Below are 113,530 nucleotides of genomic sequence, written 5' to 3'. Positions count from 1 at the left end.
ACGACGGCGAGCGAGTCGACCCGCAATTGGCGGACGCCGTCTCCGATCTGGCGCACCTCGCCGACCGGATGCGGCTGATGATTCTCGCGACTCCCGCGAAGAAACCCAACGAAATCCAGATCAGCGACGAACTCGAACGATTCGCCCGCTCACTGCCGCAGCAGGAGGTCTCGGCGGGGTTCTCCGCAGCGGTCGTCTCCGCGCAGGTCCGATCCATCGTCATCGACTTCTTCGAAGTGTGCGGCATCCCGCGCGCCGTCTGCCGGCCGATGCTGCCCCGCCCCGCCCACTACGCGGGTGCCGCGTAGCGCAAGACTCAGGACATCTCGAGCCGGCACTGTTCGGGTGCGCGAGAGTTGTCGATGACGCAGAACCGATTGCCCTCGGTGTCCTCCAGCACCACGAAGTCCGAGTCCTCGGGGTACCGGTCCCCGGCACCCGCTGCGCGCCGAGACCGACGAGTCGTTCGATTTCCGCGGCCTGGTCCTCGCTGTCGCGGACGTGCAGGTCGAGGTGCAGCCGAGGCTCGGGCTCCGCGTCGTGTTCGCTCTGCTGGATCGCCAGCAGTGGCCGGCCGTCGGGCAGCGTCAGGTTGGTGAAGTCGTTGTCGCCGACGGGCGGGAGCGCCGTCAATCCGAGTGCCTCGGTCCAGAACCTGGTTGCACGCCCGATGTCGCGTGCTCCGATCACGGTCGTTCCCAAGATGAGCATGAACCGAATTTATCCGCTGCGCCGGGCCGGGGTGGACGATGTGGGGTGTGGATTTCGAGGACCTGGTGTTGCGACCCCTCGCCGAGCGGTTGTGCCGCGTCGATGGCGTCGTCGGCGTCACCCTCGGCGGCAGCCGCGCCCGAGGGACACACACGGCGGAATCCGACTACGACCTGGGTGTCTACTACGGCGGGGCGCTCGACGCCGACGGGCTGAACGATCTCGCGCGGGAGTGGGCGGGCGCCTCGGCATCGGCGACCCGGACGGGTGAGTGGGGACCGTGGGTCGACGGCGGTGCGTGGCTGTCGTTCGACGGCCGGGCGGTCGACTGGCTGTATCGCGACCTCGACCGGGTGACCGCGGTGTGGCAGGACACGCAGCAGGGTGTGTACGGGTTTCACGCCCAGACCGGTCACCCGTTCGGGTTCGCGGACTTCGCGTACGCGGGCGAACTCGCGTCGGCGGTGATCCTCGCCGATCCGTCCGGACGCATCGCTGCTCTTCACGCCGACATGCAGCACTACCCGGACCCGCTGCGCGAAGCCCTGGTGCGGCGACTGTGGGAGGCGGACTTCGTCACCGTGCTGGCCCGCAAGGCGATCCCGCGTGCCGATGCGACGTATGTGGCGGGATGCCTGTTCCGTGCGGTGTGCCTGTGCGCCCACGCCCTACACGCGCACGCCCGGCGCTGGGTGATCAACGAGAAGGGCGCCGTGGCTGCCGCCGGTGCCCTGCCGAACGCACCCACCGACTTCACCGCTCGCGCTCACGCCGTCCTCGGCCGACTCGGAACGACGCCCGACGAACTGACCGCCGCCCTCACCCTGGCCGAACAACTCGTCGACGACACCCGCAACGCCTGTCCCCTGACGTGAGCGTGCGAACCCTCAGCCGTTCTCCCCGAACCGGCCGCGGGCCTCGACCGGAATCAGGGGCTTCTCCGCCCGCGCCTTGATCTGCTGGACCGCCCACGTATTGCCGTCGGGATCGGCGAATCCGAAGAAAGTTCCCCCGTCACGCTCGTCGAACACGGTGATCTCGCTGACCTCGACACCCCGATCGAGCAACTCCTGGCGGGCCGCGGCGGCGTCGGCGACCACCAACTGCAGTCCCCTCATCGACCCGGGTGCCATCTCCGTCTGCGACGGGAGGTCGCCGATCACGATCGAGCAGCCCGAACCGGTGGGGGTCAGCTGAACGACGTGCATGTGCTCGTTGGTGGTGTCGTGGTCGAGATGGAAGCCGAGCTTGTCGCGGTAGAACGCGACGGAACGATCGATGTCACTGACGGGCAGAACGACCACTTCGAGTGTCCAGTCCATGATGCGAGTTCCTCCGTATCGGTGGGGAGCGAATTGCTCCGCATCAGATGGTGGCGCATCGGGGACGTCGTTGCCGTCGTTCTGCCCAGAACTCTGGGTTACCAGCCGCGCAACCGGTCCGGGGTGACGCGGACGAGCGTCGAGTAGTCCTGCCGGAACTTCTCGGGCGTGTAGTCCAGACCGGCCATGTCCTCGCGGTACTTCTCGACGTAGGTTTCCCACTCCTCCGGCGAGGGACCGTCCGCGTCGACGCGGGCCTTCCCGGTGAACACCGACACGTCACCACCCGTGGGGCTGCTGTTGAAGTTCAGCGCGACCTGCGGATTCCTGCCGATGTTCGCGAGCTTGGCGGTGCCCGGTTGACTGAAGATCAGGAATTCGGTGCCCGACCAGCTGAACCACACCGGGGTGGGAACCGGCGTGTCGTTGCGACCGACGGTCGTCAACCACACGATGGCTTCGTGGGCCAACCGGTCGGCGACGGGTTCGGTGATCGCGGACGCTGAAAGAGTCATGGCGTTCTCCTGTGTCGTTTCCGATATCAACCGCGGACCGGTGCGCGATCTTCCCCAACGCGGATCGAATGCGTTCAGCCGTGCGCGTGCAGCGGCTTTCCCGACAACGCCAGCATCGCTTCGCCCAGTGCTTCGTTCTGGGTGGGGTGCGCGTGGACGAACGGTGCGACGTCGGTGGGCAGGGCCTCCCAGGCGACGGTCAGCTGGGCCTCGCCGATCAGCTCGCCGACGCGGTCGCCGACCATGTGCACACCCACCACCGGGCCGGTGTGCCCGGCTCGGACGACCTTGATTCCGCCCGACGTCTTCAGGATCTGGCTCTTGCCGTTGCCCGCAAGGTCGTACACGACGGCCGTGACGTCGCCGTACCGTTCGCGGGCGGCATCCTCGGTGAGTCCGACGGACGCGACCTCGGGGTGCGAGTACGTCACCCGCGGAACGAGATGCTCGGCCACGGGAACGGGATCGAGGCCGGCGATCTCTTCGGCAACGAACACACCCTGCTGAAAGCCGCGGTGCGCCAGTTGAAGTCCGGCCACGATGTCGCCGACGGCGTACACACCGTCGACGGGGGTGCGCAGCCGCTCGTCGGTGACGACGAACCCACGGTCCAGGGTGATGCCGTGTTCCGCGAACCCGCTGTCACCGGTGCACGGTCCGCGCCCCACCGCCACCAGCAGGATCTCCGCCTCGAGGGTGTCGCCGCCGTCGAGTTCCACGAGAACGCCGTCCGCGGTTTCCTTCGCCGCCGCGACCGTCACCCCAGTGCGGGCGGCGATACCGCGCTTGCGGAACGCGCGTTCGAGTTGCTTCGAGCACCACGGATCCTCCGCCGCGACCAGGCGGGGGAGCGCCTCGACGACAGTCACTTCCGCACCGAACGAGGCCCAGACGCTGGCGAACTCGACGCCGATCACGCCACCGCCGAGAACGATGGCCTTCTTCGGGACGAACCCGAGATTCAATGCGTCGTCGCTGGTGACGATGCGCTCACCGAGTTCGATGGACGGCACCGTCCGGGCGTAGGAGCCGGTCGCGAGAACCATGGACGTCCCGGTGTAGCGGGTGCCGTCCACCTCGATCGTCCTGTCTCCGAGATACTTTCCGTGCCCACTCACGACGCTGATCTCGAGCTGGGCGACCAGGCCCTGCAGTCCCCTGTGCAACCGGTCGATCGTGTCGTTCTTGTACTGGTGCACCGCCTCGATGTCGATGCCGTCGAACGTCGTTCGCACGCCGAACGCGGCACCGGTCCGCGCGGTGTCGGCGACCTCGGCGGAATGGAGGAGCGCTTTGGTCGGGATACAGCCCCGGTGCAGGCAGGTTCCGCCGATCTTGTCGGCTTCGATCAGTGTGACGGACAGGCCGAGCTGCGCGGCTCGGAAGGCGCAGGCGTAACCGCCGGAACCGCCACCGAGGATCAGGACGTCACTGTGGGTGGTGGTCATCAGAGCCTTCCCAGCACGGTGATCGGGTTCTCGATGTAGTCGGCGAACAGTCTGAGGAACCCGCCCGCGACACCGCCGTCGCATACGCGGTGATCGAAGCTCAGCGACACCTGGGTGACCTTCCGAACGGCCAACTGCCCGTTCACCACCCACGGTTTTTCGATGATGCGGCCGACGCCGAGGATCGCGGCCTCGGGATGGTTGATGATCGGGGTCGAGCCGTCCACACCGAAGACGCCGTAGTTGTTGAGGGTGAACGTGCCACCGGTCAGTCGTGCCGGCGGGAGCGTCCCCTCACGGGCCAGCGCCGTCGTGTCCCGCAGTTGCCGGGCGAGTTCGACGGTGGTGAGCGAGTCGGCCTTTTCGATCACCGGGACGACCAGGCCTCGCGGTGTCTGCGCCGCGATGCCGAGGTGGACGTGTCCGTATCGGACGATCTCGTTGCGTTCGGTGTCGACGGTCGAGTTCAGTTCCGGGTACTGCTTCAGCGCCGCGAGGGCCAGACGCGCGAGCAGGGCCATCAGACTCACGCCGGCGTCGGCGTCGAGAGTGGCGTTGATTGCCCGGCGGGCGGCGAGGAGGTCGGTGGCATCCACGTCGACCCAGGTTGTCGCGTCCGGGATTTCGCGTCGGCTCGTCGAGAGCTTGTCGGCGACCGCTTTCCGCAGGCCCTTGATCGGAATCCGCTGCGCGTCGGCTGTCTCGGGTGTGGCGGCGAGTGCCTTCTCGACGTCGGCGCGGTTGATCACACCGCCGGGACCGCTCCCGGGCAGCCGCGACAGGTCGAGATCGTTCTGCCGCGCGAGGTTGCGGACGACCGGCGAGATGACCCGTGGCGCAACACCGGCGCGGTTCGGTTCCGGTCGTGTGACCTCGCGTGTCACGCCGACCCGTCGGCGACGCCGGCGCGTGTCCTCGCTGGTGCCGTACCCGATCAGGACGTTGCCCGAGCCGGCTTTTTCTTCTTCGCGGTACTGCTCGTGTGCGGCGGGGGTTCCGCTGACGGTGATGAGCGGGGTGCCCACCTTCAGCGTCGAGCCTTCGTCGCCGTGCAGGGAGATCACCGTGCCCTCGAAGGGAATCGGCACCTCGACCGCGGCTTTCGCGGTTTCGACCTCGACGACCACCTGGTCGATGGTGACGGTGTCGCCGACCCGGACTTTCCATTCGGCGATGTCGGCCTCGGTGAGTCCCTCGCCGAGGTCGGGGAGCAGGAAGACCTGGTTGTTCATGCGGTCACCGCCCAGCGGGTGTCGACGGAGTCGTTCCACTGCAACCGGTCGACGCTGTCGAGGACACGGTCTACGCTCGGCAGGTGGAGGCGTTCGAGTTTCGGTGCCGGGTAGGGGATGTCGAATCCGCTGACCCGCAGCACCGGCGCGTGCAGGTGGTGGAAGCAGCGTTCCTGGACGCGGGCGGCGATCTCGGCGCCGACACCGGCGAACCCCTGCGCCTCCTGAATGACGATGCAGCGGCCGGTCTTCCGGACCGACGCCATGACGGTCTCGTCGTCGAACGGCACGATCGACCGCAGGTCGATCACCTCGATGTCGTGCCCCTCCGCCGCGGCCGCTTCGGCAGACTCGAGCGCGACGGTCACCGACGGCCCGTACGCGACGATGGTCGCGTCCCGGCCGGGACGCCGGACGGCGGCCTGTCCGATCGGTGCGCCGACCGCGAGGTCGACGTCGGCGCGGGAGAAGTACAGACGTTTCGGTTCGAGGAAGATCACCGGGTCCGGGTCGTCGATCGCCTCGCGCAGCAGGGTGTAGGCGTCCTCGACGGTGGACGGGGCCACGACCTTCAGCCCGGGGGTGTGGGCGTAGTAGCCCTCGCTGGAGTCGCAGTGGTGCTCGACCCCGCCGATGCCGCCCGCGAACGGGATCCGGATGACGATCGGCACGGACAGCGCACCCTTGGTGCGGTTCCGGATCTTCGCGACGTGGGAGACGATCTGCTCGAACGCCGGGTAGGCGAACGCGTCGAACTGCATTTCGACGACCGGCTTGAACCCGGACATCGCCATGCCGATCGCGAAGCCGATGATGCCGGATTCAGCGAGCGGGGTGTCGAAGCACCGGTCGGCACCGAAGTCTCGGGTCAGGCCGTCGGTGACGCGGAAGACGCCGCCGAGGGCGCCGACGTCCTCGCCGAAGACGACGACGTTCTCGTCGGCGGTGAGGGCGTCGCGCAGTGCGGTGTTCAGGGCCTGGGCCATGGTGAGCACGGGCATGGTGTCAGTTCTCCTCGGACTCGGCGGCCAGTTCGGCTTCCGCCTGCGCTTGCTGCTCTCGAAGTTGCGGGGTCTGTTCGGCGAAGACGTACCGGAACAGGTCCATCGGGTCGGTGGGCCGGTCGACGTTCATGCCGGCACGCAGCGCGGATGCGGCGGCCTCGGCGTCCGCGGTGAGGGCCTCAGACGATGCGTTGTCGAGCAGGCCCTTCCCGCGCAGGTATTTCTCCAGCCGGGCCAGCGGGTCGCGGCCGAGCCACTGTTCCACCTCGGCCGAGTCGCGGTAGCGGGTGGCGTCGTCGGCGTTGGTGTGCGCATCGATCCGGTAGGTGTGGGCTTCGACGATGACGGGACCGTTGCCGGCGCGGACGAAGTTCGCGGCCTCGTCCATCACGGCGAGCATGGCGACCGGGTCGTTGCCGTCCACCTGCTCGGAGCCGATTCCATAGCCGACCCCCTTGTGCGCCAACGTGGGCGCCGCGCTCTGCCGGGCGAGCGGCACACTGATCGCGAATCCGTTGTTCTGCACCAGAAACACGACCGGCGCCTTGAACACGGCGGCGAAGTTGAGGGCCTCGTGGAAGTCGCCCTCACTGGTCGCGCCGTCGCCGCAGAACGCCAGGGCGATCGTGTCGTTTCCCTTGCGGTGTTCGCCGTAGGCCACACCCGTCGCGTGCAAGAGCTGGGTGGCCAGCGGGGTGCACTGCGGGGCGCTGCGGTGGGCGGCGGGGTCGTAGCCGCAGTGCCAGTTGCCGGCGAGCATGCTGAGGATCTCGACCGGATCGATGCCGCGGGCGGCGAGCGCCACCGAGTCGCGGTACGTGGGGAACATCCAGTCGCCGGGTTGCAGGCTCATCGCCGCCGCGATCTGGCAGGCCTCCTGACCACGCGACGACGGGTACACGGCCAGCCGGCCCTGCTTGGTCAGAGCCGTCGCCTGCTGATCGAAGCGTCTGCCCAGCAACATGTTCCGGTACATCTCGACCAGACGGTCGTCGCTCGGCCTCGGATACCGGGCCTCGCTCTCGGTCAGCTCGCCGGCCGCGTCCAGATACTGCACCGCGCACTCGGCGGGAAGGAACTTCCGATACGGCGTCGCCAGGGGCGGCTCTACGAGCGTCACGTCTACCTCCAGATGCATTGTGTTCGTCAATGCTCGCAACTGAACGACCTATCGACAACGACAAGGCGGAATCAGAGACAAACGGTCTAGAATCGGCTCATTGAGGGCAGAATGTCTCACCGGAGTGTGAGCGACCACAGTAGGGATGGACAGATGGCCGGCGGCACAGCGGACACGTATGAACTCGACGCCATCGACCGGCGCATCATCAAGGAACTGGTCGCCGACAGCCGCATCTCGATGCGGGCGCTGGCGGAGAAGGCGCACATCTCCCGCGCGCACGCCTACGTCCGAATCGAGCGGTTGCAGGAGGCGGGGATCATCGAAGGCTTCACCACCCGGATCTCGCACTCCAAGGCGGGACTCGGCTCGTCCGCGTTCATCGCCCTCTCCATTCGGCAGGACTCGTGGCGGGGGATCTCCACCCAGCTCCGGACACTGCCCTTCGTCGAGCACTTCTCGCTGTTGGGCGGCGATTTCGACGTTCTCGTCCTGGTGCGCGCACCGGACAACAGCGCACTGCGTCATGTCGTCCTCGAACGGTTGCAGAGCCTCGAGGGTGTGCAGTCGACCAAGACGTGGCTGATCTTCGAAGAAGACAACGGGCCCGGACCGGAATGGGTTCGTTGACGGGACGGATAGGATTCCGTCATGCGCAGCGACCTGATGAAGAACGCGGAACGCAGTGGTGACCCGGGCACCTTCGTGCTACAGAATCCCCGAATGCTCAAGGTGGACTTGGCCGGAACCAGCGGTCACTTCTTTGCCCGGCAGGGATCGATGGTCGCCTACCAGGGCGACGTCGACTTCGCCTACCAGGGCAGCGGCGGTGTCGGGAAGTTCTTCAAAAAGGCATTCACCGGTGAGGGCATGTCGCTGATGAAGGTCTCCGGCAGCGGCGACGTGTTCCTCGCCCGCGACGCCGACGAGATCTTCCTGCTCGAACTCGAGGACGAGTCGGTGACCGTCAGCGGTTCCAACGTCCTCGCGTTCGACAGCTCCCTCAGCTGGGACATCAACCGCGTCGAGGGGGCGTCGATGCTCAGCGGCGGACTGTTCAACACCACGTTCACCGGCCGCGGTGTCCTCGCCGTCACCATCTACGGCACTCCCGTCGTCCTGAACGTGGACACCCCCACGTACGTCGACATGCAGAGTGCGGTGCTGTGGTCGACCGGCCTGCACTCGACGATCCGCAAGACCGCGAAGATGGGCGCCGCGATCGGCCGCGGTTCCGGTGAGGCATATCAGCTGTGCCTCACCGGAAGCGGCATCGTCGTCGTCCAGGCCTCGGAGGGGCACCCGGTTCCCAAGCCGTAACCGCCGCGGCTGCACGGGTGCCCCGGTCACTCACCCTGCCCGGGTGCGGGCGAGGGCGCCGACCGCGACGTCGACGAGCAGGAACGCGAGGAGGCTGACGCCGAGCAGCGGAACGAACCAGCCGACGAGGACGACGCAGGCGGCCCCGGCCACCGCCGCGGCCGGGTGGATTCGCCGCCAGGTGCCCCGCACCGGCGGCCTGCCCACCGCCCGGGTGGTGCCGCGGGTGGGCCTGCGGCGCCACCACAGGAGGTAGCCGCGGACGATCACGGCGAGCAACGCCACCGCGAGGACGGCCAGGACCAGCTGGTTGAGCAGGCCGAACAGCAACCCCATGTGCAGGGCGATCCCCCAGGACGTCAGCTTCGCCGCGAGCGGCCAGTCACCGAATCGCGACACGTCCGTCACCGCGCCCGTCGCCCCGTCGACCGCGATCGCGTCGGTCGAGAACTGCCACGATTCGCGGGTCTGGGTGACGGTGAACGCGGTGCCCGCGTCGGCGGGAACGGTCGCCTCGACGGCACCGGTGACACCGCCCCGCCGCGCCACCTCGAGGACGGTGTCGAGTTCGCCCACGTTGCGGTCGAGGGTTCCCGGATCCGACGCGGGGGTGTGCCCGGCGCCGTGCCCGTCGTGACCGCCCGATGCGGCAGCGCCGGCAGCGGGCGCCGAGTCCAGCTTCTTGTCGATCTTGGGGGTGGTCCAGCTCAGTGCGGAGCGGAGTTCGCCGACGTTCTCGCCCGCGTACCGCGACCAGGTCAGGCCCGTGACCGAGAGGAACACCAGGCCGACTGCGATCCAGATGCCGACCACCCCGTGCCAGCTGAGGGTGCGGTTGCGTCCGCGGCTCGACCGGTCGAGCGTCCACAGCCTGGCGGCGTCCGCGTTGCGGGCGCGGGTGGTGCGGTAGCGCTGCACCCACAGGTACACGCCACCGAGCGCGATGACCCACAGCCACGACGCGGCGAGCTCGCTGTAGAGGCGGCCGGGCTCGCCCAGGTGCAGGTGCCGGTGCAACTGCGAGATCCAGGTGCGCATCGGCAGCGCCCCGCTGCTGCCGTAGACGACGAGCTCGCCCACCGACTCCGCGGTGACGGGATCGACGAAGACCGCGCGGCGCTCGGACTCGCCCAGGGTGGGATCGGTGAACATCACCTGCGTCGTGTCACCCGCTTCGGTCGCCGGGCGCACGGCGGCGACAGTGAGGTCCGGGCGAACCTGCTGCGCGGCCCGCACCTGTTCGGACATCGGCAGGTCCGGGCCGGTCGAATCGACGTGCAGGTAGTCGCGGTAGACCAGCTGCTCGACCGACGGCGCGAGAGCGTAGAGGCCGCCGCTGACGGCGGCGATCACCAGGAACGGGGCTACCAGGATCCCCGCATAGAAGTGCAGGCGCAGGATCAGTGGCCGGAAACTGCGTGGCGGCGGGGAGACCTTCGACGCCGGGGAGGACGCGACCGGTGTGTCGCGTTCGAGGTCAGGGATGGACATGACGATCTCGCTTCGAATCGGGTGAGACGAGCACCCAGCGCCGTCGAGGCCGCGCACGTCCGGGGTGCGCTGGGCAACTCGAGGTCAGGGATGCGCCGACTCAGGAAGGGACCGGCACCGGGACCCGCCGGGAGTCTGCTGGTGCCGTGTGAGAACACGCCGGACCGGCGACCACACGTCTGGTGTGCACCGGGAGGCGGTGAGAAAGGATTCGACTAGACGAGAGCGGGTGGTCCGCGGGTGCCGGCGCCCGCGGCGACCAGCAGCCACAACGACAGCTTCGCGCGGTAGACCGGGGTCGCGGTCCAGGTGCCGGTATCGACCTGCAGCGGGGCCAGGACGGCGAGAACGATCCGTGACAACGCCGCCAATGCCCTGAGGCAGGCGCGTTCGGCGGACCGGACCAGTACAGCGGCCACCGCGATCGCGGCGAGGTGCGCGGCGATCATCGGGGTGGAAAGCCCCAGCCCATGGGAATGATCGGCGGCCAAGGCCAGCGTGGTGTGGCCGATCAGCTGGCCCGCAGCGAGCACCGACAGCACGAACAGCCATTCCCGGGTGGTCACCCGGACAGCGGCGACCGACGCCCCGACCGCGGCGCACGCCGCGAGGAGCAGCACCACCGAGCCATCGCTCGGGGGCATTCCGCCTCCACCGATGCCGTGCGCGGCGATGCTGACCGCGCCGGACAGTGAACCCACGACGGAGCCGCGCACCCGCGCGACCACATCCAACCGTGAATTCACCCCGCGAGGGTACCGCTTCCGTGGCCCACCCCGGCCGCGGGGCGCAGACGCGCGAGGACGTCGGTCAGGGTGACGACACCGATCAGTTGCTCGCTGTGGGTGACGATCGCAAGGTGGCTGCGAGTCTCGCGCATGGTGCGCAATGCGTCGTACACGGCGGCGTCCGCATCGAGGGTCAGCACCGGGCGCATGAGGTCGGCGGCCGTGGCTGCGTCGCCGGTCCGCAGGCTGTCACGAACGTGCACCACCCCCTTGATCCCGTCCTCATCGCGCACGAGCAGTCGGAGGTGGCCGCTTCGATCCGCGACCGCCCTGATCGCAGCCGCAGACGCGTCCGGGGCGACGCTGCTGGGGGCGGTGTTCGGCCGCACCATGTCTCGCACGGCGAGCGATTGGAGTTCCAGGGCGCTGGTCAGTTGACCGTGGTACCGCTCGTCGAGCGTGCCGACGGTCGCCGAGTGCTCGACGAGGTGCCGCAGCGCGTCGGGATCCTGCCCGGCCCCCACCTGGTCGACCGGTTCCACGCCGAACTTCCGCAGACACCGGTTGGCCATCCGGTTCAGCACCAGCAACAGCGGGCGGGTGGCCCACATGAACCCGCGCATCGGGATCGCCAGCAGGGTCGCCGATTTCTCCGGGTGCGCGATCGCCCACGACTTCGGTGCCATCTCACCGACGACGAGATGCAGGAACGTGACGATGATCAGAGCGAGGATGAATCCGAGCACGTCCGCCAGCCACAGCGGGGCACCCCAACCTGCGAAGGCCGGGGTGAGCCAGTGATGCACGGCCGGCTTCGTGACGGCGCCGAGCGCGAGGGTGCAGACGGTGATGCCCAGCTGGGATCCGGCCAGCAGCACGGACAACTCGGAGGCGCTGCGCAGAGCCGCGCGGGCGGCCCTGCTGGTGGGGGCGGCGTCCTCGAGCCGGTGGCGGCGGGCGGCGATCAACGCGAATTCGATCGCCACGAAGAACGCGCTGGCCGCGATCAACCCGACGGTGACGAGCGCGATGACCCATGGATTACTCATCGGTCGAGTCACTCTCCAGGACGCGGAGCCTCACGAACAGCGAGGACGGGACGTGCTTGTCGACTGCCCGCACCTCGGCGTCGAGGCTGCGGACGGGCGGGTCGGCGTCATTGATCAGGTCGGCCGGATCCGGATTCAATCGGATCGCGACGACGTCACCGACGACGGGGAGACCGCCGAACTCGGTGATGACGGCACCCGCGAGCGTCTCGAAGTCACCGGGCGGCAGGTCGTGTCCGAGGATGCGCTCCACCTCGTCGATGTGCAGATCGCCGGGCATCGTCCAGCCTTCGGACTCCGAGCCCGTCACGGACGCGTCACCGTCGGGATCGTGCTCGTCGGCGATCTCACCGACGAGTTCCTCCGCGAGGTCCTCGATCGTGATGACGCCGGCGAATCCGCCGTACTCGTCGACGACGAGGGCCATTTCGTCCCGGGCCGCCGTCAGCTGTTCCAGCACGTCTGGCAGAGGCAGCGACGACGGCACGACGACGGCCGGACGGGCCCGGGACGCGGCCGGACCGTCGGCCTGCTCGCCGAGCAGGTCGTGGAGGTGGATGACGCCGCGCAGATCGTCGGACGAACTCCCGACCACGGGGTATCGGGTGTGGCCCGCGCCCATCTTCTCGCGAACACTGCTCAGGGAATCGTGGGCCCGGACGGTGTCGACGTGGGCGCGGGGAATCATCGCGTGCCCGGCGGTGCGGGTGGGAAAGTCGAGGATCCGGTCGAGCAGGGTCGAGAGTTCCCGCGGCAGCTCACCGGCGTCGCGGGATTCGGCGACGATGTGTTCGAGGTCCCGCACCGTGGCCGAGTGTTCGACGTCGTGGACCGGCTCGATCCGCAGCGCGCGCAGCAGCAGGTTCGACGACTGGTCGAACAGCCAGATCAACCAGCCGAACAGTTTCAGGTAGATCGTCGTCGACAGCGCGAGCCAACGCGCCACCGGTTCCGGCCGGGCGATCGCCAGGTTCTTCGGGAAGAGCTCCCCGAAGAGCATCTGGACGAAGGTGGAGAACAGGACGGCGAGGACGGCGCCGACACCGATCCCGACCGCGGTCGGGATGCCGACGCCGCCGAGGAGCTCACCGAGGCCGCGTCCGATCAGGGGTTCGGCGACGTAACCGACGAGCAGGCCGGTGACGGTGATGCCCAGCTGGGCGCCGGAGAGCATGAACGAGGTGCGGCGAGTGACGCCGAGGGCGCGGGCGGCGCCCGAGTCTCCCGCCTCGGCCCGGGCTTTGAGCCGCGAGCGGTCGACCGACATGTACGCGAATTCCTGGGCGACGAAGTAGCCGGTCAGGGCGGTGATCAGTAATACGACGACGACGCCGAAGCCGATGCTCAGGACGGTCACCATGCGTTCACCCGCGCCCTGCATCCGGGACTGCGGTGATCACTCTGGGGCGGGCTGGGTCTTCGGGGGCGCGAAGCGCTGGTCATGGCTCTCTCTGTATTCGGGGGATGAACCACCCATAGTAAAGGACTCTTTACTCTTGCGGGTGGCGCGTGCGCGGAGTCACTCTGCGTGAGCCGCCGAGAACGCTCGCATCACCGCGGCCGGGATTCGTCCCTTGTCCGACACCGCGATCCCCTGAGCCCGAGCCCACGCGCGGACGACCCCGGGGCTCTGCAGGTCCGCTTCCCGCTGCGCCACGGGAGGAGCCGTCGCGAACGTCGTTTCGAGATCGCTGGTCGCCCGAGCTGATTCCCACTCGTGCAGGCAGGCGCCCAGCCAGCGATAGGTCCACTCCTGTCCCAGTTGCCGCGTCTCGCAAAAGGTCACCGGCAGCGCCGGAAACCGAGCCTGCAATTCGGCCAGCGCCTCCGCGACCTTGGCACCACTGACGTGTTCGAGCTTGAACAGCCGGCTGTACCGGTCCTCGACTACCACGGCGGCCCGAGGCAGCGCGGCCAACTCCGCAGCCGCGTACGTCATCCGCCCGGACAGCAGGCTCGCCGCGAGATCCTCGAGCGTTTTGCGTTCCACCACCGCCACGATCTCGTCGCCGACCTCGACCGCGTAGTCTCCCGCGGACAGCCGTCGGCGAACCGTGGTCGCCTGCTGCTTCCCGAACGTGTACGGATACTTTTCGGCGGTGTCGACGACAATGTCGAGCACGCGGCCGTGGGCCCGCGCCGTCGGCACCGTGACCGCGGGCCTCGCCTGCTTCGCGGTGCGCGGCGACTGCCAGAAGATCATCTCCCGGCCCCGCGCTCGGGTCATCACCAGCTGGGAGCGGTTCTCCCGGGCACGGGTGAGCACCAGGTCGATCGCGGGGCCTCGCCGGGTGCACGAACGAACCTCGAGCCGCTCCAGGATCTCGGCGTCGGCGGGCCACTCGTCGGCCCGGTGGCAGTAGACCTTGGATTCGCGAGGCCAGGGCTGCTTCGCCTTGACGACGATGCCGCCCGGTCCCAGCGGAACCCGCACCAGATAGGGAAGCGTCGAGCCGGCTTCCGGATTCCGCGCGATCAGCAGGTCGTCGGGCATGTCGCCAGAATAGGGGATCAAACGCGGGGCAAACCCGATTCGCGGCCGGTCAGTCGGCACTCTTGATGGTCTTCATCGTGATCAACGAGGTGACCCGCGATACCGCGGGGAGTCCGCTGAGTTTGGTGGCCATGAAGTTCTCGTACGTCGCGAGGTCGCGGACCGCCACCCGGATGAAGTAGTCGGGGATCCCGAACAGCCTCCGGCATTCGATCACTTCGTCGAAGGCGGCGACCCGGGACTCGAACTGTTCGATGGTCGCCTGGTCGTTCACACCGATCTCGGCGGTGACGATCACCTGGAAACCCCGATCGAGCGCTTCCTGGCTGACGATGGCGCGGTAGCCGGTGATGACGCCGTCCGCCTCGAGCTTCTTGACCCGGCGCAGGCACGGGGAGGGAGTGAGACCCACGAGATCCGCCAATTCCGTGTTGGTCAGACTGGAGTCGTTCCGCAGGTGGTCGAGAATTGCGTGATCGATGTCGTCCATTGAACTATTATTGCGCAGAGTATGCCGAATGGGCATTCTCTCGCAATCGCGCACCTGGATGGTTGCTATAGATTTGCGTGGTGATCGATCCAGCTACCCTCGCGGCGACCGCAGTCGTCGACTCCGACCCCCGGCAGGCGCCGGAGTGGCGTCGCGCCCTGCAGGCGTCCCTCCCCGTCGGAATCGGGCTGGTCCCGCTGGGGATCGCCCTCGGGGTGCTCGTCGTCCAGCAGGGGCTCAACCCGTGGTGGGCGATGGTCTTCACGTCGCTGATCTACGCCGGTTCCCTCGAATTCATCGCGGTCGGCATGGTGGCCGCGATGACGCCTCTCCCGTACATCGCGCTGACCGCGTTGCTGGTGAACTTCCGGCACGTGTTCTACGCCTTGAGCTTTCCCCTCGACAGGGTGAGGGGCCGGCTCGCCCGCTTCTACAGCATGTTCGCGCTGACCGACGAGGCGTACGCCATGGCGGTCACCGGCGACCGGCAGTCGATGTCCGGCCGGGTGATCGTGTACTCGCAGGTGTATCTCCACGCGTACTGGATCGGTGGAGCGATGCTCGGAGCGACCGCGGCGCAATGGATCCCGGAGAACATCGTCGGCCTCGACTTCGCGCTGACCGCTCTGTTCGTCGTGCTGTCCATCGAGGCCATCCGGTCCCAGAGCGGTTTCGCGGTGCCCTCGATGGCCGTGATGTGCGCGCTGATCGCGCGACTCGTCGACCCCGGACACATGCTGCCGATAGCGATGGGCGTCTTCGTGAGCCTGCTCGTCATCCGCTACCTCGTCACCCGGCGAAAGGTGCGCACCGATGCCTGACGCCGGTTACATCCTCGCGGCCATCGCGATCATGGCGATCGTCACGTTCGCCCTGCGCGCCGTTCCCTTCGCGATCGTCATGCCGTTGCGCTCGTCCGCACTCGTCGGCTACCTCGGTGTCTACCTGCCCGCCGGGATCATGCTGATCCTGGTGGCGTACTCCCTGAAGAACGTGTCCGTCACCGCCCCGTCGCACGGGATCCCCGAACTGATCGCGGTGGCGGCGACGGCCGCGGTGCACCTGTTGCGCAAGAATGCGGTGCTCTCGATCGTCCTCGGGACCGGGCTGTACGTCGTCTTGATGAACTGGGTATTCGCCTGAGCCCGGCGCGCCTCACGTTTACGACGCAACCACACGGGTAGGCAGGAACCACAAGACAGTCGGCCGTTTCTCGGGAAGGACGCACTGATGAGTGAACAAGATGCACGCTCGGTGACCGGTGTTCGGGACAAGGACTACAACCTGATTTGGTTCGTCGAAGCGTCACTGAGCAACGCTCTGCGTCTGGAGGGCTACATCTCGGATGCCGACATGGACGGCGACGCCGAGTTGGCCGACTTCTTCCGCCGCGCCCAAGCCGTGAGCCGGAAGGGTGGCGATCTGGGCAAGGCCATGCTGGCCGCCCGCCTGAAGAAGGAACAGTAGGCCCCCGGACTACGGCCCGGATCGGAACCCATCCGCCGGTGTAACCGGATTCCCGGGCTCAGCTGCTCTGTGTATGCCAGGGATCGCCGCGGACAGGCCTGCCCGCGGCGGTCCGCTTTTCGTTGTCGCGAAACCGCGGCTCGTAGTGATGGAAGAAGACCTTGCCGACCAGGTCGCGTCGGCTGTGCACGCCGGTCTTGTCGAAGATGCTCTTCAGATGTTGCTGCACGGTCTGTGCCGACACGTGTAGTTCGACGGAGATCTGCGAAGTCGACGCCCCCTGCAACACCATCGACGTGACCTCCTTCTCGCGCTCGGTCAGCCCGTACGCCGACATCAGCAGCGGATACAGGCGGCTCGGATGCGCCGGCTCCACGATCACCGCGATCCGCCGCCTGCCCGTCGACGTCAGGCATGCCCCATGCAGCACCAACCACGCCCCCGACCTCGACAGCACCCGCGAGATGGCCACGTCGCCCAGCCGGTCGCGGTCTTCCACACACCGCAACACACGACCGGCGAGAGTGATCACCGCGGCCGGCAACTCCCCCCGATCCCAGTCCCCGCCCGGCAGATCCACCATCCACCGGTCGACCCCGGGCGTCGCGGATTCGATGTTCCAGTTCTCGTCGAGGACGAGCAAACCCGGCGAATCGGCATACTCCGGTTCCTCGGCCTGCCCGTACAGCAGTGCGCGGCGGGCACCGCCCGCGAGGACCGGCGCTATCTCCTGCACGAACGACTTCTCGGTTTCCGAGAACATCGGCATCCCCTCGTCGCGATAGAGGCTCAGCGCTCCCCACGTTTCTCCCGAGCGCGTGCGTAACCGCGCAATCAGCTCCTGGTCGCCGCCGAGTGTCCGGTTCCGGCGCCAGCGCGGACTTCCCGACGGATCACCGTGCGCGGCTTCGTGCAACGTGGAAATCCCTTCGGCCGAACGCATTACGTCGGGGACGGACTGAACGTCGTCCTCGTAATACTCGGCGGCCAGCCATTCCCCGGGAAATTCGTCCATGCCGAAGTGATAGTGACTGGTCATCAGCATGGACACGGGGTCGAGAGTGAACCAGCACGGCGTCCAGTAATACGGGACGACACCGGCGACGACGTCCGACGCGTCCCGCCATAGCGACACCAGGCCGCGTGGTGCGGCGCACAATCGTGCGACCTTGTCTGCCGCGCACTGCACGGAATCCACGCTCACGAGTCAATCGTACGAGCGCGGATCGGCGCCGGAAATACCAGAATTGTGGAATGGTGCGCCCGCTCCATCGCTCCTAGCGTCGGTGACATGTCCAAAATCGATACCACGAATGTGCGGCTGAGCCCGCCGCCACCCCAATTGATGCGGCTGGTCAACCCGTTGGTCCGGCGGGTCCTCACGACCCGGTCACTGGGGCGGCGCATCCGGCGCCAAGGGCTGATCGAGTTCACCGGCCGTCGTACCGGGCGCACCCTGCGGGTGCCGGTGTGCCTGCACGACGTCGACGGTCAGACGCTCGTGTTCACCGAGCGTCCGTGGCGGCGCAACTTCGCCGGCGGCGCACCCGTGACGGTCACCCACCGGGGCCGTGTCCGCCGGGGCCGGGCCCTGCTACTGGAGGCCACCCCCGCCGAGGCAGGCGCCGCATTCCGTGCCGCGCTCGACGACGGGGCCACCCCATTCGAACTGGGCCTGAAGGTCCCGCGGGGATACGAGCCGACCGAAGCCGACCTGGCCACGATCGCCCGGTCACTGATCCGCGTCGACTACGACGACTGAGGAGAGTTCCCATGCGTATCAACAATATCCGACGTGATATCACCGCTCTCAGTGACGAACTGGAAGTACCGGGGATCGGACACCTACCGGTGAACGCGTACGTTCTCCACGCCGCCGAACCCGTCGTCGTCGACACCGGACTCAGCCTGCCCGGATGCGGCTTCATGGAAGCCCTGGGCTCGGTGCTCGATCCCGCGGACGTCGAGTGGATCTGGCTGACGCATCCGGACCGCGATCACACCGGCGCGTTGTTCGACTTGCTCGACGCGGCGCCGCGCGCCCGCCTGATCACGACCTTCGCGGGCGTAGGCATCATGTCCTGCGCACGGCCCGTCCCGATGGACCGGGTCTACCTGCTCAATCCGGGTCAATCCCTCGACGTCGGCGATCGGACACTGACGGCGCTACGGCCCCCGCTGTTCGACAATCCCAGCACCGTCGGCTTCTACGACGACCGCAGCGAGGCCTACTTCTCGTCGGATTGCTTCGGGGCGCCGATGGAGACCGCCGAACTCGCCACCGCCAACGACGTCGGGTACTCCACACCCAACGCCGTCCGTTCCGCGCAGCACCTGTGGGCCACCGTCGACAGTCCCTGGGTGCATCTGGTGGACGAGACGAAGTTCCTGCGCACCGTCGCCGCGCTCCGAGCGCTCGACCCGCGATGGATCCTCGGCACCCACCTCCCCCCGGCGGACGGACGCACCGCCGAGTTTCTGGACATGCTCGCCGAGGCACCGAAGTCAGACCCCTTCATCGGGCCCGACCAGGCCGCACTCGAGCAGATGCTGGCCGGATTCGAGCCTGTCGGGTGAGGTCCACCGCAGAACGAAAACCGCCGGCACCACATGGTGCCGGCGGCTTCTGCGACGGTGCCGTCATATCGCCTCTCGGCAAGTGGTCGCTCTCGGCGACAATTTTAATGTGGTACCCGGGGTATGTCCGACACCGTCGACGGGTTCAACTGTACCGTCCTCGGAGATATTCCGCCCCTCCCGCGTCACACGTCGTGGTTCGCCGTCGGATGCGCGATCGCGAGCAGCGCCGGCGCACCTCGGCCCGGCCAGGTGCCCTCCAGAGTGTGCGAGCCGACAGGCGCGACCCGATCCGGATCGATCACCCGGAACACCCGCACGCCGATCCGGTCCGTCGTGATGACGGTGGTCGTTCCCTCATTCGCACAGTTCACGGCATCGACGACCGGCACGGTCGAGACCGGTGAGCCGCTACCCGACACCTTGGTCGTCACCTTTCGGCGCTCGCCGGGTATGTCGAACTGGAGTTCCGCCTCGGTCCCTCCCGTCAGGATCGCCGTCACGAGCGCATTCGCGTACACCGGGTCGGCGCACGCGTCGTAGACCCAGCGCTCACCCAGCACGGAATGCTGCATCGTGGTGATCAGCGACGCCTCCGCACCGGCCATCGGGGCACCGCGATAGGTCACCGGCACCTGCACGACCTGCCCGTCCGCCGTCCGGACCAGGTGGGTTTCGATGCCGACATCCCCGGCCGGATCATCGAACCGGTACGCACCGACGACCTCGACGGACGACGCGTCGGCGGACCCGATCCAGGGCTGGCGCGGAACCCAGTCACCGAGCATCTCGGCCTTGGACGGGGACAGCTGAGCGTGATGGATGAGAGCCACGCGGCCGACGGTACCGCGTCACCCGGCAATCGGTGCTGGGTCGACAGTGCCGATCAGGACCGCGGCGCCGCGGTGAGCTTGGCGATGTCAGCGGCGTAGACGGTCATCCAGTGCGGATGCAGCCGGTAGTAGACCACGTCGTTGTCCCAGTCGAAGAAGTCTTCGCCGTAGAAGTCTGTGAAGTAGGCGAGCAGGTCCGGCCAGTCCGCGGCCGGCTCGCCGTCCTGGGGGTTGAGGATCTCCACCGTCCCGTGCGTGAACACACCCAGGTCCTCACCGCGCAGGTGCGCAGCACTGACGGCGGGACGGGCGGCGAGGTGGCGGGCCTTGGCGGCGCCGCGCGCCGTGCCGAAGTGCCACTTCCCGTGGAGGAAGTGCCCGTCGACACCGCTGATCCGCGGTTCGCCCTTCGTCGTGACGGTGGACAGGGCGAGGGTGCACATGCCGGTGACGATCTGGGTGAGCTGTTCTGCGGTCAGGGTGCTCTCGGTGTTGATGATGGAACGCAGGTGTGCGGTGGAGCGGGACAGGGAGGCGTCGAGGAGGGTTTGGAGCTCGTCGAGCTCTTCTCGTGTTTCGCGCATGGAGGTCCTTATCTGTGTCGATGTCGATCCGGGGCCCGGCGCCGAACGGTGAAACCATGCTCGCACCGAGACCCTGACATCCTGTGTCAGGTTTTTCCGTCGATCTGCTCGGTTCAGCTCGTGGACGTGTGTCCCAGTGCGGACATTCCGGCATCGAAACTCTCCAGGGCCGCGCCGACCGCCGCGGCGACGGTGACCTCGAAGACCTGATCCTCGTTTGGTCCGGCGGCGAGAAGTTTGTCGATGTCGCTGTCGGTGATCGTGTAGGAGGCGTCGCGGACCGCCGCCGCGTAAGCCTGCCACGGTTCGGGAAGCGGGTCGCCGGACGCGGCGGCGAGACGCAGGGCGGGGGCGGTGGTGGCAGGCCGATGCAACACCGAGTGGCGGAGGTCGGCCACGGCATCGTCACTGCCGTCGGGTCTCGCGCCGTCGGCGAGCAGGAATCCGGGGAAGCGATAGCCGAATCGGTGCAGGGCGCGGGTACCGCTGTGCAACTGGCCTTCTCGGAGGGTGAAGCCGAACGCGTTGGCCAGGCGGTTGACGATGTTCCACACCAGGTTGACACGCAATGCCTCCACCAGCGCCTGTTCGGGCAGGTCGGCGACTCCGGCGGGGTCGGCACGGTCCGGCGTGCGGCTGATCGTGTCGAGGAACTCGCGGACGGCGCTCAGTGGGGGCCGTGCCGACGCGGGACGATCCGGGTCGATCTCACCGTGGCCGGCGATGCGGGTGAGTTCGGCGTGCGTGTCGATGCAGAACGGACAGCGGTGCAACTGCGCGGTGCACATCGCGAGGTACTCCCGTTCCGCGGCGGTCCAGTACGACGGCCCGCGCATCGCGTCGGCGGTGAGCTCCAACAGCGGACGGGTGAGGAAGCCCGGCCGGTACAGCAGGAGCTTCACGATGTCGGGGCTGTCCACGCGCGACATGGTGGACGTGAGCGTGAGGAACAGTTTGGTGCGTCGGCTGTGGCCGTGGTCGAGAATGGACAGTCTCATGGGGACTCCGTGAGGTCGAGTTCGAGCAGACGTCGGGCGAGGAATCGCCGGTCTGCGGGATTGCCGGCGAGTTCGTGTGCTCGCCGGTAGGCGATTGCCGCCTCCGTGGTGCGGCCGAGACGGCGCAAGAGATCGGCTCGTGCCGCATGAAGCAGGTGGTAGCGGTCGATTCCGTTGATTTCGTCGATCAGCGCGAGCCCCTCCTCCGGGCCGGTCGCCATTGCCGTGGCCACGGCGTGGTTCAACGCCACCACCGGTGACGGATCGACCGCGAGCAATTGGGTGTACAGGGCGGCGATGCCTGGCCAGTCCGTGTGATCGGTCGAAGCAGCCTGGGCGTGCAACGCGGCGATCGCGGCCTGCAATTGGTACGGACCCGGTCTGCCGAGGCGTAGCGCCCGGTCCAGTACGCCGATCGCTTCGGTGATCTCGGCGCGATCCCATCGTGAGCGGTCCTGATCCGACAGCAGCACCACGTCGCCGGCGGGATCGTAGCGGGCGGCGCGGTGCGAGTGTTGCAGCAGCAGCAACGCGACCAGTCCGAGCGCTTCGGGTTCGTCGGGCATGAGGGTGGCGACGAGCTCGGCGAGCCTGATCGCCTCCTCGCACAGCGTGCTCTGCTCGAGCCGACCGGGGGCGTAGCCCTGGGTGAAAATCAGGTACACCACCGCGAGAACGCCGGAAACCCGCTCGGGCAGTTGGTGATCGGCGGGCACATCCAGACTGATGCCGGCGTCGCGAATCTTGCGTTTCGCCCGCACCAAGCGCTGCGCCAGCGTCGACTCGCCGATCAGAAACATGCGGGCGATCTGCCCGGCGGTCAGCCCGGCCACGGCCTGCAGGGTCAGGGCGACCCGCGCGTCCTCGGCCAGGGCGGGATGACAGCACGCAAAGATCAGGCTCAACCGCTCATCACCCATGCGCAGCAGGCTGTCCTCACCGACGTCCGTCATCACCGTCACCACCCGGGACTGTTCACCCACCTGGGCGAGCTTCTCCCGGCCGAGCCGCGCCCGCCGCAGCCGGTCGACCGCGCTGTTGCGGGCCGCCGTGAGCAGCCAGGCCACTGGGTCGTTCGGTACGGTGTCGCCCCACTTGCGCAACGCGAGTGCACAAGCATCCTGCAGCGCATCCTCGGCGAGTTCGAAGTCGCCGAGCACGTGGATCAGAGCTGCGAGCATCCGGGCCCTGTGTTCCAGGTAGACCTGCTGCAGCCCCGGTTCGGCGTTCATTCGCCGACGACCGTCACATTCGCCGGACGGTGATCCAGGCCCGGCACATCGACGATGGGCCGCACCTCGATCGACCCCTGCTCGGCCAACGGGCACAAGGCGGCCAGCTCCAGGGCTTCGTCCAGATTGCGACAGTCGAGGACATAGGCGCCGCCGAGGTGTTCGTGGGTCTCGGCGAACGGGCCGTCGGTGATCAGCGTCCGACCGTCCCGAACGCTGACCGTGGTGGCGGTGTGTTCCGGCTGCAGGGGGTGCCCGGAGACGAAGACTCCGCGGCGGCGGCACTCGTCGGCGAATGCGTTCACCCGGGCAAGCGCATCGGCGAAACCCGGATCGCCCGGTTCGGGCCGCTCACAGTTGTAGATCAACAGCATGTACTGCACAGGTCCTCCTCTCACCCGTGAAAACTCGGCTGTAGAGAATGACGAACGAGCCAACCCTATCTCGACTTTTCGGCCCACTCGGTTTCGATGTCGATGCCCTCGACCGAACCGGCTCGACGTCCGGGCGCGTTCATATCACCGGTCCGGAGGAGAGTCGGGCTGCGTCGACGTCGCGGTCAGGCCCGCGAGGAGGATGTCGACGCCACGTTCGAGTTCGGCGGCGCCGTCGTAGGACGCCAGCACCGGCGCCAGGCCCCGGATCAGAGGGAACTCGGCGATCGGCAGGCGGTGAAGGCCGAGGCGCAGAAGGTCGTCGGACTCGTCGGGACGCTCGACGAGTTCCTGCAGTTCGTTGAGGACGTGGCCGTAGAGGAAGCCGAACAATGCCCGATAGACGTGCAAGGCATCGGCGTCGGTGAAGCCCGCTTTGGTGAGCAGGGTCAGGATGTCCTCGAGTGGACGCAGGGTGCCGAGCGGCCTGAGCCCGAGCGGCGTCGACAGCGGCCTGGTGACCAATAGCGGGACCACCTGAGGATGAGCGAGGGCCAACCGGCGAAAGCCCCGCGCGACCTCCCGCAGCTGCGTCGCCCAGTCGCCGTCGTCGGTGTCGACCTCGAGTTCTTCGAGGACACGCTCGGCAACCCCGTCGAGCAGCGCGGCCTTGTTCGGGGCGTGGCGGTACAGGGTCATCGGGTCGCGGCCGAGTGCTTTGCCGAGGCGGCGCATGGACAGGCCGTCGATGCCGTCACCGTCGATGATCCCGAGCGCGCACTCGAGTATCCGCTCACGGGTGATCGGGCCATCGTCGGAGTGGATCGAACGACGCTCGGGCATCTTCGCCACCTTCCCTCGCGTTCAACTGTAGGCCTAAACCGTAGATCTACAGTGTTGACTTGCGACGGAATCCGGCGTTGACTTGATTATGCACCGCGGGCCACAGGAGGCCGTCATGATCGTCCGAGATCGTCGGAGGCGCAAGCGTGTTGAACTCCAGCGGCGACGCATTCCCGCTCACGTACGACGCCTGATCCGCACCCGCCGCGTAACCGAGAAACGAGAAGCATCGCCATGAGTATCGGGAAAAAGCTTCGGCACAAAGCTGAAACCGCTGAAGGCGCCGCCAAGAAGACCGTCGGGAAGGCGCTCGGAAACGAGCGCATGGAGGCAGAGGGACGTGCGCAGGAAGCCAAGGGCAAAGCCAAGCAAGCCGGCGACCAGATCAAGCAGGCAGGCCGGAAGATCAAAAGAATCTTCACACGCTGACCCTCCACACCAGTCCGAATCTCGACCCCCGTCCCGAAATCAGGCCTCATCATGATCATTCTCGGCATCATCCTCGCCATAGTCGGCTTGGTCCTCAGCGTCCCAGCGCTCCTGTACATCGGGATAGCGCTCATCATCATCGGAGTGGTGCTCGAGGTCATGGGGATGGCCGGGCACGCGGTCGCGGGCCGACGCCACTACTACTGACGCACAGCCGGTCCAGGGTGGGTCCGGAATCTGGAGTAGACCATGGCGATATCCGACATCAAGGAATACGCGCACCTCACAGCGGAGGACGTCGAGGCGCTCAGCACCGAACTCGACGCGATCAGGCGGGACATCACCGATTCACTCGGTGAGCGCGATGCCACCTACATCCACCGCACGATCGCCTTCCAGCGCGGGTTGGACGCCGCTGCGCGGCTGGTGATCCACGCAAGCCGGACGCGCGTCGGATGGGCACTCGGGACCACGGCTCTCGCCGTGGCCAAGAGTGTGGAGAACATGGAGATCGGGCACAACGTGTCCCACGGCCAGTGGGACTGGATGAACGACCCGGAAATCCACTCCAGCACCTGGGAGTGGGACATGGCGGGTCTGTCGTCCCAGTGGCAGTACTCCCACAACTATCGCCACCATGTGTTCAGCAACGTGATCGGGATGGACGACGACCTCGGGTTCGGCGTCATCCGCATCACCCGCGACCAGCCGTGGAAACCGGACAACCTGCTGCAACCGCTGCGGAACCTGTTGCTGGCGACCACGTTCGAATGGGGCATCGCCCTGCACGGGTTGTATTCCGAACAGGAGCGCGCCGGCACCGCCGCCGAGAAGTCCGGCCACACCCGAGCGCTGATCGGCAAGATCGTCCGGCAGACCGGCAAGGATTACGTCCTCTTTCCCGCCTTCAGCGGGCGGCGGTGGCGCCGGACGCTGAAGGCGAACCTCACCGCCAACCTACTGCGGAACCTGTGGGCCTACGTCGTGATCTTCTGCGGACATTTCCCGGACGGCGCAGAGAAGTTCACCCCCGCCGAACTGGAAAACGAGATCCGGGCGGAATGGTATCTACGCCAGATGCTCGGCACCGCCAACTTCCGAGCCGGCCCGGTGCTCGCATTCCTCAGCGGCAACCTCTGCTACCAGATCGAGCACCACCTGTTCCCGGACCTCCCCAGCAACCGCTACCCGGAAATCGCGACGCGGGTCCGCGTACTGTGCGAGAAGTACGATCTGCCCTACACCACCGGTTCGCTTGCCAGGCAATACCTTTTGACCCTGCGCACCATCCACAAGTTGGCACTCCCGGACCGGTTTCTGTCCGCGACCGCCGACGATGCTCCCGAGACCGCGTCCGAACTGAAATTCCGCACCGCATCCATCACGCCCGCCGACGGAGCCACCGGGCGCCGCACAGGACTCCGCACCGCGCTGCGCGCGCACCGCCGATGAGCCGATACGGACGAGCGGTGACGCCGCGGGCATTTCGCCGTCATGAACGGTATCGACCGAGTCGGGGTGGTCGAAGATACCGGCGGTCCTTCTCCGTCGTGCCACCCCAGACGCCGAACTGCTCACCGGTGATCAATGCGTGATTTCGGCACTCGGTCAGCACCGGGCAGGGCTCGCAGACATGCTTTGCGGCTCGTTCTCGCCGAATGCGTGCGCCCTGCCCTTCCCCCTCACACGGAAAGAAGAGCTCTGTGTCCGTGGACCGGCAACGCCCGTGCATCCGCCAGTCCCAGTTCGACGTGGAGGGCGCGACCGGCCGGAGTTCGAACCTGTGCTGAGACATCCTGGTCGCCTCTTTCGTGAGAAACGGTGTTCGCTCGACGCGAGGTGTTGGCGACCGCTGGGGTACTTGCATCCCTTCGGTATGTGAAGGGACGGTAAATACGGCCATTAGGTCGGTCGACGCCTGCAGTCGTGTTTCTAGCCCCTGAACAGCGGAGATGGTGCCGATCCGGACTAGATGGTGGCACCGATCGCGGGTGGATGTCAATGCAGGTCTTGACGGGAGCATACATATCCGAGAATATGGCCGTACAAATGTTGTGCGAGTGCGAGGTGGAGTGATGGGCAAGCTGAACGAGGAAGAGGCGTACCTGGTCGAGACGGTGCGCGCCTTCATCGACCGCGACGTGAAGCCGACGGTGCAGGCGGTGGAGCACGCCAACGAGTACCCCGAGAAGTGGATCGAGCAGATGAAGCAGATCGGGATCTACGGTCTGGCGGTTCCGGAGGAGTACGGCGGATCGCCGGTGTCGATGCCCTGTTACGCGCAGGTGACCCAGGAACTGGCCCGCGGGTGGATGAGTCTGGCCGGGGCGATGGGCGGGCACACCGTCGTGGCGAAGCTGCTGTCGCTGTACGGCACCGAGGAGCAGAAGCGGCAGTACCTGCCGAAGATGGCGACCGGTGAGATCCGGGCCACGATGGCGCTGACCGAGCCCGGCGGCGGGTCGGATCTGCAGGCGATGTCCACCAACGCCAAGTCCGACGGCGACGATCTGGTGATCACCGGGTCGAAGATGTGGATCTCCAACGCCCGCCGGTCCGGGCTGATCGCGCTGCTGTGCAAGACCGACCCGAAGGCGTCCCCCAAGCACAAGGGGATCTCGATCGTCCTGGTCGAGCACGGTCCCGGTCTGACGGTGTCGCGGGATCTGCCCAAGCTCGGCTACAAGGGTGTCGAGACCTGTGAGCTGTCGTTCGACAACTACCGGATCTCGTCGGACGCGATCCTCGGCGGGACCCCGGGCAAGGGGTTCGCGCAGATGATGAAGGGCCTCGAGACCGGCCGCATCCAGGTGGCCTGCCGGGCCCTGGGTGTGGCCACGGCGGCACTCGAGGACTCCCTCGCCTACGCACAGCAGCGGGAGAGCTTCGGCAAGCCGATCTGGAAGCACCAGTCGATCGGCAACTACCTCGCCGACATGGCGACCAAGCTGACCGCGGCCCGGCAGCTGACCTGGCATGCGGCCGAGCAGTACGACAGCGGTGATCGGTGCGACATGGAGGCCGGGATGGCGAAGCTGTATGCGTCGGAGGTGGCGATGGACATCGCCCTCAACGCGGTGCGCATCCACGGCGGTTACGGCTATTCCACCGAGTACGACGTCGAGCGGTACTTCCGGGACGCCCCGCTGATGATCGTCGGTGAGGGCACCAACGAGATCCAGCGCAACGTCATCGTCTCGCAACTCGTGTCGCGCGGAGGGCTCTGATTCGCGTGCGACTAGCTGTCCGGCTTCCAGTGAGCGGACGGCCACTCACCGCGCTCGACGGCGTCGCGCATCTGGCGGACGAGCAGATCGGCCACCGCGTGGACGGCAGGCGGGATCCGGGGGGCGCTCGGTAACGCGAGCACGACGGTGCGCTCGACCGCCGGGGAATGGAGCGGCGCCGCACTGAGCAGACCGCCGGCGACATCACCGGCAACGGCGATGCCCGGCAGGATCGTCCAGCCGTGACCGGCTCGCACGAGCCTCTTCTGGATGCTCACCTCGTTGGTCTCGACGACGATGTTCAGACCGATGTCGAGTCTCGCGCACGCCTCCGCAACCAATGTGCGAATTCCGTGGGGCGCGCTGGGCATCACGACCGGGTGGGTCGCGACTTCCTCGAGGGTGACCGGTCGTCCGGTGTCGAGCCCGCCGTCGGGCGGGGCAACCGCCCACAGGTTTTCGGCGAGCAATGCGCGCACGTTGAGCGACGACGTGGATTTCAGGTTGTAGAGCAGGCCGAGGTCGATGTCACCGGCATCGAGCCACTGCCGCACGTGTCCGGCGTACCCGGACACTATTCGCAACCGGACGGCCGGATGCTCCTGAAACACGGCCGCGACGAGTCGTTCGGCGAGCAGTTCGGAGGTCGAGGAAAGAAGTCCGACCGTCACGATCCCTTGCAGCACCCCCGGATTCGGGCGGATCTCGGCCCGCGCCCGCTCGAGTTCGGACAGCACCCGCCGGGCGCGCTCGAGCATGAGCCGGCCGGAGTCCGTCAATTCCATTCCCGCACGGCTGCGTTCGAACAGGGGAACACCCAGTTCCTGTTCGAGCGTGTGAATTTGACGTGTCACCGCCGGCTGAACCAAGTGGAGTAGTTCGGCTGCGCGGGTCACGCTCCCGGCGTCCGCCACCGCAACGAGTGCGGTCAACTGCTTGACGTCCACCGGACGACCACCTTCCCGAGCTACCCGCCGTCCCGCACCATCCGCAGGCGATATGCAAGAGCGACATCGATCACAACGAAGAATAGCGATGGTCAAGCAGACGAGGAAGCCGGCTGCGATGAACCAGGAGGACATGTCAGCGGCGAAGGTTGGCGTCATGCCCGGATCCGGCAACTAGCGCGCCTCGACCCCACTCGCGAACGCGCTCTTACTGTTCGACGAGGAAGCCGATCGCCGCGGCGCCCGCGACAGCGCCTTCCTCCTCGAAGTACGCGTGCCGTGCGCCCGGGAGCAAGTGCACGCGGGAGTTCGGGATCCGTTCGGCGAGCAGTGGTGCGTTGTCGGCCGGGGACAGAAGGTCGTCGCTCCCGTGCAGGACGAGGGTCGGCGCACTGATCGACGGCAGCGCATCCCACGCGTCATGACCGTTGCTTGCCCGCAGGTGGGCGAGCCTGGCGTGCGCGGGCATGTCCGGGTCCCCGAGAGTGTTGTAGGGACCGGGATTTCGACCGAGCCACTCCGGCGTGTACATCAACTCCAGCAGGGCGCGGCGCGACCGGTCGGGATCGGATTGCGCCAGGCTCGCTCGGACTTCCCTGCTGCGCTCCACCGCGTGCGTTCCACCGGGCGAGGTGCAACCGAGGATCAGGGCGTCGACACGCTCCGGGTGACGCGCGGCGACCCACTGCGCCACCCGGCCTCCCATCGACGTGCCGTAGACGTGCGCCCTCCCGATTCCGAGGGAGTCCAGCACGCAGATCACGTCGTCGGCGAACAGTATTGTGCTGTAGTCGGTCTCGGGCTTGCCGCTTGCTCCGGTGCCGCGGTAGTCCACCGTGATGGTGCGGAAGTGCGTGTCGAAGTCCGCGCGAACACGATCCCACCAATGGTGATTGTTGGCCTGACCCGCGAGCAGCAGCAGCGGCGGTCCTTCGCCGCTGACCTGGTACGCGATTCGAGTTCCATCGGACGCCACTGCGTGGGGCACTGCCCAGCCTCAGATCGAGTCGGCAGTACGCAGTTCGGAGATCGCCGCGCCGCTGTAACCGAGTTCCCCCAGAATGGCATCGGTGTGCGCACCCAGAGCCGGAACCGGATCGAATCGAGGTTCCACACCACTGAGGTTCGCCGGCGGCAGCAGCGCTCGCACCGGGCCGCCCGGGGTCTCCACCTCACGCCAGCGGTCACGGCCGGCCAGGGATGGGTGGGACAAAAAATCCGATACGGAGCCCAGCCTGCCGTTGGCGATCGACACCTTGTCGAGCAGGGCGAGGGCGTCGTCGGTGTTGAGCAGACGCGTCCGCGCGGAGATCCGAGCGTTGCATTCCTCACGGTGCGCCACCCGCGCGGAGTTGCGGCAGAAACGTGGGTCGGTGGCGATCGACTCGTCGCCGAGCACCTCCGAACAGAAGGCGGACCATTCGCGGTCGTTCTGGATCGACAGCAGGACCGTGCCGTCGGCGGTGGGAAACGGGCCGTACGGGGCGATCGTCGCGTGTTCGGCCCCGACCCGGCTGGGCTGCGTGCCACCGTATTCGGTGTAGTAGGCGGGCGATCCCATCCATTCACCGAGCGCCTCGAACAGAGCGACCTCCACCGCGCGGGCGGTGCCGGTGGTTGCACGCGTGTACAGCGCGGACAGGATCCCGCTGTAGGCGTACATGCCGGCCGCTATGTCGGCGATCGACACACCGACCTTGGACGGGCACTCGTCGGGGCCGGTCAGCGACATCAGACCGGATTCGCCCTGGACGAGCATGTCGTAGGCCTTGCGATCGGACCAGGGACCGGTGTTGCCGTAGCCGGACACGTCGCACGGAATCAGCGCGGGATACCGCTGCTGGAGCGACTGGGCGTCGAGGTTCATTCGGGCTGCGGCGCCGGGCGCAAGGTTCTGCACGAAGACATCCGCTGTGGACAAAAGCTTTTCGAGGATGTCGCGGCCCTCGTCGGACTTCAGGTCCAGCGTCAGCGACTCCTTGGAGCGGTTGAGCCAGACGAAGTAGCTCGATTCGCCGTGCACGGTCTCGTCGTAACGCCGCGCGAAGTCGCCGGCGTCGGGACGTTCCAGTTTGATGACGCGGGCACCGAGGTCGGCCAGTTGCCGGGTCGCGAAGGGTGCAGCAACTGCTTGTTCGATGCTTACGACGGTGATCCCCGCGAGCGGTAGGGCGGTCTGCGATGCCATGGAGCCAGCCTTCCTCGAAATGTACGGCCATTTTGCCTCTATGTACGCGCCATAGTCAATCGGGTGGGGGCCAGGTTTTACACGTACTTGAGGTTGCCGGCGGTACCCGTCCGCCTTCTAACCGTGGTGACGGCGGTACGCCTCGACAGCCCCCGGATGGCGAGGGACGCCAGCTGTCTGGATCAGTGATCGGGCGTCGAGGAACTGCGCGCCGACGGTGTCGGCGGGAATCAGGTCCTGGGCTCGATCGATGAGAAGGTCGACGAGGGCACCGGCCACGGCGTCGGGCAGCTGCGGCGAGGCGACGAGCAGGCTGGGAACCCCCACCGTCGCGGTCTCGGCAGTGTCACCGTATGTCCGGGCAGGGACCGAAACCGGTTCGTACATGGGCCCGTAGATCCTGCGCATCTCGACGTACTCGGCGGACAGGTCGAGTAGCCGGATTCCGCCGTCCGGACCGTGCCCGGGCCGCGGCATCGCCGCCGGGGTGGGCACGCCACCGGCCCACAGTGCGGCGGCGACCGTACCGTCGCGCAGGGAGTCGAGGACGGTGGTGAGTGAGACCGGGCGCACCGTCACGTCGTCGAGGGTCAGACCGCTCGCCTCGAGGACCCGCCTTCCGGTCTGCGCGGTGCCGGAACCCGGGGCGCCGAGGCTGATCGTCTGGCCCCGAAGATCTTTCATCGTGTGAAAGGGTGAGCGCGCCGGCACCGCGCACTGGAGATAGTTCTCGTACACCCGGCCGATGGCCACGATCGGGGTGGCCGACTCGACAGCGGAGTCGGCCAGGGTCAGCCCGAGGAGTACCTCACCCGACGCCAGCAGCGACAGGTTCTCCAGGGAACCGGTGGTGTAGCGCACCGTCAACCGGAGATCCCCACCCGAGGGGAGCGGGACGTCCGCAAGCAACTCGGCGAACTCGGACTGGAATCCGTCGCGCTCACCCGACGCGATGTCGTACGTCCCCGTGGGCTGGGCACGAGCGCATCCCGACAGTGCGACCGCTGCGGCCACACCACCGATGAACTGTCGCCGGCTAATCATCGTCCAGCTTCTCCACGTGCGGTTCGAGCCACAAGCGTACGCGCAGTCCGCCGGCGGGGGCCTCGTCGATGACGAGACGGCCGCCGTAGGCTGCGGCGACCACCTCGACAATGGAGAGGCCGAGACCCGTTCCGACCTGGTTGTTGGCCCGGAAGAAGCGCTCGGTGAGCTTGCCGCGCAACTCTTCCGGGACACCTGGACCGTCGTCGGCCACCCACACGCACACCCGGGAGCGGTCCGGTGACGGCTCCACGACGACGCCGATTTCGATGGTGGGGTGCGGGCCTGCGTATCGGGAGGCGTTGTCGATCAGTACATCGAGCACCTGGGACAGATCGTTCTCGGCGATCGCGACCGGAACATGGTCGACGTCGGGGTCGGCGATGGTGGCCAGGCGCGCACCACGTTCGCGGGCCGTCACCGACCAGAAGTCGACCCGGTCGGCCACCACCGACAGTGCGTCGCAGACCGCCTCGGACCGATCGGCCCCGAAGCGCGGCGTCTCGGCCGAGGCGAGCGAGAGAAGACTGTCGAGAATGGTCTGCAAGCGTTTGGCCTCCTCGGTCACGCTGTGATAGTCCTCGCGCGCGCTGTCCGGTATCCCGTCGTCGAGGAGGTCGAGGCGGAACTGCAACGCCGCGAGCGGGTTCCGCAGTTGATGGGCGGTATCGGCGATCAGGCGCTGTTGCGCGTCCGCTGCCCGCAGCACCGCCGAAGACATCACGTCGAACGAATGCGCGAGCCGGCGCACCTCGGGCGGCCCGCCTGCGGCCGTGGCCGGCAGCACGGATCGCGGTGGCACGGAACTCGGCGGTGTCCTCGCGTCGGGCATCCGGCGGATGAGTTGCACGATTCCCTTGGACAAGTTCGCGAGCGGTCCGAGCACCCACCGGCTCAAGGCGATCGCGAGGACACCGAAAGCGACCAGTGCCAGCACGGCACCGGCCGCGATCACGGCCCATTGCCGGAGGATGTCGGAGCGGGCCTCGGCGGTCGAGGCACGCAGCACGATGGTGCCGTTCACCTGAGCGCCCGACCCGACCGGCTTGACGAACAGGGCCTCGTCGTCGCTCCACGGGAACAGCCGGTCGACGGTGGACACGCGCTCGTTGCGCAGTCCGCTGCGGATCGCGGCGTCGATTCCGGGTTCGTTGCCGTCGATGCCCACGTCGAGGGTCGGGACACCACGCGTGGAGACCACCAGAACGCCCTCCCCGTACACGTCGTCGTACGCCTCGACCTCGCCGGCGATCCTGGCCGGGTCGCCGGTCCTGACGTACTCCTCGGCGAGGACGGCGAACCGTTGGATGTCTCCCTCGCGGCCGAGTGTGAACTCCTGCGTCCGCGAGTCCGCGGTCGCGAGCGCGAGGGGAATCGCGAAACTCGCGACCGCGCAGGATCCGAGTATCGCGAGAATCAGCAGTAACCGTCGGCGCATGTCGTTTCGACCCCGAGGTCAGCACACCCACCGGTAGCCGAAACCACGGATGGTACTGATCAGCCCGGGCCGGTCCAGCTTGGCGCGCAGAGTGCCGATGTGGACGTCGAGAGAACGCGAGACCGCCACGAACGCATCACCCCACACCCGGTCCATCAGTTGCTGACGGCTGACCGCAGCCCCCGGGTTCTCGAGCAAGATCTCGAGGAGGGCGAATTCCTTCGACGTCAGGTCGACCTCTGTTCCCGCCACGGTGACGGTGCGGGAATCGAGGTCGACGCGGACGTCGCCGGTGACCACTTCACGGGGTGCGCCGCCTTCGACGGCCATGCTTCGCCGGCGCACCACTTCGATGCGAGCGAACAGCTCGGACATGCGCGCCGGCTTGACCAGGTAGTCGTCGGCGCCGCCGCGCAGGCCGCGCACCACCGAACGTTCGTCGTCGCGGGCGGTCAGGATGATGACGGGGACGGCGCTGACCTGGCGGAGCTGACGCAACACCTCGAGCCCGTCGCGGTCCGGCAACCCGAGATCGAGCAGGACGAAGTCCACCTCGCCGTGGTGCAGCAGCAGTTCGGACCCGAACTTCATCCGCACGGGCTGGTGCGCCTGCCGGGTCAGACCCGCAACGAGTGCGTTGCCGACGCCGTCGTCGTCCTCGACCACCGCGATGCGCATAACCGGCATTGTCCCCCGGCCGCGGTGCGCCCGGGGAACAATGCCGGAGGACGAGGGATCAGACACGCTCGAGTCGGCGGTCGTCGCGGTCTTCCTCACGTCCGTCGCGGGCGGGATTCTCCGTCTCCGGATCGAGGGTGGTGCCGCCCTTGCCCTTGGCCATGAACAGCGCGGCGACCAGGGTCAGTGCCGAGCAGCCGACGACGTAGTAGAAGAAGGCCGATTCATGTCCGGCCTGCTTGAGCGCGAGCGCGAGAGGCTCGGCCGTGCCGCTGAACAGGGCGGCGGTGATCGCGTGCGGCAACCCGACGCCGAGCGCGCGGACCTTCGTCGGGAACAGCTCCGCCTTGACGATCGCGCTCAGCGCGCTGTAGGCGGTCACGATGACCAGTCCGGTCATCATCAGGCCGAACGCCACGAACGCGTTGGTGGTGTTGCCGAGAACGGTCAGAATCGGGACGGTCAGCACGGTCGAGCCGACACCGAAGAACAGCATGACCTTGCGGCGACCGATGCGGTCGGAGATCAGTCCGGCCACGGGCTGCAGCAGCATGTAGATGAACAGTGCGGCGAAGTTGATCCACGCCACCGTTTCCGGGGCGATCCCCGAGGTGTTGATCATGTACTTCTGCAGGTACGTGGTGTACGTGTAGAACGCGACGGTGCCGCCGATCGCGAGGCCGAAGACCATCGCGAGCTGCTTCGGGTACTGCAGCAGCAGTCGGAGGGTGCCGCGCTTGGCCGACGGCTGCGTGCCGGACGCCTTCTCGGCAGCGATCTGGGCCGCCTCCTCCTTGTACTGGTCCGACTCGTCCATCCCGCGACGGAAGAGCATCACGGTCACGGCGGCGATCGCACCGATCACGAACGGAATACGCCAACCCCAGGCCTGCATCTGGTCGATGGTCAGCAGCTGCAGCAGAATGATCTGGACACCGAGCGCAGCGAGCTGACCCAAAATGATCGACACGTACTGGAAGCTCGAGTAGAAGCCGCGGCGGCCGGGCGTCGCGACCTCGGACAGATACGTGGCGCTGGAGGCGAATTCGCCTCCGACGGAGAGCCCCTGGATCAGTCGCGCCATCACCAGCAGCGCCGGGGCGAGCATGCCGATCGCCTCGAAACTCGGTGTCGCAGCGATGATCAGCGATCCTGCGGCCATCATCAGCACCGACAACGTCAGCGCGTTCTTGCGCCCGTACCGGTCCGCGTATCGGCCCAGGATGTACCCACCGATCGGGCGCATCAGGAATCCGACGGCGAAAACCAGTGCGGTGGAGAGAAGCTGGGCAGTCGTGCTGCTCTGCGGGAAGAAGGACGCCGCGAAGAACACACTGAACGCTGCATAGACGAACCAGTCGTACCACTCCACGAGGTTGCCGATGCAGCCGCGAACCACGTTCGCAACAACCCGCCTCTCGCCGGTCGACGACGCGGGGTTCGAAGTCGTGTGTCGCATGATGTTCCTTCCTCGACTGCTGTGATGGTGCATAGCCACTGACACCAATGTGGTCGCCGCCACAGCGAGAGGGAAGGGATGGTCCGCTTTCCTTACATTCGCTTTAGACGGCACTGCCGCAGGTAGCTCGGAGCGCGGGCGGCACAAAATCCGGATTTCGGCGGCCTCCACACCATGGGCAGACAGGTGTTCCAAATACGACAACGATGCGTTCTGCCGTCCATACATGAACATCTTGGGCGCGGGTATCGCCAGGAAGCGGTTCATCAGATCGCCCTGGTCGGAGAGTTCCACCATCGACTCGAAGATTCCACGCACGGCACCGGCCCGGACCTTGTGCCGCAGACTGGCGGAATACAGAGCGCTCGAGAAGTACCGCGAATTCCAGGCTCGGTCGATGAATTCGGCGAAGAAACCTTCTGGGTCATCGTTGGGGTGGTTGATGATCTGCCGAGACCGGCCAGTCGCGGGGCATGGCAGAACAGCCACAAACGTCCACAAGGCTCGGTATTCGACGCCCAGGGTGTTGCCGCGCCGGCCCTGCCTGCCCGGCAACTCGATCAACTACTCGATGCCGGCTGCGCGCCGTGACCGGTCGTCCCACTTGGGGTCGACGCCTGCCGTGTGCGGTCCGTGTCCCTTGCGATACACCATGAGGGTCCGTTCGAAGGTGATGACGATGGTGCCGTCCTGGTTGTACCCGATGGTGCGCACGGTGACGATGCCGATGTCCCTGTGGGACGAGGACTCTCGTTTGGTGAGGACCTCCGATTGGGAGTAGATGGTGTCGCCCTCGAATACCGGGTTCGGCAGGCGCACCCGGTCCCAGCCGAGGTTGGCGTGCACGTGCTGGGAGATGTCGGTGACGCTCTGCCCGGTGACGAGGGCAAGGGTGAAGGTGGAGTCGACGAGCGGCTTACCCCACGTCGTCTGACTCGAGTAGTGCGCGTCGAAGTGGATCGGCGCCGTGTTCTGGGTGAGGAGCGTCATCCACGAGTTGTCGACCGGCAGCACCGTGCGGCCGAGTGGGTGCCGGTACACGTCTCCGATCTCGAAGTCTTCGAAGTAGCGGCCGGGCCAGCCGGTGACCGGTGGCGCCGACTGCTCGACCTGGTTTTCGCTGCTGCTCAAGGTAGTTCTCCTTCGGTAGTTCGTCGCCGACGGCGCGACTCGGCCGACGGCGGAGGGAAGAGTGTGTGTCAGGACCCGACCGCTGCGTACTCGTCGAGCCACGTCAGGATGCTGTCGGTGTGTTCCCCCAGACCTGGTACGGGGCGCATCTCGTGTTCGGCGCCCATCACCGTCACCGGGGGAAGTAGTCCTTCGAGCCGTCCGACGGGGGAATCGAATTGCGCCCACCGGGAGCGTGCCGCGAGCTGCGGGTGCTCGGCGAACTCGTCCATGGTGCGCTGCCGGGCATACGCGATCTTCGCCGCTTCCAACCTGTCGACGAGGTCCGCGCCGGTGAGGCCTGCGGCGACGTCGTCGATGACGCCATCGAGCTCGGCGCGGTGTGCGACCCGGTCGGCGTTGGTGACGAACCGCGGATCGTCGATCAGCTCCGGCGCCTGCAGCACGACACGACAGAACACGTCCCATTCGCGTTCGTTCTGCAGACCCAGGTTGACGACCTCCCCGTCGGCCGCAGTGAACGGTCCGTACGGCGCGATGGTCGCGTGGCTCGCTCCCGTCCGCTTCGGCGCCGACCCGCCGTATCGGGCGTAGTAGTCGGCGTACCCCATCCACTCGCCGAGCGCCTCGAGCATCGAGATCTCGAGGTTGGCGCCTCGGCCGGTCCGCCCACGATCGAGCAAGGCGGTGAGGATCCCCGAGTAGGCATACGTGCCGGCGCAGATGTCCGCGATGGACAGTCCGACCTTCGAGGGCTCGTCCTCGGTTCCGGTGATCGACACCAGTCCGGCCTCGCATTGGATCAGCAGGTCGTAGGCCTTTCGTGCCTCATAGGGGCCGCCGCGGCCATATCCGGAGATATCGCACGTGATCAGGTGTGGGTGGGTTTCCCGCAAGCGGTCGGCCCCGATGCCGAGGCGCCCTGCCGCGCCGGGTGCCAGGTTCTGGACGAGGACGTCGGCGCGGTCGACGAGTTGGTGCAGGATCCGGTTGCCCTCCTCGGAGCGAACGTCGAGCTCGATGCTCTCCTTCCCTCGGTTAGTCCACACGAAATGACTCGCCATCCCCTGGACCGTTCGGTCGTATCCGCGTGCGAGATCTCCGACGCCGGGACGTTCGATCTTGATCACCCGCGCACCGAGGTCGGCGAGTTGCCGGGTCGCGAACGGTGCCGCGATCGCCTGTTCGAGCGAGACCACCACGACACCCTCCAAGGGCCGATGCACAGGGTGGGAAACAAAATCCGAACGCTCGGTACTCACGTCATTCTCCTTGCCGGGGCAGTCGTGTCAGTGCCCTTTCACTGTCGCGCTCCCGCGGGTGTTTGTGAAATGCCGATATCCGCCGACTCTCATACGCTTCACGTATAAGCTCAGGCAGTGAACTTGCAGGAGTTGCGGTGGTTCGTCGCCCTCACCGAATCGGAGAACATCACCGCTGTCGCCGCGGAGATGCACGTCACGCAACCGACGTTGTCGCGGGCCATAGCCCGGCTGGAGACGGGGTTCGGGGTGCGCTTGTTCGACCGGCGGCACAATCGGCTCCATCTCAACCGGTACGGCGAGATTCTCCGCGCACATGCGTTGCGCGCATTGAGCGAGGTGGATTCCGCACACAACCGGATCAGCACCCTTGCGGATCCGAACGAGGGCACCGTCTCCCTCTGCTTCCTGCACAGTCTCGGCGAGTGGCTCGTGCCGGAACTGATCAGCAGGTATCGCGCCGAACATCCCAAAGTGAGATTCGAACTACGCGGCGCCGCAGCCGATTCGGTTGTCGACGACATCCGGCTCGGGCGGTCCGATCTCGGCTTCGTAGCCCCCGAGCCCTCCGTCGACGACCTCGTGTGGACACCAGTGGCCACCGAACCGGTTCGCTTGCTCGTCCCGGTCCGTCACCGGTTGGCCCGCCGCAAGACGGTGAGTTTCGCCGAAGTCGCCGAAGACGATTTCGTGGCGCTCACGCCGGAGTACGGGCTGCGCCAGCTCACCGACCGTCTCGCCCGAGCTGCCGGCTTCGCCCCACGAATCACGTTCTCGGTCACCGAGGTCGGCACGATGCGCGCCATGATCGCGGCCGGTGTGGGCGTGGGAGTTGTGCCTGCTCCATCTGCGGCCGCCGACCCTCCCGACGGAACTGCACTGGTCGAACTCCGCGATCGCGATGCCTGGCGAACGATCGGCATGATCCAGGCCGATCGGCCCCTCACCTCCTCGGTCGCCGCAGGATTTCACAGGTTCGTCCTCGAGACGCTCGTCGAGAACACCACCGAACCCGCCGGGCCTCCTCGACGAGCGTGACGGTGCCAGCCATCCGGCTCTCAATCGACAGACGACCGCCCCGGCGCGGGGGTCAGCGCAGGACGAACGGGTTTCCGGTCGGTGCCCCGGTATTGATCCACACGCTCTTGGTTTCGAGGTACTCGTCGATTGCCTCGGCACCGTTTTCCCGGCCGATACCGGAGTTCTTCACCCCGCCGAACGGCAGCATGAAGCTGACCGCACGGTAGGTGTTGACCCAGACCGTCCCGGACTCGATCGCCTCCGCCATGCGGAACGCGCGAGGAAGATCGGTGGTCCAGACCCCGGCACCGAGACCGTACTTCGAGTCGTTGGCGATGGTGATCGCCTCGTCTTCGGTGTCGAACGGGATCACCGCCAGCACCGGGCCGAAGACTTCCTCCTGCGCCAACCGGGATTGATTGCTCACCCCGGTGAACACTGTCGGCTGTACGAACCACCCATCGGTTCCGGTGCCGGTGGCCACGCCGCCACCGAGCGCGAGTTGTGCGCCCTCGGCGGTGGCGATGTCGATGTACTCGAGGACCTTCTTGTGCTGGTCCCGAGTCGTGATCGGCCCCACCTGGGTGTCGGGGGACATCGGGTCACCGATCCGCGCGGTCGAGGCCAGCGCGACCAGCTTGGCGACGACCTCGTCGTGCACGGAACGCTGCACCAGAAGCCGGCTTCCGGCGATGCAGGTCTGACCGGTCGCGGCGAAAATTCCGGACACCGCGCCGTTGACCGCGGCGTCGAGATCGGCGTCGGCGAAGACGATGTTCGGTGATTTGCCGCCGAGTTCGAGCGAAACCCGTTTGAGGCCGCGCGCCGCCGCGGCGCCGATGTGCCGCCCGGTCGCGTCGGAGCCGGTGAATCCCACCTTGCGCACCAGGGGGTGCTCGACCAGCGGCCCGCCCACGTCCGGCCCGAATCCGCTGACCACGTTGACCACTCCCGCAGGCAGGCCCGCCTGCTCGAGGATACGAACGAATTCGAGTGTCGAGGCGGAGGTGTATTCGGAGGGCTTGACGACGACCGAGCAACCAGCGGCCAACGCGGGTGCCAGCTTCCAGGTGAGCAGCAGCAGCGGTGAGTTCCATGGGGTGATGATTCCGACGACCCCGATGGGCTCGCGCCGGGTGTAGGTGAAGTATCCCGGTTTGTCGACGGGAACGACGCGGCCTTCGGTCTTGTCGGCGAGACCGCCGTAGTACCGGTACCACTGCGCGAGATACCGGCACTGGCCCAACATTTCGTTGTAGAGCTTGCCGTTGTCGCGGACCTCGATGCGGGCGAGGAATTCGGCGTTCTCCTCGAGCGCGTCGGCGACGCGCTGGAGGACGAGACCGCGGGCGCTGGGACTCATGCTCGCCCACGGCCCCGTGGTCATGGCACGGTGCGCGGCCTGGGCGGCGTCCTCGACATCCGATGCTTGTCCGCGCGCGATCTGCGCCCACAGCCGGCCGGTGAAGGGATTGTCGGTCTCGAAGTAGGAATCGTCAGCGGACGGGCGCTGCTGGCCGTCGATATGGAGCAGGTATTTCTGCATGACAGTGTTCTCTTTCGCTTCGGTGTCGGCCATCAGAACGTGTCGAGGCCGAGTGCGGCACGGAACTTGTTCTTCACCGCCGTGCCGTCCCGGGGCGGAAGGGCGCGCGGCGGCTCGGTCTGCTCGATGAACACCTGAACGAAGGTCGTACCTTCCCGTGCGGTGACGATCCGTGCGACACGCTCGGCGTCGGCGATGTCGCGGACCCGTTCGGTGCGGGCAATGCCGAACGACGACGCGATGCCGGCCAAATCGGCGCCGAGGCTCGAGTGGCTGCGCTGCATGCCGGTTTCGCCGAAGTGCCCGTTGTCGACGACGACGATGGTGAGGTTCTTCGGGGCCTTGACCGCGACCGATCCGAGCGCGCCGATGCCCATGAGCTGCTCCCCGTCACCGGTGATGACGACCACGGACTCGTCCGGGCGAGCGAGCGCGAGGCCCAGGCCGGTGGGTACGGCGGCGCCCATGGCGCCCCACAGATAGAAGTTGCGGTCACGCTCCCCGGCGGCGAACACGTCATAGGAGGGGGAGCCGAGACCGGTGACGACCAGTGCCTCCGGCGCCCGGTCGAGCAGTGTCGCGACGAACTCGCGTCGGTCGAGGCGTTCGCCGGCGAGGGTTCCGATGGTCGAGTTCTGTGCGTTCACTTGCGCTCCCATTTCTTGCGTCCGATGAGCCGCTGGCCCAGGAGCACGGCGACGCGCTCACCAGCGAGGAAAGCCTGATCGAAGGCGGCGGAGACGACCTCGCCGACCTGATCGGGGTCGTCGACCCGGAAAACTGTGATGCCCATGAGTTCGAGGGCCTGCTGCGTGGTCGAACCCATGGGGATCTGCCACGGGTTGAACTCGGCGTACTCACCACGCATCGTCACCAGCGTCAGGAACGGGAACTTGCACATCTCCAGCAGGGAGAACATGTTGACACAGTTACCGACTCCGCTGCTCTGCATGAGCAGGACCGCGCGCTGCCCGCCGAGCCACGCGCCGCTGACAAGTCCGACGCCCTCTTCCTCGGTGGTCAGGACGACGTCTTCGATGCCGGGGTCGGCGATCGCTGCTTGGATTGCGTACGAGTGGCCGGCGTCCGGTACGTAGGCGATCTGCTTGACATCTCCTTCGCGCAGAACGTCGAAGACGGACTTCTGCCAGCCAGGTGCGCTGACGGTGGAATTCATGGGTGCTCCGATTCATGACGATGGACGCTCCCAAAGATCATGAAACAACATGATGGCGGGGTGGTAATAGAATTTCGTGATACTGCTATCAAAGGTTTTGTTTGCGGCGGGTAGAACCCGAACAGCCCTTGGTCATCTACGTTCACGACGGCACCGCTCAGCCCGGACGCGTTCCCGGCGTTCACACAGGGGTGGGCAACGCGCACCCTAGGGTGTCTGTCGAACCGCATGTCCGGACGGCAGTGTTGTTGTGGACAAGGAATACTCGACCACACACCACCAAGGACACCGCATGTTTCGCCACACTGCCATTCGCGCCGGCCTGATGTTCGCCGCGGTCGCGTTCTCTCTCACCGGCGCAGCCGGAATCGCGCACGCCATGCCCGCCTCGTCGGGGACTGATGTCGCGGTGGCCGCACAGTCGGACCGCGATGCCCGCGACCGGGATCGGCGCGACCGTTTCGACGACGACGAGCAGGCCATGCTCTGCGAGGGCCAGGCCATCGTCGACCGCCCCAGCTGCTCGTCTCTGCCGTACTGATTCGCATCGATCGAGCTGCCCTCCGCCGGCGCCGCTGCCGCGTTCAGTGCGGCAGCGGCGGTCGAACCGATGCGGCGGGCGCGTATCGTGTGCGGCACGGTAACCCCGCACCCGATGGCTTCGCCCATCGGTCCGCCTACTGCGCGGGGTCTGACGATGCTCGACGAACGACCACGGCGCACGCCTGACCATGCCTCACCCCAGACGTTCACGGTCTTCGTCGACGACGAGCCTGTCTCCGCAGACTCCGTCTGGCACCCGGGTGACACCGTGACCACTGCCCTCTCGTGGCTCGACGAGCAGCAGCTTCCCGCCGAGCTCCGATCACTGGCCGAGGAGGTCGAGAGTCGGCCGAACGGTGTCGGCCGAGGAGTCTTCTACGTCGACAGGTACCCGGGGTTTCTCCCCTCAGCCAGTACTGTCCGTCAGCGGAGTGGTCGCGACCATCGAGGTCGTCGCGAACCTCGAACTGCACACCGACCAGGGCTGGAAACTGTTGCCCGCCAACGTGCAGATGTGGGACGTACCCGACACGGGCACGTGGCGCATGCCGAATCGCCAGTACTCGGTGCCCGGCACGTCCGGTGACCTTCGGTTCGTCGAACAGCACGAGTTCATCGAGCGGTACGGCGTCACCACACCGACCTTCCGTCGCGATTCCCGATACTTCCGTGTGACTCTGTACCTGGTCGAGTGAGCGCTACGCCTACCGGAGGTCGAGCCGCACATCCCGGAACTCGAAGGTGCCGACAACCCAGTCGAACGCCGTGGGCCCGTCCTCCCTCAGCGCGCGCTCGAGATCGGCGCGCACCTTCTCCCGATTCGTCGGGTGGCACTGCGCGAGACGCTGCTCGAGCTGACGCGCAGTCTCTGCATACCCGAGGGTCTCGCGGGATCTGTCGCTGTTCTCCCATACGAAGAGGAAACGACCGTCATCAGGCGTGCCGTATCCGCCGGTGAGGCAGTCGGCGAACGCATCCAGGTTGCGGCCGAAGTACCCGCCTTCACCGTACCGCTTCTCCGACCACCGTGAAGACGTCGTCGAGCGTGTGGATGCGCGCGCCGTCGATCACGTACGTCACGGGTTGTCCGGTCATGGTTCGATCATTCCCCACCCGGCGGTCGATTTTGATATCTATTGGGCATGACAACGCCGATTCCTCCTGGCTGGCACCCCGATCCTCAGGGACAGCCCCACCTCCGCTGGTGGGACGGCAATCGGTGGACTTCCGCGACACAACCCTTCGCAAGCGCGGAGAATCCGGTACCCCGCGCACCGGCTTCCGGCACCGCAGACATTGTGCAGGCGCAGCGGCCACTGTCCGTATTCAACGCCAAGAAGCGCGCACAGGAGCTTCAGTCCGAAGTCGACAGATTGCAGCATCTCGTCGACCGTATGGGCCTTGCCGGGGTTGCCGCGCTCGACGCCGAAACCATGCGCCTGACGGCGGACGTCGCGCGACTTCGACAGGAGAAGGTCGAGGTGGATCAGCAGATCGCTACGGCGCGGGGCGCGCTCGTCGACGCACAAGTACAACAAGAGTTGCAATCGGTGGGGCTCTATCGCTATCACCACCCCGCTGAAACCTCTGTGCAGCTCAAGGACGAGCTTCTCCGCGTACAGTCTGCGATCAAACAGTCCGTCAAGGACAAGACGGCGATCACCGCGACCACAAACTTTACGTTCAATAACTCCGCAGCTCAGGGCCGCAAGTTTGTCTCCGACATGTCGCGAATCATGCTCCGCGCCTACAACGCCGAGGCTGAGAACTGCGTCAAGACGGTGAAGGCCGGCAACCTGCCCGTCGCCAGCCAGAGACTATTCAAAGCTGCTGATCAGATTTCGAAGCAGGGCCAGATGATCAGCTTGCGAGTCACCGATCACTACCATCGACTGCGGCTCACAGAACTCGAGCTGGCTGCCGACTTCCACATGAAAGTTCAGGAAGAGAAGGAAGCCGAGCGCGAACGCCGGGAGGAGTTGCGCGAGCAACGTAAAGCTGAGCAAGAGCTTCAGGCGGAACGCGCCAAGTTGGAGAAGGAGCTCGCGCATTACCGCAACGCCCTCACCGCACTCGAAGCGAGTGGTGACACCGCGGGAGCGCAACGTCTACGCGACAAGCTCGGTGACGTGCAGCATGCTCTCGATAACGTCGACTACCGAGCCGCCAACATCCGTGCAGGATTCGTCTATGTGATCTCCAATATGGGGGCATTCGGAATCAACACGGTCAAGATCGGCATGACACGCCGACTCGAACCAATGGACCGCGTCCGCGAACTCGGTGACGCATCCGTGCCGTTCCGCTTCGACGTACATGCGCTGTTCTTCGCCGACGACGCCGTGACCGTCGAGGCCAAGCTTCACCAGGCCTTCGCCGACCGCCGCGTGAACAAGGTCAATCCACGGCGCGAGTTCTTCTACGCGACCCCTGCAGAAGTACTCACAGTCCTGCAACGCGAGATCGGCGAAGTCATCTCCTTCACCGAAGAACCCGAAGCTGACGAATACCTCATCAGTATCGGAAAGAAAGACGTCCTGTTGTAGCGACAGCAGACGAGTCGAGTGCGTCGCACGAGTTCGTCCACGGGCATCGAGTGAACCGAGTCAGCCCCGGTGTTTCGCCGACAGGAAGTCGGACCAGCGGACCTCGGGATGCGTCGCGAGCAGTGCCCGGCGCTGCCGTTCCGTCATCCCACCCCAGATGCCGAATTCGACTCGATTGTCGAGTGCGTACGCACCGCATTCCATCAGCACCGGACAGTGCCTGCAGAGGGCGGCGGCTTTGCGTTGCGCGGCGCCTGTGACGAAGAGCTGATCTGGGTCTCCTTCTCGACACTGAGCCCACGTTATCCAGCCGAGGTCCTCTGCGGGGTGTGCGAGGTCGTGGCGCCTGTTCGGTTTGCTCATGTGGAGCCATCCCATCTCGAAGACCGAGCACAGTCAGGGCACTGGGAATGCGGGCACGGCCCGATGGATCGTGTGAAAGATTCGGTTGCGGACAGATTTTCGCAACGCCTCGGCTCCGGCGACGAGGTGCGATCGACAATTGCACCGCTGACAGATTAACTGCACTCCGTGCCGATCGCGCGTCGGAGATCGGCCCTGCCGTCGTGGGTGCAGACTGGATCCATGGTGTCGATGCAGCGCGAGCGGGAAGACAAGTACGAGGTGGGGCTCGAGTTCGTCCTGCCGGATCTCGAGGACGTGTTGCCTGCCGGTGGACGGATCGAGCAGGGCACGGTGAATCTGAACAGCGTCTACTACGACACGGATGACCGCGATCTGCTCCGTCAGAAGATCACGTTCCGCCGCCGGACCGGGGACGCCGATGTGGGATGGCAGTTGAAGGTCCCCGCAGACAAAGCCCGCACCGAGATTCGGATGCCTCCGGGTGAGAGTGACGCGGTTCCCGACGAGTTGGCGGCCATGATTGCGGGTGTCGCGCTGGGTAAACCTGTGCATCCGGTGGCGACGCTGAAAACCGTGCGACGCACGCAGCGACTCCTCGACCGGGACGACCGTCTGCTGGCGGAAGTGGCCGACGACAGCGTGCGCGGTGCCGTCGCCGGCGATCGCGCAGTCCTGAGCGAGTGGCGGGAGGTGGAGGTCGAACTCGGTGATGCCGGGGACGAGAAACTGCTCGGGAAGATCGGTAAACGCCTCACCCGCCGGGGAGCGCAGCCGTCGCGGTATCCGTCGAAGCTCAGCCGGGTGCTCAGCGCCGCGCACCTCGCGGGCGGCGACACGACCCGGACGACAGTGGAAGCGGTGCTCGTCGACTACCTGGATGCCCAGGTCCAGGCGATCGTGGCCGGCGACGTGTGGTTGCGTCGTGGACTGGACCCGGTCCATCCCACCCGCGTGGGAATCCGACGTTTCCGCAGCACGCTACGGGTATTCGGGCGCCTGTTCGATAAGACCGCGCGGGCAGAACTCGACGCGGAACTGTCGTGGTACGCCGGACTGCTGGGGGAAGTGCGGGATCGGCAGGTGCAACGCGCACGCTTCGCGGACGCCCTCGTGGCCCTGCCTTCCGAACTGGTGATGGGCCCGGTCGCCGCGCGCATCGAGAACGATCTGCTCGCCGAGCAACTCCGTCGTACGAAGGAAGTAATGGAAGCCCTCGACGGTGACCGCTACCGTGCGCTGTTGGCCACGCTGGCGCGGTGGCGCACCACGCCACCGCTGACCGCCGAGGCCGGCGACGATCCCCGCGTGATCGACAAGTGCGTGCGGAAGGCCGAACGCAAGGCGCTCACACGCGTCACCACCGCGACTGCCGGCGACGACGATGCGGCCCTGCACCGCGCGCGGAAGGCCGCCAAACGAGCCCGGTACGCCGCCGAACTCGCCGCACCGATTCTGGGAAAGAAGACGGCGAAGAAGAAAGCGGCACGGTTCAAGAAGATGCAGAAGATTCTCGGCGAGCACCAGGACAGCGTCGTCGCCGCGGAGACGCTCCGGAGTCTCGGTGCCCGCGCCGGCACGACACCGGGCGAGAACGGTTTCACGTTCGGCCTGTTGTACGGTTTGGAACTGCAGAAGGCGCGGCAGGCCCGGGAGGACGCCGCCCGGCTCGCGTCGACCTAGAAGTCGAGGTCAGCCGGTCGGAATCGGCGCGAGGTACCGCAGCGCCGGAGGCGGACCTGCACCGCAGTCGACGAACCACACGCCCCCTTTCGCGGTCGCGCCCGAGGGAGGGAGGCCCGGTATTCCGCGCGACTGCGCGAACTCGGCCAGCGCGTTGAGGATCTCCCCGTGGGTGCAGAAAACCGCCCGGTCGGCGTCGGGTCTGTGTAGCGCGGCGAACAGTTCGTCGGGGGGTGCGTCCGGTGCCAGCAGTGGTTCGTCGTGAATTGGCAGACCGCGCGCCTGCGCGAGCGGCAGCAGGGTCTGGCGACAACGGGTGGTGGGACTGGAGAGCAGTGTCTCGATCTCGATGCCGCTCAGCGCCGCGACGAGACCGTGGGCCTGCTCGTGCCCGAGCGGGCTCAGCGGACGCTCGACGTCGGGGCCGTGCCACTGTTTCTTCTCGCCCGCATGGGAATGCCGGACCAGGACGAACATTCTCACCTTCTCCCGGCGCAGGGATGGTCGTTGAAGACTCCCACGCGAGACGACAATTGGCCACCGCGACCTGAGAATCGAAATGCTCTGCGGGGTAGCGCACACACCCCGACCGTCAGGTACGGAGGGAAGTGCGGATCCCGTAGATCGCGGCCCCGACTCCGAGGACGATCACGCCCGAGATCACCGAGGCCAGGGGGAGGAACGCGGCGAGAACGACACATCCGACGGCGCCGACGACGGCCACCAGCCGCGACCACGGTTTCGCAGACAGGGTCCAGGCCGATGCGTTGGCGATCAGGTAGTAGACCAGGACCGCGAACGAGGAGAACCCGATGACGCCGCGCAGATCCGCTGTCGCGGCGAGGAGGGCCACCACCACACCGACGGCCAACTCGGCCCGATAGGGCACCGCGAACCGGGGGTGGACGGCGTCGAGCAGACGTGGCAGATGGCCGTCCCGTGCCATCGCGAACGTGGTCCGTGACACCCCGAGGATCAGGGCGAGCAGTGAGCCGAGCGCCGCGACCACCGCAGCCACCCGGACCACCGGCTCCAGGCCGCCGAACCCCACAGCGGCAACGGCCTGCGCGAGTGGATCCGTCGCGGCAGCGAGTGCGTCGGCGCCGAGAGCCTGCAGGACGGCGACCGCGACGCACAGGTACACGACGAGTGTGATCGCCAGAGCGATGGGGATCGCCCGGGAGATGGTCCGGGCCGGGTCCTTCACCTCCTCGCCGAGCGTGGCGATCCGGGCGTACCCGGCGAACGCGAAGAACAGCAGGCCGGCGGCCTGCAGGACTCCGGCCACGCCGTGACCCGAGGTGATCGCGAGGCCGTCGAAGCCGGTGTCGGAACCGGTCAGGCACACGACGACGACCACGGCGAGGACGGCGAGCACCACGAACACGATGACCCGGGTGACCAGCGCGGACTTCTGCACACCCAGGTAGTTCACCGCCGTGATAGCGACGACGGCGATCACCGCGACGAGATGCTCGCGGCCGGGCCAGGCGTAGGCGCCGACGGTCAGGGCCATCGCGGCACACGAGGCTGTCTTGCCGACCACGAATCCCCAGCCCGCCAGATACCCGAAGAACGGTCCCAGACGTTCACGGCCGTAGACATAGGTGCCACCGGATTGCGGGTACAGCGCGGCGAGCCGGGCCGAGGAGTGGGCATTGCAGTACGCGATCACCGCGGCCACCGCCAACCCGACGAGCAGGGCGCCTCCGGCAGCGGCTGCGGCAGGCCCCAGCGCGGCGAAGATCCCCGCCCCGATCATCGACCCGAGGCCGATCATCACCGAGTCGAATACTCCCAGCCGCCGGCGCAACTGTGGCGTCGCGGTCGGGTGCGCGTCGTTGCCTTCCGAAATCTCGTCACCGGCCATGCGTGGAAGTCTCCCCTTCGGACGTGCGGGTGTCGGGCACTCCAACGCTAGCGGTTGTCCGGAACTCGGACGTGAACCCCTCGGGATCAAGCAGTTTCGGTGCGACGACGCCGCTCGCGATCACGACCAGGGCTGCGTCGGCCGTGGCGAGTGGGTGCGGGCATCGCGCGTAATACACCGATAAGCACGCGAAGGGGTGATTTCCGCCAACCGCTCGGACCATAATTGTGTCATCGGGAAAACGGCTACACCGAAATCATGTGTAACCCGAGAATCATCGGCCGGTGAGACGCCGGGCGACAATCGAATCAAAGGTGACATCAGATGAACACGTTCGCGTTGCGCACGGCGATTACCTCGGCCGCGATCGCCGCCTGTTTTGCCCTCGGTTCGGGCGTCGCGGCGGCGGCACCGGCATTTCATGGAGACCCGAACACACCCGGCACGCAACTCCACGTCCACAACGATCCCAACACCCCCGCCGACAACAACAGTTATCAGTGCGGGGCGATCGGCGTCGGGGGCGCCGGGGTCGGATCGAACCCTCCCGGAGGCAGCGGGCAACTCAACGGCGTCTTCTTCGGCAGCGGCCCCGTCCAGGGTGGTTGCATCGGGAATGACGGGTCGGTGCACTTCCCGTCCGGACGTGCCGAGTAGTACGGCCTGATCCGCACCTGGGCCGTCCGCTACGTTGCGCCCTGATTCGACATCTGTCAATATCGACGCATGTCGAATCAGGATTTGTCGGACGGTGGCGCGTGTTGCTCGCCGCTCGCGCGTGAACCATTGACCGAGGACTGGGCCGGGGATCTGGCCCGGATGTTCAAGGCCCTCGGCGATCCGGTGCGCCTGCGCCTGCTGAGCCTGATCGCCAGCCACGCCGGCGGTGAAGCCTGCGTGTGCGACATCTCCGAGTCGTTCGACTTGTCGCAGCCGACGATCTCGCATCACCTGAAGGTGCTGCGCGCCGCCGGCCTGCTGGACTGCGAGCGTCGCGGCACCTGGGTGTACTACTGGGTGATCCCGTCGGCGCTGCAGCAGCTGTCCGCTGTGCTGCTGACCGAGAGCGGACCGGTCGTCCCGTCCGAGACCTGCACCTCCACGGAGGTTCCGGCATGAGCGAGGTCTCGACCACCGAACACCCGGCCGTCGTCGGCAAACTCTCCACCCTGGACCGGTTCCTGCCGGTGTGGATCGGCGTCGCCATGGTCGCCGGACTGCTCCTCGGCCGGATGATCCCCGGGCTCGGGGACGCCCTGAGCGCCGTCGAGATCGACGGCATCTCGTTGCCGATCGCCCTCGGCCTGCTGATCATGATGTACCCGGTGCTCGCCAAGGTCCGCTACGACCGACTCGACACCGTCACCGGCGACCGCAGACTGCTCATCGGATCGTTGGTACTGAACTGGGTGCTCGGTCCGGCGCTGATGTTCGCCCTCGCCTGGTTGCTCCTGCCGGATCTGCCCGAGTACCGCACCGGGCTGATCATCGTCGGCCTGGCCCGCTGCATCGCCATGGTCATCATCTGGAACGACCTCGCCTGCGGTGACCGCGAGGCCGCCGCCGTGCTGGTCGCGATCAACTCGGTGTTCCAGGTGATCATGTTCGCCGCGCTCGGCTGGTTCTACCTGTCCGTGCTACCTGGCTGGCTCGGCCTCGAGCAGACCACCATCGACACCTCCCCGTGGCAGATCGCGAAGTCGGTGCTCATCTTCCTGGGCATCCCGTTGGTTGCCGGCTACCTCACCCGCCGCTTCGGCGAAAAGGCCAAGGGCCGCACCTGGTACGAAACCAAGTTCATCCCGAAGATCGGGCCCTGGGCGCTGTACGGCCTGCTGTTCACGATCGTGATCCTCTTCGCCCTGCAGGGTGACCGGATCACCTCCCAGCCGTGGGACGTCGTCCGGATCGCGGTCCCGCTGCTGGCGTACTTCGCGATCATGTGGGGCGGCGGCTACGCGCTCGGCGCCGTCATGGGCTTGGGCTACGAACGCACCACCACTCTCGCGTTCACCGCCGCGGGCAACAACTTCGAACTCGCCATCGCCGTAGCCATCGCCACCTACGGCGCCACTTCCGGGCAGGCCCTGGCCGGTGTCGTCGGACCGCTGATCGAGGTCCCCGTTCTCGTCGGGCTCGTCTATGTGTCCCTGGCGCTGCGCAACCGGTTCTCGCATTCCGCTGGTTTCACCGACGCCCCCGCATCCGTGACGAAGGAGTCCTGATGTCCGATCCGCTCGATGAGGAACTGCGCTTCCAGATCCAGCAGGCGCAACCGGAACTGCTGATGCCCCAAGCCGTGCTGTCGCGCACCGGCGAGCATCTGGCCGTCAAGTACACCGGGGTGTTCTCCCCACAGACGGTGGAGCGGTATGTCTTCGAGTCCTACACCGCGCTGCGGCGCACCGCGAAGGTACACACCCACCCCGTCGCGGATCACCCGCACTACCTCGGCACCCGGGTTCGCCAGCTGCTGCGCGAGCTCACCACCGTCCCCGCCTGACCGAACCGGTCGGGCCCCACCGACTTCCGTTCCCGTTCCACCGAAAGGACTTCTTCATGTCCACCACCCCGAGCGTGTTGTTCGTCTGCGTCCACAACGCCGGCCGCTCCCAGATGGCCGCCGGGTCCGCCCCGGCCGCAACCATCAACTCCGCCGCCGTCGAGGCCATGGCCGAGATCGGGATCGACATCTCCGCCCAGTCCCCGAAGATCCTCACCCCGGACGCCGTGCAGACCTCCGACGTGGTGATCACCATGGGCTGCGGCGACGCCTGCCCCGTCTTCCCTGGGGTCAGCTACCGCGACTGGGCGCTCGACGACCCGGCCGGCAAACGCGTCGACGCGGTCCGTCCGATCCGCGACGAAATCCGGAGCCGGGTCGAGGCGCTGATCGCCGAACTCGTCCCCGCCACCGCCTGAGAGACGGAGACGAGACGATGAGCAGGCCCTCCGTGTTGTTCGTGTGCGTGAAGAACGGCGGCAAGTCGCAGATGGCCGCCGGACTGATGCGCAAGGCCGCCGGGGATGCGGTCGAGGTGTATTCGGCCGGCACCAAACCCGGCAACAGCGTGAACGCACTTTCGGCGGAGTCGCTGCTCGAGGTCGGAGTGGACATCACCGGGGAGACCCCGAAGCTGATCGACCCGCAGCTGGTCCGCGATGTCGATGTGGTCGTCACCCTCGGCCGCGAGGCCCACGTCGACCCGGTGGACGGCACCCGGTTCGAGAACTGGGACACCATTGAGCCGTCCGAGCGCGGCATCGACGGGATCGAGCGGATGCGGCTGGTCCGCGACGACATCACCGCCCGCGTGAATCAGCTCGCCGCCCAACTCCGCACCACCCACCAGTCCTGAGATCGGCCGAGGAGAACACCATGAGCACCATCGAAATTTTCGAACCCGCCCTGTGCTGCAACACCGGCGTCTGCGGCGACGACGTCGACCAGGGTCTGGTCACCTTCTCCGCCGACATGGACTGGGTCCGCTCCCAGGGCGGGGACATCGCCCGGTTCAACCTGGCCAGCGAACCGCTCGCCTTCGCCGAGCGCGAACCCGTCAAGGCGTTCCTCCAGGTCTCGGGATCCGAAGGACTGCCCCTGGTGCTCGTCGACGGTGTCACCGCGCAGACCGGCCGCTACCCCGACCGCACCCAGCTCGCCAAGTGGGCCGGCATCGGCACCGACACCCCGTACGCAGGCGCACCCGCCGGCATCACCATGCTCGGGCTCACCGACACCACCGACGCCGGATCCTGCTGCTCCCCCACCGACACCGGCAGCACCAGCTGCTGCTGAAAGGCATTGCCCGCAATGAAGTTTCTCGACACCCCGCCCCGCTTCCTGTTCTTCACCGGTAAGGGCGGGGTCGGGAAGACCTCGATCGCCTGCGCCGCAGCCATCACACTTGCCCGCGCGGGCAAGCGGGTGCTGCTGGTGAGCACCGACCCCGCCTCCAACGTCGGGCAGGTCTTCGGACTCACCATCGGCAACACCGTCACCGAAGTCCTCACCGTGCCCGGGCTCTCGGCGCTCGAGATCGACCCCGAGCAGGCCGCCGACGCCTACCGCGAACGCATCGTCGGACCGGTGCGGGGTTTGTTGCCGGAGAAGGAGCTGGCGTCGATCACCGAGCAGCTGTCCGGGTCGTGCACCACCGAGATCGCCTCGTTCAACGAGTTCACCGTCCTGCTCACCGACCACGACACCCTTGCAGACTTCGACCACGTGCTCTTCGACACCGCCCCCACCGGGCACACCATCCGGCTGCTGCAGCTGCCCGGCTCGTGGACCGACTTCCTCAGCACCGGCAAGGGTGACGCCTCCTGCCTGGGCCCGATGTCCGGGCTCGAGAAGCAGCGCACCATCTACGCCGACGCCGTCGCCGCCCTCGCCGATCCTCAGCGCACCCGCCTGGTCCTGGTCACCCGCGCCCAGAGCGCCCCGCTCGCCGAGATCGCCCGCACCCACGCCGAACTCGCCGACATCGGGCTCACCCACCAGCACGTCGTCGTCAACGGTGTCCTCCCCACCCCCGAGGACTGCGACCAACTCGCCGCCGCGATCCGCGACCGCGAACAGGCCGCCCTCGACGCTCTTCCCCGTGAACTGCGCACCTTGCCGCTCGACGAGATCGAGCTCAAGGCCACCAACATGGTCGGCATCAGCGCACTCGAGAGCCTGTTCACCCCGCACCCTGCCCCGACACCCCAGGCCCTCGCCGAGGATGCGGCACCGTTGCCCGATGCGCCGCTGTCCGCCCTGATCGACGAACTCGCCGACGCCGATCACGGGCTGATCATGTGCATGGGCAAGGGCGGGGTCGGCAAGACCACCCTCGCCGCCGCGATCGCCGTCGCCCTCGCCCAGCGTGGCCACCAGGTGCACCTGACCACCACCGACCCGGCCGCGCATCTGACCGACACCCTCGCCGGGAACCTCGACGGCCTGCAGATGTCGCGGATCGACCCCGCCGTCGCCACCGCGCAGTACCGGGACCGGGTGCTGGCCACCAAGGGTGCGGCACTGGACGAACAGGGCCGGGCCACCCTCGCCGAGGACCTGGCCTCGCCGTGCACCGAGGAAGTCGCTGTCTTCCAAGCGTTCTCCCGGGTCATCCACGAGTCGCGCCGCAAGTTCGTCGTCGTCGACACCGCCCCCACCGGGCACACCCTGCTGCTCCTCGATGCCACCGGCTCGTATCACCGGGAGATCGCCCGGCAGATGGGCGACAACACGAACTTCACCACCCCGCTGATGCGGCTGCAGAGCCCGGACGAGACGAAGGTCCTGCTCGTCACGCTCGCCGAAACCACCCCGCGCCTCGAAGCCGAAGGGTTGCAGGCCGACCTGCAACGCGCCGGGATCGAGCCGTGGGCCTGGGTGGTCAACAACTCCCTCGCTGCAGCAAACCCGACATCGGAGTTGCTCCAGCAAAGGTCGGTCACCGAGCGGGACGAGATCGACACCATCACTCGGACACACAGCCGGTATGCGATCGTTCCGATGTTGCCGGCCGAACCAATCGGAACAGGAGCTCTTGCCGCGCTCGCTGGAGCCGAGAACACGGTCACCGCCAGCTAAGGCAGCCCCCGGTTTCCCGGTTCCATTGTCGAGCACGATGGGTCAATGATTCCCGGTCGTGCAGGCAGTGGATCTGCTCCGAGAGTTCCTGGCCGAGGATCTGGCCGACCACGCAGCATTGAGACGGCGCCACCCAAGCCTGACCACGCAGGATGTCCCACAAGCGGCCGAGTCGCACACGCACACGTTCAGTGCGCGCACTGAACGTGCCTCGCACCAAGCCAGCGGGACGAAGTGGTCGCCGAGTTCGACCTGCGCGCGCAGAGTAACCGGCCGACCCGTGCGCCCCCAGGCCCCACCGAACACCGACACCGCACGACGCGCCGCGTCGGGCATTTCGACAAACATGCCCTATACCCCATGGGGTACTTGCATACCCCATGGGGTATAGGGCATTCTTGTTGACAAGGAGAAAGATCCTGCCAACTTCGGAGGAGACCGCGATGATTCTCGAGCAGTACTACATCGAGTGCCTGTCCCACGCCTCGTACCTGATCGGAGACGAATCCACCGGGCGAGCCGTCGTAGTCGACCCGCGCCGCGACATCACCGAGTACCTCGACGACGCCCGCACGCACGGGCTCACCATCGACGGGGTGATCAACACCCACTTCCACGCCGACTTCGTCTCCGGGCACCTCGAATTGGTCGAGGCCACCGGCGCCTGGATCGGCTTCGGCGAGGCCGCCGAGACCGACTACCCGATCCGTCGCCTCGCGCACGGCGAGCGCATTTCCCTCGGGCGAGTCGACCTCGAGATCCTCGCCACCCCCGGCCACACCTGGGAATCGATCAGCGTCCTGGTCCGGGAAACCGCGGACGCCGCCCCGACCGCGGTCCTGACCGGGGATTCGCTGTTCATCGGCGATGTCGGTCGGCCCGACCTGGTCAACCTCGGCGACGGCTCCACCACGGACCTGGCCCGGGCGATGTACCACACGGTGCACGACACGCTACTGGCCCTGCCCGACGGCGTGACGGTGATGCCCGCGCACGGCGCCGGCTCCTCCTGTGGCAAGAACCTGTCCGCGGAGCTCACCTCGACCATCGGGGAACAACGGCGCACCAACGCGTCGGCTCAGCCGATGAGCGAGGACGCATTCGTCGCGTTGATCACCGACGGCCAGCCCGCGGTACCGGCGTACTTCTCGGTGGACGCGGCCCTGAACAAGTCCACCCACCCGGCACTCGACCAGCACCGCCGGATCCCGGAACTGGCCGCCGACCGGGTGCGCGCCGAACTCGCCGCCGGCACCCGGGTACTCGATGCCCGCACCGTCGACGACTTCGCCGCCGGACACCTGCGCGGTGCGGTCAACGTCGGCTTCGACGGCCGGTTCGCCGAAACCGGCGGCATGGTCGCCGAGGTCGGCGAGGCGATCGTGCTGATCACCTACCCGGGCGAGGAACAGGACGCGGCGATGCGCCTGGCCCGGATCGGCTCGGACAACGTGATCGGCTACCTCGGCACCGACACCGACGGCATCCTCCCCACCGCACTCGCCGACCTCGTCCAGACGGCGCCGCGCACCACCGTCACCGAACTCGACCGGCTGCGCGCCGACGATGCGATCACCCTGGTCGACATCCGCAACCCCGCCGAACGCGACTTCGGCGTCATCCCCGGTGCGATCCCGGTTCCGTTGGCGCAGTTGCGTTCCCGCGCCCAGGAGCTGCCGACCGGCAAGCCGATCGTGGTGCACTGTGCCGGTGGATGGCGTTCGAGCGTCGCTGCATCGCTGCTACGCGCCCGCGGTATCGAGCGGGTCAGCGATCTCGTCGGCGGCTACAACGCATGGGCCGCACAGCAGGTGACGGCCTGACGCTCTCGATAACATCCCAGGAAAGGATCCCTCATGACCACCAAAAACCTCACCCACACGGACTTCGCATCCACGATCACCGACAACGCCATCGTGCGCGTCGACTTCTGGGCGTCGTGGTGCGGCCCGCGGCGTTACGATCAGCGGTATCCAAGGAGGAACCCACCATGTGTTATCCAGTTGCGTGCCCCGGCTGCGGAAAGACGACCTGGGGAGGCTGCGGTGCACACGTCGACGGTGTCATGAAGACCGTGCCCGAATCCCAGAAGTGCACCTGCGAGGACAATCCCGCTCCCCCCGCGAAATCCGGATTCTTCAGCACACTCTTCGGCCGGTGACCGCACCACCCACCCACCCTGCCGGCAGACCCTTGCCACCCAGACTGCCGGCCACCGCACACTCGAGAATGCCGTCGACAAGGCCGGGACTCGCCGACGGAGCAGGGATTCGGCTCGCACCGAGAGTGAGATGCAGGCCGGCGCGACAGCGAAGCTCGGCGAAAGGATGGAATGCAATGCCACCCTCGGCGACCTGCACTCCCCGCCCGCGGATCGAGCGGTCAGACCCAACCGGCAGATCGGACTGCTGCCCTGCGACGTCCTCGTGCGCGAAGGCCCGTCCACCCTCGGCCTCGCCGAGCTCCTCGACGCGCTGCTGATCCGCCTGATCTTGCGGCCGGTACCGCTGCGCCTGACCGGGCACGCCGCCTGGTGGTCACCGGCCTGGCTGCGCAAGGTCCTGCCGAAGATCAGCTTCTCCCACTGAGCGTCGGGACCGTGGCCGCGGGTGGGGTGGGGCAATACACAATGCACCCACCCCACCCTTGGTACCCCCGGGGGTATACTGTGATCAGGTCTCAGGAAAGGAACCATGATGGTCGGCGACGAAGACAGCATTGCATTGGTACTCAACCGGCTCCGCCGGGCCCACGGGCAGCTCGCCGGGGTGATCTCGATGATCGAGCAGGGACGCGACTGCAAGGACGTCGTCACCCAGCTCGCCGCAGTCTCCCGCGCCCTGGATCGCGCCGGGTTCAAGATCGTTGCCACCGGGCTACGGGAATGCCTCACCGGCGAGCCCGAGGACGGCAAGGAACCGATGACCGAGGCCGAGCTCGAAAAGCTCTTCCTCGCCCTCGCCTGAGGCTCTATCCGGCGCCCCTACCCCCGTTCGACGACGACGAAAGGCGACCATGACCGACGCGACCCACCGGCGCGGCTGGACGATCGAAAAGGATCGTGCCGCCACTCGCCGGGACGGTGGTGCTCGCGGGCATCGCACTGTCACTGGTCTTTACGTCGTGGTAGCTGCTGCTCACCAGGTTCGCAGGCCGCGAACCCGCTGCTCCACCGCCTCGGTGTGCCCCGGCGCACCGCAGTATGCCCGACCTGATCTCAGGTCGCCGACAGAAAGGCAGACACGCTCATGACACTCGCACTGTCGACCACCCTGCGCACCTCGTTCGCCGACGCGGTGGACCGCACCCGCAAAGCCCTGGCCGAGCAGGGTTTCGGGGTCCTCACCGAGATCGACATGAAGGCCACCCTGAAGGCGAAACTCGGTGAAGACATGGAGGACTACCTGATCCTCGGTGCCTGCAATCCGCCGCTCGCGCACCGCGCGGTCACCGTGGACCGGCAGATCGGGCTGCTCCTGCCGTGCAACGTCGTCGTGCGTGCCGACCCCTCCGATCCGGGCACGGTGCTGATCGACGCGATGAACCCACAGGTGATGGTGCAGGTCGCCGACCAACCCGGGCTCGGAGCCGTCGCCGACGACGCCACCGCCGCATTGCAGGCCGCCATCGACTCCTTGCGCGCGGGCGCATCGAAGGACTGAGACTGCACCTGCCCATTCCCGTTGACGGAAAGGAGGATCGGTGACTCTGACCGTCGCGCTCGCCCTCGGAGCGATCATCGGCGTCCTGCTTGGACTCCTCGGCGGCGGCGGGTCGATCCTGGCCGTCCCCGCGCTGGTCTTCGGCCTCGGCCTCGACCTCGAACAGGCCATTCCGATCTCCCTGCTCGTGATCGGTGTCGCCTCTCTCGCCGGAGCCGTCCCGAAAATTCGCGAGCACCAAGTGAATTGGCGCATGGCCGGGGTATTCGCCGCCTGCGGCATTCCCGCCACCTTCGCCGGCAGCGCGATCGGGCGCCTGCTGCCGCAATCGGTGGTCCTGATCGGTTTCGCTGCCGTGATGGTCGTCGCCGGGATCCGGATGCTGATGGACCGAGGCGACACCGGCACGGCCTGCGAGGTCGGGGACTCGGGGATCGACTGGCGCCGCTGCGCCCCCCGATCGATCCCCGCCGGGATCGCGGTGGGATTGCTGACCGGCCTGTTCGGTGTCGGCGGCGGATTCTTGATCATCCCAGCCCTGGTGCTGATGCTCGGTCTGGACATGTCGGTCGCGGTCGGCACCTCGCTGGTCATCATCGTCGCGAACTCGGCGGCCGGTCTGGTCTCGCACCTGAGCGGCGCGAGCATCGACTGGGCGATCACCTTCGCGTTCGCGGGCACCGCGATCGCAGGGTCCATGATCGCCGGTCATTTCGGCACCAAGGTCGACACCGACCGGCTGCAGCGGTGGTTCGCCTATCTCGTCTTCGCCGTCGCCGCCTACGTGCTGATCGACACGATCTTGCTGCGCTGATGCCGCGGGCGGCTTGCATCACACCGTTTCACCTATGCCCTCCGGGCATGCGAACACCAGAGAATATGTGAGGAAGGTACGAGTCATGGATGTGTCGATCATCGAGACCTCGAGCCTGGGCGACCGCAGTTACCTGGTCAGCGACGGCGCTGTCGGCGTCGTCGTCGACCCGCAACGCGACATCGACCGGGTCTTAACTCTCGCCCACGACCGCGGCGTGCGGATCACCCACGTCCTCGAGACCCACATCCACAACGACTACGTCACCGGTGGCCTCAAGCTGGCCCGCACCGTCGGCGCCGAATACGCCGTCCCCACCGGCGACGACGTCGGCTACCAGCGGCGCGCCGTCGAGGACGGCGACGTCATCGACGCCGGACCGATCCAATTGCAGGTCATGCACACCCCCGGTCACACCCACCACCACGTCAGCTACGTCCTCCGTGACACCGCCGGCACCCCCCACGCAGTCTTCACCGGTGGATCGATGCTCTTCGGCACCACCGGCCGCACCGACCTCCTCGGCAAGGCCCACACCCGGGAACTGACCCACGCCCAGTACCACTCGGTGCGCCGCTTGGCGGACGAGCTCCCCGCCGACACCAAAATCTACCCCACCCACGGATTCGGCAGCTTCTGCGCCGCCACCCCCGCGAGCGGGGACTCCTCCACCGTCGGCGAACAACGCACCACCAACCCCGCCCTGACCCAGGACGAGCAAAGCTACGTCGACGACCTGATCGCCGGTCTGTCCGAGTATCCCGCCTACTACGCCCACATGGGCGTGATCAACACCCGAGGACCGGCCTCGGTCGACCTGTCGCTGCCCGCACCCGTCGACCCGGACGAGCTCCGCCGCCGCATCGAGGCCGGCGAATGGGTCGTGGACCTGCGGGAGCGCACCGCCTTCGCCGCCGGCCACCTCGGCGGCACCCTCGGCTTCGAGCTGTCGGACTCGTTCGTCACCTACCTCGGCTGGCTCTACCAGTGGGGTGCACCCCTGACCCTGATCGGCGAAAACGAAGACCAGGTCACCGACGCCCGCCGCGAACTGGTCCGCATCGGCATCGACGACCTCACCGGCGCCGCTATCGGCGAAATCCACACCCTCGTTGCCGGCACCGAACTGCGCTCCTACCGGGTCGCCGACTTCCCCGCCCTCACAAACGCACTGCACGAGAAGGACATCACCGTCCTGGACGTCCGCCAACGCAACGAATACGAGAGCAGCCACATCGGCGGGGCGATCAACATTCCCCTCCACGAGCTCCTCGGCCGCATGACCGAGCTACCCCCCGGTGAGGTCTGGGTGCACTGCGCCTCCGGCTACCGCGCCTCCGTCGCCGCCTCGATGATCGACCGACCCGACCGCACGACCGTGCTGATCAACGACGACTACGAGAACTCGAAGGACACCCGTGGGATCGGGGTGCCCGCCCAGCGCTGAAAGCAACTCCTGGCGACCACGGGATGGTGCAGGACGGTTATGCACGCATCGGTGATCACCGTCCCCGCGTGCAAGTGGGGACCAGCTGCTGGTGTATCGCTCAACATCTCGAGGAACGTTTCGCACGGGGGAGATCGACGCCGAGGAGTTCGGTGACCTGCTGCGCATGCTCGACGACAGCGACTGATGGAACCGATCAGCGCCGCCGCGCACTGCAACCCGGCGGCCTGGGCCTGGCCGGCGCGCTCGCGGGTGGGCTCGGATCGGCGGGGGGTGGAGGCGTTCCGGCGGCTGCTGGCCGGAACGCTACCTGGCGCGCGGTCATCGTGCCGTGAACACTTCCGAGTGCGGCACCCGATAGCCCGCAGTGATCGCGGGACGAGCTCGGGCCCGGAACTGCTCGGCTCAGGGCTGCGGCGCGGTGCGACGTTACACATCGCGCCTGGACGCGGAACGGGCGAAACTCACTCTGCCCCTGGAACTTCCGGCAGGGGTGCGGTCCAGGTCAGGCGGGTTCCACCGGGGGTGGGGCTGGTGAGGGTGCAGGTGCCGCCGGCCTCCTGGGCGCGGACAGTGAGGTTGTGCAGGCCGCTGCGGACACCGGTGGCGGGGATGCCGATGCCGTCGTCGGTGACGCAGATGGTGAGGTCGTCGCCGACGGAGACAGTGACATCCACCTGGTGGGCGTGGGCGTGGTGTACGACGTTGCTCAGTGCTTCCCGCAGCACTGCTTCGGCATGGTCGGCGAGGGGTCCGGTGACCACACTCAGTGGCCCGGACATGCGCATCGTGGTGCGCAACCCGCTCTCACCGGTTTGTTCGGTAACGATCGCGGTCAACGCCGGGCGCAGCGCGAACCCGTCGTCCTCCCCGCCGTGCAGGTCGAAGATGGCGGTGCGGACATCGGTGATGATGTCTTGAACGTCGTCGATCATCTCCGACAACCGTTGCCGGGCCTCGGGGACGCGGCTGCGGGCCTGGGCGCTTTGCAGGTGCAGTCCGTGCGCGAACAACCGTTGGATGACGTGGTCGTGCAGATCCCGGGCGATCCGGTCCCGCTCGGCGATCAGCGACAGGGCGGTCAGTTGGCGTTGATCATCGGCCAGTTTCAACGCGAGGGCGGCCTGGTCGGCGAACGCCGCGGCCAACGGCAGTTGGCGGTCGTCGAACGGTTCCCGGCCGCGGCTGCGGATAAGGGCGAGGACCCCGGTCACCGAGTCCGCGGACACCCGCAACGGCAGCAGCAAAGCCGGACCGTGCGGGCCGGTGTCGCTGATCTCCGGCTCCTGGATCAGGTTCCCGGTGCGGTAGACCCGCCCGGTAGCGGTGTCGTCGACACCGATCCGCATGCCGGGCACGCTCGGATCGCTTCCGGCGTACGCGGTGACGGTGAGGGCGGTGACGTCGGCGGAAACTTGGTCGAGGTCGTCCGGTCGGGCGATCAGGACGTGGTCGGCGCCGGCCAGGTGGCGGGCCCGGCGAGCGATCAGGTCGAGCACCTCGCTGGGGTCGATGGCGGCGAGCAGTTCGCCGCGGATCTCGCTGGTGGCCTGCTGCCACTGCTGGCGCTGACGGGCTTGTTCGAACAGGCGGGCGTTGTCGATGGCGATCCCGGCCGCCGCCGCGAGGGCCTGGATGAGGTCTTCGTCGTCCTCGGTGAAGGACTGGCCTGCGGCTTTGTCGGTGAGGTAGAGGTTGCCGTAGACCTGCCCGCGGACGCGGACCGGCACACCGAGGAAGGTGCGCATCGGCGGGTGACGTGCGGGAAACCCCGCAGACGCGCGGTGCCCGGTGATGTCGTCCAGGCGTAGCGGTGCGGGACGGTCGATGAGCAGGCCGAGAAGGCCATGCCCGGTCGGCAACTCCCCGATCAGGTGGCGAGTCTCGTCGTCGACGCCCGCGTAGACGAATTCCTGCAATCGGTCTCCGCTGTGGTTGAGCACGCCGAGGGCTCCGTATCGGCAGTCGACCAGCCTGATGGCCGCGTCGACGATCCGCCGCAGGGTCGCAGCGAGGTCGAGGCCGGACGAGACGGTGAGCATCGCCGCGAGTAGGCCGTCGAAGTGTTCCCGGGAGGCGGTCATCTGCTCGATGCGGTCCTGCCGTTCGGTCAGCATTTGCCGTAGCCGTAACTGCGAGAGAGTGTCGAGCAGGAGCGATTCGTCGTCTCCTGGCATCGTCTACCAGCTTTCTGCGCCGCTTCCCGACTCGCCCGCCGTACAGGCGCGGGCGACGTAGCCGACGGCGACGCGTACACCCCGAGGATATCCCCTTGTCGTCGACGTCAAACCCCGCGACGGGTGGGCGATCCTCCTGGTGGGTTCCCGACCGCGGCAGGCGAACGACTTAGGACTCTAACCACGAGGGGAACAACCGCCCATGCTGGAGAAGGTAGAGGCACGCACCCGACCGTCGCGCCTGGAAAGAAGACCACGCGATGCGTACCTCCGGCCGTGACGGCACCCTGACCCCGACCGAATGCGTCCACGCGTTGCGGTCGGTGCCCACGGGTCGTCTGCTCTACACCGAGGACGCCCTGCCCGCGGTCCGGCTGGTGACCTTCGCCGCCCCTCGCGCCGAGATCATCATCGCGACCTGCAACGAGTCCTGGTTCGGCCGCTTCGATCGGACGTTCGTCGCGTTCGAGGCCGGGCATGTCGAGTCGGGAACCCGCGACGGGTGGAGTGTGGTCGTTCTCGGCCATGCCCGTACCGCCACGGGCTCGGAGTATCTGTCCGGGTTCGACCACTCCGGTCCGTCCCCGTGGACGATCCGGTCCTCGGACTGCTACCTCGTCCTCGACATCGAGCACGTCACCGGGCGACGAATGACCCTGCCCCGGCTGGCAGGCGACCAGCGATAGGGCTCCCCTGCTGGTGACCGTGATGGGACATTGCGTTCGGTGGCGGCGACGCGATCACCACCGCCCTCAACGGCACGCTCCAGAGAAAGCACATGACCAGATCGGCTACCGGCGCACTGGACAAGCCCGCAAATTCGTTGCGGCACACCATGCAAAGGACGAGACGATGAAGATACTCGACGGGCACGCGAGCACGACGGGTTCGGCACGAGGGATCGCCGAACGCATCACGGCGGGGCTCGACTCGGCCGGTCATGACGTGAGTCTGCAGTCCTGCGCCGACATCGCCGAAGTGAATGACCACGATGTTGTGCCCGGTAGTGCTATTCACAACGGACAATGCGACGCCCGCGACTGGCCCGATATCGACCGGTGGGCCGGCGCCATCCGCGCGGAGGCTCCCCGGGGGGAGCGGCGATGACGGCATTTGGGTGGGGTCGACAGCGAACCGACCACACACCGTTCGAAGGTGGTGCCCGTGGGTTGTCGGGAAAGCGCTGGATTGCGTTGTGCGCGAGTGCCGAGGCCGTCGGCATGACCGCTGCCGCCGTCGCAGCGAAGCTGTCCCAGCACGTTCTCGGAGGTCAGCCGAGGGGCTGGGATGCGGCACTGGCGCTACTTCTGGTGGTGGCAGGTGGGCTGGTCGAAGGGGCGGCGCTCGGTGCGTTGCAGGCGAGTGGTTTGCGGCGTCTGATTCCGCGGCTGAATCGACGCCGATGGCTCGTGGTCACGGCGGCGGTGGCGGGGTTGGGCTGGGCAGCCGCCTCGGCTCCGGGGGTGTTCTCCGATGACAGCGGCGGTGATGCGGAGCCGGCACTTCTCGTCGTGGTGGCCGGCGCGCTCGGTCTGGGTGCGGTGATGGGTGCGGTCCTCGGTGCCGCTCAAGCGATGACGGTGCGCCGTCTCGTTCCTCGTCCGACGCGCTGGGTACTAGCCAACACCATTGCCTGGCCGCCCACGATGGCCGTGATCTTCATCGGTGCGACGACTCCGGAAAGTGGCTGGCCCACAGTGGCGGTCGCCGCGCTCGCCGCGATCACCGGGATCGCGGCCGGTACGGTGCTCGGCATCGTCACGGGATGGTTCCTGCCCACCCTCGATGGCGCAGGGGACGAGAACGTCGAACTCACCGGTCACCGGACAAGGTCAGGGAATGGCAGCGAGTTGCCGTAATCCTGCCGGCGAGGTGCAACTGTCAAAGGCCGTCGACGTGTGGGCGGACCTCACCTGTTGGGGCTGGTGCATCGCAGTCGGTAACCGCAGCACCTCGCGGAACTCTGGGGAACAGGGGTGTCAGTTCGATGCTGAGAACCACCACTGAATCGGCGACAGGAGTCTTTGGCCACCTGACACAGGGACCGCGGTTTCCTCGCCGGACAGAAACTCGACGTCGACGGCGGATACACGGTCGGATCACCGGCCATGTGTAATGGACGCGTATGACTGACGCCCAAGACACCCGCCCGACGCCCCGCAGGCGTCGAGTCGAATGGGTGATCGGCGGCCTGCTCGTCGTCGTGCTCGCGGTGGAGATCGTCCTCATCTGGCCGGACCTCTCCGAGAGCGTCCAGAACCTCGGCGACCTCCACTGGGGATGGGTGGCCGCGGCCGTCGTGGCGTCACTGGCGTCGATGTCGAGCTTCGCCCGGGTCCAGCGCTGCCTGCTGGGGGTCGCGGACGTGCACATCAGACAGCGGCAGTCCCTCGCGGTGACGTTCGCCTCCAATTCGATGAGCGTGACACTGCCCGGCGGCCCGGTTCTGGCAACGACGTTCAGGTACCGGCAGACACGCCTCTGGGGTGCCTCACCGGTGGTCGCGACGTGGCAACTGGTGATGGCCGGCGCCCTCCAGGCCATCGGCCTGGCGCTCGTCGGACTGGCGGGCGCACTGCTCGTCGGGGCGAAGACCAACCCGTTCTCGCTGATCTTCACGTGCGGCGGCCTGTTCGCCTTCCTGGCGGTGGCTCAGTACGCCGCCTCGCGGCCCGACGCCCTCGAAGGTGTCGGCATCACCGCGCTACGCGGATTCAATGCGCTTCGAAAGAAGCCTCCGCTGAACGGTGTTCGCCGATGGAAGCACATCGTGAACCAGATGAGCGCCGTCCGGATGGATCGCCGCGACACCGCCCGCGCGTTCGGGTGGTCGCTGTTCAACTGGATCGCCGACGCCGCATGCCTCGCCTTCGCGTGCTACGCGGTCGGCGCACATCCCGGGTTCGCCGGACTGGCCGTCGCGTACGCGGCGGGCAACGCCGCCCGTTCGGCCATCCCACTCCTGCCGGCCGGCCTCGGTGTCATGGATGCCGTGCTCGTCCCCGCACTGACCGCCAGCGGAATGACCGGCGCCGAAGCGGTGTCCGCGATCGTCGTCTACCGCCTGGTCAGCTTCCTGCTCATGGCCGCCATCGGCTGGATCGTCTTCGCGGCACGCTTCCGGGGTGCGCAGCAGCAGGGCGTGGAGGGCCCCGACCCCGCACCACAGTGGCGCCGCCGGAAGTAAGAGGTCTCGCGCGGCGAGCGCACGACCGGACCTCGGTGGCATTGCAGTGATCCAGCAGTCGTTTCACTGACGGCGCGGACCTAGCCGCTCGAGATATTGCTCGCCTGAGCGAATCGGTTCGACGCAGCCGTCGCACTGGACACGTTCGTGGAGCACCGGGTGACCTACACGATCGGCTCGATCACGGTGTTCAACGCCCTTCAGACGTGCCGGGTGTCAGCGCGGCCCACTTCCCCTCGGTCAGGACCCTCTCTTGCGGCGGCGCGCCCATCTCACCTTCCACTCGACTTGCGCCGAGTCGACGGACCGAACCAATTGGCGGTTCGGGAGTGGACCGGACCGCACGGGGCGAAAACGACGTACGCGGTGTGGCTGGTCGGGTGACGGGCTGGTGACGTAGGCGATACCCGTGGACGGGTCCACCGTCACATCGAGAGTGCTCCCTTCCCGACACTCACCGTGGGTTTTCCCAACGGGCGTCGTGGACGGCGGAATCACTCCGTGACTGCCCGCACGCCGCCACGGGAGCATCGCGGCCACGGCAATCCAGGCCGCTCGCCTACGTGGCCGATGAGCTCCGAACATTCCGTCCACGACGTCTCCCGTCGACTCGGATCACCCGTAGTCGCCATTCTGTCACCGTCAACGGTGCGGAATGTCCGAGTCGGCCGACCGGAACTCCTGCAAGGATGACACTTCAGACCGCTCCTGCTCGGTCGATGCTCATGCCCCGGGTTTCACGAGCACCGAGCATGACGGGCCCGAGGCACACGAGGAAGATCGCGCAGATGAGCCAGAACGGTGCACTCGTTCCCAGCTTGTTCTGGATGAAGGGGATCGATGCGACGACGAGGACTCCACCGAAGCACCTGCTCGCGGATTCCACGAATCCGGCGGCGGTACCCCTCGCATGGGTGGGGAATTGTTCGGACGTGAACAGCTTGGTGAAAGGAACCAGACCCGTGCAGAAGAACGCGCTGACAAACCCGCACGTGACAGCGAGTGCAACGTTCTGAGACAGTGCGAGCGCACTGAATCCGAAGATGGCGCCGACGCTGTAGAGGAGAAAGGTCTTCTTGCGGCCGAGCCTGTCGGCGAACTGTCCCACCGCGATCGCCCCCACCGCGCCGGCAATGATGATTCCGATGGTGGTGACCAACGCTCCCTGGGTTGTCATCCCCATATCCGCGTACATGACCGAGGCGTAGACCAAGAGCACATAGGCGCCCGCGCTTGCGCCGGCGCAGATCAGCAGGCACAGCATGAATCTGCCGAGCAACGGCCTGCGAAACAGGTCGGCTGTCCCGCTGCCCCGTTCGGCGCCGGACTCGTACTCGGCCCGCACGACGGTGGCGATCTCGGGGTGTACGAGGTCATTCTCGTGGTGGTACCCGGCCTCGCGTTCCAACTGCTCGACCAGTGCGCGCGCTTCGTCTGTGCGGCTCTTCAGCAGCAGCCACCGAGGGCTTTCGGGCAGATTCCGGTAGATCAGCGGCACCGCGAGGATCGGCAGGCCACCGAGGAGGAACAGGATGCGCCAGGCCAGATCGACCGGCAGATGACCGACCATGACGAGGGCCGCCGCCTGCGGGACCAGATAGCTCAGCGCGAGCACCGCGGACGCCGCCGCGATCATTCGGGCGCGGGACCGGGTACCGAGTAGTTCGGAGAGCATGAGGTACGGAATGGGAAAGACCGCACCCAGTGCGAGTCCACCGAGAACCCGCATCGCCATGATCCACCCCACGTCCGCCGACACTGCACACAGCGCCGAGAAGAGCGAGAACAACGAAACACCGCAGAGCAGGACACTTTTACGGCCGTACCGGTCGATGATGCGACCGGCGAGGGCTGCCCCCACGATGATGCCGCCGGTGGACGCGATCCCGAGCTGAGCGGTTCCCTGAGCCGTCAGACCCCAGGGCTCCTTCACGAGCAGCAAGATCGGGCCGATGACCCCCGTTTCGAATCCTTCGGCGACCCAGATGACCGTCACGAGTATGGTTGTCAGCAGAGCTGTCCTGGTCATCGGCAGACGGTCGAGACGCGACAGCAGGTTGGCAGTCACCATGACATCTGGTACCGCAGTGGTTTTGTCCATGACGAACCTCCTTGGGGGTATTCGGGGTCGACGAAGTCGAAAGATGCGGAACCGGGCGCAGATTCAGTGATGGGTCAGTCGGTGCCGAGGATCATCACCATGTACGCGGACATGACCATCCCTCCGGCCTGGACCAGACAGGTACGCGCATCCGGAACCTGGCGTGCGGCGCATTCGCCGCGTAGCTGACGGACGGCCTCGATCATCAACTGCATTCCGAACTGACCGGAATGATTGAATGAGAGCCCTCCACCGGAGGTGTTCAGCGGAAATGTCCCGCCGGGAGCTATTCGCCCGCCTCCGACGAATGCGCCGGCACCGCCTGGTTCACAGAACCCGAGCCCTTCGAGCGCGACGAGCACGTTGATGGTGAAGGCGTCGTAGATCTGGACGACGTCGATGTCCTGCCGGTCGAGCCGCGCCATCGCCAGTGCGTCGTCGGCGATCTCACGTAGCGCTCCGTTGTCGAGCCAGTCCTCCGTACCGAGCGGGGTCATGTGATGTCGGTAGGTATCACCGAAACCCCGAATCGACACCGGCTTCTGCGCCAGATCGGCGGCACGTCCCGCGCTCGTCAGAATCATGGCACCGGCACCGTCGTTGATCTGACAGATGTCGAGCTTGCGGAGTGGGTCGGCGATGACCGGTGACGCGAGATAGTCCTCCATGGTCAGGGGTTCCCGCCGCGCCGCGTTCGGATTGAGCTGCGCCCACCGGCGAGCCGCGAGGGCCACCTCCCCGAGATGCTCTGGCACACAGCCGAACCGGCTCGCGTACAGCTGGGCCAGCATCGCGTAGTACCCGACCGGATTGAGCATGCCGTACGGCGTCGCGAACTGGCCCATCGGTGAGCGCGGGTCCTGGACGACGCCGCCCCGCGCGCGACTCTTGTCCAAATGCTGTGTGCTGCCGTAGGCGACGAGGGCGACCTCGCACAATCCTGCGTCGATCGCCGCCATCGCGTGGACCAGATGGGTGATGTTGGACTGGCCGCCGACCACCGTGTTGTCGACGTACCGGGGGTGAATGTCCAGGTACTCCGCCACGAGCAGTGCGTTCGCGCGGTCGTCCCAGTGCGCGAAGACCCCGTCGATGTCGGCCGGGCCGAGTCCGGTCTCGAGCATCGCCGAGCGGGCGGCCCGGCATTGCAGCGACAGCGCCGTGGCACCGGCCGGTGCCTTGCCCAGACCGGCCTCACCGACCCCGACGATGGCGTACCGCCCCGCCAGTGCTCTGTTGTCCGCCATCTCTCAGTCCGCCCGCAGGTGTGCGGCGATGATCTTGGCGCGGACGTCCTTCTTGAGGACCTTGCCGACCGCGCTGCGCGGCAGCGACTCCCAGAACTCGACCTGCTTGGGGGTCTTCATGCTGCCGAACCGGTTGCGGCACATCTCGATTATGTTCTCGGCGGTCGCCTCGGACTCCGACTTCAGTTCGATCACCGCGGTGAGCCGCTCACCCCAGTCCTCGTCGGGCACGCCGACCACCGCACAATCCTGAACGGCGGGATGCGACCAGATCAGCTGTTCGATCTCGCTGGGGTAGATGTTGAAACCACCCGAGATCACCACGTCTTTCGTCCGGTCGACGACATAGAGGTATCCGCTCTCGTCGAAGACCCCGATGTCTCCTGTGTGGTGCCAGCCGAAGCGGTGGGCTTCGGCGTTGGCCTCGGGATTGTCGAGGTACCCGGGACAGACCAGCTCACCTCGGACGACGATCTCCCCGCGCTCACCGGCCGGGACGACGTTGCCGCCCTCATCCATCAGCGCCACCTCACAGGCCCCGGTCGGCCGGCCTGCCGACGCGAGGTGCTTCACACCCGCGGGATCGTCGCGGAGGTAGTGATCCTGCCGAGACAGGCACGTGATCACGCCCGGTGCCTCGGACTGACCGTAGAACTGGACGAAGACCTGACCCCACAGCCTCAGTCCTTCTTCGAGTTTGTCGACGGACATGGGTGCGGCGCCGTAGATGACGTACTCGAGGGAGGAACAGTCACGTGTGTGGGCGTCGGGATGCGCCAGGATCCGGTAGATCATCGTCGGCGGTAGGAACAGGTGCGTGACGTGCTCGCGTTCGATCAGTTCGAGCACGGTGGCGGGATCGGTCGACGGCGCGATCACATTGCGGGTACCGAAGGCCGAGAGCCCCATTGCCGTTGCTCCCGCAGCGTGGGTCAGCGGCGCAACCACCAGATGCACCGGATCCTTCGCGGGTGCGGTGAACTGGTTGGCGATCCGGTAGGCGGCGAGCAGACAGCGGTGGCTCTGCATGATGGCCTTCGGGCGGCCGGTGGTGCCGCCGGAGGACTTGATCAGCGCAATGTCGTCGAGGCCTCGTCGAGTGTTGCAGGTCTGTCCGCTGTGCTCCCGCTTCCAGGCCTCGGTGCTGAGCCCTGCCGCAGAGTGCTCGCCGAACGCGATGCAGGAGGTGAGCGTGGGTACTTCGGACCGGATCCGGTCGATGTGGGGGAGGTACTGCTCGTGGTACACCAGCGCCGACATCTCCGTGAATCGCATGAACCAGATCAGGTCCTCGATCTGGTCGCGGGCGTTGAGTGGCACATAGGTGGCGCCCGCGCGCAGGATCCCGAGCATCGCGACGAAGCCGTCGGGATGGTTGGGGGACAGAATTCCGATCCTGCTGCTCGCCAGCCCTTCCCGGGTCAGTCCGTGCGCGATCGCGTGCGACGCGACGACGACGTCCCGGTAGCTGAGCCGCAGTGTGTCGGACTGCAGAAACGTTCGGTCCGGGTACCGGGCAGCACCCGTGTCGAAGTAGTCGGTGATCATCGGTCGTCCACCTCTGTCAGAGTGAATTGGGGAAGGATCGTCTCGGCGCTGATCCGTTCGAAGCGCACTTCGACGCGGGCACCGACGCGGATGCGATCGATCGGGCAGTCCACGATGTTGGTCAGCAAGCGCACACCCTCGTCGAGTTCGATGACGGCCACGGCATAGGGAACCTTGTCGGCCATCGACGGATTGGCGGGAACCCGGCAGATCGTGAAGGTGTAGATGGTTCCCGCTCCCGCCGAGTCCACCCATTCGAGGTTCTCGGAGAGGCAGACCGTGCAGAAGGCGCGGGGGTAGAACTGATGACGCCCGCACTGCTCGCACCGTTGGACCACCAGGCGTTCCTCCCGGGCCGCATCCCAGTACGCCTCGGTCTCGGCGGTGGGCCGGGGTTCCGGCCGTACCGGGGTGTCAGCCATTGGCCCGCAGTTCGAGGCCGGGAGCCACCAGGCGCACGGTGTGCTTGCTCCGCATCCGACCGAGTCCGGCCACCAGCTCCACGATCGACTGCTGGACGGAGAAGGTGTCCTCGACCGGGACGAGTGCGTCGATCTTCTGGTCGCCGTACATGTACCGCAGGATCATCTCGTCCGGCGACAGGTGGCCGTACCGTCTGCGCAGTTCCGGCAGGATCGGGTCGAGTTGTGGCGGTGTCTCGGAGATGTCGCACGACCCGTTGTTCATCACGAGATCCTTGACGTTGTCGTCGACGGGCAGCGGCAACGCACCGAAGTATCCGCACACGTACTTCTTCACCTCGTCCGGAACCACGGCGTAGCGCTCGGGGTTCAGGACATTCATGACGGCCTGGGCGGCGACGATGGCGGGGAACGGCGTAGCCATGACCGGGGAACCCAATTCCTCACGGACCCGGCCGATCTCCTCGATCACCGCCGGCAGTCTGTCGGAAATTCCTGCGGCCTTCAGCTGAGCCTCGAGGTTCGTCATGGCGCCACCGGCGTACTGCGTCTGGTAATTGGCGGGGTCGTACTCCGCGGGGACTCCGACGGGGTAGTCCAGTTGCGCGGCGAGCTTGCCCAGGTAGTCGCCGACCTCGTCGAGTGATCGGTCGTCGACGTCGACATCGAACCCCAGTGCACGCAGATCCCGGGCCATCATCTGAGCCGACGGCAACGAGTTGCCGTTGGCCAGCGGATCGACGGCGGTCAGGATTTGATCCGCTCCGTACACGGCCGCTTCGAGCGCGACCTGCGGACCCATCCCGGTCAAACAGTGCGTGTTCAGCTCCAACCGGGTCTCGCCGATCGCCGCCCGCAGCGCCGGTACCAGCGTCCGGGTGCGTTCGACGGTCAGGCTGCCACCCGCGTCGGCAAGAGAAATCGTGTCCACGCCGAACCGGTCGATGACCTCCCGTGCCTGCCGGACGTAGAAATCGTCGTCGTAACCCGGTGCGAGGTTGAACACGAGAGCAATCGTGACCTTCGCGCCGAGCCGCTTCGCGATGCGGATACCGGGTGCCACGTTGTCCCACGAATGCAGGGAGTCGAGGACCGCGAAGTCACGGATCCCGTTGACGAACATCCGCTCGACGAACAGCTCGTTGATGTCGTCCGGCTGCGGGTAGAAGCCGTGGAGCAGGTTGCTGCGGACCGCCGCACGTAGCGGAGCCGTCGAGATCCGGTCAGCGAGCAGCCGCACCCGTTCGAACGGGTCCTGATTCAGGAACAGAACTCCCGCGTCGAAGCCGACCATAGCGATGGCCTCGACGGCACCGAATCCCGCGTCGGCGATCCTGCTCGAGATGGGCAGCATGTGTTCGGTGCGCATCCGGGTCGCCCACAGGCACTGGTGCGCGTCCCGGAGCGTGCCGTCGGTGAGGGCGATCGTCCGGCGCCGACCCGTCCGGGCGAATTCGGCCTCGACGAGGTGACGAAGGTTGGTGAGCACGGTGATTCACCCTTCCTGTTGCAGATGGATGCGGAGACCGGGCGCGGACACGGTCAGCGTGGCGTAGCGACCGGCCCGCTCGAGCAATCCACGGGTGAGGCTTTCGTAGGGTGTCAATGCTTCGTAGGGCTGCACGTCCACTCTCCGCGGGACGGTCGCGACCGTGACTCCCGCTATCCACGCGAGCAGAACGTCCTCATCGGCAGCGAGATCTGCTTCGATTGTCGGGGAGTCACATTCGGACGTCAGTACCGAGCCGACCCGCGCCTGGAGGTCGACGCGTTGGTCACCGTTCACCGTGCCGTACACGCCCTGCAGCAACCTGCGCAGAACCGGCCGGAGGGTCTCGTACCTCTGCTCCCCACCGAAGTGGCACATCGCCTGCTCGGCGATCGCCCGGGCGAAGGGGGGCACCATCGGCGGCGAGCCCATCTCACGGCGCACGGCCGCGCATTCGGCGGCAAACTCGTGCAGGTCGGCCCACCGTCCACGCTCACGCAGAGCGCTTCGCACGTCGGCCGCCACCTCACCCGGCAGCTGATGGACGTACGTCGCCAGATCGAATGGCCACGGGGTTGCCGCGGGCAAGCCTTCCTGATCGGCGATCCCGGCGAGGATCGCATCGGCGGACAGCAGAGCGTCCAGGTCGGGCAGACCCTGAACGTCGTCGCGTCGCAGGACGCGGATCAACGACGGCAGCGACGGAAGGGAGGCGCCGTTGGCGACCGACGGCAGTGCGGTGTCGATGCCGCGGACGCCGAGCCGGCCGGCCTCGAGGGCGACGACGGTTCCGAGTGCGGTGTGGCACCGGGTGTGCAGGTCGAGGGGAGTGTCACCGAGCGCCGACACCAGTGCCGGGACGAGGGTGCGCGCCCGGTCCGGTGTCAGGACTCCGCTCTCGTCTCGCAGCATCACCCGGTGGGCGCCGGCAGCGATGAGCGATGCGGCGCGCTCCGCATAGGTTTCGTCGGACACTCCGTCATCGGCTGTATAAGGAAGCGCGGCAATGGCGGTCAGCCCCGCCGTGGTGGCAGATTCCAGAGCGGCCTTGAGGCGGACCAGGTCCAGCAACGGATCCAGCAGGACCACCTGCCGCAGGCCCGCAGCTGCCAGTGCCGTCAGCCAGCCGTCGATCGCCGTGGGTCCGAGGACGTCGGCACCCGGCCGCCCATGCCCGGTCAGCAGGTTGACGGTGGCCCGCAACGGAACGGGGCCGTAGTGCCGATGGGCGAGTTCCACCCGCTGCAGCGGGTGTTCGTCGCGGGCCAGGCATTCGTCCAGCACCGCCGGGCTCAGCACCTCGACCGCAGCGAGGCCGCTGGACGACAGCGCGGCGGCGGGTGCGAGGACCATCCGATTGTCCAATGCACCCGCCCATACCGCGGCCTGGCCGTCGGTCAGGCTGGTGTCGGTGAAGGTGATCTGATGGTTGCTCATGCCGATGCTCCCGCCTCGGTGAGGGACTGGCGAAGGAAGGTGTCCTCGACCCATCTGGTGGTGACCGCTCCCGCGGCGAAGTCGGGGTGAGCGAGCACCGAGTGGTGGAACGTGGCGGTGGTCGTCGGACCGGTGACCGTCAACTCGGACAGGGCGGTGCTCATCTTCTGAATCGCCTCGGCTCGGGTGGGGGCGTGCACGATGATCTTCGCGAGAAGTGAGTCGTAGTACGGCGAGACCGTGTATCCCGAGTAGCAGTGGGTGTCGACCCGAACGCCCGGCCCGCTCGGTGGTCCCCACTCCTCGACCAACCCCGGACTGGGGAAGAAGCCGCGATCGGGGTCTTCGGCGTTGATGCGGCACTCGATCGCATGACCGTCCAGGATCACCTCGTCCTGTGTGAAGGACAACGGTAGCCCGGACGCGATACGAATCTGTTCGGCCACCAGATCGCGCCCGCTGATCATTTCGGTGACGGGATGCTCGACCTGGATGCGGGTGTTCATTTCCAGGAAGTAGTAGCTGTTGTCGCGGTCGTCGACCACGAACTCGACGGTGCCCGCACCGACGTAGTCCACGTTCCGGGCGAGGCGGACCGCGCTCTCGCCCATCGCTTCCCGTTCGCTCTCCCCGAGTACAGGCGAGGGCGCCTCCTCGATCAGCTTCTGATGCCGCCGCTGCGTCGAACACTCTCGCTCACCGAGGTGGACGACGTTGCCGAACTGATCACCGATGACCTGGATCTCGATGTGCCGTGCGCGTTCGATGAACTTCTCGACGTACAGGGTGGGATCGCCGAAGGCCGATTGGGCTTCCGACGACGCGGACCTGAACAGTTCCGGGAGTTCCGCCGCCGACCCCACGACCCGCATGCCGCGGCCCCCGCCGCCCGCGGTCGCCTTGATCAGCACCGGAAACCCGATCTCCGTGGCAATCGCCAGAGCCTCGTCCGGATCGGACACTGCCCCCGAGCCGGGCACGCAGGGAACCCCGGCCTCCGATGCCAGGCCCACCGCCGTGATCTTGTCGCCCATGCTGTCGATCGACTCGGGTGTCGGGCCGATGAAGATCAGGCCGGCGTCGCGGCAGGCACGGGCGAACGACGCTCGTTCGGACAGGAATCCGTAGCCGGGATGGACCGCGTCGCAACGGGTCCGCTTCGCCGCCCGGATCAGCAGGTCCGCGCGGAGGTAGCTGTGGGTCGGCTGCGGCGGACCGAGGACTACGACCTCGTCGGCCATCCGCGCGGCCAGGCTGTCGACGTCCGCGTCGGAAACCCCGACCACGGTCTCGACGCCGAGGTGACGGCACGCCCGGATGATGCGGACCGCGATCTCGCCGCGATTGGCGACGAACACTCTCCGGATGTCGTGCCGAACGACTGGGATGTCGTCGGTCATGCTGCGGCCTCCGCGTCGGTGGGATCGACGATCATCAGGATCTGCTCGTGCTCGACGGCCTGACCGTGCTCGACGAGGATCGAATGAACGCGGCCCGCTGTCGGCGTCGGGACCGAGTTGAACATTTTCATCACCTCGATCAGGCAGAGTGTCGCGGATGCCTCGATCTGCTGACCCTCTTCCACGAACGGCGGCTGAGTCGGTGCCGGCGTGCGGTAGAACGTGCCCGGCATGGGTGCCCGGATGGCGATCATCCGATCCGGGACTTCGGCGAGTGCCGGGCTGCTCACGGTGACCGAGGCGGCCGGCGCGGGCGGCGGCGTCACGGCCGGGGCGGGGGCCGGGGTGGCGGGGGCGGTCGTCGGCGCCAGGGCTTCGACCGGCAGCGCACTCGTCGGCGCGGCGCCCGGTTTACGCGCCTGCAGGACGACGTCGCCGATCCGGAGGTCCAGCGAATCGAGATGCTCTGCGGTGTCGAGTAGTTCAAGGATGCGTCGGACGTCTGCGTGTTGGAGATTCATGGTCTGCTCCTCGTAAGTGGCGTTCGCGATGAGGTGTCGGTCAGGCCCGCATGGTGCGTGCGGTCGTGCCGAGCTGTGCGGGCAGGATTCGGTAGGCCTGACGTACCCATTCGCACAGCATCGGACGGGTGTCGCGGGGGTCGATGACGTCCTGGATTCCGAACCTTTCCGCAGTTCGGAACGGGTTCTCCACGGGTTGGAACCGCGCGTAGAGTTCGGCACGGAGCGCGTCCGGGTCATCACTTTCGGCCAGGGTGCGCCGGTAGGCGGCCTCGACGCCGCCCTCGATGGGGATCGATCCCCAGTGCGCCGTCGGCCAGGCGAGGCGTCGGTTGATGCTGCCACCACCTATCGGCCCGTAGGCGGCGCCTGCCAGCCCGTAGGCCCGACGCACGAACAGCGAGAGCCAGGGGACGCGAGCCTGCTCGAGGGCCATGGCCGTCCTGATGCCCTTGCGGAGGGTGCCCTTCTGCTCGGCGTCGCGGCCGACAAACGTCCCGGGCTGGTCGATCAGGTTCACCACCGGCAGGTGGAACGTGTCGGCCATGTCGACGAACCTGGTGATCTTCTCCGCGGAATCGACGGTCAACGATCCGCCGAGCCACCTGGGATCGTTCGCGAGGACCGCCACGGTGTGACCGTCGAGACGGGCGAGCATCGTGATCTGAGACTGTCCGAAATACCGTCCGATCTCGAACAGGCTACCGTCGTCGAAGACCGAGGCCAGCAGCGTGCGCATGTCGTACGAATACTGCTTGATTTCCGGGATCGTCGTGGACAGGGCCTCGTCACGACGATCCACCGGATCGGCGCAGGCCCTCACCGGAGGGAGCTCGTGAACGCTCGACGGAAGGTACGACAGGAATCGGACGACGTCGTCGAGTGCCTCGAACTCGTCGGCCGCCTCGTTGTCGACGACACCCGATGCACGCGCATGCACACCCGCGCCGCCGAGCTCGGCGTTGGTGACGTCTTCGCCCACCGCCTTCTTCACGACTGCCGGTCCACCCGCGAACAGGTAGGAACCCTCGGCGGTCATGATCGACAGGTGACTCGCGCACACCCGGACCGCGCCGAGGCCTGCGGCCGCGCCGAGCGCGACGCCGACGACGGGAACTGTGGCCAGCAACTCCACCATCGGCCAGTGCGGGTATCCCGGAATCTTGGTGGCGGACATCTGCTCGAGGAGGTTGACGCTCCCGCCGGCGGTCTCGACCAGCCGGATCACCGGCCACCGGTACGTCAACGCCAAACGCTCTACGTACTGCCATTTTTCGGGGTTGGTCGCCTCCGACGATCCCCCTCGGACGGTGAAGTCCTCGGCGACGACGATGACGTCCCGACCGTCGATCTTCGCCTGCCCGCACACGACATTCGACGGTTCGACCGAGATCAGCTGCCCGCGTTCGTCGTAGCGGGCCGATCCGGTCATCATGCCGATCTCGCGCCACGATCCTTCGTCGACGAGCCGTTCGATGCGTTCGCGCGCCGTCAGTCGGCCGCGCGCGTGTTGGCGCTCGATCTTGTCCGGGCCGCCCATCGCCAGAGCGAACTCACGGCGCTTGGCGATCTCCGCTTCGAACCACGGCCGGCCGGTGCTGTCCGCTGCGCTGGTGCCGACGGTCAGGACCGGGGCCGCCGCTCCGGATTCGATCTGGGTCATGACGAGATTTCCTTCTGTCTGGGATGGCGGTCAGCGAAGCGCAGCGGCCGGCAGTACGTCCGCGAGGTGGGCGCGCACGTGGTGGGTGGAGCGGGCCACGAGGACGCCTGCATCGGCGAGCGCTGCACACTTCTCCTGCACGGTGGCTCCGTCGGCGCTGCGCGGCGCGTGCCCGAACGGCAGCGTCGTCGGGAGGGAATCTGCGGCACGCCCGGCCACCATCGCGATGACCGGCACGTCGATTCGTCCGTCTGCCACCGCGACTGCCAGGTCGATTTCCTGGCCGCCGGACGGTTCGCCGAACACCACCACAGCGCGGGTGTTCGGGTCACTCGCAGCGAGTTCGACCCCTTCGGTGAGGGTCGTCCCGACCGCGGGCGTGCCGCCGATGGACATCTGAACGCTGGTTCCCCATCCCCAGTTGCGCATCAGCATCGCCAGTTCGGAGGCCATGCCGCCGCTGCGGGAGACGATGCCCACCGAGCCGGGCGCGAATCGCTTCCACGGTTCGTTACCGCCGGGGCAGCCGATTCGGCCCACGCCGGGGACGACGACACCTTGCGAGTTCGGGCCGATGACGTGGCAGTGGTGCTCTCGCGCGACCGCGAGTGCCCGGAGCCAGCGATGCTGCGGGATGTTCTCCGAGCTGACCACGATCAGTTCGACGCCCGCCTGTGCGGCTTCGACGACCGCATCCGCGGCGGCGTGCGGCGGCGCGTAGCTCATCGCGAACCGGGAGTCTGTCGCCGCCACGGCCTCGGCGACGGTGTCGAAGACCGGCACGCCGAGCACCGCGGAACCCCCCTTGCCGGGGGTGACACCGGCGGCCACGTCGACACCGGAATCGAGCATCCACCGCGTTTCCAGCTGCCCCTGCCTGCCCGTGATGCCCTGCACGAGAAGACCTGAACGGGCTTCGAGAAGCTCACGAATCATCGGACGAGTCCTTCCAGTTCCTGCGGCGACTGCTCCATCGCGGTCAGCAGTAGGTCGCATGCGTCTTCGAGTGAGGCCGCGCGATCCAGGACGAGAGCCCCGGGCAGACGCCGACGGAGGACGGCGTGCGCCTCCGCTTCGTGTGGGCCGGCCAGCCGGACGACGGTCGGCACCCGTGTGGAGTCGAATCCGGCCCGATCCGCGGCAGCAGCGAACTCGACCGCCACGTCGCGGGCATCGGCGAGACTCAGCACGGCGCCGCCGAACAGCACCCCGCGAAGCCCGGGGACGGAGAGCGCCGAACTGAACAGCGTCTGCAGCTTCGCGCTACCGGCACCCGGCGACGCGTCGAGGTAGCAGGCGGGACGGATACCGAGGTCGGTCAGGTAGTCCAGGGCGAGAAGCCCCGCACCGCCGCCGGTGATCATGCAGGCGACGTCGCCGTCCAACTCGAAGAACTTGATGCCCGCCCTGTTCGGTTCGGCGGCGTCGGCCTCGCGGACTGCCAGTTCGCGTGGGGTGGGTGCGCGGTCCACGACGGGGTCGGCATCCACCAGTGCCGACGGACGGAGTGCCTGTGCGTCGGGATGACCGTGGGGGTCGAATTCGACCGCCACACCGACGGCGACCAGTCGCTGACCGTCCCAGCGGAACGGGTTGACCTCGACGAGGACGGCCTCCGCACTGCAGAAGGCGGTCCAGAGAACCTGCAGCGCATCACCGATCGCACTGCGCAACCGAGGGTCCGACACGGCGGCCCGGTCGAGCAGGCCGGCGACCGCGTGGTCGTCGGGGCCTTCCGCCAGGCCAACCGTCACGGCAGCCGCCTGGTGCGCATCGAATCCGACTCCACCGGTGGCGGCGGCGCGCACGACAGCACCACGAGTCGTCTCGTCCAGGGCGATGGAGAGGTAGCACTCCTCGCCCTCGACGAATTCCTCCACCACCGCAGGCGCACCGCTCCGAAGAGTTGCGGTGACGGCGGAGGACAGCTCGTCCCGGGACCTGCAGATGTGCACGAGGCCGGCGAGGCCCTTGCCGCTGCCGGCGATGTCCGGCTTCACGACCCACGGCGGGCCGAACGCCGGCCCGCCCGGCAGAAGTTCGTGCTCATGCGTCACGACGACCAACTCGGGCGTCGCAAGGCCGACCCTGCGCAGCCATGGCATTGCGGCGCTCTCAGTGGCGCGGGGCATCGCGTCTCCTTCGTTTGGGGCCCTCCCCGGGCCTCTCGATTCGTTTCCCAGTGTGATCCGGGTAACTGATTCACGGAAGTGAGCGCAGGCGACCAGGGTGATTGCCATCATCGATCACTCGGGTCTAGGGTCGCGGCATGAGGTCGGAGCAGATGCGCTATCTGGAGGCCGCGATCCGCCTCGGTTCGCTGCGCAAGGCCGCTCAGGAGGTGGGCATCGGGCAGCCGACCCTCAGCCAGCAGATCCGGCGCCTCGAGGAGGACCTCAATGTCGTCCTCTTGATCCGCCGCGCCAACGGGGTTCTCCCCAGCGCGGAGGCCCGCATTCTGCTACCGCACATTCGGCAGGTGTTGCAGGCCGATCGCGCGCTCCGCGAGGAGGCGGGGCTGATCAACGGACTGCGCAGCGGCAGCGTGCGCCTGGGTGCCGTCACCACGGCCAGCCAGATACTGCTACCGAGAGTGGTTCCCCTCTACCGGAACTCGTTCCCCAACGTGCGCTTCTCGGTGTGGGAATCGGGCTCCCAGGGTGTGCGCGACAGCGTGACGAACGGCGAACTCGACCTCGGACTCGTCGTGAGGGCCAACGACCCGGCCTCCGACGCCAGCCTCACCGCAACCGATCTGATCTCCGACGAGGTCGTGCTGTGCGTGTCCCGGCGACATCCTCTGGCCGGCAAGTCGACAGTGGGAATTCAGGACCTCGCCGGCCAGTCCTGGGTGGTGTCCGCGCACGGTTTCGCCCTACGGGAGTTGGTGGACACCGCGTTCGCACCGCCGGCACAGGACATCGTCTACGAGACGACGAACCCGCACACGAGCCTGCTCATGGTCGCGGCCCGGGTGGGCATCGCAATGCTGCCCCGGCACACGCTCCGCGACCACTGCGCCGACGAAGTTGTCACTCCGGCAACGGAATGGAATCCGCCTCAGTTGACCGTCTGCATGATCAGGCGGGCGGACACTCAGCCGGCACCGGCCGTGCGCAAACTCATCCAGGCTTTACGCGAGGTCAGCGCGGACTGGTCACGCGACCATCCGATCACCAGGTAACTGATCGCGCCATCGCCAGGGGATCATGCAGTCGCTTCTCGCCCTGATCTCACCCTTCGCCCTGCGATTCCACGACCCACGCCGCGATCTGCGCACGTGAATTGAATCCCAGCTTCGTCAGGAGATGTTCCACGTGCCCCTGTGCGGTGCGGGGCGAGATCACCAACCGCGCGGCGATCTCCTTGTTGGTCAGCCCCTCGGCGATGAGGGTGGCAACCTCACGCTCCCGCTTCGTCGGTGCAGGCGACGGACCGGCGGACGTCGGAGAGGGCGAAATCTGCTCGCCCAGCGCGTAGGCGACGGCTGCGTCGAAACCGAGTGCCGTGCCCCTTCTGCGGGCCGCGGTGAAGGCCTGCTCACTCATCGCCTCTCGGGTCCGGCATTCGCACTCGTCCTGGTACACGCTCAGGCCGGGCACCAACACCGTCGAACTGCCCACCGACCGGGTGAACTCGTCTGCGGCGCCCAGCAATACGACCGCGCGTTCCATGTCCTGTTCCTCGGCGGCTATCCATGCGAGTGCCTGCAGACACACACTGGCATTGAGTCGATCGTTCACCCGACGCTCGACTCGGAGCGCCTGCCCGAGGAGCTGGACCGCTCGTGCTCTCTCCCCGAGCCGCCACACCGCGACGGCCAGCGCCCACAGCGAATACGACCGATACACCGATTCGCCCTGCGCCTCGGTGATCGCGAGGACGCGCTCATGGCATTCGATGGCTCGTTCCGTGTCGTTCACGAGGTCATGCGTCATGCCGAGGCCGACGACTGCAGCCACCTCGTAAAGGTCGTTGCGTGCCGTGAACCCTCGGACGGCCTTCTCGAGGTGTGCGCGGGCGTCGGGGAGGCGCCCCGCGAACAGTGCCGCGTATCCGACCGTGTGGTCGGCGTGCGCACGCACCAGCGGGTCGGTTGTCTGAGCGGCGACCGCCTGCGCTTCCTCCGCCAGCGTGTCCGACACGGGAATGTCGCCCTGCACTCCGGCCAGCACACTGGCGGCGTAGAGCGCCTTGACCCGATCGCCGGTAGGCTCGGCCGGTTGTCGAGCCAGGAGGCGACCGAGCCATCGCCGACCCTCGCTGAGCAATCCCCGGGACAGCCAGAACGGGTACAGTGCGGCAGCGATCCGCAGTCCCGTTGCGGGACTGTCGGACACGCAGAAATCCAGCGCCTCGCGGATATTCGGTTGTTCCCGACCCAGTCTGGAGATCAACGCGAGCTGCCGGGAGCTGATCCATTCGGTTTCCGCCTCGACCGCCAGCCGCTCACACCAGTCGCGGTGCCGACGGCGAAGCGCGATGTAGTCGCCGTTCTCCTGCGCCTTTTCCCGTCCGTAGGCGCGGACGGTCTCGAGCATTCGGAACCGCACCGCGGAACCCGACTCTTCTCTCGTCAGGATCGACTTGTCGACGAGGAACGTCACGGTGTCGAGGAGGTCGTCTACGTCGTCACCATCGCAGACCTGTTCCGCGGCCTCGAGTTCGAAACTGCCCGCGAACACCGAGAGCTGCGCCCACATCCGTTGTTCCGCAGGGGTGCACAGGTCATAGCTCCAGTCGATGCACATCCGCAACGTCTGCTGCCGCGAGGGCGCGTCCCTGCTGCCGCGAGTGAGCAGCAGGTAGCGGTCGGTGAGGCGCTGCAGGATCTGGTCGGGCGTCATCGCGCGAAGCCGGGCCGCCGCCAGTTCGATCGGTAGCGGCAGCCCGTCGAGCCGCTGACAGATTCGGGCGATGGTGACCTTGTTCTCCTCGGTCAGCTCGAATCCCGGGACTACGGCGGCGCCGCGTTCCGCGAAGAGAGTGACCGCATCGTTGCGGGGCAGTCCTTTCGGCAGGTGGTCGGGATCAGGGACGGGCAGCGGGGGAATCAGAAGCGCTGTTTCCCCGCCGATTCCGAGCGGTTCGCGACTCGTCGCGAGAATACGCAGCCGAGGGCACACGCGGAGCAGGATCTCGGCAAGTTTCGCGGCCGCGGCCACCACCTGCTCGCAGTTGTCCAGCACGAGCAACACTTCACGCGGGGCAAGGAACTCGACGAGCACCTCGTGTGAGGGTCGGGCAGACTGGTCGCGCAACCCCAGTGCGGCCGCCACGACCCCCGACAACAGCGAATCATCCAGCAACTCAGCCAGTTCCACCAGCGTCACACCGTCGGAGAAGTTTCGTTGCGCCTTGGCGGCTGCGCGTAGAGCAAGCCGGGTCTTTCCCACCCCGCCGATTCCGGTCAACGTCACCAGCCGCGACGTCGACAACAAGTTCGTCGCCTCGGCCAGCTCCGTGCGGCGGTCGACGAAACTGGTCAGCTCCAGCGGAAGTCCACCCGTTCGGCCCGAATCCGCCGGTGACCACGACGGCCGGACTGACGCTCCGCCCTGCACCGCGGCCGGTTCGGTGTGCATTGCCATCTCGTCGACCGGGAAGCCGTGATGCAGTTGGGACTCGCGCAGTTGCCGACCCAGTTCCACAGCGGAGGGGCGAGCGCCGGCCTCGGAGGACATGGCACGTTCGATGACAGCGCTGACCCCCTCGGAAATGCCGTGTTCGCGCGGGTTCGGAACCGGCTCGGACGTGATCCTCAGGAACTGTGCCACCAATTGCTCACCGCTTCGCCGTTCGAACGCCGCATGACCCGTGAAAGCAGCGAACAGGGTGGCGCCGAGGCCGTACACATCGGCGGCCGGACTCGGGGACTCACCGGCGACCACCTCGGGGGCGGTGAACGCCGGCGAACCCGTCACGACGCCGGCCGTGGTTTCGAACCCGCCGGCGATGTGGGCGATGCCGAAATCCGTCAGCGCAGGCTCGCCGTAGTCGGTGATCAGGATGTTCCCGGGCTTGACGTCGCGGTGCAGGATCCCGAGGCGGTGCGCGGCCGCCAGCGCGCCGGCCATCTTCACCCCGAGTCGCAACGCTTCGTCCAGCGGGAGCGGTCCGTGACGCCGGATCCGCTCGTCGAGCGACCCCTCAGCGTGGTACGGCATCACGATGAAGGGCCGGCCGTTGCCGGTGACACCGGCGTGGAGAACAGTGACGATATTGGGGTGACCGGTCAGCCGGCCGGCCGCACGCTGCTCACGCAGGAACCGTGCCCGGTTCTCCTCGTCGAGGTCTGCGGTGAGGACCTTCACCGCCACGGTGCGGTCGAGCGCAGCCTGCGTGCACCGGTACACGACGCCGAAACCGCCGCGGCCGATCTCCTGGGCATCCTCGAATCCGGCCGCCGCCAACTCCGCCGTGACCGAACCGGACACGTCGCGTTGCGTCGCGAACGGATCGACGTCCGTCATCGACTACATCGATTCATCCCGCTCGAGGCACTGCCGACGAATGCCACACTGCTCACCTCTCGACGATGTACCCCAGGATATCGCCGCGCCGCACCGCTGCGAAGTCGATGAGAATGGTGAACACGGGGTTGGCTGGACGGCCGAAGGCGAACCGGGTGGCTCGGAATGAGCCACCCGGTCGCTCTCAGCTCGTGCGCTGGCGCGCACGTCATGGTCGTTATCGAAGCGACCGCAAGCCCACGCGGAGCTCGTTTACCAAATGCTGGGGCTGCTCCCAGGCGGCGAAGTGCCCGCCCTTGTCGAGCTTGTTGAAGTGGATGAGGTTGGGGTAGGCCTTCTCTGCCCAACTGCGCGGTGCCTGATAGAGCTCGTCGGGAAAGACGCTCACGGCAACCGGGATGGAGACGCTACCGGCGGCGAAGAACGGGGCCTTGTTCTCCCAGTAGAGACGAGCCGCTGACAACGCCGTGTTCGTCAGCCAGAACAGGGTGATGTTGTCGAGTACATCGTCTCGCGTCAGGCCTTCGGGCTGTCCCGCGAAGACCCGCGAGATCAGCGCCAAACTCGCCGGGTCGTGGTCGATCATGAAGGCGGCCAGACCGACGGGCGAATCCGCCAATCCGATCAGTGTCTCCGGCCGCGATCCCATCTCCACGGCGTAGCCGATGTGCTGATAGAAGAATGCCAGCTGGTCGCACGCAGCCTGTTCGTCGTCGGACAGATCGGCGGGCACGGGATGCCCGGTGAGGAGCGCCTGGTCGATCTCGGGTGGAACCACCTTGGCCATGTTGGTGTGAATGCCGAGCAGCTCCGGCGGCGCCTGCACCGCCATCGCCTCAGTCACGATCGCACCCCAGTCCCCGCCCTGTGCCACGTACCGGTTGTACCCGAGGCGCTTCATCAGCTCCACCCAGGCACGTGCGATGCGGTCGGGGCCCCAGCCGGTCGTCGTGGGCTTGCCCGAGAAGCCGTAGCCGGGCATCGACGGAATCACCAGATGGAAAGCATCCGACGCGTCACCACCATGGGCGGTGGGATTGGTGAGGGGGTCGATGATCTTCAGCTGCTCGACGATCGAACCGGGCCACCCATGTGTGACGATGAGCGGCAACGCATCCTCGTGCTTCGAGCGGACGTGAATGAAATGGATGTCCAACCCGTCGATCTCAGTGATGTACTGCGGCAGAGCATTCAGCTTCGCCTCAACCTTGCGCCAGTCGTATTCCGAGGCCCAGTACTGCGCCAGTGCCTTGCTCGTCGCGAGCGGTGTGCCCTGCGACTGATCTGCGACGGTCTCCGTTTCGGGCCAGCGGGTGGTCTCGATGCGCTCACGCAGTGCCTCGAGTTCGGAGTCGGGGAACTGGACTGTGAACGGCCGGATGGTGACGTCGGTGGTGAAAGACATGTAGGTTTCCTTGCTGTGTCGGTTGTTGGTCGAGAACGGTTTTCGTTGGATTGGCACCTGCATTCGACGGTGCGACCGTCTACCTCGGGGTGCTGCTTTCCCAGCCGTCGAGGATCTCGTTGCCGATGGTGATTTCGGCGCGGCGGTCCCGCCTCTGGTCGCGTTGACGGTCGTGCCGGCGCTGCTGCGGCATGGTGTTGTCGTGATCGCGGGGGATGTCGTGGCCGGCGACGGCGGCGAGGGGGCTGGGCACCGGTGTGCTGGTGGATGCGGCCGCGACGCCGGCGGGGATGACGGCGAGTGCGGCGGCGGCGACTCCGACGGTGGCGAACCGCTTCCAGGAGGTGCTGGTGGTGTGTGTCCTGGTGTGGTGTTGGTGTGTGCTGTTCATGCCGATAAGACTCGCAATTGCGCGGCGAGTGGGACGGCGAAGATCTACGTGCTTCACTACCCGCATTTCCTACGCAGGTATCCGTGGGGACCAGCGAGGCCCTCGATGAGTTCAGCCCGGGTCCGCACCCAACGCAGCGGGGGCACTGCCCGAACTACGGATTTCGGGACTCGATGCTCTCGTCGCGGGCGATCCAGGCGGCAAGCTGCGCGCGGGATCGATACCCAGTCTTCGTGAGGATGCGATCTACATGTCCTTCTGCGGTACGGGGCGAGATAACCAACCTTTCCGCGATCTCCTTGTTCGTCAGTCCCTCGGCCACCAGCTTTCCCACTTCTTTCTCACGAGGTGTGAGTTTCACCTTCGCTGCAGGAGTGGCCGCCGCTGCGGGCTGGGACGTGCGCTTTTGCAACGCGAATTCAATCGACGCGAGGTGCTCGAGACGCTCACCGGCCCGGGATTCTTTCTCGAACGCAGAGTCACCCAGCAGCTGACGGGCGCGTTGTTCGTAACGAGTCCGCGTGCGGACCAACGTGTCGTTTCCGAAGAGTGGAGCGCTCCCCATCTCGCCGCACAGTGTGCGCCCGATACCGAGCAGGCGGGCGGATCGGACAGGGTTTGCTTCCTCGATCGCGATCCACGCCAGAATCTCGGTGCATGTACTCACGCCCAACCAGTCACTCAATGACTGCTTCAGCTCGAGCGCTTCTTTCAACGAGTCCGAGGCTTGCGGGTACTTGCGCTGGGTCCACAGGGCAAGTCCGCGGGCCCACAGCGCCCATGACGTCGAGAAGTGCTCCTTCAGCGACCGACCTGAGGCGATGGTGTCGTCCGCCCAGGCAAGGGATTGTTCCAGGTTTCCGGACAGGCAGTGCACTAAAGCGAGCTGAGCGCCGCCCAGCAGTGTCAGGGAATTGACCTCCCCTGACTCGGCGTGAAGTGCCATGCCGGCAGTGAGGTACTCCAGTGCGACGTCGAGATTTCCGTTTCCGAGCATCTCCGCCGCACCCCGGAACTGAACTGCAAACGCCTGGGCGGTTCGATCACCGATCGCTTCCGCGACGGCGCTGCATTCCAGCAAATACTGTTTGGAGGTCGGGTTGTCGCCCTGAACCATGGCGTTCCACGCGATCACCCAGAGCGCTTTCGCCCTCTCGCTGCTCGGCTCCCGGTCTGCCTCCAAGGCTCGGGTCAGCCAGTACCGCCCGTCGCGCAGCAGGCCACTCGCGTTCCAGAAGAACCACAACGCACCCGCCATCCGAAGACCGGTTCGGGCCTCGCCGGGGGTAGACAGGCAGTACTCCAGCGCCGCCCGCAGATTCGCCCGCTCGTGCCGCAAACGACGGTTCCATACCAGCTGGCCTGACCCCAGTGACTGGCTCTCGCTGTGTTCGGCCAAACGCAGGAAGTAGTCTCGATGTCTTCTGCGCCACGCATTCTCGTCGCCGTGCTCGGCAAGTTTCTCGGCCGCGTAGTCCCTGATACTTTCCAATAGTTTGTATCGAACTGTGGATCCGGATTGAACGGTGGAAATGACCGACTTTTCGACAAGACTGGAGATCAGGTCAAACGCGTCCGGAACGATGTCCGGATCGGTGCACACGCTCTCGACCGCGTCGAAATCGAATCCGCCCGCGAAGACGGACAGCCGTGCCCACAGGACTTGTTCCTCCGGCGAGCACAGATTGAAGCTCCAATCGATGGCGCCACGCAGCGTTTGATGCCGTACCGGTCCGCCACGGTTTCCCCGCGTCAGAATTTCGAAGAGTGCGCCCTCGCGCGACAGGACGCGGTCGAGGGGTAGGGACCTGATCCGGACCGCTGCGAGTTCGATCGCCAGAGGGATGCCGTCCAGCCGCTGGCACAGGCGGGCAACCTCCAGGCGGCTCTCGTCGTCGAGGGTGTATCCGGGGACGACGGAGGCAGCGCGTTGCTCGAAAAGATCGACCGCCTCGGAATGAAAGCTCTTGGCGTTCTGCCCGTCGGCGAGCTGAGCTTCGTCGGGGACCGGCATGGGGGGTACCTCGAACACGGTCTCACCCAGCACACCGAGAGGTTCCCGACTGGTTGCCAGGATCTCCACACGGTCCGACCGCCGAACAATCTCGGCGGCGACGCTTCCGCTCGCCTCGATCAAGTGCTCGCAGTTGTCCAGGACGATGAGTGCATGTCTTCCACCGAGGAATTCGAACAGGTAGTGACTACCGTCCGCATTCATTCCGTCGCGAATGTCGAGCGCCTCGGTAATCGCACTGACGACAAGGTCTGGAGTGGAGATCGCGGCGAGATCCACAAACCAGACGCCGCCGGTGTAGGTTCTGCGCACTTCCGAGGCGACGCGGCACGCCAGCCGGGTTTTCCCTACCCCACCAAATCCGGTGAGGGTCACTATCCGGGAATCCGACAGACGCGCCTTCACTGCGGCTACTTCATTGCGGCGTCCGACGAAACTTGTCACTTCGCGGAAGAATTCGTGTGCATGGGAGACGAGTTGGTGAGGCGGCGGCACCATCACGTCCTCCTTCGGCTGCACGGCTCCCGCTTCGGCATGCAGTGCCATCTCGTCGACGGGAAAACCATGGAGACGTTGAGATGCTCGGAGTTGCTGACCGAGTTCCGTGGCGGAGGGACGGCCCTCCGAGGTGCCGGACATGGCACGTTCGATGATCGTGCTGACGTCCTCGGGAATGCCGTGCTTCCGTGGGTCCGGACCAGGCTCGGCGGCAATCCTCAGGAACTGGGCCACCACCTGCTCCCCGCTACGGCGTTCGAAGGCAGCGTGACCGGTCATCGCAGCGAACAACGTGGCACCGAGGCCGTACACGTCGGCAGCAGCACTCGGGGGTTCACCGGTCACCACCTCGGGGGCAGTGAACGCCGGCGAACCCGTCACGACGCCGGCGGTGGTTTCGAACCCGCCGGCGATCCGGGCTATGCCGAAATCCGACAGTGCCGGCTCACCGTAGTCGGTGAGCAGGATGTTCCCGGGCTTGACGTCACGGTGCAGGATCCCGAGGCGGTGGGCAGTCTCGAGGGCACCGGCCATTTTCACCCCAAGTCGCAGCGCTTCGTCGAGCGGGAGCGGTCCGTGGCGGCGGATCCGCGTGTCGAGTGAGTCCTGGGCGTGGTACGGCATGACGATGTACGGCCGACCGTTGTCGGTGACGCCCACATGGAGGACATTGACGACATTGGGGTGCCCGGTCAGCCGGCCCGCCGCGCGTTGCTCGCGGACGAAACGTTCCCGGTTCTGCTCGTCGAGGTCGGCGGTCAGGACCTTGACCGCCACAGTGCGGTCGAGGGCCGCCTGGGTGCAGCGGTAGACAACACCGAAACCGCCGCGGCCGATCTCTTGTGCGTCCTCGAATCCGGCAGCCGCCAGATCGGCCGTGACCGAACCCGACGCGTCGCGTTGCGTCGCGAAGGGATCGTCGTCGGTCATCGACCGGACCGATTCGTCCGGTCCGAGCCACTGTCGAAGAAGTGCACCACCGCTGGCCTCTCGAGGAGATACCCAAGGATATCGCCGACGCCCCCCATCCGATGGCCGACTTACGACCTGCCCTGGGCGGAGTACTCGAGGATTCCCGGTCAGGGGGCGACGAAGCCTCCGACTCCGGGGAGCGAGGGCTGGCCGGCCCGCGGGTAGAACCCCGAACCGATGACGGACACTGTGAACGCAACCGGACCGGAACCCGTGCGCACGGTGGCGCGTTCCGGTGCGGGCTCCAGGAAATTCACGCACGGCTTCACGACTACCGACCCGCGGTCACCGCTGGAGACGTTGAGATAGCTGACCCTGACGAGGGCGCCGCCGGCGCTGGACGAGCAGAGCTCCGGCCGAAACGGCGCCGAGAACGTCGTCTCGCCGGGAACTCGCCACCCGCACAGATCGTGTTACGCACAACTAAACACCCGCGCTCTCGAGCGCGTCCGGCGGGGTCGCCCGCGAGAAGGATGATCTTCGCAGGTCAGACTGTCGCGGACAGCATCGTCACTCGGGCGAAACTTTTCCTGCCCGAAGCGAGTAGCCCCGCACGTCGGCGGGTACCCGGCATCCACGCTGCCCCGGGCTCGACGGCCCCGAGTGGCAGCCAGGCCCCCTGACCGGTCCCCCTCGGCTGGGAGGCCGTCCGCCGCTCGTGGCCGGGGACGCCCCCCTCTTCCTCGGCCGCGGGCGGCTCCTCGTGCGCCTGCACGTGGTGCGGTCAGGACGGGCGACGATGTGCCGGCGACCGGCGACATCCTGTACGTGGCCAACGGAAGCCGCAGAATACTGTAATCGTTCACACGACCCGCCGAAGCCGAAACGCGGTTGTCATTTTCTGCGCACCTTGCACATCGAATGGTCTCTCGCATAGTCACTTTGACGTTGACGACACATCAAAGGTAGGCCACGATCATGCGACAACCGGGCTGCGGCGCCCCGCGTCGTGACCCGACAAAGGTCGCTACTCGGCCGTCCTCGCCCGCACACTTCCGAGGTACTCGCCGCAAGTAGTTCGATACAAGGAGTCGCACGTGGGCGCTGCGCAGATCGTGTTCTTAGTCGGCCTCGCTTCTCTGATCGTGGCCATGGCGCTACGCAAGAACGTCATGATCCCCGCGGTAGTCGCGACATTTGCCACAGCACTTGCGTACAGCGGCAGCGTCCCGAATGCCATCATGTCGGTATTCCGGGCCACCATCACTTCCGGCACCGCGCTGTTCGAGATCTTCATCGTCATCGCCGCGGTGACCTCGATGCTCGCAGCGATGCGGGCGATCGGTTCCGATGAGGTGATGGTGCGCCCCATCAGCCGGTGGATGGTCAATGGCCGCGTCGCTTACATCGTGTTGTTCGTCTTCACCTATCTTCTCTCGTTGTTCTTCTGGCCGACCCCGGCACTGGCCCTGATCGGTGCGGTCCTACTTCCTGCCGCGATCAAGGTGGGTCTGCCGCCGCTCGGAGCCGCGGTGGTTCTCGCGATCTCCGGCCAGGGAATGTCGATCGCCTCCGACTACGTGATCGGTCTTGCGCCGTCGATTTCCGCGAGCGGCGCAGGCGTTCCCGCCGACGACATCGCCGACCGTGCCCTGGTGATCTCATTGATCGTCGGTGTCACCGCGGCGGTGCTCGCCTACTTCCTGACCGTCCGCCGCAGGATGCGTACGGACCCAGTTCCGGGCACCGAACCGATGGGTGGAACCGTGCATCCCACCGGCGGTGTCGGTGGCACGCCCGCCGGCACGTCCGCTGGTTTCCCGCCGGGTCAGGACGTCGCGGTCTCACCCACCGCCACGGACGTGCTCGACGAGGAACTGCCCGGCTTCGAGGACGACGGAACGAGAATCACGGATCGCCCGACACTGACCCGTGCGTGGGCGATCGGCGTGCCCGCCGCGTTCCTCGCCGTCCTGATTTACATGTTGATCGGTCGTTTCACCGACATCGTCCCCTGGGAGGACGGCGGCGGCGCGTCCCTGGTGGGAGGCACGGCAATCATCCTGATGGCACTCGTGACCATCACGTCACGACGATCCGAGGCTCTCGAATTCTGCGCCACCCACTTCATCGACGGTCTGTCGTACGCCTTCAAGGCGATGGGCATCATCCTTCCCGTCGCAGGTTTCGTGTACATCGGCATTCCTGATTATTCGGGCGCCATTCTCGGACTCGACGACGGCACCACCGGTCCGGCCTTCCTCTTCGACACCGTGGAACGCGTGCAGCCGTACATCCCCGACAACGGCGTATTCGTCGCGCTCAGCATGCTCTTCATCGGTATGGCGGTCGGTCTCGACGGTTCGGGGTGGGCCGGCCTACCCCTCACCGGTGGATTGGCTGCCGCGCTGGCGCCGCAGTCCGGGATGGACACCGCGACCTTGGCGGCCATCGCCCAGAACGGTGCCACGTGGACGGGCGGGGGAACTCTCGTGATCTGGTCGTCGCTGGTGGTGGTCGCCGGATTCTGCCGGATACCGGTTGCCGAACTGGTCCGCCACCTCGTCGTCCCGGTGATGGCCGGACTGCTGCTGGCCACCGGAGCCGCCGTCGTCATCTGGTAGCGGCTCATCGCCGAACCAGGTTTCCGCACAACCCCTGACATGGAAGGACACCACGAAATGAGCTCGGTCCCGTTCCGCTACGACCCCGCCCGGTGCGCACTGATCGTCATCGACATGCAGAACGATTTCTGCTCCCCCGACGGGTCGCTGGCACAGAAGGGCTTCGACGTGACCGCCCCGGTGGCGATGGCTCCGCGCCTGGACCACCTCGTCTCGTCTGCGCGCACGGCCGGGGTCCGGGTGATCTTCGTACGCACCCTGCACGACGAAACCACTGATACACCCCAGTGGCTCGGCCGCGTGGGCGAGGGACCGGACGCGGCACGCACCGGAATTACTTGCCGCACAGGAACACCCGGAGCAGACTACTATGCCGTCGCTCCGCGGGACGGCGACGTGGTGATCACGAAGAACCGGTTCAGCGCATTCGTCGGCACCAACCTCGACCTCACCCTGCGTTCCCTCGGCATCGATTCCCTGCTCTTCACCGGCGTCGCCACCGAGGTGTGTGTCGAGTCGAGTCTGCGTAGCGCGCTGTTTCACGAATACTGGGTTTCGCTCGTCGAAGACTGCGCTGCCACCTACAGCCGAACTGCCCACGACGCTTCGGTGTCCGTCGTCGCACAGAACTTCGGCACCGTGATCACGGCCGAGAAGCTCGAGACGTTCTGGACTGCAGAATTGTGAACGGCTTCCGCTGGCGACGGGCGCGACCCGCGAGGTCGGCCAGCGATCAGCTGTGACTGTGCAGTGGTGTTCCCGCGAGAGCGAGGTGTGCCTCGCCGAGCGCTTCGGTCTGGGTGGGGTGCGCGTGAACGAGGGTGGCGACTTCGTCGGGGTAGGCGCCCCAGTTGACGATCAGTTGGGCCTCGCCGATCAGTTCGCCCACGCGTTCGCCGACCATGTGGATCCCGACGACCGATCCCTCGGTGGCTCCGGCTCGCACCAGTTTGACGCCGCCGCTGGTTCCGAGGATCTGGCTCTTGCCGTTGCCGGCGAGGTCGTAGACGACGGTGGCGACGTCTCCGTGCCGCTCGCGGGCCTGGTCTTCGGTGAGCCCGACCGACGCGACCTCGGGGTTGGAGTACGTCACCCGGGGGATGCCGCTGTCCTCGATCGGTGCCGGGCTCAGGCCGGCGATCGTTTCCGCGACGAAGATTCCCTGTTGGAATCCGCGATGCGCGAGTTGCGGTCCGGCGACGATGTCACCGACCGCGTACACGTCCGGCTGCGAGGTCCGCAGGGAGTCGTCGACCGTGACGAAACCGCGGGAGTCGAGTACGACGCCGTGCTCGGTGAGCCCGACGTCGGCGGTCCGGGGGCCGCGGCCGACCGCGACGAGCAGCAGGTCCGCCTCGATCGTGTCGCCCGACTCCACGGTGACGCTGACCGTGCTCTCGTCCTGGACCGCTTTCGCGAATCGGGTGCCGGTCATGATGGTGATGCCGCGTTTGCGGAGGGCCCGGGTGAGTTGCTTCGACGACCACTCGTCCTCGGCGGCGACGAGCCGGGGCAGCGCTTCGACGATCGTGACGTCCGCGCCCAACGATGCCCAGATGCTGGCGAATTCGACCCCGATGACACCGCCGCCGAGTACGACGACGCGCTTCGGAAGTTCGGGAAACGTCAGTGCCTCGTCGCTCGTGAGGATGCGGCCACCGATCTCGAGTCCGGGCAGGCTCCGGACCTGCGAGCCGGTCGCGAGCACCAGCGACGTGCCGGTGATCGTGCGATCGCCGACGTGCACGGTGCGCCCTCCGCCGTAGCGGCCGGTTCCGTGCACCACCTCGATCTTGTGGCTGCGAACCAGCCCCTGCAGGCCCTTGTACAGGCGTTCGACCGTCGCGTTCTTGTAGGCGTGGACACCGCCGAGGTCGATCCCGTCGAGCGTCGCCCCGATACCGAGGGCCGACGCGTGCGTGACGGTGTCGGCGACCTCGGCGGCGTGCACGAGCGCCTTGGTGGGGATGCACCCTCGGTGCAGGCAGGTGCCGCCGACCTTGTCCTCTTCGATCAGGGTGACGGTCTTACCCAGTTGCGCGGCGCGGAAGGCACATGCGTACCCGCCGGATCCACCGCCGAGAATCAAGAACTCCGGTTGGTCGGACATGGGAAAACTCCCTCGGTCGGGCACGCCATGGGACGTGCAGCAAAGGTCGAAGTGGACTGGGTTTCAGCTCAGTGCGATCAACGTCAACGGATCCGACAGGATCTGACCGATGGCCGCGAGGAATCTCGATCCCTGCTCGCCGTCGACCAGTCGATGGTCGAACGACAGGCTCAGTGTGGTGACCGACCGCAACGCGATCTCTCCCTGGTGTTCCCACGGCTGCCTGCGGATCGCCCCGAAGCACAGGATCGCCGCCTCGCCGGGGTTGAGGATGGGCGTGCCCGCGTCGATTCCGAAGACGCCGACATTGGTGATCGTGATCGTGCCGTCGGCCAGATCGGCGGGCCCGGTCTTGCCCTCCTTCGCCGTGGTCGTCAGATCCGACAGGGCGATCGCGAGGTCTCGCAGACCGAGGGTGTGGGCGTTCTTGATGTTCGGCACCATCAGCCCGCGCGGGGTGGCGGCCGCGATGCCGAGATTCACGCAGCGTTTGACGACGATCTCCTGGGCGTCCTCGTCCCAGGACGAATTCAGGGTCGGGTTGGTGCGCAGCGCCACGAGCAATGCCTTGGCCACCAACGTCAGTGGTGTCAGGCGCACGTCGGTGAAGTGCTTCGTGTCGCGCAGCTCAGCCAGGAGGTCGATCGTCGGGGTGACGTCCACCGTGACGAACTCGGTGACGTGCGGGGCGGTGAATGCGCTGCGGACCATCGCTGCGGCGGTGTGCTTGCGGACACCCTTGATCGGGATGCGTTCCTCGTCGGCGTCCGCCGGGACCGTCGCCGCCGACGTCGTGACCGGGGTGGCGGTGCGGTGGCGCTCGAGGTCGTCCCTGGTGACTTCACCGTGCACCCCGGTTGCGTTCACCTCGGTGAGGTCGACGCCGTGTTGCTTCGCGGCGAACCGCACCGGGGGAGAGGCCAGCGGACGCGACGTGCGCGGCGCCGGGGTCACGTCGACCCGGGTTCCCGCCGGGCGCCGCTGCCGGCGCCGGCTGGACGAGTCCTCGGCCACGCCGTAGCCGACCAGGACCGGGGTCCGCTCGGCCGGGCCCGCGGGAGCGGTCGGCTCGGGCGCGTCCGCCTGGCCCTCGCCGGCGACCGCGACGTCGATGAACGGGCTGCCGACGTCGATAGTTGTCCCCTCCTCGGCGTGCAACGCGACCACCGTTCCGGCGTAGGGCGAGGGCAACTCCACCGACGCCTTCGCCGTCTCGACCTCGGCGATGATCTGGTTGAGCGTCACGGTGTCGCCGACCTTCACCAGCCAGGTCAGCAGTTCGGCGTCGGTGAGGCCCTCGCCGAGGTCGGGCAGCAGAAATGTCTGGACAGTGGGCATGGCGAACTCCTGGTTCCTACGCGGTGAAGGTGCGGTCGACGGCGTCGAGGATGCGGTCGACGTCTGGCAGGAAGTGCTCCTCGAGTTTCGCCGGCGGATACGGGACGGTGAAGCCGCCGACGCGGGCCACCGGCGCTTCGAGGTGATAGAAGCAGCGCTCGCTGATGCGGGCAGCGATTTCGGCACCGATCCCGAGGAACAGGGGCGCCTCGTGGGTGATCACCAGGCGTCCGGTGCGCTGCACGGACGCGGCGACGGTGTCGACGTCGAGCGGGGAGATGGACCGCAGATCGATCACCTCGATCGACCTACCCTCGCCCGCAGCGACTTTCGCGGCCTGCAGTGCAGTTGTCACGAGCGGCCCGTAGGCGACGACGGTGGCGTCGGTGCCCGGTGCGACCACCCGGGCCTTGTGCAGGGGACTCGTCTCGGCCGCCGGGTCTATCTGCCCCTTCTCCCAGTACCGGCGCTTGGGTTCGAAGAACAGCACCGGATCGTCCGACGCGATGGCCTGCTGAATCATCGTGTGCGCATCGGCGGCGGTGCTGCAGGTGACGACGCGAAGACCGGCGGTCGCGGCGAAATACCCCTCCGGCGACTCGGAGTGATGCTCGATCGCACCGATGCCGCCGCCGTACGGGACGCGGATGGTGATCGGCATCTTCACGTTTCCGCTCGTGCGGTAGTGCAGTTTAGCGACCTGCGAGACGATCTGGTCGAAGCCGGGGTAGATGAACCCGTCGAACTGGATCTCGCACACCGGGCGGTATCCGCGCATCGCGAGACCGACTGCGGTGCCGATGATCCCGGATTCGGCGAGCGGGGTGTCGATGACACGGTTGGGACCGAAGTCCTTCTGCAGTCCGTCCGTGATGCGGAAGACACCGCCGAGTTTGCCGATATCCTCTCCCATGAGCACGACCTTCGGGTCGTTCTCGAGGGCGCGGCGCAGGCCGGCGTTGAGGGCCTTGCCGAGCGGAAGCGTGGTCGGGGCGGCCGCGGAGATGGCTGTGCTCATGCGTCGGTTCCTTCGAAACTGTCGAGGTAGGCGGCGAACTGGCGCCGCTCTTCGTCGACGAGGGGATGAGGTTCGGCGTACACGTTGTCGAACAGGGACATCGGCTCGGGTTCGACGGTCTCGAGGCATCCACGGCGCAACGCCGCTGCAGTGTCGTCGGCGCGCTGCTGCACGGCGGCGAGGTAGCCGTCGTCGATCGCGCCCGCCGACTCGAGGAGGGCGCGGATACGGTCGAGGGGGTCCTTGCGTTTCCATTCCTCGTCGAGCGCGGCCGGCCGGTACCGGGACGGGTCGTCGGACGTGGTGTGCGGACCCATCCGGTAGGTGACCGCCTCGATCAGGGTGGGTCCGCTGCCTTCCCGCGCCCGTTCGAGCGCGGCCCGGGTCACGGCGATCACGGCGAGGACATCGTTGCCGTCGACGCGCACACTGGGAACCCCGAAGCCCCGGCCCCGCGCGGCGATACTCACCCGCGATTGCAGGCTGACCGGCTCGGAGATCGCCCACTGATTGTTCTGGCAGAAGAACACCACGGGCGCGTTGAAGCTCGCGGCGAACCCGAAGGCCTCGGAGATATCGCCCTGACTGGTGGCGCCGTCGCCGAAGTAGGTGATCGCGGCGCCGTCGGAGCCGTCGAACTGCATGCCCATCGCATACCCGGTGGCGTGCAACGCCTGCGCGCCGACGATGATCGCGGGGGTCGTCATGTTGTATTCGAACGGGTTCCAGCCCGAGTGCGTCGATCCCCGCCAGAACCTGAGCATGTGGGTGGGGTCGACGTCGCGGCAGTACGCGACACCGTGTTCGCGGTAGCTGGCGAAGACGAAGTCGTCCGGACGGAGGGCGCGCGCCGACCCGACCTGCGCGGCTTCCTGCCCCAGCAGCGGAGCCCACAGCCCCAGTTCGCCCTGACGCTGCAGCGCGGTCGCCTCCGCGTCGATGCGCCGCACCACGACCAGGTCTTCGTACAGCGCACGCACCGCGGTGATGTCGACATCGTCGACGTACCGGGAGTAGTCCGGATGCTCTACTCGCGCACCGATTTCGGTGACCAGCTGCACCACGTCGTCATTGTCGAACACGAAAACCTCCGAAAGTGATGTACCGGGAGAGCTCGCCACCCGCGAGTGACCGTGTCGGTCAGAATGTTGCATTCACACAATCATCAGGATTCATCATGCGCAAGTGTTGTCATTCAAAATAAGCAGAATGCTCAAATCGCGAGCGGCAAACTCTGGCATACTGCGCTACATGACGAAACTCGATCGGACCGACGCCCGGCTGCTGCTCGCCCTGTGCGACGCCCCTCGCGCCACCGGGGTGCAGCTGGCCTCGCTGCTGGGGATGGCACGGAATACCGTGCAAGCACGGATGTCTCGCTGGGAGGAGCAACGAGTGCTCGCACCGGTCGACCGCTGCGTGTCACCCCGCGATCTGGGATACCCCCTGCAGGCGTTCGTCACCGCGGTGGTCGACCAGCATCGCCTCGAGGACGTCATCGAACACCTGCGGGACATCGCCGAGGTCGTGGAGGTCGTCGGCATCTCCGGGGCGGCGGACCTGCACATCGGCGTGGTCGCCGTCGATGCCGACGATCTGTATCGGGTCGCCGGCCTCATCCTCGCCGTGCCCGGGATCGAGCGCACCACGGTGTCCGTGGCGATGCGCGACGCCATCCCCTACCGAACCCGGCCGCTGCTCGAGCGGATCGCCGAGGAGCAATGACGAAGGCGCTGCCGTCGACCGCCCGGCAGCGCCTGTTCTCCGATCAGCGATGTACGGCGACGACCTCCCCGCCGATGTCTTCGACGCTGCGAGTGGGAGTTACCCGCGATCTGAGTACGAGAACCAGCACCACGGCGACGAGCATGACCGCCCCGACGACCCACAGGCCTGCGCGTGAGTTCCCGGTGGCGTCGAACAGCCATCCCGTGACGTACGGGGCCCCGAAACCGCTCGTGTTGCCCACCGAGTTGACGACGGCGATGCCTGCCGCGGCGCCCGCGCCGGTGAGGAACGTGCTGGGCAGGTACCAGAACACCGGCAGGGCACAGAACACACCGACCGCGTTGACGGTCACCGCGATCATCGTCGTGAGCGGAGACTGCATGTACAGGGCGATCGGAATGGAGACGGCTCCGATCAGGGTGGGGATGGCGACGTGCCAGATCCTTTCACCGGTTCGGTCGGAGTGCCTGCTCCACAACACCATTGCGACAGCACCGACCGCGAACGGGACCGCGACGATCAACCCGGTGGTGACCAGTGAGAAGTCGGTGTCGAACGTCTTCTTGAAACCGGCGACGATGCTGGGCAGGAAGAAGCTGAGCGAGTACAGGCCGTAGGTGATTCCGAAGTAGACAAGACCCAGCATCCACACGCGGGAGTCGGTCAGCGCCCGGCCCACCGACATGTGGGAACCGGATTCGGCCGCCTCGGATTCGAGTTCACGAGTGAGCCAGACCTTTTCGTCCTCGTCCAGCCACTTGGCCTGCGAGGGCCGGTCCGTCAGGTAGAACCAGGTGACCACCGCGAGCACGACGGCGGGGATCCCCTCGAGCAGGAACATGACCCGCCACCCGGACAGTCCGAACAGCCCGTCCCAGTATTGAATGATGGCGCTCGACAGCGGGGCGCCGAGCGCCGACGACACCGGGAGCGCGAGAAGGAACAGGCCCATCAGCCGGACCCGATAGGCGCGGGGAAACCACAGGGTCAGGTAGAGCAGCACACCCGGGAAGAAACCCGCCTCGGCGATACCCAGCAGCATGCGCAGCGTGTACAGCGAGCCGGCATTGGGCACGAAGGCCATGGCCGCCGCGATGATTCCCCACGTGAGCATGATCCGGGCGATCCACCGGCGTGCCCCGAACCTGTGCAACGCGAGATTGCTCGGCACCTCGAACAGGAGATATCCGATGAAGAAGAGCCCGGAGGCCAGACCGAACATGGTCTCGGTGAGTCCGAGTTCCTCGCTCATCGTCAGCTTCGCCAGCCCGATATTGGTCCGATCGAGATAGTTGACGAAGTAGGCCAGGCCGAGGAACGGAATGAGCCGCCGGGCGACCTTCCGGACCACCCTCGCCTCGATCTCGGGTTTCTGCAGTACAGAGGACATGTGTGACTCGACTTTCTGAGGAGTGGGCATGGGTCGGACCGCCGTGTCCCGCTCGGCCGAAAAGCTTGCGTGACAGGCGTTGGTGCTCGGGGTGGTTTACGAGAAGATCTTCCCGGGGTTCATGATTCCGTGTGGGTCGAGGGCGTTCTTCACCGATCGATGCATGCCCAGGACGACCGGATCGAGTTCCTGGGCGAGGCCGTCCATCTTCAGTAGACCGACACCGTGCTCGCCGGTGACCGTGCCGCCGAGTTCCAGTGCCGCGTCGATGATGTCCGCGAACGCGGCCTGCGCGCGGGCGCGGGCGGCCTCGTCGTCGCGCGGCGTGATGAGGAGTGGGTGCAGGTTTCCGTCGCCGGCGTGTGCGATGTTGGCGATGGTGGTCTCGTGGTCGATACCGATCTGTTCGATGCGCGCAAGCATTTCGGGGACAGCACGTTTCGGCACGCACACGTCTTCGGTGAGGACCGGTCCGAGCCGCTCCATCGCGGGGTAGGCCAGACGACGCGCAGCGAACAATGCGTCGGCTTCCTCCTGGTCGGTGGAGACGGCAGACCACGTGGCTCCGGCTTCGTCGAAGCACGACAGCATCTTCTCCGCTTCCTGGTCGCCGACGACTCCCGCGGTGTCGATTCGGCCGAGCAGAACGACGTTCGCCTCCACCGACAGTCCCATTTTCTTCCACGCGTCGACGGCGATGAGGCACTGCTTGTCCACCAGTTCGAGCGCCGACGGGGTGAGCCCCGCCGCGGCCACCGCGCTGACGGCCCGGCCCGCGTCGACGATGGAATCGAAGTAGCCGGCCACCGTGCGCTGCGGGTCCTGGAGTGGACGCAACTTGACGGTGATTTCGGTGATGACGCCGAGCGTTCCCTCGGACCCGACCATGAGACCCGCCAGATCGTAACCGGCCACACCCTTGGCGGTCTTGCGGCCGAGGCGCACGAGGTCACCGGTGCCGGTGACGATCTGCATGCCGAGCACGTAGTCACGGGTGACGCCGTACTTGACGCAGCACAGTCCGCCCGCGTTGGTGGCGACGTTCCCTCCGATCGTCGACCACGGTGAACTGGCCGGATCCGGCGGATACCAGAGTCCGTGTTCGGCGCACGCGGCGCGGAGATGGTCGTTCACCACGCCGGGCTCGACGACGGCATACCGCTCGAGCGGATCGATTTCCTTGATCGCGTTCATGCCCTCGAGTGCGAGGACGACGCACCCGTCGGTGGCGTTCGCTCCGCCGGACAGACCGGTCCCGGTACCCCGGGTGACGACGGGGGTGTCGTGGTCGAGGCAGGCGCGCACGACAGCCTGGACTTCGAGGGCCGTTCGGGGCCTGACGACCGCGAGCGGAGCGGCGTACGGCGCCCACTCGGCTTCGTCGTGCTGGTACTTCGCGACGACGTCGGGGTCGCGCACGACGCGATCCGCGGGGAGGGATGCCAACAGTGCATCGATCAACATGGCGAAAACCGGTCCTTTGCGGGCGAGAAGGTGATGCCTCGAATCTAGCTGTGATCTGCATCTCGGCCAATGTAGGTTTCATCTATCAAATCCAGGAATCCATGGATGGAGACACCAGTGAGTACTGCCGATCGCGGCTGGATGGAACTGCTGCTCGACGACGCACCCATCGACGAACTCGATGCCCTCCGGCGCACGTTGATCGAGGAATCCGACGCGTCCGACAGAGCCGCGGTCGAACGCGAAGCCAACGCCGCACTCCGGCTCCGGGCGCAGCTCGACCAGCGCCAACAGCGCAGTAGGGAGTTGGCGGCGCTCAACGACATCGCCGCCCGATTGACGACCGTCCGCTACGACCGGGTGTTGCTGCAGGAAGTGGTCGATCAGGCGCGGTAACTGCTCGGTGTGGATCTCGCCTACATGGGGTCGGTCTACGACGAGGAATTCGTCATCGAGGTCACCAGCGGGGCCCTGACCCCGAACCTCGTCGGAATCCGGTTGTCCCTGGACGAAGGACTCGTGGGCCTGATCGTCCGCAGGTCCGCGCCGGAATGGACGCCCGACTACCAGAGCGAACCGGCGTTCCGGCACATCACCGGAGCCGACAGCGCAGCGCGGTCGGAGAACATGCGCGGCCTGCTCGGGGTGCCCCTGCGCGTCGCCGACCGCGTCATCGGTGCCCTGTTCGCGTGCAAGCGTCAGGAGCGGGCGTTCACCGAATCCGAGATCGCGCTGTTGTCGGCGCTGGCAGCCCATGCGGCGATCGCGATCGAGAACGTTCGCTCGTTGGAACGCGAACGAGACACCGTCGCACGGCTCGAATCGGTGAACGCCGAATTGTCTCAGCGCACAACCGAGCTCGAACAGATACTGCAATGGGATCGGACGCTGACTCAGGTGGTGCTGCTCGGCGCCGGGGTGCAGCGTCTGGTGCAGGAGGTCGCTCAGCTCTCCCGGCAACCGGCCTATTTCGTGCAGGACGAATCCGAGTTGCCCGTGGACCTGATGCCGCACGCCGACGAGGTGTCGGCGGCGGTCCGTGAGCTGCGCGCCGGCGGCAACGACCACGCCGAACGCGGCGAGGTGATCGCGCAGCGTGTCGCGGCTGCCGGCGAGATGCTCGGCGCGCTCCTGTCCGTGGGAGCCGGGCAGCCGACCACTCGCCTCCTGCTCGAACGCGCGGCACCCGCGATCGCACTGTCGCTCGCCGAGGAACGTGCGGCGGGGGAGGCGACGCGTCGCGCACGGGATGCTTTTCTCGTCGACCTCCTGACCCATCCCGCCGCCACCGCACAGGACGAGCGCCGCCAACTGCGGTTGGCCGGACTCAACCCCGACACGACGTACTGCGTCGCCGTGGCGATCGCCGCGGGCCAGGACACGGTCCGTACCGCTCTCGGGACATTGCCCTTCCCCTCGGGAACCGTTGCAGCGGAGCATGGCTCCCGCGCGCTGGCGGTCGTGCCCGCCAAAGATTCCGCCTCCGTCCAGGCGGTGTTCACCGCCGGACGGCTCGGCGCGACGATCGGCATCGCGGAGCCCGCGCGTGGCGCGAAGGCGCTCGCGCGCGCCTACATCGAAGCCCAGCAGACCGTCGATGTGCTCGACACATTGGGACGCGCAGATGAGGTCTCGTCCGCGCGCGGTCTGGGCATCTACCGGATCCTGCTGAGCCACATGGCGCGCGAGCACCTCGACGAACTCACCGAGGCACAACTGGGCCCGCTGATGGCGGAGCAGGCCAAACGCGGAGTGCCACTGCTGGAAACACTGTCCGAGTATCTGGCTCACGGCCGTCACCATTCGGCGACCGCGTCGAGTCTCGGCGTGCACGTCAACACCCTCTACCAGCGTCTCGACGCGATCGACCGCCTCCTCGGCCCGGACTGGCGCGACCCCGACAAGGCTCTCGATCTGCAGGTGTTGATGCGGTTGCGCAGAACCGCAGAACTACTCGGCGCGCGAACGCGGTGACACGGTTCAGGCGCTGATGCCGCCCGTGAGGATGGCGGCGAGTTCGGCGTAGGCGTGCGCGTCGTCGAGTCCGGTGCTGTCGCGGACCCCGCGCTGCTGGATGCGGACCATCATGGTGGCGGCGAGGTCGGCGGCGAAGGCGGCGTGCACGTCGCGGAAGTCCCCGCCGGCGACGCCTTCGGTGATCAACTCCTGGACCCGGCCGGCCGCGAACTGCGTGTTCCGTTCGTATACCTCCCGTGCCGGCGGGAAGGCGTCGAGGTCGGTCATGAACTGGTCGGAAGCGGCCGACAGGGCGGTGCCCACGGCCGACAGGTAGGCGGTGATCCGCTCGCGGGCCCCGGTGATCGGCTCGATGTGCGACTCGACATCGTCGGTCGCGCGGCGGAAGAAGTGCACGGTGGCGGCCCGGACCAGCTGTTCCTTGCTGCCGGCGAGGGTGTACAGCGTCGACTTCGAACAGCGCAGCCGGTTCGCGATCTCGTCGAGCGTCAAGTGGGCGAACCCCTCGACCAGGATCAGGTCGACGAGGGCGTCGAAGAGCTGGGTGCGCCGTCGGGTGGCGAAACCGGTTCGGGTGGGCTGCTCCATGACAGAAATAGTACTGGGCGATGCCTTGCAGTACTATTTCGCAATCAGTACCCTGGGGCGTAATCCAGTACTGTTTTCCGTAGCCTTCTCGAGGAGAAACCGTGGCCGTCGATCGCTTGCTGCCTACTGACGAAGCCCGTGACCTGATCCAGCTCACGCGTGACGTCGCCGACAAGGTCCTGACGCCGATCGTCGACGAGCACGAGAAGGCGGAGACCTACCCCGAAGGTGTGTTCGCCACCCTCGGCGAGGCCGGACTGCTGAGCCTGCCGTACCCGGAGGAGTGGGGCGGCGGCGCGCAGCCGTACGAGGTGTACCTGCAGGTGCTCGAGGAGATCGCCGCCCGCTGGGCATCGGTCGCGGTCGCGGTCAGCGTCCACAGCCTCGCCTGCCACCCGTTGATGGCGTTCGGCACGGACGAGCAGAAGCAGCAGTGGCTCCCGGAGATGCTCGGCGGCAACACCATCGGCGCCTACAGCCTGTCCGAGCCGCAGGCCGGATCCGACGCCGCCGCACTGACCTGCAAGGCCTCCGCAACCGACGGCGGGTACGTCGTCAACGGCGCGAAGGCGTGGATCACCCACGGCGGCATCGCCGATTTCTACAACCTCTTCGCCCGCACCGGTGAGGGATCGAAGGGGATCTCCTGCTTCCTGGTCCCCAAGGACACCGAAGGTCTGACGTTCGGCAAGCCCGAGGAGAAGATGGGCCTGCACGCCGTGCCGACGACGTCCGCACACTACGACGACGCCTTCGTGCCCGCGGAACGACGTATCGGCGCGGAAGGCCAGGGTCTGCAGATCGCGTTCAGCGCACTCGATTCCGGCCGCCTGGGCATCGCCGCCGTCGCTGTCGGTCTCGCGCAGGCCGCCCTCGACGAGGCCGTCGCCTACGCCCAGGAACGGACTGCGTTCGGCAAGAAGATCATCGACCACCAGGGGCTCGGCTTCCTGCTCGCCGACATGGCGGCGGCCGTCGACTCCGCGCGCGCCACCTACATCGACGCGGCCCGCCGCCGCGACGCCGGCCTGCCGTACTCCCGCAACGCGTCCGTCGCCAAGCTCGTCGCCACCGATGCCGCCATGAAGGTCACCACCGACGCCGTCCAGGTGCTCGGCGGCTACGGCTACACCCGCGACTTCCGCGTCGAGCGGTACATGCGGGAAGCGAAGATCACGCAGATCTTCGAGGGCACCAACCAGATTCAGCGCCTGGTCATCAGTCGCACCCTCGCCGCGAACTGACGCACCCACCCCCGAGAAAGGCTCCTCCTGATATGCCCACCTCTGTGATCGTCGCAGGCGCCCGCACCCCGATCGGCCGGCTGCAGGGTTCGCTCGCCGGGTTCTCCGGCGCCGACCTCGGCGGAATCGCCATCGACGCGGCGCTCGGCAAGGCCGGTGTGGCCCCGGACCAGGTGCAGTACGTCATCATGGGTCAGGTCCTCACCGCCGGCGCCGGGCAGATGCCCGCCCGTCAGGCCGCCGCGAAGGCCGGCATCCCGATGAGCACCCCGTCGCTGAACATCAACAAGGTCTGCCTGTCGGGGGTCGAGTCGATCATCCTCGCCGACCAGTTCATCCGGTCCGGCGCATTCGACGTGATCGTCGCCGGCGGCATGGAGTCGATGAGCCAGGCACCGCACCTGCTGCCCGGTTCACGCGGCGGTTTCAAGTACGGCGACGTCACCCTCGTCGACCACATGGCCCTCGACGGGTTGCACGACGCGTTCACCGATCAGCCGATGGGGCTGCTCACCGAGGCCGGCAACGACAGGGACGTCATCGCCCGCGAGGACCAGGACGCGTTCGCGGCCCGCTCCCACCAACTGGCCGCCAAGGCCTGGGACAACGGGATCTTCGACGACGAGGTCGTCCCGGTCGAGATCCCCGCCCGCCGCGGTGAGAGCACCTGGCTGCGCCGCGACGAGGGCATCCGCCCCGACACCACGCCCGAAACCCTGGCGCGGTTGCGTGGCGCGTTCCGGGACGGTGGCACCGTCACCGCGGGGAACGCGTCGACGATCAACGACGGTGCCGCCGCGGTGGTGGTGATGAGCAAGGAACGCGCCGAAGCGGAGGGGCTGACCTGGCTGGCCGAGATCGGCGAGCACGGCATGGTCGCCGGACCGGATTCGGGTCTGCAGTTCCAGCCGTCGGGTGCCATCGCGAAAGCCTGTGATGCGGCAGGTATCGCGCCTGCCGAGCTGGATCTGATCGAGATCAACGAGGCGTTCGCGGCGGTCGGGATCGCCTCGACCCGGGAACTCGGCGTCGACCCCGACCGGGTCAACGTCAACGGCGGTGCGATCGCCCTCGGTCATCCGATCGGCATGTCCGGCGCCCGGATCACGCTGCACCTCGCGCTCGAGTTGCAGCGCCGCGGCGGCGGCACCGGCGCCGTCGCCCTGTGCGGCGGCGGCGGACAGGGCGACGCCCTGATCCTGCGCGTCCCCTGACAACCCCGCTTACCCACTACTGCCGCAAACCTATTCGAGGAGAACTTTGTGAAGATCGATGGAGCCGTCGCTGTCGTCACCGGCGGAGCATCCGGACTCGGCAACGCCACCGCCCGGGCCCTGCACGAGCGCGGCGCCCAGGTCGTGCTGCTCGACCTCCCGTCGTCCGACGGGGAAGTGGCCGCCAAGGAAATCGGGAAGGGCGCCTACTTCACGGCCGCCGACGTCACCTCCGCCGGTGACGTCACCTCCGCGATCGACTTCGCCGCGTCGCTCGGCGACCTTCGCGTGGTGGTCAACTGCGCCGGAATCGCCACGCCCGGCAAGGTTCTCGGCAAGGCCGGCGCCCTTCCCCTCGCGGACTTCGAACGCGTCGTCCGCATCAACCTCGTCGGCACGTTCAACGTCCTGCGCCTCGCCGCCGAGAAGATCGCCCAGACCGAACCCGTCGACGGGGAACGCGGCGTCATCATCGACACCGCCTCCGTCGCCGCATTCGACGGCCAGATCGGTCAGCCCGCCTACGCCGCATCCAAGGGCGGCGTCGCCGCGATGACACTGCCGATCGCCCGCGAACTGGCCCGCCACCTCATCCGCGTCGTCACCATCGCGCCCGGAATCTTCGAAACGCCCATGATGGCCGGGCTTCCCGAGGAGGCCCAGAAGTCCCTCGGACAACAGGTGCCGCACCCCTCCCGGCTCGGCAAGGCCACCGAATACGCCGCCCTCGCCGCGCACATCATCGACAACGCCATGCTCAACGGCGAAACCATCCGCCTCGACGGAGCCATCCGGATGGGTCCCAGGTAGGCGACCGACGGTCGCTGCAGGCGGCACCCAGTCAGCGGGTGCCGCCGATGAACGCCGTGACGGTCAACGGCTCGGGGACCGTGTTGTGGTCGTGCGGTTGACCGACCGTATCCGCCACACTCCTGCCCATTCGATCTCGCTGACCGCGCCGTTGACGATGCGCGGCACCGCAATGCCACAGAGATCGCCGAGCACCGCGCGGATGAGCGCCCCGTGCGTAATGACCACGATCCGGCATCCGGGATGCATCTCGACGATCGCATCGAGGGCGCGGCGTCCACGTGCAGAAACCGCCTCGAGGGGCTCGAGGTCGGGGAAGTCGCAGTCAGGCCATCGCTGCTCGGCGTCCGCCCGGGTCAGCCCTTCGGCGGCACCGTAGCTTCGTTCGATGAGGTCGGAATATGTTCCCGCAATGCTGTTTCCGAGATGCGCGGCGATGATCCTGCCGGTGTCGATCGCGCGCGAGAGCGGGGAGGTGACCACCGTATCCCACGCATCGGCTCCGAGCATCCGCGCGGCATCGCGGGCCTGCGCGCGGCCGACGTCGTCGAGCGGTGTGTCGGTGTGGCCTTGCAGCAGCCCCCGCCGGTTCCAGTCGGTGCGGCCGTGGCGCACCAGCGCCAATCGGGTCGTCTGGCTCATCGCGACGTACTTGCCAGCGCTGCCGCACCGAGAGTGGGTGCGGCGACCTGCGTCGGGTCCGCGTAGAACAGAGCGCGGCGGATTGTCAGACCGACGCGGTCGCCGACCACCGGCCGGGTGCCGCGTACCGCACAACGGAATTGCGCACCGTCGCAGGATACGACGACGTCGCTCGCGTCACGCCCGAACAGAGACGACATGACGATCCCCTGCGTGGTACCGACGTTCTCCACCGTCGTCACCGCGATGTCGGTGGGCAGCACGGCGAGCGTGCCCACGCCGGACGACGTGTCGGCCAGCCGATCCCGCCCCACGTGAACGGTGCCGTCGGCGCTCGAGAACCCGTTGTCGGACACGGTGCCGTGCAATAGGTTCGCGTCCGAGAGGAATTTCGCGACGAATGCCGAGCGCGGTCGCTGCACCAGTTCCTCCGGTGTGCCGACCTGCTGAATCTGCCCGCTGTCGAGCACGACGACCCGATCGGCCAGGGCGAGGGCCTCGGCGCGGTCGTGCGTGACGTGCACGACTGTCAGGTTCTGCGTGCGGGTGAGGGTGCGCAGTTCCAGACGTAACCGATCGCGCAGCGGTTCGTCCAACGCAGACAGCGCCTCGTCGAGCAGCAACGCGCGCGGCTGTGCCACCAGTGCCCTGGCGAGCGCGACGCGCTGGCGCTGACCACCGGACAGGGTCGCCGGATCGCGCTTCGCCAACCCGGGCAGCCCCACCAGCTCGAGCACTTCGGCGACCCGCTCGGCCCGCCGGGCGCGCGGCACCTTCCCGACCTCGAGCGGGTACGCAACGTTGCGCCCGACGCTGCGGTGCGGCCAGATCGCATGCTGCTGGAAGACCATTCCCAGTTTGCGCTTTTCCGGGGGCACGGTGTGTGCGCCGTCGGCGACGACCTCGTCGCCCAGGCGCACGAGGCCGGCGGTGGGGGCGAGAAAACCGGCGACGGTCCGCAGCAGGGTGGTCTTACCCGAACCTGACGGTCCGACGAGCGCGACGAACTCGCCATCACGCACGTCCAGGTCGATACCGGACAGTCCCACGGTGCCGTCGGGGTAGTGAAGGTCGACACCGGTGAGGGTGATCGCGGACATGACGATGACTTCCGATCTGTGAAATGGGTCAAAAGCGCCCGGCGCGGCTGCCCGCGAGCAGGCCGATACCCGCGATGCCGACGAGCGCGACGAGCAGGGACAGCGCGGACGCGGCGTTGTAGTCGCCGGCCTGCTGCAGGTTGAAGATGGACACCCCCAGGGTCTGGGTGCCCGGTGCCACAAGCAGCACCGACATGGTCAGCTCGCGCACCGCGGTCAACGCCACCAGCATGCCGCCTGTCGTCGCGGCCGGCACCGTCATCGCCCACGGCACGTCCCGTAACGACCGCAGGCGGGACGCACCGGACGCGCGCGCAGCCTCTTCCAGCGAGGTGGGGGTGGTGGACAACGGCGCACGCACCGCTTGCACGACGATCGCCAGGAATGCGGTGACGTACGCGCACAGGATCACCCAACGTGTGTCGAACAAGCTCGTGTAGCGGCCGACGATCAGCCAGCCCACAGCGATGACCAGCCCGGGCACGGCCTGCGGCAGCATCGTGAGCAGATCCAGGCTCGTGTTGTCCCGCGCACGGGTGCGGGTGGTGAGCACTCCGACGACCAGCCCGGCGACCGCGCACACGATTCCCGCACCGACGGCGAGGAAGAGGGAGTTCTGTACGCCGACCAGGGTTCCCGGCGCGGTCACCGCTGCCACGATGCTGTCGAGTGTCAGATTGTCCAAGGTCAACGGCACGCCGGGCGCGGGGAGGAGCGCCTGGGACGCCAGCGCGAGGATCGGGAGTCCCGTCAGCGCGAGACCCACGGTCCAGGCCAGTGCACCGGACAGGATCCGGACACCGCCGAGCGGCAGCAGTTGCGGGGCGGTGACCGGGCCGTCGAGTTGCCGGCTGCGCCGAGACAGTCGCCGATCGACGACCACCGCGAGTACGGCGAGCAGCAGCAGCACGATCCCGATGGTGGAGACCACCTCGAGCGGCCGGTCCACCGTGCCGGACTGGATGTAGCGGTACACCATCGTCGACAACGTCACGTACCGGTCCGGCAGACCGATCAGGGCGGGAATCCCGAAGTCGGCCAGGTTCGACACCGCCGTGAGGGTGAACGCGGCGAGAAGGGCGGGCCGCAGCAGCGGCAGCGTCACGGTGCGCATCGCGTGCACAGGTGAGGCACCGCCGATGCGGGCGATCTGTTCGAGGTCGCCGGGCACCCTCCGCAACGCCGCCGCGACGATCAGGTACGCCATCGGGTACGAGTGCACCGTCAGCAGGAACACGACGCCGTCGCCGCCGTAGATGTTCCACAGCGGACCACCGAACCGTTCGGACCAGACCCGGTTCACCATTCCGCTCGGGCCGAGAAGGCCGGTCCACGCAATCGCCCCGACGAAGGGCGGGATCAGCAGCGGCGACAACAGAATCAGGCGCAGAATACCGCGCCCGGGCAGATCGGTGCGGTCGAGCAGCAACGCCATCACGGTCGCGAGAACCACCGCGAACACCGCCGACAGACCGGCCGACACCACGCTGTGGGTCGCGGCGCCGACGATATCGTCGTCGATCAGCTGTCCGATGTGGTTGCCGCCGAAGCCGAGTGACACGACAGTGGCGAGCGGCGCGACGATCACCGCCGCGACGAACAACCACACCGCCACCCGCACGGCGCCGACGGGCTCGAACCGCCGCCCGGGCAGGGCTCGGGCGGCGGGAGAAGATTCGGTGCTAACCCACGAGGCCATTGAACTTCCGGACTGCCTCGTCCTGGATCTGCGTGATCTTCTGCAGATCCGGGGTGAGCAGCGCGAGTTCGGACAGTGCCGGTGCTCCGTCGGGGGTGCCGACGTCGCCGCGCACCGGCAAATACTGCTGCTCGACGGCCAGTTCCTGACCCTGCTTGCTCACGAGGAAGTCGACGAACTTACGTGCCGCCTCGGCGGCGTCCGAGTCGGTGAAGATGCCTGCCGGCTGCGAGATGTAGGGAATGCCGTCCGTGGGATAGGCCAGCCCGATCGGAGATCCCTTCGCCGCCAGTTCCCGCACCAGGTAGTCGACGACGATGCCCACCGGCTGCGTTCCGGCCGCGACGGCCTGCCCGACCGGTCCATTACTTTCGGCGACCACCGGTTCGTTCGCGGCCAGTGCCTCGAGCCAGCTCTCGCCGAGTTCGGGGGTGCTGAGCCACACCGCGGTGTTGAAGGCGGCGGCACCGGACACATCGGGGTTCGGCAGCGTGATCCTGCCGAGGTACTTCGGGTCGGCCAAGTCCTTCCACGAGGTGGGAGGCGCGTCGACCGCCGCGGTGTTGTACGCGATCACCGTCGGGATGATGCGGGTGCCCACGTAGAAGCCGTCGGGGTCGACGACGTCCGGGTTCAGTGCGTCCACGTCGGCGGGGGTGTACTGCTGCAGGAGCCCTTCGGCCTTGTAGCCCTCGAAGGTCGGGGCGTCGGCGGCGAGCAGCACGTCGGCGCCGATCGTGCCGGTTGTGCGCTCGGCCTCGATGCGGGCGGTGAGGTCGCCGGTGCCCGCGCGGAACACCTCGACGTCGATGCCCGTCTCCTCGGTGAACGCGGCGACGAGCGCATCGATCTTGGCCTGCGGTTCGGAGGTGTACACCGTCAGAGTCTGGGCGTCGCCGCTCGCGGCGGTGCCGGTCTGTTCGGCGTCGGATGCGGCGGGCTCGGAGCACGCGGCGAGGGTGAGCACGGCGACGGTGCCGAGCGCGGCGACCGATATGCGGCGGGACAGGGATTTCACAAGTTTCTCCTGGTCGAAAGGGGTGGGTATCGATGGGATGAGGAGTTCGGGTCAGGGCGCGGCGGCGGTGAGGGTGGGGCTCGACCTGAACAGCACGTCGGGGGTGTGCAGGGGAATAGGCAGCGCGCTCACCCCGTGCCGTGAGCAGCGGACTATCGAATACGTCGGGGCATCGAACCCGACGACGGTGTCGGCGGACGTCCCGATGTCCTGCAGGTAGGCGAGCGAACCACCCACCCACAACGGGATCCCGGCGAACATCCCACTCATCGGGTGGTGGAAATGGCCTGCGAGGATCGCCATGACGTCGGAGCCGTCGAGCGCCGCGGCCAGTTCATCCGGGGCCGCCAGTTCACGTCCGGCGAGTGTGGCCGCCGGTGACGGTACCGGCGGGTGGTGCAGGGCCAGGATCGTGCCGTTCGGTGCGGGCGAGCCAAGCTCGGCGCGCAGCCGGTCCAGGTCCTCCCGCGACACCGATCCGGCCGCGGTGTCGAGCCCGATCACCCGGAATCCGTGCACGTGTTCTATCGGGTTTCGCCCGAACACCGTTGTGAAGCTCGATGGTTCGTCGTGGTTTCCGGGGACGACGACCACCGGGCATCCGAGCCGGGCGCGCAACTCGGCGAACGCCGCGGCGAGGGCCGGGTAGGTCGAGGATTCACCGTGGTGCGACAGGTCTCCGGTGACCACGACGACGTCCGGACGCAGCATCGACGATTCCACGCGCTCGGCGACCTGCCGCACCCGGGCGGTGCCGTCGACCTGTGTGTAGAGCGGTGCGGCGGCGGTGGCGTGCACGTCGCTCAGGTGCAGCACCGTGAGTTCGGTGGTGTCGAGCAATCGCACGCGCAGCGCCTCGAAGTCGGTCTCCGTGAACCCGTGGGCACGAAGATAGTTCGTGACTGTTTCGTACCGGCCGCGGACGTGAGCGAGGGCGGAGGCCATCGCCGGCGGTGGCGAATCCAGGTGGAGTTCGAGTGCCCGGGTGTAGTCGGCGGGGTCGAGTGAAAGCCCCGCCAACAGTCGCCGCACCGGTTCCTCACGGTGGGGTCGCACCTGCGTTCCCGACCGGGCGTAGTCGTCGAGGATCACCGCGTCCGGAACGCCCACTGCCGCGAGAGCCAGGGCGACGACCAGTCCCGTGCGGTCCTTACCCGCGGTGCAGTGCACCAAGACCGGGGCGGGGGCGTAGGCGAGGGCGCGTAGCGCCTCCGTGAGGGCGCCGCCACGTTCGTCGAGCAGTGTCCGGTAGACGACGGCGACGTCCCCGATCTGCGGCGGACCCGTGCGCGGGTCGTACAGCGGATGGTGCGCCACTGACCAGTCGCCCGTCGTATCCGCGGTGGCACGTTCGGTGACGTCGCGCAGGTCTATCACCGTGCGGATACCACACGCGCGCAAACTGTTCCGACCTTCGTCGCGAAGGTGATCGAGCGCTGCGGAGCGGAACAGTACGCCCGGTGAGAGGCCGGGCCCCGCGACCGCCCGCACATTGAATGTGCCGGCAACCTCCATCGCCTCCACGATCCACCTTTCACCACTCAACGTTCCATTCGTTCCGGAACGGCGTTCCGTCGGTGACATCGTGTGGGGCGGGATTGAACGGGTGGGACCGCGTCGCCCAACAATCGGTGGCGGGAACGCTAACAGTCAGAGGGGTTCCGAGTGTCGCAACCGCTCGTACGATGCGGTTCATCGGGAAGTGAATCGCTGAGCGCGTCAGCGACGACGTCGCGCGCCCCGGTGTCCACCGCACCCCGCTCGGGATGGCCCAGCACCGCACGTTGCAGGGCATACAGGATCGTGAACTGGCTGATCCTCGCCGAGAACGAATCCGCCTCGTTCTCGTGCAGACCTGCTCCTGCCCACAAGACGTGCTCGGAGATACGGGTCAGCGGGGTATTGGAGTAACTCGTGATCGCTATTACCGACGCGTTCCGTTCACGCGCCGCCGCGCACGCCCTCAACGTGTGGGTGTTCGCGCCGGAGTAGCTGACCGCGAGACACACATCCTCGGCGTTCAGCAACCGCGCCGAGAACTGCTGCCCGAGGATGTCGAGCGGCGCCTCCACACTGCGACCTGCGGTGGTGAAACGTAACGCCGCGTCCTGGATCGGTGGGGACGAGAAGCCGTTACCCACCATCAGGATCCGTCGGGCCCGGACGATCAGGTCCACGACGACCGCGAATCCGGCGGCATCAATCGTCGCGTGGGTCGCGGTGAGCGCCTCGGTGGCAGCCCCGAACGCCGCGTCCACCGGGGTAGCCGCCTGATGCTCGGGGTCCGTTGTGACGCGGGCCAGTTCGAGCCGGAGATGCTGAAATCCACGAAATCCCAGTCTCTGACATGCGCGCACCACAGTAGCCGGGGACGTGCCCGATGCCGCCGCGAGTTCCGCCGTCGACAGCTCGACCACCGCCGCCGGCTCAGCGAGTACAGCCCGCGCGACTCGCTGTTCACCGGGGCCGAGTGTGGCCAGACCGGCACGCAACCGTGCGAGAGTGGCGCTCGAACGCCACGGGTCGGCGAAGGAATGCGACATGTCGGCTGCTGTCCTGTTCGTCCCCACGCCGGTGGACTCCGGCGGTGTCAGGATCGTCAGGGTAGCCACCATTGCACGGCTGTCGACGAGGGGCGGCGCCGGTTCACCACGGCGTCATCGAACGGTTGCACACCGTCCATCGGCTCGCCACCGGTGACGATCGGATTTCACAGTCCGGGTGGGTGAGGGTGCGCTAGGACATGTCTCCTAATAGTTTGAGCCACTCGACGATGCCGGCGAGCAGGAAT

General features: G+C 67.0%; 110 protein-coding genes and 4 pseudogenes (1 of these 114 cut by a window edge). 47 read left to right on the top strand and 67 right to left on the bottom strand.

What is annotated here, in order from left to right; genetic code table 11:
* Positions 1–308, top strand: partial view of an FUSC family protein gene (locus QM693_RS00560; protein ID WP_283351021.1) — the end only. The gene continues 838 nt to the left of window position 1, outside the view; 308 of the gene's 1,146 nt are visible here — the last part of the coding sequence; the start codon falls outside the window, past its left edge; it ends in the stop codon at positions 306–308.
* 8 nt (positions 309–316) lie between these two features.
* Here the strand turns inward: QM693_RS00560 and QM693_RS00555 are convergent.
* A pseudogene (locus QM693_RS00555) lies at positions 317–711 on the bottom strand (VOC family protein).
* Between the two features lie 38 nt (positions 712–749).
* Between QM693_RS00555 and QM693_RS00550 the strand changes: the two are divergent.
* On the top strand, positions 750–1,586 hold the full coding sequence (locus QM693_RS00550) for a nucleotidyltransferase domain-containing protein (RefSeq protein ID WP_283351020.1): 837 nt from the start codon (positions 750–752) through the stop codon (positions 1,584–1,586).
* Between the two features lie 12 nt (positions 1,587–1,598).
* Here QM693_RS00550 and QM693_RS00545 read toward each other — a convergent pair whose 3' ends face one another.
* The 6 genes from QM693_RS00545 to pdhA (QM693_RS00520) form a co-directional block, all read right to left on the bottom strand.
* Complete coding sequence (locus QM693_RS00545) at positions 1,599–2,033, bottom strand: VOC family protein (protein ID WP_283333156.1); 435 nt, start codon at positions 2,031–2,033, stop codon at positions 1,599–1,601.
* Positions 2,034–2,131: 98 nt separating this feature from the next.
* Positions 2,132–2,548 carry a TIGR03667 family PPOX class F420-dependent oxidoreductase gene (locus QM693_RS00540; RefSeq protein ID WP_283333157.1) on the bottom strand — a complete coding sequence of 139 codons (417 nt, stop codon included), beginning with the start codon at positions 2,546–2,548 and terminating at the stop codon, positions 2,132–2,134.
* Positions 2,549–2,622: 74 nt separating this feature from the next.
* On the bottom strand, positions 2,623–3,996 hold the full coding sequence (lpdA, locus tag QM693_RS00535) for a dihydrolipoyl dehydrogenase (RefSeq protein WP_283351019.1): 1,374 nt from the start codon (positions 3,994–3,996) through the stop codon (positions 2,623–2,625).
* Positions 3,996–5,228, bottom strand: coding sequence for a dihydrolipoamide acetyltransferase family protein (locus QM693_RS00530; protein WP_283351018.1), 1,233 nt, complete (start codon positions 5,226–5,228; stop codon positions 3,996–3,998). Before QM693_RS00530 ends, lpdA (QM693_RS00535) begins: the two co-directional genes overlap by 1 nt.
* On the bottom strand, positions 5,225–6,229 hold the full coding sequence (locus QM693_RS00525) for an alpha-ketoacid dehydrogenase subunit beta (RefSeq protein WP_283333160.1): 1,005 nt from the start codon (positions 6,227–6,229) through the stop codon (positions 5,225–5,227). The genes QM693_RS00530 and QM693_RS00525 overlap by 4 nt, the downstream gene beginning before the upstream one ends.
* A 4-nt stretch (positions 6,230–6,233) precedes the next feature.
* Complete coding sequence (pdhA, locus tag QM693_RS00520; protein WP_283351017.1) at positions 6,234–7,370, bottom strand: pyruvate dehydrogenase (acetyl-transferring) E1 component subunit alpha; 1,137 nt, start codon at positions 7,368–7,370, stop codon at positions 6,234–6,236.
* 135 nt (positions 7,371–7,505) lie between these two features.
* Between pdhA (QM693_RS00520) and QM693_RS00515 the strand changes: the two genes are divergently transcribed.
* Positions 7,506–7,982 carry an Lrp/AsnC family transcriptional regulator gene (locus tag QM693_RS00515; RefSeq protein ID WP_280779499.1) on the top strand — a complete coding sequence of 159 codons (477 nt, stop codon included), beginning with the start codon at positions 7,506–7,508 and terminating at the stop codon, positions 7,980–7,982.
* A 21-nt stretch (positions 7,983–8,003) separates the two neighbouring features.
* Positions 8,004–8,672, top strand: coding sequence for an AIM24 family protein (locus QM693_RS00510; RefSeq protein ID WP_283333162.1), 669 nt, complete (start codon positions 8,004–8,006; stop codon positions 8,670–8,672).
* 30 nt (positions 8,673–8,702) lie between these two features.
* Here QM693_RS00510 and QM693_RS00505 read toward each other — a convergent pair whose 3' ends face one another.
* From QM693_RS00505 to QM693_RS00480, 6 genes are all read right to left on the bottom strand, one after another.
* Positions 8,703–10,163 (bottom strand): PepSY-associated TM helix domain-containing protein, encoded by a 1,461-nt coding sequence (locus QM693_RS00505; protein ID WP_283351016.1) that lies wholly within the window; start codon positions 10,161–10,163, stop codon positions 8,703–8,705.
* 215 nt (positions 10,164–10,378) lie between these two features.
* Positions 10,379–10,909 (bottom strand): hypothetical protein, encoded by a 531-nt coding sequence (locus QM693_RS00500; RefSeq protein ID WP_283351015.1) that lies wholly within the window; start codon positions 10,907–10,909, stop codon positions 10,379–10,381.
* Positions 10,906–11,940 carry a CNNM domain-containing protein gene (locus QM693_RS00495; protein WP_283351014.1) on the bottom strand — a complete coding sequence of 345 codons (1,035 nt, stop codon included), beginning with the start codon at positions 11,938–11,940 and terminating at the stop codon, positions 10,906–10,908. Before QM693_RS00495 ends, QM693_RS00500 begins: the two co-directional genes overlap by 4 nt.
* A complete protein-coding gene (locus QM693_RS00490; RefSeq protein ID WP_283333166.1) occupies positions 11,933–13,300 on the bottom strand; it encodes a hemolysin family protein in 1,368 nt (455 codons plus the stop codon). Before QM693_RS00490 ends, QM693_RS00495 begins: the two co-directional genes overlap by 8 nt.
* A gap of 159 nt (positions 13,301–13,459) precedes the next feature.
* Positions 13,460–14,434, bottom strand: a complete 975-nt coding sequence (locus QM693_RS00485; RefSeq protein ID WP_283351013.1) for an ERCC4 domain-containing protein — start codon at positions 14,432–14,434, stop codon at positions 13,460–13,462.
* Positions 14,435–14,483: 49 nt separating this feature from the next.
* Positions 14,484–14,924 (bottom strand): Lrp/AsnC family transcriptional regulator, encoded by a 441-nt coding sequence (locus QM693_RS00480; RefSeq protein ID WP_005254660.1) that lies wholly within the window; start codon positions 14,922–14,924, stop codon positions 14,484–14,486.
* A gap of 77 nt (positions 14,925–15,001) precedes the next feature.
* Between QM693_RS00480 and QM693_RS00475 the strand changes: the two genes are divergently transcribed.
* The 3 genes from QM693_RS00475 to QM693_RS00465 all read left to right on the top strand — a co-directional run bounded on the left by QM693_RS00475 (position 15,002) and on the right by QM693_RS00465 (position 16,391).
* Complete coding sequence (locus QM693_RS00475; protein ID WP_283351012.1) at positions 15,002–15,745, top strand: AzlC family ABC transporter permease; 744 nt, start codon at positions 15,002–15,004, stop codon at positions 15,743–15,745.
* Positions 15,738–16,067: a branched-chain amino acid transporter permease gene (locus QM693_RS00470; RefSeq protein ID WP_283351011.1), complete on the top strand. Its 330-nt coding sequence runs from the start codon at positions 15,738–15,740 to the stop codon at positions 16,065–16,067. Before QM693_RS00475 ends, QM693_RS00470 begins: the two co-directional genes overlap by 8 nt.
* 87 nt (positions 16,068–16,154) lie before the next feature.
* Complete coding sequence (locus QM693_RS00465) at positions 16,155–16,391, top strand: hypothetical protein (protein WP_005254663.1); 237 nt, start codon at positions 16,155–16,157, stop codon at positions 16,389–16,391.
* A gap of 58 nt (positions 16,392–16,449) precedes the next feature.
* Here the strand turns inward: QM693_RS00465 and QM693_RS00460 are convergent, their stop codons facing one another.
* Positions 16,450–17,580, bottom strand: coding sequence for a helix-turn-helix transcriptional regulator (locus QM693_RS00460; RefSeq protein WP_283351459.1), 1,131 nt, complete (start codon positions 17,578–17,580; stop codon positions 16,450–16,452).
* Positions 17,581–17,682: 102 nt separating this feature from the next.
* Here QM693_RS00460 and QM693_RS00455 point away from each other — a divergent pair, with 102 nt between their 5' ends.
* On the top strand, positions 17,683–18,153 hold the full coding sequence (locus QM693_RS00455) for a grhN (RefSeq protein ID WP_280779483.1): 471 nt from the start codon (positions 17,683–17,685) through the stop codon (positions 18,151–18,153).
* Between the two features lie 11 nt (positions 18,154–18,164).
* A complete protein-coding gene (locus QM693_RS00450) occupies positions 18,165–18,968 on the top strand; it encodes an oxygen-binding di-iron domain-containing protein (RefSeq protein ID WP_283333174.1) in 804 nt (267 codons plus the stop codon).
* Between the two features lie 185 nt (positions 18,969–19,153).
* Here the strand turns inward: QM693_RS00450 and QM693_RS00445 are convergent, their stop codons facing one another.
* From QM693_RS00445 to QM693_RS00420, 6 genes are all read right to left on the bottom strand, one after another.
* On the bottom strand, positions 19,154–19,801 hold the full coding sequence (locus tag QM693_RS00445; RefSeq protein ID WP_283351010.1) for a CG0192-related protein: 648 nt from the start codon (positions 19,799–19,801) through the stop codon (positions 19,154–19,156).
* A 53-nt stretch (positions 19,802–19,854) separates the two neighbouring features.
* Positions 19,855–20,385, bottom strand: coding sequence for a pyridoxamine 5'-phosphate oxidase family protein (locus tag QM693_RS00440; RefSeq protein ID WP_283351009.1), 531 nt, complete (start codon positions 20,383–20,385; stop codon positions 19,855–19,857).
* A 113-nt stretch (positions 20,386–20,498) separates the two neighbouring features.
* Positions 20,499–21,383: a carboxymuconolactone decarboxylase family protein gene (locus QM693_RS00435; protein WP_283333177.1), complete on the bottom strand. Its 885-nt coding sequence runs from the start codon at positions 21,381–21,383 to the stop codon at positions 20,499–20,501.
* Positions 21,380–22,615 (bottom strand): RNA polymerase sigma factor, encoded by a 1,236-nt coding sequence (locus QM693_RS00430; RefSeq protein ID WP_283351008.1) that lies wholly within the window; start codon positions 22,613–22,615, stop codon positions 21,380–21,382. The genes QM693_RS00435 and QM693_RS00430 overlap by 4 nt, the downstream gene beginning before the upstream one ends.
* The gene (locus QM693_RS00425; RefSeq protein ID WP_283351458.1) at positions 22,612–22,989 is read right to left on the bottom strand and encodes a YciI family protein; all 378 of its coding nucleotides are present in this window, start codon (positions 22,987–22,989) and stop codon (positions 22,612–22,614) included. Before QM693_RS00425 ends, QM693_RS00430 begins: the two co-directional genes overlap by 4 nt.
* A gap of 144 nt (positions 22,990–23,133) precedes the next feature.
* Positions 23,134–23,841 carry a TetR/AcrR family transcriptional regulator C-terminal domain-containing protein gene (locus QM693_RS00420; protein WP_283351007.1) on the bottom strand — a complete coding sequence of 236 codons (708 nt, stop codon included), beginning with the start codon at positions 23,839–23,841 and terminating at the stop codon, positions 23,134–23,136.
* 225 nt (positions 23,842–24,066) lie between these two features.
* Between QM693_RS00420 and QM693_RS00415 the strand changes: the two genes are divergently transcribed.
* From QM693_RS00415 to QM693_RS00405, 3 genes are read left to right on the top strand one after another with little or no spacing between them, the layout of a single operon-like run.
* On the top strand, positions 24,067–24,261 hold the full coding sequence (locus QM693_RS00415) for a CsbD family protein (RefSeq protein ID WP_280779476.1): 195 nt from the start codon (positions 24,067–24,069) through the stop codon (positions 24,259–24,261).
* Positions 24,262–24,312: 51 nt separating this feature from the next.
* Positions 24,313–24,468, top strand: coding sequence for a DUF6131 family protein (locus QM693_RS00410; protein WP_009476302.1), 156 nt, complete (start codon positions 24,313–24,315; stop codon positions 24,466–24,468).
* A gap of 42 nt (positions 24,469–24,510) precedes the next feature.
* On the top strand, positions 24,511–25,713 hold the full coding sequence (locus tag QM693_RS00405) for a fatty acid desaturase family protein (RefSeq protein ID WP_283351006.1): 1,203 nt from the start codon (positions 24,511–24,513) through the stop codon (positions 25,711–25,713).
* A 40-nt stretch (positions 25,714–25,753) separates the two neighbouring features.
* Here QM693_RS00405 and QM693_RS00400 read toward each other — a convergent pair whose 3' ends face one another.
* A complete protein-coding gene (locus QM693_RS00400) occupies positions 25,754–25,993 on the bottom strand; it encodes a WhiB family transcriptional regulator (RefSeq protein ID WP_283351457.1) in 240 nt (79 codons plus the stop codon).
* A 343-nt stretch (positions 25,994–26,336) separates the two neighbouring features.
* On the opposite strand from QM693_RS00400, the gene QM693_RS00395 reads away from it, so the two are divergent.
* The gene (locus QM693_RS00395) at positions 26,337–27,488 is read left to right on the top strand and encodes an acyl-CoA dehydrogenase family protein (protein ID WP_283351005.1); all 1,152 of its coding nucleotides are present in this window, start codon (positions 26,337–26,339) and stop codon (positions 27,486–27,488) included.
* A gap of 11 nt (positions 27,489–27,499) precedes the next feature.
* On the opposite strand, the gene QM693_RS00390 is transcribed toward QM693_RS00395, so the two are convergent.
* The 9 genes from QM693_RS00390 to QM693_RS00350 all read right to left on the bottom strand — a co-directional run bounded on the left by QM693_RS00390 (position 27,500) and on the right by QM693_RS00350 (position 37,635).
* Positions 27,500–28,435 (bottom strand): LysR substrate-binding domain-containing protein, encoded by a 936-nt coding sequence (locus tag QM693_RS00390; RefSeq protein ID WP_283351004.1) that lies wholly within the window; start codon positions 28,433–28,435, stop codon positions 27,500–27,502.
* Positions 28,436–28,643: 208 nt separating this feature from the next.
* On the bottom strand, positions 28,644–29,423 hold the full coding sequence (locus QM693_RS00385; protein WP_283351003.1) for an alpha/beta fold hydrolase: 780 nt from the start codon (positions 29,421–29,423) through the stop codon (positions 28,644–28,646).
* 9 nt (positions 29,424–29,432) lie between these two features.
* Positions 29,433–30,623: a CaiB/BaiF CoA transferase family protein gene (locus QM693_RS00380; protein WP_283351002.1), complete on the bottom strand. Its 1,191-nt coding sequence runs from the start codon at positions 30,621–30,623 to the stop codon at positions 29,433–29,435.
* A gap of 117 nt (positions 30,624–30,740) precedes the next feature.
* Complete coding sequence (locus tag QM693_RS00375; RefSeq protein ID WP_283351001.1) at positions 30,741–31,667, bottom strand: TAXI family TRAP transporter solute-binding subunit; 927 nt, start codon at positions 31,665–31,667, stop codon at positions 30,741–30,743.
* Positions 31,660–33,105 carry a sensor histidine kinase gene (locus tag QM693_RS00370; protein WP_283351000.1) on the bottom strand — a complete coding sequence of 482 codons (1,446 nt, stop codon included), beginning with the start codon at positions 33,103–33,105 and terminating at the stop codon, positions 31,660–31,662. The genes QM693_RS00375 and QM693_RS00370 overlap by 8 nt, the downstream gene beginning before the upstream one ends.
* Before the next feature lie 18 nt (positions 33,106–33,123).
* Positions 33,124–33,783, bottom strand: a complete 660-nt coding sequence (locus QM693_RS00365) for a response regulator transcription factor (protein ID WP_009476313.1) — start codon at positions 33,781–33,783, stop codon at positions 33,124–33,126.
* Positions 33,784–33,841: 58 nt separating this feature from the next.
* The gene (locus QM693_RS00360) at positions 33,842–35,242 is read right to left on the bottom strand and encodes an MFS transporter (protein ID WP_283351456.1); all 1,401 of its coding nucleotides are present in this window, start codon (positions 35,240–35,242) and stop codon (positions 33,842–33,844) included.
* A 564-nt stretch (positions 35,243–35,806) separates the two neighbouring features.
* Positions 35,807–36,373 (bottom strand): MaoC family dehydratase, encoded by a 567-nt coding sequence (locus QM693_RS00355; RefSeq protein WP_283333191.1) that lies wholly within the window; start codon positions 36,371–36,373, stop codon positions 35,807–35,809.
* Positions 36,374–36,441: 68 nt separating this feature from the next.
* Positions 36,442–37,635, bottom strand: coding sequence for a CaiB/BaiF CoA transferase family protein (locus tag QM693_RS00350; protein ID WP_283350999.1), 1,194 nt, complete (start codon positions 37,633–37,635; stop codon positions 36,442–36,444).
* Between the two features lie 117 nt (positions 37,636–37,752).
* Here QM693_RS00350 and QM693_RS00345 point away from each other — a divergent pair, with 117 nt between their 5' ends.
* The gene (locus QM693_RS00345; protein ID WP_283350998.1) at positions 37,753–38,673 is read left to right on the top strand and encodes a LysR family transcriptional regulator; all 921 of its coding nucleotides are present in this window, start codon (positions 37,753–37,755) and stop codon (positions 38,671–38,673) included.
* A gap of 52 nt (positions 38,674–38,725) precedes the next feature.
* On the opposite strand, the gene QM693_RS00340 is transcribed toward QM693_RS00345, so the two are convergent.
* The 3 genes from QM693_RS00340 to QM693_RS00330 are packed head-to-tail and all read right to left on the bottom strand — an operon-like array spanning position 38,726 to position 41,378.
* Positions 38,726–40,201, bottom strand: coding sequence for an aldehyde dehydrogenase (locus tag QM693_RS00340; protein WP_283351455.1), 1,476 nt, complete (start codon positions 40,199–40,201; stop codon positions 38,726–38,728).
* A gap of 32 nt (positions 40,202–40,233) precedes the next feature.
* Positions 40,234–40,848 (bottom strand): thiamine pyrophosphate-dependent enzyme, encoded by a 615-nt coding sequence (locus QM693_RS00335; protein ID WP_283350997.1) that lies wholly within the window; start codon positions 40,846–40,848, stop codon positions 40,234–40,236.
* Positions 40,845–41,378 carry a thiamine pyrophosphate-binding protein gene (locus QM693_RS00330; RefSeq protein WP_283333195.1) on the bottom strand — a complete coding sequence of 178 codons (534 nt, stop codon included), beginning with the start codon at positions 41,376–41,378 and terminating at the stop codon, positions 40,845–40,847. The genes QM693_RS00335 and QM693_RS00330 overlap by 4 nt, the downstream gene beginning before the upstream one ends.
* A gap of 292 nt (positions 41,379–41,670) precedes the next feature.
* Here QM693_RS00330 and QM693_RS00325 point away from each other — a divergent pair, with 292 nt between their 5' ends.
* Both QM693_RS00325 and QM693_RS00320 read left to right on the top strand, forming a co-directional pair.
* Positions 41,671–41,919: a hypothetical protein gene (locus tag QM693_RS00325; RefSeq protein ID WP_280779459.1), complete on the top strand. Its 249-nt coding sequence runs from the start codon at positions 41,671–41,673 to the stop codon at positions 41,917–41,919.
* A gap of 433 nt (positions 41,920–42,352) precedes the next feature.
* Positions 42,353–42,616: a hypothetical protein gene (locus tag QM693_RS00320; protein WP_283350996.1), complete on the top strand. Its 264-nt coding sequence runs from the start codon at positions 42,353–42,355 to the stop codon at positions 42,614–42,616.
* A 9-nt stretch (positions 42,617–42,625) separates the two neighbouring features.
* On the opposite strand, the gene QM693_RS00315 is transcribed toward QM693_RS00320, so the two are convergent.
* Positions 42,626–42,901, bottom strand: a complete 276-nt coding sequence (locus tag QM693_RS00315; RefSeq protein WP_283351454.1) for a barstar family protein — start codon at positions 42,899–42,901, stop codon at positions 42,626–42,628.
* Between the two features lie 162 nt (positions 42,902–43,063).
* On the opposite strand from QM693_RS00315, the gene QM693_RS00310 reads away from it, so the two are divergent.
* The gene (locus QM693_RS00310; RefSeq protein ID WP_283350995.1) at positions 43,064–44,467 is read left to right on the top strand and encodes an SNIPE associated domain-containing protein; all 1,404 of its coding nucleotides are present in this window, start codon (positions 43,064–43,066) and stop codon (positions 44,465–44,467) included.
* A gap of 60 nt (positions 44,468–44,527) precedes the next feature.
* Here the strand turns inward: QM693_RS00310 and QM693_RS00305 are convergent, their stop codons facing one another.
* Positions 44,528–44,830 carry a WhiB family transcriptional regulator gene (locus tag QM693_RS00305; protein WP_283350994.1) on the bottom strand — a complete coding sequence of 101 codons (303 nt, stop codon included), beginning with the start codon at positions 44,828–44,830 and terminating at the stop codon, positions 44,528–44,530.
* 222 nt (positions 44,831–45,052) lie between these two features.
* Here QM693_RS00305 and QM693_RS00300 point away from each other — a divergent pair, with 222 nt between their 5' ends.
* Positions 45,053–46,513 carry a CYTH and CHAD domain-containing protein gene (locus QM693_RS00300; RefSeq protein ID WP_283350993.1) on the top strand — a complete coding sequence of 487 codons (1,461 nt, stop codon included), beginning with the start codon at positions 45,053–45,055 and terminating at the stop codon, positions 46,511–46,513.
* 9 nt (positions 46,514–46,522) lie between these two features.
* Here the strand turns inward: QM693_RS00300 and QM693_RS00295 are convergent, their stop codons facing one another.
* Positions 46,523–46,990: a SixA phosphatase family protein gene (locus QM693_RS00295; RefSeq protein ID WP_005264417.1), complete on the bottom strand. Its 468-nt coding sequence runs from the start codon at positions 46,988–46,990 to the stop codon at positions 46,523–46,525.
* 115 nt (positions 46,991–47,105) lie between these two features.
* A complete protein-coding gene (locus QM693_RS00290; protein ID WP_283350992.1) occupies positions 47,106–48,383 on the bottom strand; it encodes an APC family permease in 1,278 nt (425 codons plus the stop codon).
* Positions 48,384–48,707: 324 nt separating this feature from the next.
* Between QM693_RS00290 and QM693_RS00285 the strand changes: the two genes are divergently transcribed.
* The 16 genes and pseudogenes from QM693_RS00285 (at position 48,708) to QM693_RS00215 (ending at position 59,890) form a co-directional block, all read left to right on the top strand.
* Positions 48,708–49,040 (top strand): hypothetical protein, encoded by a 333-nt coding sequence (locus QM693_RS00285; RefSeq protein ID WP_283350991.1) that lies wholly within the window; start codon positions 48,708–48,710, stop codon positions 49,038–49,040.
* A 69-nt stretch (positions 49,041–49,109) separates the two neighbouring features.
* A complete protein-coding gene (locus QM693_RS00280; protein WP_283350990.1) occupies positions 49,110–49,502 on the top strand; it encodes an ArsR/SmtB family transcription factor in 393 nt (130 codons plus the stop codon).
* The gene (arsB, locus tag QM693_RS00275; RefSeq protein ID WP_283350989.1) at positions 49,499–50,608 is read left to right on the top strand and encodes an ACR3 family arsenite efflux transporter; all 1,110 of its coding nucleotides are present in this window, start codon (positions 49,499–49,501) and stop codon (positions 50,606–50,608) included. The genes QM693_RS00280 and arsB overlap by 4 nt, the downstream gene beginning before the upstream one ends.
* On the top strand, positions 50,608–50,886 hold the full coding sequence (locus QM693_RS00270; protein ID WP_283350988.1) for a hypothetical protein: 279 nt from the start codon (positions 50,608–50,610) through the stop codon (positions 50,884–50,886). Before arsB ends, QM693_RS00270 begins: the two co-directional genes overlap by 1 nt.
* Before the next feature lie 56 nt (positions 50,887–50,942).
* Positions 50,943–51,305 (top strand): arsenate reductase ArsC, encoded by a 363-nt coding sequence (locus QM693_RS00265; protein ID WP_283350987.1) that lies wholly within the window; start codon positions 50,943–50,945, stop codon positions 51,303–51,305.
* 17 nt (positions 51,306–51,322) lie between these two features.
* On the top strand, positions 51,323–51,742 hold the full coding sequence (locus tag QM693_RS00260) for an arsenate-mycothiol transferase ArsC (protein WP_283350986.1): 420 nt from the start codon (positions 51,323–51,325) through the stop codon (positions 51,740–51,742).
* 20 nt (positions 51,743–51,762) lie between these two features.
* Positions 51,763–52,182 (top strand): arsenite efflux transporter metallochaperone ArsD, encoded by a 420-nt coding sequence (gene arsD, locus QM693_RS00255; RefSeq protein ID WP_283350985.1) that lies wholly within the window; start codon positions 51,763–51,765, stop codon positions 52,180–52,182.
* Positions 52,183–52,197: 15 nt separating this feature from the next.
* Positions 52,198–53,967: an arsenical pump-driving ATPase gene (gene arsA, locus QM693_RS00250; RefSeq protein ID WP_283350984.1), complete on the top strand. Its 1,770-nt coding sequence runs from the start codon at positions 52,198–52,200 to the stop codon at positions 53,965–53,967.
* 443 nt (positions 53,968–54,410) lie between these two features.
* On the top strand, positions 54,411–55,790 hold the full coding sequence (locus tag QM693_RS00245) for an MBL fold metallo-hydrolase (RefSeq protein WP_283350983.1): 1,380 nt from the start codon (positions 54,411–54,413) through the stop codon (positions 55,788–55,790).
* A 33-nt stretch (positions 55,791–55,823) separates the two neighbouring features.
* Positions 55,824–55,925 (top strand): annotated as a pseudogene (locus tag QM693_RS00240) (thioredoxin domain-containing protein); the annotation flags it as partial.
* Between the two features lie 32 nt (positions 55,926–55,957).
* The gene (locus QM693_RS37700; protein WP_502942568.1) at positions 55,958–56,128 is read left to right on the top strand and encodes a DUF8730 family Cys-rich protein; all 171 of its coding nucleotides are present in this window, start codon (positions 55,958–55,960) and stop codon (positions 56,126–56,128) included.
* A 130-nt stretch (positions 56,129–56,258) separates the two neighbouring features.
* On the top strand, positions 56,259–56,555 hold the full coding sequence (locus QM693_RS00235; protein ID WP_283351488.1) for a DUF302 domain-containing protein: 297 nt from the start codon (positions 56,259–56,261) through the stop codon (positions 56,553–56,555).
* A 108-nt stretch (positions 56,556–56,663) separates the two neighbouring features.
* The gene (locus QM693_RS00230) at positions 56,664–56,933 is read left to right on the top strand and encodes a metal-sensitive transcriptional regulator (RefSeq protein ID WP_005257459.1); all 270 of its coding nucleotides are present in this window, start codon (positions 56,664–56,666) and stop codon (positions 56,931–56,933) included.
* A gap of 282 nt (positions 56,934–57,215) precedes the next feature.
* Positions 57,216–57,629, top strand: a complete 414-nt coding sequence (locus QM693_RS00225) for a DUF302 domain-containing protein (RefSeq protein ID WP_283350982.1) — start codon at positions 57,216–57,218, stop codon at positions 57,627–57,629.
* Between the two features lie 40 nt (positions 57,630–57,669).
* A complete protein-coding gene (locus QM693_RS00220; protein WP_283350981.1) occupies positions 57,670–58,443 on the top strand; it encodes a sulfite exporter TauE/SafE family protein in 774 nt (257 codons plus the stop codon).
* An 85-nt stretch (positions 58,444–58,528) separates the two neighbouring features.
* Positions 58,529–59,890 carry an MBL fold metallo-hydrolase gene (locus QM693_RS00215; RefSeq protein ID WP_283350980.1) on the top strand — a complete coding sequence of 454 codons (1,362 nt, stop codon included), beginning with the start codon at positions 58,529–58,531 and terminating at the stop codon, positions 59,888–59,890.
* 464 nt (positions 59,891–60,354) lie between these two features.
* Here the strand turns inward: QM693_RS00215 and QM693_RS00210 are convergent, their stop codons facing one another.
* Positions 60,355–62,067, bottom strand: coding sequence for a GAF domain-containing sensor histidine kinase (locus QM693_RS00210; RefSeq protein ID WP_283350979.1), 1,713 nt, complete (start codon positions 62,065–62,067; stop codon positions 60,355–60,357).
* Positions 62,068–62,327: 260 nt separating this feature from the next.
* On the opposite strand from QM693_RS00210, the gene QM693_RS00205 reads away from it, so the two are divergent.
* From QM693_RS00205 to QM693_RS37540, 5 genes and pseudogenes are all read left to right on the top strand, one after another.
* Positions 62,328–62,753, top strand: a complete 426-nt coding sequence (locus QM693_RS00205) for a pyridoxamine 5'-phosphate oxidase family protein (protein ID WP_283350978.1) — start codon at positions 62,328–62,330, stop codon at positions 62,751–62,753.
* 166 nt (positions 62,754–62,919) lie between these two features.
* Entirely contained in the window at positions 62,920–63,174 is a 255-nt protein-coding gene (locus QM693_RS00200; protein WP_283350977.1) for a hypothetical protein, read from the top strand.
* The gene (locus QM693_RS00195; RefSeq protein WP_283350976.1) at positions 63,171–63,926 is read left to right on the top strand and encodes a hypothetical protein; all 756 of its coding nucleotides are present in this window, start codon (positions 63,171–63,173) and stop codon (positions 63,924–63,926) included. Before QM693_RS00200 ends, QM693_RS00195 begins: the two co-directional genes overlap by 4 nt.
* Positions 63,927–64,192: 266 nt before the next feature.
* On the top strand, positions 64,193–65,254 hold the full coding sequence (locus QM693_RS00190; RefSeq protein ID WP_283350975.1) for a lysylphosphatidylglycerol synthase transmembrane domain-containing protein: 1,062 nt from the start codon (positions 64,193–64,195) through the stop codon (positions 65,252–65,254).
* A 108-nt stretch (positions 65,255–65,362) separates the two neighbouring features.
* Positions 65,363–65,538 (top strand): annotated as a pseudogene (locus QM693_RS37540) (long-chain fatty acid--CoA ligase); the annotation flags it as partial.
* A gap of 413 nt (positions 65,539–65,951) precedes the next feature.
* On the opposite strand, the gene QM693_RS00185 reads toward QM693_RS37540, so the two are convergent.
* From QM693_RS00185 to QM693_RS00135, 11 genes are all read right to left on the bottom strand, one after another.
* Entirely contained in the window at positions 65,952–67,355 is a 1,404-nt protein-coding gene (locus QM693_RS00185) for an MFS transporter (RefSeq protein WP_283350974.1), read from the bottom strand.
* 74 nt (positions 67,356–67,429) lie between these two features.
* A complete protein-coding gene (locus QM693_RS00180) occupies positions 67,430–68,602 on the bottom strand; it encodes a thiolase C-terminal domain-containing protein (RefSeq protein ID WP_283350973.1) in 1,173 nt (390 codons plus the stop codon).
* 3 nt (positions 68,603–68,605) lie between these two features.
* A complete protein-coding gene (locus tag QM693_RS00175) occupies positions 68,606–70,150 on the bottom strand; it encodes a class I adenylate-forming enzyme family protein (RefSeq protein ID WP_283333225.1) in 1,545 nt (514 codons plus the stop codon).
* Complete coding sequence (locus QM693_RS00170; RefSeq protein ID WP_283333226.1) at positions 70,147–70,572, bottom strand: Zn-ribbon domain-containing OB-fold protein; 426 nt, start codon at positions 70,570–70,572, stop codon at positions 70,147–70,149. The genes QM693_RS00175 and QM693_RS00170 overlap by 4 nt, the downstream gene beginning before the upstream one ends.
* A complete protein-coding gene (locus tag QM693_RS00165) occupies positions 70,565–72,061 on the bottom strand; it encodes a pyruvate carboxylase (protein ID WP_283350972.1) in 1,497 nt (498 codons plus the stop codon). The genes QM693_RS00170 and QM693_RS00165 overlap by 8 nt, the downstream gene beginning before the upstream one ends.
* A 6-nt stretch (positions 72,062–72,067) precedes the next feature.
* Positions 72,068–73,498, bottom strand: a complete 1,431-nt coding sequence (locus tag QM693_RS00160) for a beta/alpha barrel domain-containing protein (RefSeq protein WP_283350971.1) — start codon at positions 73,496–73,498, stop codon at positions 72,068–72,070.
* A complete protein-coding gene (gene accC, locus QM693_RS00155; protein ID WP_283333229.1) occupies positions 73,495–74,898 on the bottom strand; it encodes an acetyl-CoA carboxylase biotin carboxylase subunit in 1,404 nt (467 codons plus the stop codon). Before accC ends, QM693_RS00160 begins: the two co-directional genes overlap by 4 nt.
* Positions 74,895–75,419, bottom strand: a complete 525-nt coding sequence (locus QM693_RS00150) for an acetyl-CoA carboxylase biotin carboxyl carrier protein (RefSeq protein ID WP_280779419.1) — start codon at positions 75,417–75,419, stop codon at positions 74,895–74,897. Before QM693_RS00150 ends, accC begins: the two co-directional genes overlap by 4 nt.
* 40 nt (positions 75,420–75,459) lie before the next feature.
* Entirely contained in the window at positions 75,460–77,082 is a 1,623-nt protein-coding gene (locus QM693_RS00145) for an acyl-CoA carboxylase subunit beta (RefSeq protein WP_283350970.1), read from the bottom strand.
* Positions 77,083–77,112: 30 nt separating this feature from the next.
* Positions 77,113–78,018, bottom strand: a complete 906-nt coding sequence (locus tag QM693_RS00140) for a succinate--CoA ligase subunit alpha (RefSeq protein WP_283350969.1) — start codon at positions 78,016–78,018, stop codon at positions 77,113–77,115.
* On the bottom strand, positions 78,015–79,214 hold the full coding sequence (locus QM693_RS00135; RefSeq protein WP_283350968.1) for an ATP-grasp domain-containing protein: 1,200 nt from the start codon (positions 79,212–79,214) through the stop codon (positions 78,015–78,017). The genes QM693_RS00140 and QM693_RS00135 overlap by 4 nt, the downstream gene beginning before the upstream one ends.
* Positions 79,215–79,351: 137 nt before the next feature.
* Between QM693_RS00135 and QM693_RS00130 the strand changes: the two genes are divergently transcribed.
* Positions 79,352–80,266, top strand: a complete 915-nt coding sequence (locus QM693_RS00130; RefSeq protein ID WP_280779415.1) for a LysR family transcriptional regulator — start codon at positions 79,352–79,354, stop codon at positions 80,264–80,266.
* A gap of 49 nt (positions 80,267–80,315) precedes the next feature.
* Here the strand turns inward: QM693_RS00130 and QM693_RS00125 are convergent, their stop codons facing one another.
* From QM693_RS00125 to QM693_RS00105, 5 genes are all read right to left on the bottom strand, one after another.
* Complete coding sequence (locus tag QM693_RS00125) at positions 80,316–83,555, bottom strand: protein kinase domain-containing protein (protein WP_283350967.1); 3,240 nt, start codon at positions 83,553–83,555, stop codon at positions 80,316–80,318.
* 217 nt (positions 83,556–83,772) lie between these two features.
* Positions 83,773–84,960, bottom strand: coding sequence for an epoxide hydrolase family protein (locus QM693_RS00120; RefSeq protein WP_280779413.1), 1,188 nt, complete (start codon positions 84,958–84,960; stop codon positions 83,773–83,775).
* Positions 84,961–85,039: 79 nt separating this feature from the next.
* A complete protein-coding gene (locus tag QM693_RS00115; RefSeq protein WP_283350966.1) occupies positions 85,040–85,351 on the bottom strand; it encodes a hypothetical protein in 312 nt (103 codons plus the stop codon).
* A gap of 154 nt (positions 85,352–85,505) precedes the next feature.
* Positions 85,506–88,793: a protein kinase domain-containing protein gene (locus tag QM693_RS00110; RefSeq protein ID WP_283350965.1), complete on the bottom strand. Its 3,288-nt coding sequence runs from the start codon at positions 88,791–88,793 to the stop codon at positions 85,506–85,508.
* 149 nt (positions 88,794–88,942) lie between these two features.
* Positions 88,943–89,092 (bottom strand): hypothetical protein, encoded by a 150-nt coding sequence (locus QM693_RS00105; RefSeq protein WP_280779410.1) that lies wholly within the window; start codon positions 89,090–89,092, stop codon positions 88,943–88,945.
* Positions 89,093–89,872: 780 nt separating this feature from the next.
* On the opposite strand from QM693_RS00105, the gene QM693_RS00100 reads away from it, so the two are divergent.
* Together QM693_RS00100 and QM693_RS00095 are read left to right on the top strand one after the other, a co-directional pair.
* Positions 89,873–91,399, top strand: coding sequence for a permease (locus QM693_RS00100; RefSeq protein ID WP_283350964.1), 1,527 nt, complete (start codon positions 89,873–89,875; stop codon positions 91,397–91,399).
* 57 nt (positions 91,400–91,456) lie between these two features.
* Positions 91,457–92,086 carry a cysteine hydrolase family protein gene (locus QM693_RS00095; RefSeq protein ID WP_283350963.1) on the top strand — a complete coding sequence of 210 codons (630 nt, stop codon included), beginning with the start codon at positions 91,457–91,459 and terminating at the stop codon, positions 92,084–92,086.
* Between the two features lie 46 nt (positions 92,087–92,132).
* Here the strand turns inward: QM693_RS00095 and lpdA (QM693_RS00090) are convergent, their stop codons facing one another.
* The 4 genes from lpdA (QM693_RS00090) to pdhA (QM693_RS00075) form a co-directional block, all read right to left on the bottom strand.
* A complete protein-coding gene (gene lpdA, locus QM693_RS00090; RefSeq protein ID WP_283350962.1) occupies positions 92,133–93,509 on the bottom strand; it encodes a dihydrolipoyl dehydrogenase in 1,377 nt (458 codons plus the stop codon).
* A 63-nt stretch (positions 93,510–93,572) separates the two neighbouring features.
* The gene (locus QM693_RS00085; RefSeq protein WP_283350961.1) at positions 93,573–94,847 is read right to left on the bottom strand and encodes a dihydrolipoamide acetyltransferase family protein; all 1,275 of its coding nucleotides are present in this window, start codon (positions 94,845–94,847) and stop codon (positions 93,573–93,575) included.
* A 16-nt stretch (positions 94,848–94,863) separates the two neighbouring features.
* Positions 94,864–95,865 (bottom strand): alpha-ketoacid dehydrogenase subunit beta, encoded by a 1,002-nt coding sequence (locus QM693_RS00080; protein ID WP_283350960.1) that lies wholly within the window; start codon positions 95,863–95,865, stop codon positions 94,864–94,866.
* The gene (pdhA, locus tag QM693_RS00075) at positions 95,862–96,947 is read right to left on the bottom strand and encodes a pyruvate dehydrogenase (acetyl-transferring) E1 component subunit alpha (RefSeq protein ID WP_283350959.1); all 1,086 of its coding nucleotides are present in this window, start codon (positions 96,945–96,947) and stop codon (positions 95,862–95,864) included. The genes QM693_RS00080 and pdhA (QM693_RS00075) overlap by 4 nt, the downstream gene beginning before the upstream one ends.
* A 169-nt stretch (positions 96,948–97,116) precedes the next feature.
* On the opposite strand from pdhA (QM693_RS00075), the gene QM693_RS00070 reads away from it, so the two are divergent.
* On the top strand, positions 97,117–97,590 hold the full coding sequence (locus QM693_RS00070) for an Lrp/AsnC family transcriptional regulator (RefSeq protein WP_016881876.1): 474 nt from the start codon (positions 97,117–97,119) through the stop codon (positions 97,588–97,590).
* A gap of 43 nt (positions 97,591–97,633) precedes the next feature.
* Here the strand turns inward: QM693_RS00070 and QM693_RS00065 are convergent, their stop codons facing one another.
* Positions 97,634–98,983, bottom strand: coding sequence for an MFS transporter (locus QM693_RS00065; RefSeq protein WP_283350958.1), 1,350 nt, complete (start codon positions 98,981–98,983; stop codon positions 97,634–97,636).
* A gap of 96 nt (positions 98,984–99,079) precedes the next feature.
* Complete coding sequence (locus tag QM693_RS00060; RefSeq protein ID WP_283350957.1) at positions 99,080–100,447, bottom strand: FAD-binding oxidoreductase; 1,368 nt, start codon at positions 100,445–100,447, stop codon at positions 99,080–99,082.
* Between the two features lie 105 nt (positions 100,448–100,552).
* Between QM693_RS00060 and QM693_RS00055 the strand changes: the two are divergent.
* Positions 100,553–102,421 (top strand): annotated as a pseudogene (locus QM693_RS00055) (helix-turn-helix domain-containing protein).
* 6 nt (positions 102,422–102,427) lie between these two features.
* Here the strand turns inward: QM693_RS00055 and QM693_RS00050 are convergent.
* The gene (locus QM693_RS00050) at positions 102,428–103,012 is read right to left on the bottom strand and encodes a TetR/AcrR family transcriptional regulator (RefSeq protein ID WP_009476362.1); all 585 of its coding nucleotides are present in this window, start codon (positions 103,010–103,012) and stop codon (positions 102,428–102,430) included.
* 101 nt (positions 103,013–103,113) lie between these two features.
* Here QM693_RS00050 and QM693_RS00045 point away from each other — a divergent pair, with 101 nt between their 5' ends.
* Genes QM693_RS00045 through QM693_RS00035 form a run of 3 tightly spaced genes read left to right on the top strand, consistent with a single transcriptional unit; the run spans position 103,114 to position 106,280 of the window.
* Positions 103,114–104,256 carry an acyl-CoA dehydrogenase family protein gene (locus tag QM693_RS00045; RefSeq protein ID WP_016881871.1) on the top strand — a complete coding sequence of 381 codons (1,143 nt, stop codon included), beginning with the start codon at positions 103,114–103,116 and terminating at the stop codon, positions 104,254–104,256.
* A 32-nt stretch (positions 104,257–104,288) separates the two neighbouring features.
* Positions 104,289–105,470: an acetyl-CoA C-acetyltransferase gene (locus tag QM693_RS00040; RefSeq protein WP_280779395.1), complete on the top strand. Its 1,182-nt coding sequence runs from the start codon at positions 104,289–104,291 to the stop codon at positions 105,468–105,470.
* Between the two features lie 48 nt (positions 105,471–105,518).
* Entirely contained in the window at positions 105,519–106,280 is a 762-nt protein-coding gene (locus QM693_RS00035) for an SDR family NAD(P)-dependent oxidoreductase (RefSeq protein WP_005257808.1), read from the top strand.
* 63 nt (positions 106,281–106,343) lie between these two features.
* Here QM693_RS00035 and QM693_RS00030 read toward each other — a convergent pair whose 3' ends face one another.
* The 6 genes from QM693_RS00030 to QM693_RS00005 all read right to left on the bottom strand — a co-directional run bounded on the left by QM693_RS00030 (position 106,344) and on the right by QM693_RS00005 (position 113,282).
* Complete coding sequence (locus QM693_RS00030) at positions 106,344–106,922, bottom strand: histidine phosphatase family protein (RefSeq protein ID WP_283350956.1); 579 nt, start codon at positions 106,920–106,922, stop codon at positions 106,344–106,346.
* Positions 106,919–108,022 carry an ABC transporter ATP-binding protein gene (locus tag QM693_RS00025; RefSeq protein ID WP_283350955.1) on the bottom strand — a complete coding sequence of 368 codons (1,104 nt, stop codon included), beginning with the start codon at positions 108,020–108,022 and terminating at the stop codon, positions 106,919–106,921. Before QM693_RS00025 ends, QM693_RS00030 begins: the two co-directional genes overlap by 4 nt.
* A gap of 28 nt (positions 108,023–108,050) precedes the next feature.
* Positions 108,051–109,721: an ABC transporter permease gene (locus QM693_RS00020; RefSeq protein WP_283350954.1), complete on the bottom strand. Its 1,671-nt coding sequence runs from the start codon at positions 109,719–109,721 to the stop codon at positions 108,051–108,053.
* Entirely contained in the window at positions 109,705–110,739 is a 1,035-nt protein-coding gene (locus QM693_RS00015; protein WP_283350953.1) for an ABC transporter substrate-binding protein, read from the bottom strand. Before QM693_RS00015 ends, QM693_RS00020 begins: the two co-directional genes overlap by 17 nt.
* Positions 110,740–110,790: 51 nt before the next feature.
* Positions 110,791–112,254, bottom strand: coding sequence for a tyrosine-protein phosphatase (locus QM693_RS00010; protein WP_283351453.1), 1,464 nt, complete (start codon positions 112,252–112,254; stop codon positions 110,791–110,793).
* A gap of 128 nt (positions 112,255–112,382) precedes the next feature.
* On the bottom strand, positions 112,383–113,282 hold the full coding sequence (locus tag QM693_RS00005; RefSeq protein WP_283350952.1) for a MurR/RpiR family transcriptional regulator: 900 nt from the start codon (positions 113,280–113,282) through the stop codon (positions 112,383–112,385).
* Positions 113,283–113,530: the final 248 nt, after the last annotated feature.

The organism is Rhodococcus sp. IEGM 1305 (assembly GCF_030058635.1).
In the GTDB taxonomy this organism is placed as follows: domain Bacteria; phylum Actinomycetota; class Actinomycetes; order Mycobacteriales; family Mycobacteriaceae; genus Rhodococcus_F; species Rhodococcus_F opacus_D.
Note: the sequence above shows the minus strand (reverse complement) of the source record. Positions and strands in the feature narration are given on the sequence as shown.

Bases quoted from the DNA above. Each gene is read 5' to 3' on its own strand.
- QM693_RS00550 (WP_283351020.1), top strand. From the start codon at position 750: ATGTGGGGTGTGGATTTCGAGGACCTGGTGTTGCGACCCCTCGCCGAG.
- QM693_RS00545 (WP_283333156.1), bottom strand. From the start codon at position 2,033: ATGGACTGGACACTCGAAGTGGTCGTTCTGCCCGTCAGTGACATCGAT.
- QM693_RS00540 (WP_283333157.1), bottom strand. From the start codon at position 2,548: ATGACTCTTTCAGCGTCCGCGATCACCGAACCCGTCGCCGACCGGTTG.
- lpdA (WP_283351019.1), bottom strand. From the start codon at position 3,996: ATGACCACCACCCACAGTGACGTCCTGATCCTCGGTGGCGGTTCCGGC.
- QM693_RS00530 (WP_283351018.1), bottom strand. From the start codon at position 5,228: ATGAACAACCAGGTCTTCCTGCTCCCCGACCTCGGCGAGGGACTCACC.
- QM693_RS00525 (WP_283333160.1), bottom strand. From the start codon at position 6,229: ATGCCCGTGCTCACCATGGCCCAGGCCCTGAACACCGCACTGCGCGAC.
- pdhA (WP_283351017.1), bottom strand. From the start codon at position 7,370: ATGCATCTGGAGGTAGACGTGACGCTCGTAGAGCCGCCCCTGGCGACG.
- QM693_RS00515 (WP_280779499.1), top strand. From the start codon at position 7,506: ATGGCCGGCGGCACAGCGGACACGTATGAACTCGACGCCATCGACCGG.
- QM693_RS00510 (WP_283333162.1), top strand. From the start codon at position 8,004: ATGCGCAGCGACCTGATGAAGAACGCGGAACGCAGTGGTGACCCGGGC.
- QM693_RS00505 (WP_283351016.1), bottom strand. From the start codon at position 10,163: ATGTCCATCCCTGACCTCGAACGCGACACACCGGTCGCGTCCTCCCCG.
- QM693_RS00495 (WP_283351014.1), bottom strand. From the start codon at position 11,940: ATGAGTAATCCATGGGTCATCGCGCTCGTCACCGTCGGGTTGATCGCG.
- QM693_RS00490 (WP_283333166.1), bottom strand. From the start codon at position 13,300: ATGGTGACCGTCCTGAGCATCGGCTTCGGCGTCGTCGTCGTATTACTG.
- QM693_RS00485 (WP_283351013.1), bottom strand. From the start codon at position 14,434: ATGCCCGACGACCTGCTGATCGCGCGGAATCCGGAAGCCGGCTCGACG.
- QM693_RS00480 (WP_005254660.1), bottom strand. From the start codon at position 14,924: ATGGACGACATCGATCACGCAATTCTCGACCACCTGCGGAACGACTCC.
- QM693_RS00470 (WP_283351011.1), top strand. From the start codon at position 15,738: ATGCCTGACGCCGGTTACATCCTCGCGGCCATCGCGATCATGGCGATC.
- QM693_RS00465 (WP_005254663.1), top strand. From the start codon at position 16,155: ATGAGTGAACAAGATGCACGCTCGGTGACCGGTGTTCGGGACAAGGAC.
- QM693_RS00455 (WP_280779483.1), top strand. From the start codon at position 17,683: ATGTCCAAAATCGATACCACGAATGTGCGGCTGAGCCCGCCGCCACCC.
- QM693_RS00450 (WP_283333174.1), top strand. From the start codon at position 18,165: ATGCGTATCAACAATATCCGACGTGATATCACCGCTCTCAGTGACGAA.
- QM693_RS00440 (WP_283351009.1), bottom strand. From the start codon at position 20,385: ATGCGCGAAACACGAGAAGAGCTCGACGAGCTCCAAACCCTCCTCGAC.
- QM693_RS00435 (WP_283333177.1), bottom strand. From the start codon at position 21,383: ATGAGACTGTCCATTCTCGACCACGGCCACAGCCGACGCACCAAACTG.
- QM693_RS00430 (WP_283351008.1), bottom strand. From the start codon at position 22,615: ATGAACGCCGAACCGGGGCTGCAGCAGGTCTACCTGGAACACAGGGCC.
- QM693_RS00425 (WP_283351458.1), bottom strand. From the start codon at position 22,989: ATGCTGTTGATCTACAACTGTGAGCGGCCCGAACCGGGCGATCCGGGT.
- QM693_RS00415 (WP_280779476.1), top strand. From the start codon at position 24,067: ATGAGTATCGGGAAAAAGCTTCGGCACAAAGCTGAAACCGCTGAAGGC.
- QM693_RS00410 (WP_009476302.1), top strand. From the start codon at position 24,313: ATGATCATTCTCGGCATCATCCTCGCCATAGTCGGCTTGGTCCTCAGC.
- QM693_RS00405 (WP_283351006.1), top strand. From the start codon at position 24,511: ATGGCGATATCCGACATCAAGGAATACGCGCACCTCACAGCGGAGGAC.
- QM693_RS00400 (WP_283351457.1), bottom strand. From the start codon at position 25,993: ATGCACGGGCGTTGCCGGTCCACGGACACAGAGCTCTTCTTTCCGTGT.
- QM693_RS00395 (WP_283351005.1), top strand. From the start codon at position 26,337: ATGGGCAAGCTGAACGAGGAAGAGGCGTACCTGGTCGAGACGGTGCGC.
- QM693_RS00380 (WP_283351002.1), bottom strand. From the start codon at position 30,623: ATGGCATCGCAGACCGCCCTACCGCTCGCGGGGATCACCGTCGTAAGC.
- QM693_RS00375 (WP_283351001.1), bottom strand. From the start codon at position 31,667: ATGATTAGCCGGCGACAGTTCATCGGTGGTGTGGCCGCAGCGGTCGCA.
- QM693_RS00370 (WP_283351000.1), bottom strand. From the start codon at position 33,105: ATGCGCCGACGGTTACTGCTGATTCTCGCGATACTCGGATCCTGCGCG.
- QM693_RS00365 (WP_009476313.1), bottom strand. From the start codon at position 33,783: ATGCGCATCGCGGTGGTCGAGGACGACGACGGCGTCGGCAACGCACTC.
- QM693_RS00360 (WP_283351456.1), bottom strand. From the start codon at position 35,242: ATGCGACACACGACTTCGAACCCCGCGTCGTCGACCGGCGAGAGGCGG.
- QM693_RS00340 (WP_283351455.1), bottom strand. From the start codon at position 40,201: ATGCAGAAATACCTGCTCCATATCGACGGCCAGCAGCGCCCGTCCGCT.
- QM693_RS00330 (WP_283333195.1), bottom strand. From the start codon at position 41,378: ATGAATTCCACCGTCAGCGCACCTGGCTGGCAGAAGTCCGTCTTCGAC.
- QM693_RS00325 (WP_280779459.1), top strand. From the start codon at position 41,671: ATGTTTCGCCACACTGCCATTCGCGCCGGCCTGATGTTCGCCGCGGTC.
- QM693_RS00310 (WP_283350995.1), top strand. From the start codon at position 43,064: ATGACAACGCCGATTCCTCCTGGCTGGCACCCCGATCCTCAGGGACAG.
- QM693_RS00305 (WP_283350994.1), bottom strand. From the start codon at position 44,830: ATGAGCAAACCGAACAGGCGCCACGACCTCGCACACCCCGCAGAGGAC.
- QM693_RS00300 (WP_283350993.1), top strand. From the start codon at position 45,053: ATGGTGTCGATGCAGCGCGAGCGGGAAGACAAGTACGAGGTGGGGCTC.
- QM693_RS00295 (WP_005264417.1), bottom strand. From the start codon at position 46,990: ATGTTCGTCCTGGTCCGGCATTCCCATGCGGGCGAGAAGAAACAGTGG.
- QM693_RS00290 (WP_283350992.1), bottom strand. From the start codon at position 48,383: ATGGCCGGTGACGAGATTTCGGAAGGCAACGACGCGCACCCGACCGCG.
- QM693_RS00285 (WP_283350991.1), top strand. From the start codon at position 48,708: ATGAACACGTTCGCGTTGCGCACGGCGATTACCTCGGCCGCGATCGCC.
- QM693_RS00280 (WP_283350990.1), top strand. From the start codon at position 49,110: ATGTCGAATCAGGATTTGTCGGACGGTGGCGCGTGTTGCTCGCCGCTC.
- arsB (WP_283350989.1), top strand. From the start codon at position 49,499: ATGAGCGAGGTCTCGACCACCGAACACCCGGCCGTCGTCGGCAAACTC.
- QM693_RS00270 (WP_283350988.1), top strand. From the start codon at position 50,608: ATGTCCGATCCGCTCGATGAGGAACTGCGCTTCCAGATCCAGCAGGCG.
- QM693_RS00265 (WP_283350987.1), top strand. From the start codon at position 50,943: ATGTCCACCACCCCGAGCGTGTTGTTCGTCTGCGTCCACAACGCCGGC.
- QM693_RS00260 (WP_283350986.1), top strand. From the start codon at position 51,323: ATGAGCAGGCCCTCCGTGTTGTTCGTGTGCGTGAAGAACGGCGGCAAG.
- arsD (WP_283350985.1), top strand. From the start codon at position 51,763: ATGAGCACCATCGAAATTTTCGAACCCGCCCTGTGCTGCAACACCGGC.
- arsA (WP_283350984.1), top strand. From the start codon at position 52,198: ATGAAGTTTCTCGACACCCCGCCCCGCTTCCTGTTCTTCACCGGTAAG.
- QM693_RS00245 (WP_283350983.1), top strand. From the start codon at position 54,411: ATGATTCTCGAGCAGTACTACATCGAGTGCCTGTCCCACGCCTCGTAC.
- QM693_RS37700 (WP_502942568.1), top strand. From the start codon at position 55,958: ATGTGTTATCCAGTTGCGTGCCCCGGCTGCGGAAAGACGACCTGGGGA.
- QM693_RS00235 (WP_283351488.1), top strand. From the start codon at position 56,259: ATGCAGGCCGGCGCGACAGCGAAGCTCGGCGAAAGGATGGAATGCAAT.
- QM693_RS00230 (WP_005257459.1), top strand. From the start codon at position 56,664: ATGGTCGGCGACGAAGACAGCATTGCATTGGTACTCAACCGGCTCCGC.
- QM693_RS00225 (WP_283350982.1), top strand. From the start codon at position 57,216: ATGACACTCGCACTGTCGACCACCCTGCGCACCTCGTTCGCCGACGCG.
- QM693_RS00215 (WP_283350980.1), top strand. From the start codon at position 58,529: ATGGATGTGTCGATCATCGAGACCTCGAGCCTGGGCGACCGCAGTTAC.
- QM693_RS00210 (WP_283350979.1), bottom strand. From the start codon at position 62,067: ATGCCAGGAGACGACGAATCGCTCCTGCTCGACACTCTCTCGCAGTTA.
- QM693_RS00205 (WP_283350978.1), top strand. From the start codon at position 62,328: ATGCGTACCTCCGGCCGTGACGGCACCCTGACCCCGACCGAATGCGTC.
- QM693_RS00200 (WP_283350977.1), top strand. From the start codon at position 62,920: ATGAAGATACTCGACGGGCACGCGAGCACGACGGGTTCGGCACGAGGG.
- QM693_RS00195 (WP_283350976.1), top strand. From the start codon at position 63,171: ATGACGGCATTTGGGTGGGGTCGACAGCGAACCGACCACACACCGTTC.
- QM693_RS00190 (WP_283350975.1), top strand. From the start codon at position 64,193: ATGACTGACGCCCAAGACACCCGCCCGACGCCCCGCAGGCGTCGAGTC.
- QM693_RS00185 (WP_283350974.1), bottom strand. From the start codon at position 67,355: ATGGACAAAACCACTGCGGTACCAGATGTCATGGTGACTGCCAACCTG.
- QM693_RS00180 (WP_283350973.1), bottom strand. From the start codon at position 68,602: ATGGCGGACAACAGAGCACTGGCGGGGCGGTACGCCATCGTCGGGGTC.
- QM693_RS00175 (WP_283333225.1), bottom strand. From the start codon at position 70,150: ATGATCACCGACTACTTCGACACGGGTGCTGCCCGGTACCCGGACCGA.
- QM693_RS00170 (WP_283333226.1), bottom strand. From the start codon at position 70,572: ATGGCTGACACCCCGGTACGGCCGGAACCCCGGCCCACCGCCGAGACC.
- QM693_RS00160 (WP_283350971.1), bottom strand. From the start codon at position 73,498: ATGAGCAACCATCAGATCACCTTCACCGACACCAGCCTGACCGACGGC.
- accC (WP_283333229.1), bottom strand. From the start codon at position 74,898: ATGACCGACGACATCCCAGTCGTTCGGCACGACATCCGGAGAGTGTTC.
- QM693_RS00150 (WP_280779419.1), bottom strand. From the start codon at position 75,419: ATGAATCTCCAACACGCAGACGTCCGACGCATCCTTGAACTACTCGAC.
- QM693_RS00145 (WP_283350970.1), bottom strand. From the start codon at position 77,082: ATGACCCAGATCGAATCCGGAGCGGCGGCCCCGGTCCTGACCGTCGGC.
- QM693_RS00140 (WP_283350969.1), bottom strand. From the start codon at position 78,018: ATGATTCGTGAGCTTCTCGAAGCCCGTTCAGGTCTTCTCGTGCAGGGC.
- QM693_RS00135 (WP_283350968.1), bottom strand. From the start codon at position 79,214: ATGCCCCGCGCCACTGAGAGCGCCGCAATGCCATGGCTGCGCAGGGTC.
- QM693_RS00130 (WP_280779415.1), top strand. From the start codon at position 79,352: ATGAGGTCGGAGCAGATGCGCTATCTGGAGGCCGCGATCCGCCTCGGT.
- QM693_RS00125 (WP_283350967.1), bottom strand. From the start codon at position 83,555: ATGACGGACGTCGATCCGTTCGCGACGCAACGCGACGTGTCCGGTTCG.
- QM693_RS00120 (WP_280779413.1), bottom strand. From the start codon at position 84,960: ATGTCTTTCACCACCGACGTCACCATCCGGCCGTTCACAGTCCAGTTC.
- QM693_RS00115 (WP_283350966.1), bottom strand. From the start codon at position 85,351: ATGAACAGCACACACCAACACCACACCAGGACACACACCACCAGCACC.
- QM693_RS00110 (WP_283350965.1), bottom strand. From the start codon at position 88,793: ATGACCGACGACGATCCCTTCGCGACGCAACGCGACGCGTCGGGTTCG.
- QM693_RS00095 (WP_283350963.1), top strand. From the start codon at position 91,457: ATGAGCTCGGTCCCGTTCCGCTACGACCCCGCCCGGTGCGCACTGATC.
- lpdA (WP_283350962.1), bottom strand. From the start codon at position 93,509: ATGTCCGACCAACCGGAGTTCTTGATTCTCGGCGGTGGATCCGGCGGG.
- QM693_RS00085 (WP_283350961.1), bottom strand. From the start codon at position 94,847: ATGCCCACTGTCCAGACATTTCTGCTGCCCGACCTCGGCGAGGGCCTC.
- QM693_RS00080 (WP_283350960.1), bottom strand. From the start codon at position 95,865: ATGAGCACAGCCATCTCCGCGGCCGCCCCGACCACGCTTCCGCTCGGC.
- QM693_RS00070 (WP_016881876.1), top strand. From the start codon at position 97,117: ATGACGAAACTCGATCGGACCGACGCCCGGCTGCTGCTCGCCCTGTGC.
- QM693_RS00065 (WP_283350958.1), bottom strand. From the start codon at position 98,983: ATGTCCTCTGTACTGCAGAAACCCGAGATCGAGGCGAGGGTGGTCCGG.
- QM693_RS00060 (WP_283350957.1), bottom strand. From the start codon at position 100,447: ATGTTGATCGATGCACTGTTGGCATCCCTCCCCGCGGATCGCGTCGTG.
- QM693_RS00050 (WP_009476362.1), bottom strand. From the start codon at position 103,012: ATGGAGCAGCCCACCCGAACCGGTTTCGCCACCCGACGGCGCACCCAG.
- QM693_RS00040 (WP_280779395.1), top strand. From the start codon at position 104,289: ATGCCCACCTCTGTGATCGTCGCAGGCGCCCGCACCCCGATCGGCCGG.
- QM693_RS00030 (WP_283350956.1), bottom strand. From the start codon at position 106,922: ATGAGCCAGACGACCCGATTGGCGCTGGTGCGCCACGGCCGCACCGAC.
- QM693_RS00025 (WP_283350955.1), bottom strand. From the start codon at position 108,022: ATGTCCGCGATCACCCTCACCGGTGTCGACCTTCACTACCCCGACGGC.
- QM693_RS00020 (WP_283350954.1), bottom strand. From the start codon at position 109,721: ATGGCCTCGTGGGTTAGCACCGAATCTTCTCCCGCCGCCCGAGCCCTG.
- QM693_RS00010 (WP_283351453.1), bottom strand. From the start codon at position 112,254: ATGGAGGTTGCCGGCACATTCAATGTGCGGGCGGTCGCGGGGCCCGGC.
- QM693_RS00005 (WP_283350952.1), bottom strand. From the start codon at position 113,282: ATGTCGCATTCCTTCGCCGACCCGTGGCGTTCGAGCGCCACTCTCGCA.